Below are 115,343 nucleotides of genomic sequence, written 5' to 3' on the forward strand. Positions count from 1 at the left end.
CGGTCCAAACTTTGTCTTGATTTTTGTGTTTTAAAACACTGGGACCATTAGCATCTTCCAGTCTTGCCCGCTTGCGGACAGTATTATGAAAGTTCTCTGTCTTGATGTTATCCGGGGTGGCCGGCCATTTCCCCTGACGATATACTTCTATACATTTCCCCTTGAATTCATAACTGTATCGCATAAAAACACCCTCCTTACTGCTGCATTTTCATCTCCAGTAAAGAGGGTACATATCATTTTCGTCAGGATGTTTTTTTATTGGTGCCTACATTTCGAATTTTTTGTGAATGTGGATCATCGCTTCCTTGGCCCGGTCTTTGTCGATCAGGCAACTGAGTTTGATTTCCGATGTGGAGATCGTCAGGATATTAATGCCCAGTTCATAAAGGGATTCGAAAAATTTGCTGGCGATTTCCGCATTGGCCACCACCCCGGTGCCTACCACCGAAAGCTTGGCCACGCCCTGATCGAATTCAACCTTCTGGGCACCCACTTTAAAGGCGAACTTCTGGGAGACTTCCACCGCATCCTGCAATTCGTCCACGTTCACCGTGAACGAAATATCGTTAACCGCCGTTCGGTTGACGTTCTGCACGATCATATCCACGTGAATATTGGCAACCGCCAACGAGGTGAACAGACGAAAAGCAATCCCCGGTTTATCCGGCACTTCTAAAATTGAAATCTTTGCAATGTTTTCATCAAGGGCAATCCCCCTGACCAATACCTTTTCCATTTGATTAACGTCCTCCTTGATAATGGTTCCTTTATCCTCGTTAAAACTGGACCGCACGACCAGCGGCAATTTGTATTTCTCTGCCAATTCAATCGATCTTGTGTGCAGCACACCCGCGCCGAGATCGGCCATTTCTAAAACTTCTGCGTAAGAAATTTGACCGATTTTCCGAGCGCCCGGCACCACGCGTGGGTCGGCGTTATAAACCCCGTCCACATCGGTGTAAATTTCACAACGTTCGGCTCTCATAGCTGCAGCCAATGCCACCGCTGAGGTGTCGGAGCCGCCGCGGCCAAGCGTCGTTACCTCGTCATTTTCGTCAATGCCCTGGAACCCCGCGACAATCACCACCTGATGATCCCTCAGCTCCCGTTCAAGTCGTTCGGTATCAATGCCTTCAATCCGCGCCTTGCGGTGCACATCCGAAGTGCGGATGCCGCATTGTGCGCCCGTCAGCGAAATCACCGTGTAACCGATCGCCTGAATGGCCATTGCCAGCAGCGCAATGCTTTCCTGTTCGCCGGTCGCCATCAGCACATCCAGTTCCCGGCTCGGCGGACTTTCGTTGATGGCCCAAGCCATGCCGATAAGTTCATCCGTGCGTTTACCCATCGCCGACACGACGACGATCATTTTCTTGCCGTCATCCACGCTGTGAACGATTCGCTGCGCCACCTTTTTTATTCTTTCAACCGAACCGACAGATGTTCCGCCGTATTTCTGAACGATTAAATCTTTCATCTTATCTCTGAATTTTCCAGTTTCTATTCATAAATGCGCGCATAAAACACATCGCCGACACATTCTTTGATGCGATCTACCAGACCGTCAAACACATCGGCCTGAATGGTCGATGTGGTATAGAAAATCGCTTCGTCAGAAATAACGATATTTTCCCGGCCTTTATCGGCGTCCATCACCGACATCACAAAAGCCAATTCATCGTTGTCTGCGATGTTCACCCGCAGATAATAACGTCCTGAAAATCCGGAGTTACCCATTTTGTGCAATTTTTTATCCAGCTTCTTGTAGGCGGGTTCCCGGTCTTCTTTCAAACAGTTGATAATGTAAAGCGCGTCGCCGACAACGGCATTAGCCGTCGCATCTTTGCCGGCGCCCTTGCCGTAAAACTGCAGTTCCCCGATAATATCGCCTTTGATGGAAATGATATTAAACTCCGAATTGACGTTGCTCATCATCGATTCTTTAGAAAAAAGCACTGGCTCAACAGTGGTATAAACCTGGTTTTTATTGACCAATTTGGAGTGTCCCAAATATTTAATGGTATAGCCCATATCGCCGGCCATTTCCACATCGATAGCCGATACATCGGAAAGGCCGCGCTTCTTGATATCTTCGTCACGCACCACACCGCCATAGGCTAATGTTGAGAGAATCGCCAACTTGCGTGAAACGTCGTAACCTTCAATATCCGCTGTGGGATCTGCCTCGGCAAAGCCGATCTGCTGCGCTTTTTTGAGAGTATCATCAAAATCGGCACCGTTTTCTGTCATATTCGACAAAATATAATTGGTGGTTCCGTTGAGAATCCCCTTGATCTCGTCAATGCGATTGATCTTGAGTTCTTCTTTTAAACTGCCGATAATGGGGATACCCCCGCCAACGGCTGCTTCATAGCGTAAAAATACGTTCTTCTGGGCGGCAAGGCCCGTCAATTCCTCAAAATATTCCGAGAGCACCGCTTTGCTGGCCGTCACCACATTTTTACCGTGCTCCAGCGCCGCCTTGATCATTTCATGCTCGAAGTCCATGCCGCCGAGCAGAGAAATAACGATCTGAATTTCGGGATCATCCATAATGAGCGCCGGATCCGTTACAATCTCGCACACCTGATCTGATGGATCCACGTGTTTGTTAGGATCTTTGTCCAAAATTTTGGAGATGACCACAGGTTCATCCAAGTTGTTGGAAAACCGGCCCTTATTCAGATTGATCAGCTCGTAAACACCCGTCCCGATCGTTCCGAAACCTAATAACGCAATTTTCACATCTTTTACCTCACTTCAAAATTCATGGTCCAAGACCATTTCCGATACTTATTGCATTTGATATCTCCTCGATATCAACGCAATGTAAAAAAATGCAAACGAAAATTTTCTTGTAATTCAGTGAAAAACATTTTATCATATAGAAGTGAGAACCGCAATCACTAACTCTTGGGATTTCATAAGACTTTCATTATTTTTCATAGTCCTTCAAAATTTTGACCTTAATACTGATCTATGACTCCCCATGCTTTTTCTTCCCTTCAATGACGCACCTTTAATCCTTAAAAGCACCTGTCTGTGATTGCATCCTGACATGATCTTGTTCTGAACGACAACAGGCATCAACCCATCAGATTTATTACCATCGGAGGCAATATGAATCAAAAGTACATCAGTACCCGCGGCGGACAACAAAATATTTCTGCATCTCAGGCAATTATCTCAGGCCTTGCCACAGATGGCGGCCTTTTTGTTCCGTCTTTCATTCATGAAAAATCAATCGATCTTCCGGCGATCATCAACATGAACTACGGTGATTTAGCCTGCAAGATTTTCAATCTTTTTCTCAATGATTTTTCTGAGAACCAAATCCGCCACTGTGTGACCCAGGCTTATGAAACCGGTCTTTTTGAGGGGTATGCACCCGCGGCCGTCCAACGGGCCGCCGATCGCTATTTTCTCGAACTTTATCACGGGCCGACCTGTGCCTTTAAAGATATGGCATTGACCATTCTGCCTCACTTCATGACAACAGCGATGAACATTCAGCATATCAACCGAGAAGTGGTGATCCTCACGGCAACCTCCGGCGACACCGGCAAAGCGGCCCTTTCCGGCTTCGCCGATGTCCCGGGCATCGATATCATCGTTTATTATCCCAAAGACGGCGTCTCGACGATTCAGGAAAAGCAAATGCTCACCCAAACGGGAAAAAACACCTATGTTGTCGGCGTCGATGGCAATTTTGATGACACGCAAAATGGTGTGAAGCGCATTTTTTCGGATCCGGCTTTCAACCGGGCTCTTCAGGCCAAAGGGTTTCAACTGTCTTCGGCCAATTCCATCAACATCGGCCGGTTGCTGCCCCAGGTGATCTATTATTTCTATAGCTACGGCGAATTGATTAAACGCGGCGCCATCGCTTTGGGCGATGCTGTCAACTTTGTCGTTCCCACCGGCAACTTCGGCGATATTCTGGCCGGTTATTACGCATCGCTTATCGGGCTGCCCGTCGGGCGTTTGATCTGTGCCTCCAACGCCAACCGCGTGCTGACGGACTTTTTCCAAACCGGGGACTATAACCGCAATCGCCCCTTTTATAAAACCATGTCGCCGTCGATGGATATTTTAATTTCGAGCAATTTCGAGCGTCTGCTCTACGATCTTTCCGGCGATACCGATTTTGTGGCCGGTCAGATGCAGGCACTGAATGCGGACGGCGCCTATACCGTCCCCCAGGCCATGCGCGACAAAATTGACGCCCGCTTCTGGGGCGGTTGCTCCGACGAAAAAGCTACCGCATCGGCCATCAAAGCCATGTTCAGGGACCATGGTTACTTGATGGATCCCCACACCGCCGTGGCCAGCCAGGTTTACGACGATTACCGCGCGGCCACCGGCGACACCACCCCCACCGTGGTGCTTTCCACCGCAAGCCCCTATAAATTTGCCCACCATGTATATGAGAGCATCTTCGGCCGCATCCCGGCGGATATGAACGACTTCGCCGTGCTTGATGCGCTGGCTGATCAAACTGGAGTTCCCGTTCCCGCGCCGCTGGCCGATCTGGAAAGTCGTCCCAATCAATACGATCACATCTGCGCCAAAGCCGATATGCCCGATGCTCTCTCCTCCTTTTTAAGCCGCCTTTCGGAGAACGCCTAATGAGCAAAAACACCCCCTCAGAAGAACGATCGGTGATTGTCCGCGTTCCAGGCACCTCAGCGAACATCGGCCCCGGATTTGACGCTTTCGGCATGGCCTTCAATCTTTACAACACGTTCACTTTTCAGGCGAAAAATGACGGCAAGCTCACCATCCGCGGCGTTCCCCGCAAATATCAGGGCAAATCCAACCTGGTGTATAAAGCCATGCAAAAGGTTTTTAAGCGCGTGCGTTATTCGCCCCGCGGCCTCTATCTGCACACGAAAACTAATGTGCCGGTCAGCCGCGGTCTTGGCTCCTCCGCGACCTGCATCGTCGGCGGCCTCGTCGGCGCCAACGTCCTTTGCGGCAGCCCCTTGAGTGAAGCGGAACTCTTCGACATGGCCGTCGCCATGGAAAGGCATCCGGACAACATCGCTCCGGCTTTTTTCGGCGGGCTGGTATGCGCCATCGAAGAAAACGGCCGCAATGACTACATCAAAAAATCGGTAGCCGATTGTTTTGCCTTCCATTTGATTGTCCCGGATTTTGAGCTTTCCACCAAAGAAGCCCGCGCGGCGCTGCCGGATCAGATTGACCGCGCCGACGGCGTCTTTAACGTGGCCCACGCGACGATGACCTATCTTGCCCTGACCGAAGGCCGCCCGGATGTGCTCAAGCACAGCATGGCGGACAAATTGCACCAGCCCTACCGGAAGCATTTGATCCGCTCCTACGATGCGGTGCGTCAGGCCGCCAAAGACTACGGCGCGCTCGGCGTGTGCATCAGCGGCGCCGGTCCGACGCTGCTCGCCATCTCGCCAAAGGGCAACTCGTCCGCCTTTTCGGAGCACATGCGCCACTTCCTCGCGCGCAAGGAGCCCCGTTGGCAGCTTTACGATCTCGATCCGGACAACAACGGCACCACCGTGATCTTTAAATGATTTTTATCGTTTTTTAAAGCGCGCCTCCCGCGTGCTTTTTTGATGCCCGCTTTGCCGGCGCTCATTTATTTTTTTCGTTTGCCGGCAGTTCTTTAAAAAATTCATTTGTCTTTTCATAGTGCGGCCGATTTTTTTCTGGTATAATGAAAAAATCTTATATAGCATTTTAATTTTCAGGAGGAAAGCATGAAGGAATATCGGCCGGTTAAAGAAGGCAAGGTGCGGGAAATTTACGATATTGGCGACAACCTCGTCATGGTCGCAACCGATCGTATCTCCGCCTTTGATGTCATCTTAAAAAACAAAATCGTCAAAAAAGGAACGGTCTTAACTCAGATGTCTAAATTCTGGTTTGACTATACCGGAGACGTGCTGCCCAATCACATGGTTTCCGTCGACGTGACGGATATGCCTGCATTTTTCCAAAACGAAAATTTTGACGGCAACAGCATGCTCTGCAAGAAGCTGACCATGCTCCCCATCGAATGCATTGTCCGCGGCTATATCACCGGCAGCGGCTGGGGCAGTTACCAGAAAAACGGCACGGTCTGCGGTATCAAGCTGCCGGAGGGGCTTCGGGAATGCGACAAACTGCCCAAACCTATCTATACCCCGAGCACCAAGGCGGATCTGGGCGATCACGACGAGAACATCTCTTTCGAACAGAGCATCGACGTGCTGGAAAAACACTTTCCCGGCAAGGGCAGGGCCTATGCCGAAGCACTGCGCGACAACACGCTGGCGCTCTATCAAAAATGCGCCGATTACGCCCTGAGCCGCGGCATCATCATTGCCGATACCAAATTTGAATTCGGCATCGACGAAGCCGGCGACCTCATCATCGGCGACGAAATGCTCACGCCGGACAGCAGTCGCTTCTGGCCCCTCGAAGGCTATGAGCCCGGCAAATCCCAGCCCTCCTTCGACAAGCAATTCGTCCGCGACTGGCTCAAGGCCAATCCGGACAGCAACTACAACCTGCCCCAGGATGTCATCGATAAAACCATCGCCAAATACAAAGAAGCCTACAAGCTGTTGACCGATCAGGATATTGCCTGACCATCGGCCGATTGTTCGCGGCTTTAAAATCACCATCCTGCCGATTCGGCAGGATTTTTTACACCCGCATTCTAAAATAAGGAGCCCCGCATGACTTACCCCTTGCCTCAGCTCATGATTTTCGACATGGATGGGCTGATCTTCGACACCGAACGGCTGTTCATGGCCCAGAAAGCCATCGTGATGGCGCGCTACGGCTACACACAAAAGGAATCGGATTACGTCAGCACCCTCGGCACTTCCGGCAGCGCTCTCAACCGAAGACTGCATCAGATTTACGGCCCCGATTATCCGGCCGACCGCATCAGCACCGAGACCCGGGAACGCGTCGCCGAGGCCGTCGCCCAGGATGGTCCGCCGGTGAAGCCCGGAATCCTGGAACTTCTCCGCTGGCTGCAGGAGCACCGCGTCCCCTGCTGCATCGCGACTGCCACTCCCCGGGAGCACGCCTTGTTTTATCTCGAGCAAGGCGAATTGCTGCCCTATTTTGACTTTGTGGTAGCCGGCGATCAAATCACCCGCGCCAAACCGGATCCGGAAATTTTTCTGGCCTGCTGCACGCAAAAAAACGTCAGCCCCGAAACCGCCATGGTGCTGGAAGATTCGGAAAACGGTATTCTTGCCGCCGCCCGGGCAGGCATTCCCGTGGTGGGCATCCCGGATCTCAAGATCCCGGAGCCCGCCATTGCCCGTCAGGCGCTGACGCTTTTAAACAGCGCGGACGAAGTGATCGCCCTTTTTGACTAACCGATGGTTTCGATCAAATTGATCATTTCAATCGCCGAGCAGGCCACGTCGTAGCCCTTGTTGCCGGCCTTGGTGCCCGCGCGCTCGATGGCCTGTTCGATGTTTTCCGTGGTAATCACGCCAAAGAGCACCGGAATCCCTGCTTTAAGTCCCACCTGGGCGACGCCCTTGCTCGCTTCGTTGCACACATGGTCATAATGGCTGGTTGCACCGCGAATCACCGCCCCCAGGCAGATCACCGCATCGTATTTTTCCGTTTCGGCCATTTTCTGCGCGATCAGCGGAATTTCAAAGGCGCCGGGCACCCAGGCAATGTCGATGTCGTCGTCGTTCACCCCGTGGCGGATCAGTGCGTCCTGCGCTCCGCTGACGAGCTTCGAAACGATAAATTCGTTAAACCGCGCGGCGACAATGCCGATCTTAACCTGCTTTGCAATAACTTTTCCTTCTAATTTTCTCATGGTTCGCTCCTTTATCTTTATGATTAATTTAAATTTTACCTTTCCGTTTTTTGTTCCGCGCTAAATTCGTGCACATGATGATCGTGACTGCAGCCATAATGCGTCATATGGTCCATCTTTTCCTGTTTGGTCATCAAATAATCGTAATCGTATTGCTGGGCGTCGATCTGAATCGGCACCCGCTCCTCAATCGTGATGCCATAGCCCGAAAGGCCGGTGATTTTCGTCGGATTGTTGGTGAGCAGGCGCAGCCGCCTCGCCCCGATATCCCGAAGAATCTGCGCCCCGACGCCATAATCCCGCATATCCGGCGGGAATCCCAGCATCACATTGGCCTCCACCGTGTCGTAGCCTTGTTCTTGCAGAGCATAGGCCTTGATCTTGTTGATGAGGCCGATGCCTCGGCCTTCCTGACGCAGATAAAGCAAAATGCCCCGGCCTTCGGCCGCGATCTGGCGCATGGCCTGATGCAATTGATCGCCGCAGTCGCAACGCGCTGAGCCGAACACGTCGCCGGTCAAGCATTCGGAATGCACCCGGCACAGCACCGGTTTGCCGTCGGCCACATCCCCCATCACCAACGCCACGTGGTGATCGCCGTTAATGAGATTGCGGTAGCCCATGATTTTAAACTTGCCGTATTTCGTGGGCAGCTTGGCTTCCGCTTCCCGGCGGATAATGCTGTCGTTCTTCACCCGGTATTTAATCAGATCGGCGATGGTGATCACCGTGAGATCCCGCGCTTCCGCAAAATCGAGCAGCTCCTGGGTGCGCATCATTTCACCGTCGTCCCGCATGATCTCGCAACACAGCCCCACCGGCTTGAGCCCGGCCAGCTTCATCAGATCCACGGTCGCTTCGGTATGGCCGCTGCGGGCCAGCACTCCGCCCTTGCGGGCCTGCAAGGGGAACATATGCCCCGGCCGTCTGAAATTTTCGGGCCTGACATTGTCCGCCACGGTTTCAAGCGCCGTGAAGGAACGCTCCGCCGCAGAGATCCCCGTCGTCGTGTCCACATGGTCGATGGAGATGGTAAACGCCGTGCTGTGGTTGTCGGTGTTTTCGTCCACCATCTGAGGCAGATCGAGCTTCTGGCACCACTCGGCGCTCATGGGCATGCAGATGAGCCCTTTGGCATCGCTGGCCATGCGGTTGACATTCTTCTGAGTCGCAAATTCCGCGGCGCAAATCATATCGCCTTCGTTTTCCCGATCCGGGTCGTCAATGCAGAGGATGATCTTCCCCTGTCTCAAATCTTCCAATGCCTGTTCAATAGTTCCAATCGTCTTCGCCATTTTGCTGTCCCTTCTAAAATCCGTTTTTCATTAAAAATGCCCTGGTAATGCCCTGAGCCTCCGGCACCGCTTTCGGTGGTGCCATGAGCTTTTCGATGTATTTGCCCACCATGTCACATTCCAGATTTACTGCGTCGCCCGCCTTTTTATCGGCGAGTGCCGTTACTTCCCGAGTATGGGGAATCACGGAAACTGCGAAGCTTTTATCGTCGACCCGCGCCACGGTCAAGCTGATGCCGTCCATGGCGATGGAGCCCTTCGCAACGATATAGCGCAGCACTGCAGGCGGTGCCGCCACGGTGTACCACACCGCGTTATCGTCTTGTTTAACCGCTGTGATCGTGCCGGTATCGTCGATATGGCCGGCGACCATATGCCCGCCGAAGCGCCCGTCCGCCGGCATTGCCCGTTCCAAATTCACCGCAGAACCAATCTTCAGGCTTTTCAGCGCGCTGCGGTTTAACGTCTCCGACATCACATCTGCGGCGAACGAATGACCGTCCATCCGCGTCACCGTCAGACAGACGCCGCTCGTCATAATGCTGTCGCCCACTGCCGTTCCCTCCAGCACCGTCTGGCAATCGACGGTTAAAATGCAGGATTTCGCCCCCGGCTGAATCCGGCTGATCCTGCCTACTTCTTCCACAAGTCCGGTAAACATGACTTTGCCTCTTTTCTATATTTGCTGATGCTTCACGGGATAACCTGATACCCAAAGATCGTCGCCGCAGCAGCCGGTCGTAACCGATGTCAAGGCGATGGCATCCGCCATGCGCGGGATGCCGGCACCTCCTATCGGCGAAGGCGCTTCCGCACCGCCGACCAGCTTCGGCGCGATAAACGCCACGACTTTATTCACCACGCCGGCTTCAAAAGCCGCCGCATTGAGTGTCGCGCCGCCTTCGAGCAGCACGCTGTCGATTTCCCGCCGTCCCAAAAGGCGCATCAGCACATTCAAATCCACACGAGCGCTGTCGCCGGCCGGCAAAACCGTCACGCCGGCCGCCTGCAGCGCCGTTGCTTTTGCCGATGCCGCCGCTGTTTTTGTGCAGGCCACAATCATCGGGATATCGCCGGCCGTCTTAACCAAGCGGCTGTCAAGCGGTATTCGCAGTCTTGAATCACAGACGATGCGCACCGGATCGACGCCGACCTCAATGCGGCAGTTGAGCATGGGATCGTCGGCGAGCACGGTGCCGATGCCCACCATGATGCCCGAATACTGTTTGCGCATGCGCTGGACCTGAACGCGGGAGGCTTCTCCGCTGATCCACTTCGCATCCCCGGAGGCACAGGCGATTTTGCCGTCGAGGGTCATCGCGTATTTACTGACCACAAAGGGCATCCGCGTTGTCATATAGTGATAAAAGACTTCGTTGAGTCTTCGGCATTTTATTTCGAGAATCCCGGTGATCACCTCGATGCCTGCGGCTTCCAAAATTTTCACGCCCCTGCCGGCCACTTTGGGATTCACATCCAGCGAGCCGACAAACACCCGGCCGATGCCCCGCTCAATGATGATCTCTGTGCAGGGTGGCGTCTTGCCATAATGGCAGCAGGGCTCCAGCGTCACATAAAGATCGGCGCCCGTTAAATCCTTATCGCAGTGCATCAGCGCATTGCGCTCTGCATGATAACCCCCGGCGTGCTCATGGTAGCCCTCCGCGACGACCACACCGTTTTGAACCACCACGCACCCCACCATCGGGTTTGGCGAGGTGTGCCCCATTCCCTGCCTGGCTAAAGCCAGCGCGCGATGCATAAACGCTTCGGCCTGCGCTTTTTCCGCTTCTATGTTTTTCCACTCCACTGATGTCAATGCATTGTCGCTCCTTTCTCAAATCCGTCAATGCCACCGTCTTCCGATATAGGATTTTTTGCAAAGAAAAACACCCCGCATCTTAACAGGGTGTTTCGTTTGAATTAAAAAATAATCATCTTCTTCCATCCGGACTATAACCGTCGGTACCGGAATCACACCGGTTCATGCCTCTCGGCTCGCGGACTTTAACCGCCGATTGGGAATTGCACCCCACCCTGAAGATACGATCTGCCCTTCCGGGCATCATTGTTATTACGATAACAAGCATAACGCAAAGGCCATACCGTGTCAATAGTTTCAGTTGAATTATTTTAACGCCCGCAAAGAAAACCTAACGGATCTTGAGCATATTCTTTGTCGATGCAAACGCATAAACCCCATCTAAATAGCCGATCAAAAAATCCTTGGCTAAACTGGGACTTAGAATATTTTCTCTGGCCTCAGTGATAGAAAACCAATCGTAATCGTCAATTTCCCAATTCGGCCGGGGCTTTTCACCACCGACTACCACCGTAAAGTTGAGCATCAGCGTATTGGTCGGTTCAAAAAAATGACTGTGATTAAAGCGCAACTCTTTAACCTCAAGCCCCATCTCTTCCATCACCTCCCGCCGGACCGTGACTTCAACATCCTCGCCCCGGGAAACGTAACCCGCCACCAATATATAAGCATCCCGTCCGTATTGTTTGATCAAAAGCACCTGATCTTTATGTTCGTTGAGCACGATCATGCTGACTGCCGTATTAAACACCGGAAAACGGAAATCCTGACATTGGGGACAATAAGGAACAATTCCTTCCCCCTTTAGATAACGATGCATCAATTTTGTGCCGCAGGCCATGCAATGGATCATCCGTGGAACGCTCATAAAGTAATGTCTCCTACATGTTTTTAAAAATGTGCAAATAAAAACCTCCCACGGGAGGTCTTATTTATTTCTTCTGCTGCTTAAACGAGCCGATCCCTCGGCGTTGGGATGCATCCATCTCGGTCAGCTTGTTCCAGGCAATGTCTCTGGGATCCCGCCCGGATTCGGTCATTTTTTGCGTGTTAACAGCCAATCCTTTAAAACTTTTCTGTGCTTTATGGGCCGCTGTCAGAATGCGCTCCGTACAGTAGTTCACCCGGAAAATCGCATACTGAATTTGTCCATGGATCATGCGATCGTGGGATTGCTCGGCGTCATCCCTTTCCGGATTGCCATAAACTTTTGTCCGTCTCGCCGCTGCTTCCATTTCCTGATTCCAAAGATAAGCTTTTTTAATCAGTTTGCGGTAAGGCTCGCTGGCCTGCTCGTATTGGGTCTTCTGATTTTGAATCAGCGCCTGGAGATCATCAACTTCTTCCCCGACATACCAAGCTTCCAAAGGCGCGAAGGCTTTTTCCACCAGCGCCACAAAATCATTGATGTCCGAGGTATCAATCGGTGCACCGTAATCCTCTGGTTCGGGCATGACAAACGCATCCCCAAGGTGTTTTTCTGTATGTTCTACTAACATGATTTCCCCTTCTTATCTGCGGTTTTAAACCGCGTCGTCTTTAGGCGCACCTATTATATCGTTAGGTCAAAATACTGTCAAATCTTTCTAATCAAATATCGCACATTTATTAGCTTTTATTTAAAGCTTAGCCATTGCCTAATCGGGGATCGATTGGGCCCGAATCTCCTCGAATCTTATTCGCCATTTTTCATATTGATCATCGATCTTTAAATCGACGCAGCATTCGTACAAAACCATCGTGCCCACTGCGCGTAATGGCTCTCGCGGACGCCCTGTCATCAATGGGAAAAGAATTTTTTGAGCTGCCAGTTCGCGCTTGAAGTGCGGCGGCAAGGCCAACATCAAACGGTCTCTTCCGATGCGGCCGCCGGCGTGTCCGTCACGACTTGCAATGCCGGCATCAATGTTTCCATTGACGCTTTTCCGCTGAGCATCGCCGTTAATTGTCCTTTTGCGGCCTGAATGGCCTGCGCTAATCCGTCCATGGGGATTCCTCTCTTCTTCGCCCGGTGTTCTGCCGCTCAGACTGCGCCTCCACATCGGAAGGATGCGCGTTGCTATATTTCAGGGTTGTCGCCGATAGCAAAACACCGGATTCCTGCCATGCATGATATCCGGTGCTGTGCTCAAAGCAAACGATTTTCGCTTTTTGATTTATTGAATTATGTTCGAGTTTGGCGCATTTTGCCGATCTAATCATCTCAAACGCGAAGACAATCTTCCAGGCGGCCGTGCTTTTCGTAATTGGTGACGCGCTCAACGCGGTTGCCTTCGCCCAGGAAAACCACCTGAGGCTTGTGGGCCCTGGCTTCCTGCTCGTCGACGAGCGCATAGGCCATGACGATCACCTTATCCCCGACACAGGCGCAGCGCGCTGCCGCCCCGTTGAGGCAGATGATGCCGCTGCCCCGTTCTCCGGCGATGGTATAGGTTTCAAAGCGTTCGCCATTGTTCACGTCGACAATGGCGACCTTTTCGTATTCCAAAATGCCGGCCTGATCCAGAAAGTTCTCGTCGACGGTGATCGACCCCACGTAATCCAGTTCGGCCTGCGTCACCGTTGCGCGATGGATTTTTCCCTTTAACATCGGAATCAACATCTTACACCTCCGGGATGACAATCGCGGGGTCGCCCACGGCGAAATTATCAATCAGGCGGGTGGTGCCGATGCGCACCGCCATCGCCACCAGATCCCCGGGTTTAAAAATATCGACCGACTGCATGCTTTCGCCATCCACCACTTCGACGTATTCCACCTCGGCCATCGGTTCGTCGGCCAGCTTATCGCGCATGGCCGCCAGGAGCTTTTCGCTGCGGCGTTCGCCGCCGGCCACCATGACCTGCCCCAGGCGCACGCTGCGGGATAAGATCAATGCGGCTTGACGCTCTTTCGCGCTTAAATATGTATTGCGGGAACTTTTAGCCAACCCGTCGGATTCGCGCACGATGGGGCAGCCCACCACGTCCACATCAAAGTTTAAATCGCGCGCCATCCGGCGGACGATCGCCAACTGCTGAGCATCCTTCTGTCCGAAGAAAATTTTGTCGGGCCCGACGATATTGAGCAGTTTCGTGATGACCGTGCACACGCCGCGAAAGTGAATGGGCCGGCTCTTGCCGCAAAGGGTCTGGCTCAGCACGTCGATATCCACAAAAGTGCAGAAATCCGCCACATACATCTCATCGGCATCCGGATGGAAAACCAAATCGACCCCTTCGGTCTCGAGCAGCGCACGGTCGTGCTCAAAATCCCGGGGATAATCGGCGAGATCTTCGTTTGGTCCGAACTGAATCGGATTGACGAAGACCGACACTACGGTTTTGTCACAAAGTCTTGCGGACGCCGCCATCAATGAGGCGTGGCCCTCGTGCAGATAGCCCATGGTCGGACAGAAACCGATGCTTTGTCCGGCCTCTTTCCAGGCGCGCACCTGGTCGCGCACCTCCTGAATCGTTTTCGCTATGATCATATTCCTCGCTCCTTTGACTGCAGTTCCTTTTATCCTTTAATACAACCGATCCAGATCGTCTTCGCTGGCAAGCTTGAAAGCTTCATCCGCGCTGGGGAAATCGCCGGCTTTCACCGCCTGGTCATAGGCCTTAAAAGCCCCGACCATTGCTTCGCCAATTTTTCCAAAATGACGGACGAACTTCGGCATATAATCCGTGAACATCCCGAGCATATCCTGATAGACGAGGATTTGCCCGTCACAGCCCGCACCGGCGCCGATGCCAATGGTCGGGATGCTCAGTTTTTCGGTGATCAGGTTCGCCAGCTTTGCCGGGACGCATTCGAGCACCACCGAAAAAGCCCCCGCTTCCTGAATGGCCAGCGCATCGTCTAGCAGCTGCTTGGCTGCTGCTTCGCCCTTCCCCTGGACACGGTTGCCGCCGAAGGCATTCACCGACTGCGGCGTGAGCCCCAAGTGAGCCATGACGGGGATGCCCGCCGCCGTAATCGCGCCGATCTGCGAGCAGACCGCCGCGCCGCCTTCCAGCTTCACCGCCTGAGCGCGCCCTTCTTTCATCAAACGCCCCGCATTGACGAGCGCCCGCTCATCCGACACCTGATAGGACATAAACGGCATATCGATGACCACCATAATATCCCGGCACCCTCGGGCCACCGCGCCGCCAAAGGTAATCATGTCTTCCATCGTCACCGAAAGCGTATCTTCGTAGCCGAGCATGGTATTGCCCAATGAATCGCCGACGAGCACGCCGTTAATCCCGGCAGCCTCGAGTAATTGTGCCGTGGAATAATCGTAGCACGTCAGCATTGCGATTTTTTCGCCGCGCTCTTTCATGGCCTGAAACGTTTTAACCGTGTTTTTCATTTTGAGTTGTCTCCCCCCAATGATAATAATAAATTTTCGAGGGACAGGTATGACCGATCGGGATGCTTTGTCTTCGCAAGCGCCAGCAACTTCTGGGATAACAGCGCGTATAACAGCCTGTCGTTCGCCTTGTCAAAGCAGTCAAGGTGAGCCGCCACCGTTTTGGTATCACCGCGCTCCACCGGGCCGGTGAGAGCGTCGATGACGCCGTCTTCAGCCATGTGAGCCGCATTGCCGAGCACCAAGGGCATCAGCGCCTGCTGCGCCTTTTCGTGGGAAAAGCCGCAGGTTTCGAGCATCTCAATACTCTGCGCCACAAGCCCGACGACCAGGTTGCTGGCTATCGACGCGGCACAATGATAACGCGATTTCGATGATCTGTCGATGATCTGCACCGAAAGATCCAATCCTTTGAGCCAGGTGTCAACCGCGTCCAAACGATCCGCACTGCCTTCCAGGGCAAAAAAAACATCCGACAATTCACGGTAAGCGGTATAGCGATCGCTTACGGCGAATAGCGGATGAACGGAATAGACACTCGCACCAATTTGTTCTGCACCCGGCATGGCCGCTTCTGCTGAAAGGGCGCCGCTGCAATGACAAATGATTTTACCTTGAATCGGATACTCACAGATCGCCGCCGCCATAGCCGCGATGCTGCTATCCGGAACCGTTAAAAACAACACGTCACTGTCTGCTACCAGGTCACCGAGTTTTCGGTAACTTTGCGAATGCGTAAACTGCGCCGCGTCATCGGCGGCAGCGGTGTTCCGGCTGTAATAGCCTGTCACCCGAGCGCCATGGGTCGTTAAGTATTTTCCTAAAGTGAAGCCGACCTTGCCGGCTCCCACAAATCCAGTTTTCAGGGCCATCACTCCTTCATGAAATTCGATCACGACGTGATGTTGTCTGTGCCCGGAGAACGATTCAAGATATTTGCATCGGTACAGTTTCCCGAGAGAATACCGTCCATCCCGCTTAGTTTAGCACCGCCATCCATCGCTGTAAAGAAAAATATTAATTTTTGTCCTGATTGTGTATTTTTTTTGCAATGCACCGGCTTGTTTCTTTAAAAACCCACCCACGTGCCCAACGCGTGGTTTGCTGCATACAAAAAGAGGCCTTTCGGCCTCCAGTTGTTCTGATTGCATGAATGCATCGCACCGATGCCAAGCTTAAACGACTACCTGCAAAGCCTGATCGAGATCGGCGATAATGTCATCGGCGGCTTCAATTCCCACCGACAGACGCACCAGATCCGGTGCCACCCCGCCGGCAATCAGCTCTTCGTCCGTCATCTGGCGATGGGTTGAAGAGGCCGGATGCAGCACACAGGTGTGGGCATCGGCCACATGGGTCGCGATCATCGCGATTTTCAAATGCTTCATAAAGGCTTCCGCTGTCTTGCGGCCGCCCTTCACCCCGAAGGAAATCACCCCACAGGTGCCGTTTGGCATGTATTTTTGCGCTCGTTCGTAATAACGGTTACCGGGCAGTCCCGGATAGTTGACCCAGGCGATTTGATCATGCTGCTCGAGAAAGGCCGCGACCTGTTGAGCATTGGCACAGTGGCGTTCCATGCGCACGGCCAGCGATTCCAGCCCCAAATTCAGCATATACGCGTTCATCGGGGACGGCGTCGCACCGAGATCGCGCATCAGCTGGGCCGTCGCCTTGGTAATAAACGCCCCGCCCCGGCCAAACTTTTCCGCATAAGTAATGCCATGATACGATTCATCCGGCGTGGTCAGCCCTGGAAATTTTTCTTGATGGGCCATCCAGTCGAATTGCCCGCTGTCGACAATACAGCCGCCGACTGTCGCATCGTGTCCGTCCATATATTTCGTGGTGGAATGGGTCACGATGTCCGCCCCCCATTCGAAAGGCCGGCAGTTAATGGGCGTCGCAAAGGTATTATCGATGATCAGCGGCACCCCATGAGCGTGAGCCTCTTTAGCAAAACGTTCAATATCAAAAACGATGAGGGCCGGATTGGCAATGGTCTCTCCGAAGACCGCCTTGGTATTGGGCTTAAACGCCGCCGCCAGCGCTTCATCCGTGCAGTCTGGATCGACGAAGGTGAAATCAATGCCCATTCGGCGCATCGTCGCGTTGAACAGATTGAAACTCCCGCCATAGATCGCTGACGAAGCCACCACATGATCACCGGCACCCGCCAAATTAAACACCGAATAAAAAGTTGCCGCCTGACCGGATGCCGTCAGCATGGCGGCGGTGCCACCTTCCAGCGCTGCGATCTTAGCCGCCACCCGGTCGCTCGTCGGATTCTGCAGCCGTGTATAAAAATAGCCTTCGGCTTCCAGATCAAACAACTGGCCCATGGCCTCGCTGGAATCGTATTTAAAGGTCGTGCTCTGTACAATGGGCATTAACCGTGATTCGCCGTTCTGGGGTTCGTACCCGGCCTGGATACATTGTGTTTCTTTTTTCATAGATAGTCCTCTCTGGTTATCAATATTGCTGCGTTTTATTATAGCATAGCCCGATGATGCACTTTTGATTTTTATCCGTCTGTGTCGTCCTTTCTTCAGAAAATGCTCACTAAAAAACGTCTTTGGGATTTCCTCCAAAGACGTTTTAGGTACCGATTTATTGTTTTTGATAACCGGTGATCATGGTCGCAATAAAACAAAACACGGTTGCCCAGGCGAAAAAACGATGGTATTTCATCTGATCCTCCTTTATTTTTGAATAACCGATGATTAATTGATTTTATTATAGCATAGTCCGCCGCAATCAGTCATTCCAAATCGGCAGCATGGCCTGAAAGTGGACAAAGGCCAGTATTTCTTCAAAGGCCAAATCAAAATCAACCGCCTGCTTTTTCACAAAGCGCTTAAAATCTTCGTTCCGCTTTAATCGGGTAATCGCCGTCTTCACCTCCTCCGGCGTCTGCACCGCAGAAAACGCCTTGTCTCCCAGACGAAATAATTGCAAATACATTCCCGCGATATCCAAACGATTTTCAATCTGCACGATTTGAAATTCTGAATATTGCCGCTTCTCAAGCCACTTTGTAAAGGCTGCGCTCTCAAAGGGCTGCGCTTTTTTGAGCATCGCCGTTACGATCTGCGATGCCAAGGCGTCATCCGTTTTTTCCTGTGATGCCATGGGTGGTTCACCTTTCATCCGGATTTGTCAATGCTTCAATCTGCGGCAACCGTTCCCGAAATTCCCGAAAAGCAGCCATTGCCAGCGGATCTTTTTTGCCCGCCGCCACTGCATCGCGATAGCGGCGCACGGTTGCCATCGGCAAATGTTTCTCGTTATAAAGATAACGCGTGAAAAGCTGCAGTATCTCCGCTTTATTTAGCATAGGATCGCCGCCGGCCTCAAACTTTTGGCGTCTGAGGTTTTAATCCGATGCGCGCCGCTGCCAAATCCAATCGACCAATCACCGCGAGCACCACGACCGCCGCGAGTCCCATCTGCACCAGATTTCCGGGAATCGACGCCGCCGGTGCGAGCCAATTCCCATAGATAATGCTCTCAGCAACATAATATCCCGCGATTTTAATCGCGCAGGCGGCCGCAATGGCTGCCACATACCAACGATAACCGCAATGATTTTCCGTCATCGCGCCCACGACGTATCCCATCAAGCCGACGATCACAAAGGTGAAAGGCGCCCAAAGCGTCCATCCGCCGACCAAATCGAATAATGCCATGCCGACCCCTCCGGCTAAAGCGCCGGTCCGCTTGCCAAAGATCACTGCGGCGATCAACAGGGGAATATTCCCCAAGTGAACCAAGCCGCCGTTGGCCGCAATCGGCAGCCGCACATTGATAAAGGTCATGCCGAAAGTCAGCGCAATCATTAAAGCGGTGGTCACCAGATCCTGCAGTGTTAAACGGTGATCTGTTTCTCGTTCTTTCATTTGAAAACCTCCTCTATTGACGCCTCCCATTATCCGCTTTCCTGGCCCGGCTATAAATACCCATTTAAATAAATTTTAATAAGGTCAGTTGGCCGCTCAATTCCGTTTTGCAATTTGCCGTCGCTTCTTTAATATAATAAGACCCATTCAACGGAAAGAAAGTGAGACAAATCATGACCGAAACAACCAACCATTTCGTCGACGAAAAGCAGGTTAAGCTCCTGCTCAGTTTTTTCCGGGATTCTCTGGCTGGCGCTCTGAAAGAAAAAGATCCTGCCAAGAAGGACGCCATCCTGCAGAGGATGCTCTTGTTGCTCCAAAATTATATCGACGATTAGAACCTATGCATGGCGGCGCCCACGACGACATTCACGATCGCAATGGTGAGCATGATGCTCAGGATCACAGTCACACGCCCGATGATGGTGATCGTGGCCGCAGCCGCATAGTTCGTCGTGACGATATATTTGCGGCTAGCTCCAAGCGCCTTTCAAGACTTCATTATACTCCAAGTGCACTATCATAAACGAAGAGATTCATGCCATGGCATTGTCCATGGCCTTATTGCATGAAAAAACCACGCGTCTAACGCGTGGTTTTTTCATGCATAAAATACCGGTCTGTATGACCGGTAACAAATAAGGAATCATAATATGGAATTTTTAGCGCATTGCCATAACAATAACGCTTATGCGAGAATATAAACTTCCCTCAAAGTTTACGACATTATTATAGCATGGATCAAAAGAGCTGTAAAGCAATTCAAAATTTATTTTCATCAATGAATCCTTTCGCTCATGTGCTTAACCCAATACGCGGTAGTTCTCCAATTTTTGCAGATGATCCTTTATCTCGGCAATCACATCCCGCATCTCCTGTGCCAAGCTGTTGAGTTCCCGAATCCGCGCAACCTGCCGCTCTAAAAACGCCTCGTGCACCGGCAGAATCGGCGACGCCCGATGCACGCGCCATTGAAGCATGTTCACGTCGGCACTATTTTGATCAAATACATCCCGGGTGCGATCCTCCTCGATGCGCAGCCGCCGCCACAGGGCGTCTCGACTGGCCATTCGTTCATCTTCATTCAGCGACAAATCCTGCAAATTGCCGAGCGCCTTAGCGGCAAACGCCATGAAACGGTCAATATCTTCTGAAGTAATGGGTGCTCTGTTCTCACCGACCAATAATTTCATTCGGTGTTCCCCTTTCTTTTTCCATTATGTGCTTGATCGCCTTATTTTAACAGGAGCTCCCACCTTTCGCAAATCGCCGCGCTCTTTTCATGTCTTTCTTTTAATTTCCCGCGTTTAGCGCGTCCACTGAGCGACCCGATCGGGATGCGCCTTAACCCACTTTTTTGCTGCCTTTTCCGGTTCCATACCATTTTGAATGTCCAACATCACACTGCTGATATCCTCCGTCGTCCAATGAAAGTGATCGAGGATGCGGTAAGCCTTAGGCATATCACTTTTCAACCCTTTGCGAGCCATGGTGCTGAGATGCTCTGCCTTCCCCATGGTGCCTCTTGGATCCTTCAGGTATTTCAAATGATATTTTTGAAACATCCAATGAGGGCTCCAGCCGGTCACGATAATTGGCTGGTGCTGATCAATCGCCTTGCCCAACGCCGTCGCCATCGTCCCGCTGGACGTCGTCGTGACCTTCCATCCTTTCAGATTCGGATACGTTTTGACCGTTTTTTCCGCTGCAGTAACCACACCGCTGCCGGCTTCAATGCCCGTGACGGTTTGGCCGGCCTCAGTCGACAAATCCGCAATCGAATCCACACGCATATAATCAGGAACGACCAACCCCAACTTTGCGCCGGTCAAGTTCGCCCCAAGATTGACAAGTTCCTTGCGGTATTGTTTATACTGCGCGCGGTGGGTGCTGGGCAACCAGGCCGAAACCATAGCATCAGATTCTCCCCGGGCGACCGATTCCCACATCACGGCATTATCCAGCGGTATTAAAGTTACCTTATAGCCCTGATCTTTCAAAACTTCTGCGATCACGTGAGTTGATGCCACTTCAGAATCCCACTGCACATAAGCAAGCTTGATTTCCTGTTGACTGCCGCTGCCGATGTGGGAGGCCACCACCACGCCAGTCACGATCAGCGCGGCTACGACGCCGCTGATCACCCGCCGGCGTTTGGGGTTGGCTTGTGTTGTCTTGGCCACTGCCTTGCGCCTGGTATCCGCCACCGCTAATTTTTGTGTAAAGCGGTCGATGATAATGGCGAGAACCACCAGTGCCATCCCGCTGACAAAACCATTGCCCACCTGGGCACGCTGCAGCGCTGAAAGCACGCCGCGGCCCAGCCCGGGCGCACCGATCATCGAGGCGGTAACCACCATTGACAGCGCAAGCATGATCGTTTGGTTAATGCCGGCCATAATGGTATTTCTCGCCAAAGGCAGCTCGATTTTAAAAAGTTTCTGGGAAGAGGTCGATCCGAAGGCGTCCGATGCCTCGATGAGTTCCCGCGGGATCTCTCGAATGCCGAGATTGGTAAAGCGCACCGTCGGCGGCAGCGCAAAGATAATCGATGCAAAGACCCCTGGCACCATGCCAATGCCAAAGAAAGCCACTGCCGGAATCAGATACACAAAGGCCGGCATGGTCTGCATAAAGTCAAGAATCGGTTGAATCACAATCTGTGCCCGATCTTTTTTCGCCATGAGAATCCCCAGGGGAATTCCGATGACCACTGAGAGAAGCGCCGCCATAAACACCAGCGTCACCGTGTTCATCATATCTTCCCATAGGCCCTGATTGTAGACAAAGAGCAAGCCGATCAATACAAAAATCGGCAATCCTTTCTTCCGATTCGCGACAAAATAAGCTGCAACGGTCAGTCCCAGAATAACCAGCACCGGCGGCAGAAATACCAAAAATCGAGTGATGGCATCCATCGCGCCTTTGCCGCCCCACTGCACCGCGGAGAAGAACCCCGCCCAAGCTTTGGTCATCCAACTGACAACATGCTCAACGCCGTCAGCTACCGGAATCGCTGTGGTTAATATTTTAAACATGCGCATCCTCCTTATCTGGCTTGACCGTGTCCGGTGTATTCTGATCCGAAACTTCTGTGCTGCTGATATCGGCCAGCGCTTCGAGCACTGTGCCGCGAATCACTACGCCAAGCAGGCGGTCTTTTTCATCCACCACAGCCAAGGGCGTCGGCGAATCATAAATCAGATTGAAAATGTCTGTTACCAGTGTCTCCTTGGGAATTTTTTGAACCTGAGGATCCATGACTTCTGTCAATTTCTTCCCTTCCCGGCTGGCAAGCAGTACTTCTTTTGCCTGGAGCGTCCCTTTGAGCTTGCGCTTGCGATCGATGGCCATCAGCATTGAAACGTGTTCTTTGCGCATGCGCCTCAACGCCACATAAGGGCCGTCGAGCTCAACATTGGCCGTGATTGCCGGGATCATCACATTTTCCGCAGTGAGCACCTTAGAAACATCCACATCCTGAATAAATTGTCGAACAAATTCGTCAGCCGGATGCATGAGAATTTCTTCGCCGGTGCCCACCTGCACAATTTGCCCGTCGCGCATAAAGGCGATGCGATCACCCAAACGCAATGCTTCATTCAAATCGTGGGTAATAAAAACAATGGTTTTATTCAAACTTTCGTGCAGCTCCAATAGCTCATCTTGCATATTGCGCCGGATCAGCGGGTCGAGCGCCGAGAAAGCCTCGTCCATGAGGAGCACTTCCGGATCGTTGACAATGGCCCGGGCTAGACCGACGCGCTGCTGCATTCCGCCAGAAAGTTGGTCGGGATATTGGTCTGCAAAAGGCAGCAAATGAAAGTCTTTCAGAATTTTTTCTGCTCGCTGCCGGCGCTGTGCAGCGTCCACCCCGCGAACAGCCAATCCGTACTCCGTATTTTCTAAAATCGTCCGATTCGGAAAAAGCCCGAAATTCTGAAAGACCATATTCACTTTGCTCCGCCGGTAATCCCGCAGCGCTTCATCATTCATTTGAACCACATCTTCATCTTCAAAGCGAATCTCACCACTCGTCGGTTCAATCAAACGATTCAGCATTCGAACCAGCGTCGACTTGCCGCTGCCCGAAAGCCCCATGATTACAAAAATTTCTCCCTGTTCAATCTCTAAGTTCACATCATAAACGCCGACCGTACAACCGGTTTTTCCAAGAATTTCTGTCTTGCTTTTATGAGCTTTAATCATATTCATTGCTTGTTTTTTACGCTTGCCAAATATCTTAGTCAGATGTTTAATCGTGATCTGACGCATGCGAATCCCTCCTTTGTTTCCATGATTTCGCTTTGAATTAAACTAACTTAGTTTAAATATTATAACATAAATTTTTTATGCATTCAAAAATCCCCATTCCCATCAAAGGAAATGAGGATCTTTAATCATAATTTTATTGTTTTAAACAGCTTTTAGCGTGTCTTGCATCTCGTCGATCACGCCGGTTTTTTCGAGTACTTCCTGCACGGTTTCCACCGGGATAATGGTCAGCTTGGCTTTCACCTCGTCGGTGACATCCTTTAAATCGTCCACATTGTCCTTGGGGATAAAAACCTTCCTAATCCCGGCGCGCTGAGCAGCCATCAGTTTTTCCGGCAATCCGCCGATGGGCGTCGCCACTCCGCGCAAAGATACTTCACCGGTCATCGCAAACTCCGGACTGACCGCTTTCTCGCAGACCAGCGAGGCGATAGCCGTCGTTAGCGTGATCCCCGCCGACGGACCGTCCTTGGGCACGGCTCCGGCCGGCACGTGCACGTGCAGATCGTTCTTTTCAAACTTTTCAGCCCGTCCCGGAAACATGGATTTCACCAGACTCACGGCAATCTGCACTGATTCCTTCATCACGTCGCCCAGCTGCCCGGTGATAATCACCCGGCCGCTGCCCTTGGTCATCAGCGTCTCGATAAAGAGAATTTCACCGCCGACCCGCGTCCACGCAAGCCCGGTGACAATTCCCGGCTTTTTCTTCGCCAGAATATGATCGTGGGTCACCGGCCGCATATCCAGATAATCCCGCAGTTCGTCCGGCGCGATGGTCAGCGGTTCGCCCTCGCCCTTCACAATCTGCACCGCCGCTGCCCGGCAAAGGGTATCGATGCGTTTTTTGAGTCCGCGCACTCCGGCCTCCATCGTGTAATCCGAGATAATGGCGCGCAGTGTTTCATCCGGCAGCATTAATCGTTCTTCGTCAATGCCCATGGCCGCGTAGGCTCGCGGCAGTAAATGGCGCTTGGCAATCTGGAACTTATCCGTCGCTGTGTAGCCTTCGAATTGAATCACTTCCATTCGATTGAGCAGCGGCTCGGGAATCATGTCCAGGCTGTTGGCTGTGCAGATAAAGAACACATCGGACAAATCGTAAGGCACGTTGGCATAATGATCGGTAAAGGTGTTGTTCTGCTCCGGATCGAGCACTTCGAGCAAAGCCGAAGCCGGATCGCCGTTGTAACTCATCGAAAGTTTGTCCACCTCGTCAAGCACCATCACCGGATTGGAGACCCCCGCTTTGTGAATGCCGTCCATGATGCGGCCGGGCATCGCGCCGATATACGTTCGCCTGTGCCCGCGGATATCCGCTTCGTCGCGCACCCCGCCCAGACTGACACGGACGTACTCCCGGCCGAGAGCCTTGGCAATGGATTTGCCGATGCTGGTCTTGCCGGTGCCAGGCGCTCCCACAAAAAGCAGAATGGACCCCGACTGCTTGTGCTGCAGATTCATCACCGCCACCTGCTGCACGATGCGCTGCTTGACCTTCTTCAACCCAAAATGATCTTCATCAAGGATTTTTTCGGCCTCATCCAGATCGATCGCCTTGGCTTCTTCCTTTTTCCAGGGCAACTTCGTCATAAAATCCAGATAATCGTAGAGCATGCCGGCTTCCTGGGAATGCTGACCCTCCTGCTTCAGGCGACTGAGCACCTTGCCGGCTTCCTTTTTCGCCTCTTCGTTCATCCCGGATTCTTCAACCGCCAATTCCAGCCGACGAATATCCGATACATTTTCCGGGTCCATTTCGTCGAGCTCCTTCTGCAGATACTGCATCTGTTTTTTGATGGCTTCCTGACGATAAAGCTTTTCATAATCCTTTTTCTGTTCGGTTTCGGCCTCATTGGTGATTTTGGTGATTTCCAAATATTCATAGACCATCTTTTCCATCATGGCCGTCCGCTTTTTACAGCTGTTCTGTTCAAGCACCGCGTATTTTTCGTCCGGGGAATTGGTCATCCAGATGGAAAGCAGCGATGTGACTTCGCCGATGGTTTTCATCTGCGTGAAATAGTTTCGCGCGATGAGCCCCCATTGAAAGCCTTTGACAGATTCCACCAGCTTGTTTTTAAGGGTTTCCAACCGGTTCTTTTCGTCCTCGGGATTTAAATCTTCAATATCCGGCTTTGGAATCGTTTCAAGTTCAATTCTTTCTCCATCAATGATCGAAAGATTTTCCACGTTAACCCGATCTCCAGTCCTAAAAACTAAATATCCGTTCTGGTTGATTTCAACAATACGGCCGGACACCCCAACGGGATAAAAATCCATCTGCCGCATTTCTGATAATGCCGCCTGCTTGCGCGCGATCAGCAGCACCGTCTGTTCATTTTCCTCCGGATCCTTTCCCGTCAATCTTCTGTAAAGATCCGTCTGCATAAAGACTCGGGCATTGGGTGCCACCACCATATTATAAATCGGTACAACCGTCATGCGTTTCTCCCTTCTTGTTAGCAGCCTTTATTATTGAGTGCTAACATTTCTGTTAAAAAAACGGCTTTTAAAAGCCACCTTTAACATTCGATTTGACAGCATTATAATGCGTGTCAAATCGAATTGCAAGCAAAATCCTATTTTTTAAGTATCGCGCAAGTTTTTTATGCCGCGCCGTGCTATAATGCCAACATGTCTTTAATCTGACGGAGGTTCCCATGTTTCAAACCAACGGCACCATCGATGCCGCACTGCTCAAAAAGATACGTCCTTATCTTTACCCCAAACATTTTAATATAGCGATGCCGATATTGGCCGGCATTATGGTTGCTCTCGGCGCGTTTCGCTGGCACCAGGGCAACGTTCAATCCGCGGTTGCCCTTTTGGTGCTCGCTGTCGGCATCCTCGTCGCCTATGCGGACAGCCTGCGGCGAACGGTTCAAAACAGCTTAAAAGTTATCCAACGCCTGACCGGCCTCGACGAATACGATGTGACCACTGTGTTCAAAGACGACGGAATCCATGTGTCCGGACAAGGCGGCCGCGCGCGCATCACCCTATCTTACAATGCCATTCACCATGCTGTTTTTACCAATGAACATGGCCTGCTTTTCTCCAAAGACCATCAGATGGCCATTGTTTTTCTCGGCCAGCTCACGGCAAGCGAGCAATCTGATCTGGCAGTCTTTCTGAAAGAACGAGGCCTTATTCTCACCCGGGCTGCCCGTTGATCGCCCATTGTGTTCTAAAAACAACCGAAGGCGGAACGAAAGTCCCGCCTGATTTTGATGCTATAAAATATAAATATTGAGGTAAAAAATAGTAATTTTCTTGTAAAAAATGCGATAGAACCCAGACTTTCTCTTACAGATTCAATATACTTTCAGCAAGCTTTTTTGCCTGCCAAAAAAGATGCCTATCATAAATGCGACATTTGTTAAATTGAACCGCCTATGAGCTTTTAAACCCATAGGCGGCATAGACAATCTTCACGTTATAAGCAAATCTGAACCGCAAATATCATATCTGTGGAAAAATGTGTTCCCATATTGCATCCATGGCCGGCTGGGCATCGTGCTGCATTGATTGTACGGCTATAACTGCATTTTTATCCGGCATAATGATAACAAACTGAGCCTCGCGGCCATAACAGCGGTAACTGCTTTGATCACCGTGATTTCTCCAAAAATAAAGTCCGTATCCCGCCTCTTCATCGATCGCGTCCCCTGCCGGATTAATGGATGAGGACGGGACATGAAATGCACCGGCGTTTTTCACCCATTCTTCTGACAGAAAACGCATTCCTTAATAGGTTCTCCCGAAGCATAGAGTTGGCCGAGCTTAGCCGTATCTGCAATATCAAGGAACAGGTCGCTGACCGGGAAAGTATGCTCCTTTGAATCCGTGCCCCAACGGGGCTTTGCGGTTCCGGCCCGCTTCCAGAACTTTTCATACAAATAATCGCAGACAGACATCCCGACCGCTTTTCCCAGCATGCGTCCCGCAACATATGGTGCAAGATTGCCATAGCTGAACTTTTTCCCGGGCTCATACATCATCGGGCATGTGAATGCAAAAATCAGCCATTCATCATTTCTTCAGGAAGCTTTTCTTCTGTCTCGCCGCGGAGCTTCTTCCGGTCTGATGCCATTAGAAAGGGCTCCCCATGTCCCGATGTCATTGTCATCAGATTATACAGTGTCACATCATTCCAGCGGGGATCTATATCACCGGGGATAATATCTGCGAAAGTCTCAATGGGTTTATCATCAAGCGATAATTTTCCTTCATCGATTGCAAAACCGACCGCCGTTGCAAGATGACTTTTCGCCACGGAAAAAACGTTGTGATAAATATCATCTGAAAAACGATGAAGTCCTAAAATCGTATTATTCTTAATGGCCATTACAGCATCTATTTCCAAATCGTTTTCTTCCACCCCGGCCCGGGCAGCGTCACAGTAGTAAGGCATCGGCCGACCCTGATGGAAGGGAAAGCAGAGCAAACCGCGGCTTCCCACATAGGCATTAGCCGCTTCTTCGCAGATCATATCATAGACATCTTGACCGGATACCCGGCTTACAGCCTCTTCTGCATCACAGAATGTATCTTTAAACCATTTTAAGTTGGAAGCGGCCGTTACCTGCTCGCTCCTCCATATCCTACTTGCCGGGATTGGCATGGCCGGAGAAATAGATCTCATGGCGCGGTTCCTCATAAACCTTATCCACTGTAGCTACGATAACACCTGCTGTCCCTACCGTAATTTCAGCCATATCTTCTTTGATAATGTCTGAGCCGATGGCCGCACACTGCTGATCACCTCCGCCGACACAGATCGGTGTTCCCGCATGAAAACCTGTGAATTCTGCGGCCTTTGGTGAAATGCAGCCCACCTGCCTAGCCGACTGCTTTATAGGCGGCAATTTGTCGCGTGATACATTTATTGCATCCAAAAGTTCATCCGACCAATCCAACTTCGCAACACCCATCATCCCATTCATCGCAAAAGACGAAGGATCTGTAAACACCTCTTCTGATTCATACTTGACAGTACTGCTTTATGTTCCAAAGGCCAGATGACTTTCGTCTTCTTTTTTGTGCCCGATTATATCACTTTAAACATTCTATAACTATGGTAAATTATTTTAATAACTGATCCCATTGCTTATATCTCTTTTCTAATGTCAATTACTGCATTTTTCTTTCGCATCCCAAGATGCTTCAGATGTCTTATCCCAGGATATCCGGATCTCTCCTTCAAAAAGCTCCCTTCCAACCCTTTCTATATCGTAAAACTAACTTGTAGGTGTATCCATTAAATCCGTTTCAACGGTCTTCGCAACACAACCCGAATTGCCCGTATGCTATTTATAAACTGCCTATAATTAAGGAATTAATAACACATAATATTGGTTTTGAATTTAATCGTTATTGATATAAGTAATAGAATATGTACTCCATTCATGCATAAACGTCTAAATGTCTGTACGAGAAAAAATAAATAAAACAAAAATCATTACCATCGACTAAGCCAATGGTAATGATTTGATAGCTCTTTTTTATTTTCAATCTTCTTTTGAACCGGCTAATTGATAGAGCATCTGCTCAATGCGATCCAACTGCCGAATCATAATCCAGTTCTGTTGCACCAACATATCCATTGTCGGCAGTTCTGGCTGGCCGCCGTCTTCACTTTGCAGCTTCTGGAATAAGATATTCGCCGCTGCTCTGCGATCTTTGGCGTAGCCGAGCTGACCAAGACCAAGGGCTGCTAATTCCTTCACGGCCTGTTCCTGCAATGCCGTTGCATTTTGTTGATCTGCCATTATTTCTCTCCTGATTTTAATCTTGTTTTCAAACGCCGCTTCCGCTTGTCTTAGAAAAAATCGACATGTCCGGCAAATTGTCGCAGTGCTCCCCGAATCGCTTCATCACTGAAGCCCGGATCTTCCGGTAAAGCGCGTTCTGCCGGAATCAGCGGATCAAAAGGGATCAGCCGATAGGTGTGACGATTAGTCATGCCCAGCATTTCTGCTTTTGTCAGCCGAATAGTTTTATAAAATCGTGCCAAGTTTATCTCCTTGTATCGTGCCAAAACCATTGTTTTGGTTTTTCGCACCTAATCTTATAGTTTAATCCGGTGTCTGTCAACAAAATAAAGCGAAAAGCCACTTTCCTTGAGCTTTTCGCTTTTATTATCTCTAGGCTCTTGTCAGTTAGTCAGCGCAGGAGAGACCTCAACTCCGACAATGGTTTCCCGCAAAATAGCTGCTACCGGTTTGACACAGCCGACGGCTTTTAAATTGCCATCTCGACCGCCCTTAAACTGAATATTATATTTTATCCTCAACCGACTCAAACCACCTTTGATCCAAATTCACATTTTGGCATGATTCATATCCTTTGCGGCCATCGTTTGATGCTGCTGATCAGCTGTTGTTTCGGTTTTCGCCTGCCCCGCCGACATCCCATGATGCAGATTCCGGCGGCGTTTCGCCATGGCCCGCCGCCGCATCATGGCCTTGGCTTTTCGGCTGCGGCCTTTAAACTGGGGCTGATAACAGTTTTCCCGGGCATTTTTAAATTGACCCTTTAAAAACACCCGCGCCTGCTTAAGGGCATGGCTGGCCGGCGCCAGCCAGTCGAATACCCGAAAGCGCCCTGGGAAAATGCGAAATGCGACATCGATATTGGCTTCTTTCAGCTTTTTAACAAACGCGATGGTTTCTTCATAAAACGGATCGTCCCGGCCGACATAGGTACAAACCGGCGGCAGACCGGTCAACTCGTCGACACGGGCCGCCGCCGCATACATAGGCACCTGCCCGCGAGTTTCATATACGCTAAGATACATCTCCCAGCCCCGCGCACGATTCAGATCCGGTTCGGTCAGTTTTTGAATTTTTGCCTTACGTCGGAAAGTTTGATCGTCCATCATCGGGAAAAGCGGCATCAAATATGCGATGGCCACTTCCCGTTGATCTCTTGCATAAAGTGCCAGCGCCACGGCCAGGCCGCCGCCGGCGCATTCGCCGCCGACAAAGAGTTGATTGGCATTGATGTGCAAGTTATTCGCGTTTTCCTGCATCCAAACCAGCGCATCATAGGCATCCCACAGCGCCGCAGGATATGGTTTTTCGCCGGCCTTACGATAGTCCGGAATGACCATCACGCAATTGCCATCACCGCAAAAAAGATCCGCATAAACATGGGCTTGTTCCGGAATGCCAGCCATATAGGCCCCGCCGTGCAACCACAGCAGACCGGTCGCTTTAGCGTCTGTCCCTTTGTTGGACCAAACGACCAAAACCCGCAGGGTGCTGCCATCCCGACGATAGATCACACGTTCTTCCATCTGAGTTTTGCGGCCGCGCCATTTCCCCCGGACAAAACGATCCAAAAGACGGTCTTGGCGCTCCACGCTAAGACTGGCCGACGAAGCTAAGATCCATTTATGGGCCAGCGGTTCAATGCGCCACCAACTTTTCAAGTCAAAATTGCGCTGAACCGACGATTGCCTTTTTGTCTGCGTCTTTGCACGCAGGCTCTTTTTTAACAAATGCCCTTGACGCTTCTGCTCTTTTTTTATTTTTTTGTCCTTGAAGGCCTTTGCCGTGGAACCATCACGCTTTTTCTTTGCCATTTCTTTCCCATCGCTGTGCATTATTGTCTTGAAAAATTATTATAGCACTTTTATTCGCCATCCATGCAAACAAATTTATTTTTGTTTCCCAACTTTCTTCAGTCTTCCGCTGATTCCCAAAACAATTCGTCAAGAGTTTTGCCCAGCGCTCGACAAATGGCCACACAGAGTTTGATCGTCGGGTTATAATTGCCCTTTTCCACCGCGCTGATAGTCTGCCTGGAAACGCCCACCAGATCCGCCAGTTGCTGCTGAGACAAATCGAGCGCAGCCCGCGCGGCCTTCATGCGCAAATTCTTCAATCGGCATTCTCCTTCCGGGAGACAAACCATTTGGCTAACGACACCACCAGGAATCCCCCGAAAACAATCACCATTACAAGCGGTGTCATCTGATCCAGCGTGAGCACCCCATCACGAATCCAATCGGCCCGATGGATTCTCCGAACGATGAGCACCGCCAGATTCACCGATGTCAACACCCCCCATAGCCAAATGATGCGCCGTCCCTTTTGACGAAAGGGAAAGTAAGCATCGTTCCAGATGCACTCTCCTCCGTAAACCAAAACGCCGAGAAAGATGCCGATCAGCGAGCTGCCACCGTCGGACAAATAGGGGCCCGCCGCCGACACCAGCAAAAAATGACATGCGCAAAAAATCATCACGACGAAAAAGGCATGGCGATAAGCCCGATCCTGAAGGGCCATCTGTCTTTCGTCGTAATCTGCCGAACGCTGGCTCCTTTTTTCTTTTATCATGATGCCAAAGACCAAAACGCATACCAATAAAATCACAAAAATCATTTCGTACTCCTTTCTCTTCCAAAATTGATGGATCGCTTCTTCATTATACTTATAAATGCCAAAAAGTCAATTATATTTGCTATTTTTATATTTATATTATTATTTTTGTCGTATTTATATTTTTGTCATCGTACAACTCGACTGAAAAGGAAATTCCTTTAAGCGTACATCTTGATCGCCGTCGGCCTGTCAGCACGCAATCCGCGCTTCAATCGCTAAAATTCAGGCTCTAAAAAAGCAGTGAAGTTCGCGTGGATCTCCACTGCTTTTTAAATGACTGAATCTAATCTACTGTCTGCCGTTTCTGCGCTGCCTGCACTACATGCCGGCAAAGCACTGCCGACGTGACCGTTCCTACCCCGCCGGGAACCGGCGTCACGGCGCCGGCTTTCGCCGCGGCATCCGGGGTTACGTCGCCGACCATTTGGCCGGCAGCATCAAAATTAATGCCCACATCGACAATCACCGTCTGACCGTTGGCCGCCACACCATCAGCTGTCACACTGCCGATCTGTCCCGCCGCCGCCACGATGATATCCGCCTCGCGCATGACCGCCGGCGCATCCACTGTGCGCGTGTGACAAATCATCACCGTCGCGTTGCGCGCCAAGAACATCATGGCTACCGGCCGCCCGATGACGAGACTTCGCCCCACAACACAAACTTTTTTCCCCGCGGGATCAATGCCGTAGGCATCGAGCATTTTAAGACAGGCTTCCGCTGTGCAGGGCGGATAACCGATCGCCTTCCCGGTGAAAACTCCCGCGAGAGATCCCGGCGTAATGCCGTCCACATCCTTGGCGGGATCCAGCGCAGCGCAGACCACCGCATCGTCAATCTGCGTGCCCATCGGTCTGAAAATCAAACAGCCATGGATAGCCGCATTTCGATTGATCGCGTCAATCACATCGATCACGTTCTGAGTGTCTGCCTCAGTTGGCAGCGTGATCACCTTCACTTGCAAGCCGACTTTTTCAGCGTGCCTGAGAATGCTGCGCTCATAGGCCAGATCGCCCGGCCGTTCGCCCACACGAACCAGAGCCAGGGTCGGTGTGGCGCCACGGCCTTTGAGCACAAAAACTTGCTTTTGCGTTTCGGCGTCCAGTCGTGCCGCCACCGGCCGGCCCTGCAATTGCTTAGTTGTCTCCTCCATGTTCACTCCTCCTCCGCAGACTGCAGGTCTTTGCTGATATCTTTGTAGATGCTGTCGGCCAGTGCGCCATAGCCGGCCAGCATGCGATTCGCCTCTTCGTTATAGGCGGCCGCCCGCCGGGTATCGGCCATGTTCCTAGTATTGATCAACACGTTGAGCGCCGCCGCGTGCAGCGCCCCGTTTAAAATCGCGGCGCTGCAGCCCGCATCCGAAACCGCAAGCCGGGAGCCGTTCTCGGCAAACTCCTTCGCCATCGCAATGCCCTCGCAGCACAGCGTCATGATGCGTAGCGGCACTTCGCAGCAGGCATCCAGGCAAGCCTGGATCGCTTCGTCTTTGGCCTGACGCTCGGCGGCCGTCGACGCCGACATCCGGTAACAATCGGACAATGGCGCGAAGACCTCCGCATCTCGATCGATCAGCGCGCACAGCTCTTCCTGCAGGGTCTGTGCCCTGTGATTGAAGGCAATCATCACATCCTCCACATCCGCATATTTTTCTTTGCCGATCGTCAGCGCCGCGACCATTTGCCCCAAGGCCACACCCACGGCCCCGACAAGTGCCGAAGCGCCGCCGCCGCCCGGCGTCGGCGCATTGGAAGCCAACGCCAAAACAAATTCTGCACAGGGCATCCGATCATAAGTTTGTTCGCATTTTGTCATTTTCTCGCCCTTCCAAATAATTCGTTTGTGCTGCAGATTAAAACAATCCGCTGATCACGCCGTTTTCATCCACGTCAATTTTTTCCGCCGCCGGATGCAAAGGCAGTCCCGGCATCTTCATGATCGCACCGGTCAGGCAGACCACAAAGCCCGCCCCGGCCGAAATGGTCGCGTCCCGAACGGTGATGGTAAAATCTGTCGGCCGACCGAGCTTTGACGCATCGTCAGAAAGGGAGTATTGGGTTTTAGCCATACATACGGGCAAATTTCCGTAGCCTAATTTTTCAAACTTCGCCAGCGCCTTTTGCGCTTCCGGTGCGAAATCCACCCCGTCGGCACCATAAACTTTTTGCGCCAGTGTCGCGATTTTTGTCGTCAACGACTGATTGAGATCATAGGCATAGGTGAAGTGTTCTTTTCCGGCGTTTTCATCGCAAAGCCGCATCACAGCTTTGGCCACATCAATACCGCCTTTGCCGCCCTGCCCCCAAACATCGGCCAAGGCCACCGTGATGCCCCGTTCTTCACAGGATTTTCTGAGCAGATTGATTTCCGCTTTCGTGTCGCTGACAAACCGGTTGATGGCCACAACCGCCGGCAGACCAAAAACGTCGGTAATATTTTCGACATGCTTGCAAAGATTGGGCAAACCGTTGGCCAGCGCATCCAGATTTTCCTGGGTGACGTTTTTGGCGTCCGCACCGCCGTTATATTTCAATGCTTTGATCGTCGCCACAACGATCACCGCATCCGGCTGCAAATCCGCCAGGCGGCATTTGATATCCAAAAATTTCTCCGCGCCGAGATCCGCACCGAAGCCCGCCTCCGTCACCACATAATCGTCGGCAAAATGCATCGCCATGCGCGTCGCGATCACCGAATTGCAGCCGTGAGCAATGTTTGCGAAAGGGCCGCCGTGAATAAAGGCGGGCGTGCCTTCGAGGGTCTGCACCAAATTGGGCTTAAGCGCATCCTTCAGCAGCGCCGCCATGGCCCCGTTGGCTTTCAGATCTGCTGCAGTGATCGGTTCGTCGTCGCAGGTATAGGCCACGATGATGTGGCCCAGCCGTTCTTTGAGATCGCTGATGTCCCGGGCGAGACAAAAGGCCGCCATCACTTCCGAAGCGACGGTAATATCAAAGCCATCTTGCCGGGGCGTGCCGTCCACCGGCCGTCCGAGGCCGTCCACAATATTGCGCAGTTGCCGATCGTTCATATCGACGCAGCGCCGCCAGGTGATGGTCTTCGCGTCGATACCCAGGGCATTGCCTTTTTGAATATGATTGTCGATCATCGCGGCTAAAAGGTTATTCGCCGCGCCGATGGCGTGAAAATCGCCGGTGAAATGCAGGTTGATGTCTTCCATCGGCAACACCTGGGCGTAGCCGCCACCGGCCGCCCCGCCTTTAATGCCGAATACCGGCCCGAGGGACGGCTCCCGCAGGGCAACCATCGCCGACTTACCCAAATACCCGAACGCATCGGCCACGCCGATGGTCATCGTGGTTTTGCCTTCGCCGGCCGGAGTCGGATTGATGGCTGTCGTTAAGATCAGCCGCGGTTTTTTCGCCGACGGTTGTTTGAGCAGATTGTAATCGACCTTGGCCTTGTATTTGCCGTAAAGCTCGAGATTGTCCTCCGTCAAACCCAATTTTCGGGCAATGTCGCGAATGTCCTTCGGGCTGGCCGCCTGTGCAATCTCAATATCGGATAAATACCCCATGTTGCCTCCTTTAATTCTTTGACAAAATGATTGAGGATGAACGTCGTTCCGGAATCGGAACCAAAACACTTCTTTCATTTTAATTCAGGAAAGCACGCCGCGCAATAAATTTTAATGCGCTCTGACGATAATCCATTGTTTTTACACTTCGTTTTCGATAAGATAAAAACAATTCAATATCACTTGTTAACTTTATTTGCCGACATTTTTTTAAGAAGGTTTTTATGCAAATTGATTTTCCCTATTACGGACAAACTTGTGCGGTAGGCGCCAGCGCCACGGTTGCCGACGCCTGTGCTGCAGCCGGTCACCCGCTGGATCTCGTATGCGGCGGTCTCGGCAACTGCGGCAAGTGCCTAACACTGGTGCAGGAAAACGGCCTGACCTTCGAGGTACTGGCCTGCCAATATCCGGTCTCCGACGGCATGCATATTCTCATTTCCCCCGACGGCGCCCACAAAAAAATCCTGACCGAAGCGATTGCCTTTGATCCGCTGATTTTTGACCCGCCTGTCACGGTCTACCCGGTCACTTTTAGTGCTCTCAACCTGCAAAGTGACCGCGCCTTTCTGGCATCCATCAACGCGGTCCTTCCCGTCGATTTGCGATGCGACGATCCTCAAGTCCTCTATGATGCGTATGAAGCCGTTCGCCGCATGCCAGGCCCCATCGTCAACGTTTTGACGGAGATGCCCCTCATCCCTATCAAGACCGTATGCAACGCCGCCAAAGCCGCCGGCAACATGCTCGCCGCCGTCCCCTCCAATCATGCCGCACCGATGCTCGGCGCTGCCTTTGACATTGGCACCACCACTGTCGCCGGCTATCTTTACGATTTGGAGGATGGCGCTTGGCTCGCCACGGCCTCTGCCGCCAATGCCCAAAGCCGCTTTGGCTCCGACGTGGTCAGTCGCATTGATGCCGCTGCAAGCGGCCGGGGCGATGCCCTTCAGCAAGCTATTATTGCCACGCTTTCCGAACTTCTGGCAACCTTATGCCAAAAAGCACACGCACAGACACAGGATATCATCCATTTAATCGCCTGCGGCAATACCACCATGCTCCACTTATTCGCCGGTCTCAATCCGGAAGACCTCGGCCATGCCCCTTTTGAATCTCAAATCACCGGCATGCTCACCTTCCATCCGGCCGATCTCAGGCTCTCGCTTCATCCGGCAGCCGTCGTTCGGCTCCTGCCACCCCTCGGCGGCTTTGTCGGCTCCGACACCACGGCTTTGCTTGCGGCGCTTCCCAAGCGCGGCGGCAACCACCTGGTGATCGATTTGGGCACTAACGGCGAACTTGCCGTCGGCAGCCGTGAGCACTATACCGTTTGCGCCACCGCCTGCGGCCCCGCCCTCGAGGGTGACGGGCTGACCCTGGGCATGCGCGGCATTTCCGGCGCCATCGAGCGCGTGACCTATACCGACCATTTTGCCTGCCAAGTGATTGACTCCCCACCGGCCAGGGGGATCTGCGGTTCCGGCATCATCGACGCTATCGCCTCCCTCCTTGACGCCGGCCTGCTTGAACGCAGTGGCCGTTTTGTCACCAGGAATGCGCTTGCCCAAAACCCCAACGCCGCCATGCTTCGAAAAGACGGCCGCGTCACCAGCTTCGTGCTGCTCAGCGCTGAAGAAAACGCCGGCGGCCCGGAAATCATTATCAGCCAAAAGGATATCCGCGCCATCCAGCTGGCCAAGGGGGCCATTCAAGCCGCCACCCAGCTTTTGCTGCAGCACGCCGGCCTCACGCCCGAAGATATCGACACCGTTTATCTCGCCGGGGCCTTCGGCAATTACATTGATATCAACGCGGCCCAAAAAATCGGCTTGATTCCCAATTGGCCCAATACCCCCGTGGTGGCTTGCGGCAACGGCGCCGGATACGGTGCGATTCGCGCCCTGCTTTCCAAGGATGTGCTCCGCGAAATAAACGCGCTGCCGAAACGCTGCGAGGTGATTAATCTGGCAGAAGATCCCACTTTTAATGACACCTTTTTAAAATGCACCGATTTGGAGGAGGTCTAATAAAAAACGACTGCCCGCGCTGAAGCGACAGTCGTTTTTTATTGCCTTATTATTTTCGGCTTATGCGTCTTTTCGAGCTTTCATCCGATTGATCAGTCCGCCGGCCACCAGCATTTCCCGCTGCCGTTCAGAGATTTCAATGCTCAAAGGATAACTTTCGTCCTTCGTCACATTGGTCAATATCACATGACCCGTGCCAATGGCGTTAACCGCCCCGTCGATTTTCAAGTCGTCGCCGACGGCAATCCTGTCGTAATCCGCCGGATTCTCAAAGACCAGCGGCAAGATCCCATTATTGATCAGATTGTTCTTGTGGATACGCGCAAAGGATTTAGCCACCACGCCTTTAATGCCCAAATAAACCGGAGCCAGTGCCGCGTGTTCCCGGCTGGAACCCTGACCATAGTTGGAGCCGGCGATGATAAAGCCGCCGCCATTGTCTTTGGCCCGCTGCGGAAAATCCGGATCGCAGGGCGTCAGACAATAATCTGCCAGATAGGGAATATTGGATCGGAAAGGCAAAAGCTTTGCATTCGAGGGCATGATGTGATCCGTCGTGATATTGTCCTCCACCACGATGAGCGCCTTGCCTTCAACCGTTGCTTTCAGCGGCTTGGCCAACGGGAAGGGCTTGATGTTCGGCCCGCGGATAATCGCGACGTCTTCACCCTCCGGAGCCGGCGGCACCACGGCATTATCATTCACCCTGAAATATCCCGGCATGGCGATCGCCGGCAGCTCCACCTTGCCCAGGGGATTCGTCAGCTTGCCTTCAATGGCGGAAATCGCCGCCGTTTCCGGGCTGAGCAGATAAATATCCGCCGAAACCGTTCCGGAACGCCCTTTAAAATTACGATTGAAGGTCCGCAGGGAGACGCCGTCGGTGCAGGGGGCCTGGCCCATCCCGATGCAAGGACCACAGCCGCATTCAAGTACCCGGGCTCCCGTGCCGAGGATATCCGCCAGCGCGCCGTTCTCCGCCAGCATGGTCAACACCTGGCGAGACCCCGGCGCCACAACCATTTCCACATTTTCGGCCACGGTTTTGCCTTTCATGATGGCGGCAACTTTCATCAGATCAAGATAAGACGAATTGGTGCAGGACCCGATGCACACCTGATTGACCGGCATGCCTTCGAGCTCCGCCACCTTTTTCACCGCGTCCGGACTGTGGGGGCAAGCTGCCAGGGGGTCAAGCGCCGACAGATCGACCTTCACCACCTGATCGTACTCAGCATCGGCGTCGGCGGCCAATGCGATAAAATCGCCTTCGCGGTCCTGGGCCTTCAGGAAGGCTCGGGTCATATCGTCCGACGGGAAAATCGAGGTAGTGGCCCCCAATTCGGCCCCCATATTAGTGATGGTCGCCCGTTCCGGCACCGTCAGCGTCGCAACGCCGGATCCAGTGTATTCGAAGACTTTGTTAACCCCGCCTTTAACGCTGCATTGGCGCAGTACCTCGAGGATGATGTCCTTGGAGGAAACGCCCTTGCGCAGTTTTCCAATCAGCTCGACCTGAACGATTTGGGGCATGGTGATATAATATTCGCCGCCGGCCATGGCCACCGCCACATCGAGGCCGCCGGCGCCGATGGCGAGCATTCCGATGCCGCCGCCGGTGGGTGTGTGGGAGTCGGACCCCACCAGGGTTTGACCTGGCACACCGAATCGCTCGATTTCAACCTGGTGACAGATGCCGTTGCCCGGCCGGGAAAAATAGACGCCGTGCTTCTTGGCTACCGTCTGGATATAAAGGTGGTCATCCATATTTTCCGGCCCTTCCTGAAGCATGTTGTGATCCACATAAGCTAAGGATCGTTTGGTTTTAACCCGCGGCACTTCCATCGCTTCCAGCTGCATATAAGCCATGGTCCCAGTGGAATCCTGGGTCAGGGTCTGGTCGATGCGAATGCCGATTTCCGTTCCCTTTTCCATTTTCCCGACGACCAAATGATCGCGGATGATTTTTTCTGTGAGTGTCAGTCCCATTTTTGCTCCTTCTCTTCTATTCGCTTTCAGATTTTAGCGCAAATAACGATTGAATCCGCCCTGATTATACCACAGAGCCATCGGCGGCTCAACGCCGTTTTGCTCAGTAAAGTGCATTTAAACCCGGACACTGCAAATGCGCTGTCGATTGCTGTTCAGCTTTTTCTTAACGCACAAAAACCAGGCATTGTCTTTTTCGTCGACGGTCATTTTTTGTGCATTTTCTCGAAGGCAAATGCGTCATTTTTTCACACTTTTTTATGAAGATGACGTCCCTTTTCATTACAGATATGTTAAAATAATGATAACAATTAACCCGTGTTACAAAATGCCCGCTGTTTAAAAACCATCTTAGCGCGGTCATGGCGTTATGTATTTTATTGCATCATGTTTGCATCTTCGAAAGGATAATGATCTATGGATAATGCTGTCGCCTTGTATCTCTTTCACAATGGAGACTACCTTCAAAGTTATGAATTCTTTGGCGCGCATCCTGCAGACGGCAAAACCACCTTCCGTCTCTGGGCGCCCAATGCCCGCGCGGTTGCCGTTGTCGGCAACTTTAACGACTGGGATGCGGCCGCCAACCCGATGACCTTGCTGCCGGACTCCGGCGGCGTGTGGGCCCTCACCATCGACCGGGATTTAAGCGGTGAAATCTACAAATACTGCATCACACAAATCGATGAAGAAGTCGCGCATAAAGCGGATCCCTATGCTTTTTACGCCGAGGTGCGCCCCCAAACGGCCTCTGTCGTCTGGTCTTTGGATGATTATATCTGGCATGACGACACCTGGCGCGCGGCGCGAAAAGATCAAACACCGCAAAATAAGCCGGTCAACATTTACGAAATGCACCTGGGCAGCTGGCGCACCCACGAGGACGGCACCTTCTTGAACTATCACGAGCTGGCTGATCAGCTCGTTCCCTATTTAAAAGCCATGCATTACACTCATGTGGAATTCATGCCGGTGATGGAACACCCCTTTGACGGCTCCTGGGGCTACCAACTGACGGGTTTCTTCGCACCGACTTCCCGCTACGGCACGCCTCAGGATTTAATGTATCTGATCGACCGGCTGCACCAAAATGACATTGCGGTGATCCTCGACTGGGTGCCCGGACACTTCTGCAAAGACGCCCATGGCCTTTACAAATTCGACGGCACCAATCTTTACGAGGCCACCGAGCATCCCCAATGGGGCACCATGGAATTTGACTACAATAAGAACGAAGTGGTCAATTTCCTGATCTCCAATGCTTATTATTGGTTCGACCGTTATCATATCGACGGCTTGCGCATCGACGGCGTCGCCAGCATCATCTATTTGAATTACGGCTACGAAAACGAATGGCGACGCAATAAATTCGGCGGCAACGATTCCCTGGAGGCCGTGGCTTTTCTTCAAAAGCTCAATACGGAAATTTTCAAATACTTTCCTTATGCGATCATGGCCGCGGAGGAATCCACCGCCTATCCGATGGTGACCTGGCCGGTGGATCAAGGCGGGCTCGGCTTTAACATGAAATGGGATATGGGCTGGATGCACGACACGCTTTCCTATATGGAAACGGATCCCTATGTGCGCAGTCAGTTTCACAGCAAGCTGACGTTTTCAATGGCCTACGCCTTCTCGGAAACCTTTGTACTCCCGCTGTCCCACGACGAAATCGTCCACGGCAAGAAGTCCATCCTCGACAAAATGTTCGGCGATTACGACGGAAAGTTTGATCAGATGCGCCTGCTCTACGCCTACATGTACGCCCACTCCGGCAAAAAACTTACCTTCATGGGCAACGAAATGGCCCCTTTCATCGAGTGGCGCTATTACGAACAATTGGAATGGTTCATGCTTGACAATCCCAAGCACCAGCAATTCCATCAATTTATTCAGGATCTTAACAAGCATTATCTGAACGAGCCGGCACTTTGGCAGGAAGACCACAGCTGGGATGGCTTCCAATGGATCGACGCCGACAACGCCAAGCAAAGCATCATCATTTTCCGGCGCATGGGCAAGAATCCCCAGGATGATTTGATCATCCTCATTAATTTTTGTCCCCAGGACTACCCGGAATACGATATCGGTGTTCCCACAACCAGCACCTATCGCCTGCTCTTTAATTCCGACGACGCAGCCTACGGCGGCAAAGGCACCCCTGTCAAAAAAACAACCAAAGGCAAAAAAGGCGGTTGCCACAACCAGCCCTTCACCGCGACGCTGCGCGTGCCCGGGCTGACGGCTCTCATTTATAAAGCGGTGAAGCCCCGCAAACCCGCCGTTAAAAAAACGGCTCGCACTAAAACATCACGCGCCGGAAAGGGGACGGCTAAACGCGCAACACTTCCGACCAAAGCGCCGACCATCCAACCTGCCGTAAAGGATGACAATCCAAAACCTTTAGTCAAACAAGATAAATCGCCAAAATCTATCGCGAAAATCGACAAGAAAGCGTATAATAAATGAGCTAAATCAAATACTTAAACAGCTTGCGGTCCATTTCCTATCAGATCGCCATGCGCCCATAAAGGAGATTTATGATTAAATTCAACCACAAACAATCTGAACACGCCGCCATGACCAAAGAGACTTTCAAAAGAGCTTTTATCAAAAAAGTCGAAGAAATTTCCGGCGAAAAGTTGGAAGATTCCACAACACAAAATCAATATGAAGCACTGGCTCAGCTCGTAATGGAAAATATCACCACCGCGTGGGCCCACAATAACAGCCACAATCGCACCTTCTCGGATAAGCAGATTTATTTTTTTTCCATCGAGTTTCTGATCGGTCGCCTGCTGCGCACCTATATCATGAACCTCGGCTGGGATCAAATTGTTCCGGAAGTGCTCACGGAGCTCGGCCTGGATTATGATAAGATCCAAACGCGAGAACACGACCCGGCGCTCGGCAACGGCGGCCTCGGCCGGCTCATGGCCTGCTATCTCGACAGCACTGCTGCGATGAACTTCCCCGGTCACGGCAACGGAATTCGCTATAAATATGGCCTGTTCCAGCAGAAAATCGTCAACAACGAACAGGTTGAAGTTGCTGACCATTGGCTGCGGCACGGCTATCCCTTCGAAATTGCAAAGCCGGAAAATTCCGTGATCGTCAAATTTGGCGGTGATGTTCGCGCAGAAGAAGTCGGCGGCAAACTCGTTTTTATCCACGAAAATTACGAACCCGTACTCGCTGTCCCTTATGACGTCCCAGTTCAGGGATATCACAATAAAACCGTCAACTCACTGCGCCTTTGGAGTGCCGAACCGGTAGAAGACTTCGATCTGAACACCTTCAATCAAGGACATTTTCTCAAGGCCGTTCAGCGCAAATCCGAGGCTGAAGCCATCTCCCAAGTCCTTTACCCTTCCGATCACGGTTTCGAGGGGCAGCAATTGCGACTCAAGCAGGAATATTTCTTTGTCTGCGCCGGCCTCAAACGCATTGTCCGCCGCTACAAAAAAGAGCATCACGGTGCCATGGATGGTTTCCAGGATAAAATTTGCATCCACATCAACGATACCCATCCGGCCATGTGCGTTGCGGAATTCATGCGGATCTTGGTCGACGAAGAAAACTATGAATGGGACGATGCCTGGCGGATGACCGTGGCTTCCATGAGCTTCACCAATCACACCGTATTGCCGGAAGCGCTCGAAAAGTGGCCCATCGATATGATGAAAAACCTCCTGCCCCGAGTCTACATGATTATTGAAGAAATCAACCGCCGCTTCATCCTCGAGATGAACAATCAATATCCGGATCAGGAAGCGCGCAATTATGGCATTTCCATTTTAAAAGACGGGCAGGTACATATGGCGCATTTAGCCATTATCGGCTCCCACTCTGTTAACGGTGTGGCTGAGCTACACTCGAAAATCCTCAAAGAAGAAACCTTTAAAGATTTTTATACCGTTTATCCGGAGCGTTTCCACAACGTGACCAACGGCGTGACGCCGCGACGTTTTCTGATGGCAGCCAATCCCGAACTGAAAAGCCTGATCTGCGACACCATCGGGAATGACTGGACCCAGGCCCAAAACATGACGGCTATCAAAGCCCTCGAAAAATATGCCGATGACGCCGCTTTCCGCGATAAACTTGGTATTGTCAAAAAGCACAATAAAGAACGATTGGCTCGCCACATCAAGGCCACCCAGGGCATCACCTTGAATCCGGACTCCATTTTCGACGTGCAGGTCAAACGGATTCACGAATACAAACGCCAGTTGCTCAACGCGCTGCACATCATGCACGTTTATAATCAGCTGCGTTCCAACCCCAACGCCGATTTCGTACCGAAAACCTATATCTTCGCCGGCAAAGCCGCCCCTTCCTATTACTATGCGAAAGAAATCATCAAGCTGATCAACGTCCTATCCGACAAGATCAACAACGATCCGTTGATCGGCGACAAACTCAAGGTTGTTTTTGTGCCAAACTTCAACGTATCTTCCGCTGAAATCATTTATCCCGCCGCGGAAATCTCCGAACAGATTTCGACCGCCGGCAAGGAAGCGTCCGGCACCGGCAATATGAAATTCATGATGAACGGAGCGCTCACTTTAGGGACGATGGACGGCGCCAATATCGAAATCGCCGAACACGTGGGCATGAGCAATATCTTCACCTTCGGCATGTCCGCCGACGAAGTGGCAGGCTACAATCACAACGGCGGCTACCGTTCCCTGGATATTTATCAAAGTGATTCCCGCGTTCAGGAAATTCTAAACCAGCTGATCGATGGCTTCCTGGGTGGCGTCAACTTCCAGACGATTTATGACTCGCTTCTTTTGGGCAACGATACCTATTACGTGCTCAAGGATTTTGCTTCCTATGCGGATATTCAGCAGCAAGCCAGCCAGGCCTATTGCAACCGGGATACCTGGCTTATGCGGGCGACGATCAACATCGCCAACTCCGGCATCTTTTCGTCCGACCGCTCCATCGCCGATTATCAAAAAGAAATCTGGAATATTCCATCCTCCCATTGACAATCATATGCCGCACTTTTTCACACAAACTATTGTGTCTTTAAAGCCGGTTTTCAAAATTCAAACAACAGCCGCCCGTTCGGCGGCTGATCGATTAATCACCTAATGGCTTATTGCAACCTCTTTCCGGAGAGACAAAGGAGAATATTATGAGTATTGAATGTGTCGCCATGCTGTTAGCCGGCGGACAAGGCAGCCGCCTGAAGGCCTTAACAGCCAATAATGCCAAACCTGCGGTTTTATTCGGGGGAAAATACCGTATCATCGACTTTCCATTGAGCAATTGCATGAATTCAGATATCGACGTTGTCGGGGTCTTAACACAATACCGCCCCTATATTTTAAATAACTACGTCGGCGACGGCTCGGCTTGGTCACTTGACAAAGTCAACGGCGGTGTGCGTATTCTCCCGCCTTACATGGGGCAGAAAGGCGGCCACTGGTACAACGGCACCGCCGATGCCATCACCCAGAATATCGACTTCATCGATCAATTCAGTCCAGAATATGTTTTGATTTTGTCCGGCGACCACATTTATAAAATGGATTATTCCAAGATGATCGCCTACCACAAGGAAAAGCAGGCCGATCTGACCATGGCCGTGATGGATGTGCCCTGGGAAGAAGCCAACCGCTTCGGCATCGTCGTGACCAACGACGAACAGCGCATCCAAAACTTCCAGGAAAAACCGGCCGAGCCCAAAAGCAATAAAGCTTCGATGGGGATTTATGTCTTCTCCTGGCCGGTATTGCGCAAAGCGCTCATTGAAGACGCCGAGGATCCCAACTCAGAAAACGACTTTGGCAACAACGTAATCCCCGCGCTGCACGAACAGGGCAAGCGCATCTTCGCTTATACCTTCTCCGGTTATTGGAAAGACGTCGGAACCATCGAAAGTTATTTTGAAGCCAACATGGATTTACTGGACGAATCCTGCAATTTCGACCTGACAGATCCGGATTTCCGCATTTTCTCCAATAATAACAGCCGCCACCCGCAGTTTATCGGGCCCTATGCCAATGTGCAAAATTCCCTGATCTGCGACGGCTGCGCCATTTTCGGCCAGGTAGAACATTCTGTTTTGTCCCACGACGTGACCATCGGCGAACACACCATCATCCGCGACTGTATCATCCACACCGGCGCCCAGATTGAAGACGGCGCCCATCTGGAACGCTGTATCGTCGGACCCAGCGGCGTAGTAAACGGCGATACCCGCATCGTCGCCGCGGAATCGGACGATCCCATGGATATTCACGTCATCAACGCTTAAGGAGGCTGCGAGATGAAAAACACAATCGGATTTATCTTAAACATTGACGGCGACAACACGGATCTCGGCGAGTTGACCGAACACCGTTCCATGAGCACCCTGCCTTTCGGCGGGCGCTATCGCCTGATCGACTTCACCCTTTCAAACATGATCAATTCCGGCATCAACCACGTGGGCGTCGTCGGCTCCTACAAATATTCTTCCCTGATCGATCACCTCGGAACAGGCAAAGAATGGTCGCTGTCCCGCAAGACCCAGGATCTGTCGATCCTGTCTGGTTATTCCTCGGCACGCTACGGCGACACGGTTAAAATTTCGGTCCGCGACCTTTATAATAACCGCATCTTTTTAACCCACGGCTCCGACATCACCGACATTATCATCTCCGCGCCCAATTTGGTCACATCCTTTGACTTCAACGCAGCCTACCGCATCCACAAGACCAACAATGCCGACGCGACGATGATTTTTAAAAAGAACCGCCCAAGCTATGAACTCAAAGCAAACGACGCCTATCTCGACTTCAACAAATACCGCATCAACACCATCCATTATCAGGACGGCGAAACCACTAATTACGTCTATGCTGACATGATGATCATCAAAAAGCAGGTGCTTTTGGATCTGCTCGAAACCGCCAACAACATGGGTGAATGGGACTTGATGGACGTCATCACGGACAATCTCAACACCCTGCGCATTTTCGGCGCGCCCCACACCGGCTATTTTGCCCGGATCAACTCGATGCGCCGCTTCCGCGAAGTCAACAGCGACCTGCTGGATTTCGACGTGATGAAAGAGCTCTTCCTCAGCGATGCCCAGATTTATACCAAGGTAAAAGACAATCATCCGGCGCATTACGGCATCACTGCACATGTGGACCACGCCATCGTCGGCTCGGGATGCACAGTCAACGGGGTTTTAGATCACGCTATTTTATTCCGGGATTCGATGGTCGGTGAAAATTCACGGATCGAAAACTGCATCATTATGCAGCATGCCACCATCGGCCGCAACGTCACTTTAAAACATGTCATCCTGGATAAAAACTGTTCGATCCGCGACAACGTTTCATTAACCGGCACCAAAGATAACCCCATTATTCTCGGAAAAGGAAGGAGTCTTTAATCATGGCTAAAACCGATAAACTCAAAATTTTATTCGCCGCATCGGAAGCCTTTCCCTTTGCGAAAAGCGGCGGACTCGGGGATGTGAGCGGTTCGCTTCCCCGGGCCTTTCCATCAGACCAGACCGATGTGCGTGTCGTCATTCCTAAATATGGCAGCATCCCGGATACCTATGCGCGCCAGATGACTTTCATCGATTCGTTTTATGTGCACATCGGCGACCAGGATCAATACGTCGGCATTTTTTCTTACAAGGTCGATAATGTCACCTTTTATTTCATCGATAATGAGTACTACTTTAAACGGCCGGGACTTTATGGTTATTATGATGAGGCAGAGCGCTTCGCCTATTTCTGCCGGGCTGTGCTGGAATTCATTCCCTATGTTGATTTTTATCCGGATGTGCTCCACTGCCACGACTGGCAAACCGCGCTCATTCCCTACCTGTTTAAAGAGCAGTACCAATGGCATTATCAGAATACCAAGACGGTTTTTACCATCCACAACATCAAGTTCCAGGGCGTCTACGGGTTTAGTGATATCTCGGGTATCCTCAACTTTGACTATTTTCCTGACGCGATGGAATTTTATAAAGACATCAACTTCATGAAAGGCGCGCTTTATTCGGCCGATTTGGTGACCACGGTCTCCCCCAGCTATGCCGAAGAAATCAAAGATCCCTACTACGGCGAGCATCTGGACGGCGTCATTCGGGATATCGATTGGAAGGAGCTCGGTATCTTAAACGGGATCGACGACAAGGAATACAACCCGCAGACTGATCCCCATATCTGGAGCCATTACACCACGTCCTACGTGAAGAAACTCGAAAACAAGAAGGCTTTGCAGGAACACATGAACCTGCCGGTGGATGACAGCAAACCCATCATCACGATGATCACCCGCCTGACAGAACAAAAAGGGCTTGACCTGGTGGCTGCTGTGATTCACGAAATTTTGCAGATGGATCTGCAGATGATCGTGCTGGGCACCGGCGAAGCCCGCTACGAAAATATGCTGCGGGAGGTAGCCTATGCCTATCCGGACAAAATGCGCGCCTGCATCACCTTTGATGAAGACCTCTCGCGCAAGCTTTACGCCGGGTCGGACATGTTCCTCATGCCGAGCAAATTTGAACCCTGCGGCTTGTCACAGATGATCGCCATGCGCTATGGTGCAGTTCCCATCGTTCGGGAAACCGGCGGCTTAAAAGACACCGTTCATTATTTCAACAGTGAAGACAAAACGGGCAACGGCTTTTCTTTCGCCACTTACAACGCCCATGACATGCTTTTTACCATTCAGAAGGCCGTCGGCCTCTTCTACGACGAAAAAGACGATTGGAAAGCGCTGACCCACAACGCCTTGAAGAGCGATTTTAACTGGCGGCATTCGGCGGAAACCTATCTCTACCACTATAAGAAGATCTGCGGGAAACTTTAATGTATTTTAAACACGACTCATTTGATTTAAAATTCCGAGAGCCCTTTGGCGCATTGCCAAGCGGCTCTCGCGTCACGATCAGCGTCGAAGCGCAGGAAGTGATGAATATTCAGGTGCATACCTTCTTTAAAGAAAGGGAGCATCATTTCGATCTTTTGCCCGGACACGCGGACGGCACCTTTACCTGCTCCATCGAAATGCCCAAAGACGTCGGTCTTTTTTGGTACGACTTCAGCTTTGACGCCTTCAATAAACATTATTATTACGGTCCCCACGGAGACAATATGGGCGGCGAGGGCCGCATTTACGAAACCAGTCCGCCATCTTTTCAAATCACCCTTTACGACGACCGCCGCACGGTGCCTGAATGGTACACCGACGGCATCATGTATCAAATTTTCCCGGACCGTTTTGCCAAAGGCAAGGACATCGCCCCCGAATATTTCCCCAACTCCCTGATTCACGGCAGTTGGAACGATTCACCCCATTACTTTCGCCGGGAAGACAGCGCCATTGCCTATTGGGATTATTTCGGCGGCAATCTCGCCGGCATCACTGAAAAGCTGGACTACCTCAAGCAGTTTCATGTCACCATTCTCTACCTCAATCCGATTTTCGAGGCCAACAGCAATCATAAATACAATACGGCAGACTACAGCCGCATCGCCCGGGAATTCGGCGACGAATCCAGCTTTAAAATCCTGTGTCGCGAAGCGAAAAAACGCGGCATGCACATCATTCTCGACGGGGTCTTCTCCCATACCGGCGACGATTCGATCTATTTTAACAAATACGGCCATTACCCCAGCACCGGTGCCTATCAATCCAAGAAATCGCCTTATTATTCCTGGTATCGCTTCAGCGATTATCCCGACGAATACGAATCCTGGTGGGGCATCGGCAATATGCCCAATGTGGAAGAGCTTGACCCCGCCTATCAGGCTTATATCTTCGGCGATGACAACGCTATCGTGCGCAAATGGACTCGGGCCGGCGCCGCCGGCTGGCGTCTTGACGTGGCAGACGAACTGCCGGACGCTTTTATCGAGGGCCTCAAAACGGCCCTGATGGAAGAAGGCGAAGAGCATGTGCTCATCGGTGAAGTTTGGGAGAACGCCAGCAATAAAATTTCCTACGGTGTGCAGCGCCAATACTTCATGGGCCGCGAGCTCGATTCGGTGATGAATTATCCTTTCCGGGAAGCCTTTGTGGATTTTTTTCTCTACAAAATCACCTCGGGGGAAACCATGCGCCGCATGATGTCCCTCTACGAGACGTATCCCCGCGGGCAGTTCATGGCCAACATGAACCTCATCGGCTCTCACGACCGCGCCCGCATTTTAACCGTGCTTTCCGGCGTGACGGGCTTTCAAATGTCGGAAGCCGGTAAGGAAGCCTTTCATTTGGCACCGGATCAGCGGCTGCTTGCCGTGAAGCGGCTCAAGCTCATCAGCTTGGTGCAGATGACGTTTCCCGGGGTGCCTTGCATTTATTACGGCGACGAAGCCGGCATGGAGGGTTTTGAAGATCCCTATAACCGCGGCCCTTATCCCTGGGGGCACGAAGACCGGGAGCTCATCACCTGGTATCAAAACATCACGCGGCTGCGCGCAAGGAACAAGCCCCTTGTCCGCGGACGCTTTTACCCCATGGCCTCCGATGACGACCTTTTGGCGTATCTGCGCATTTATAAACAGACGGTTGTCCTATGCCTGTTCAATCGCTCTGACTCCGAATATAAAACCTATAAACACGCGAGTCTTCGCGGCAGAATCGGCCGGGATTTGCTGGGCCACCTCTGGGAGAAGCTGGATGGCATCACCCTTGCCCCGCTAAGCGCCAAAATTTATCGTCTGCAGACACCTGCCCACACCTTGTTTAAAAACGACAGGGAAATCCAAAGCCTGCTGAGCAACTACGAAGCCTAATAACAACCTATCAAAACCAAAAACGGCACTGCCATATCACTGACAATGCCGTTTTTTTTATTTATTCCCGTACCGGTGCCCTTAACCAAAGGCGAACAGGCGATTACTCAAGAAAGACAGGAAAAAATGACTGGCCTTTTCCGCCGCGGCAAAACGCCGGCAGCTGTCGTCCCACTGCGCATAAGACAAGCCGACGTCCTCTTTAAACACCGCCTCGTCCCAATATTGCGCTTTGATCCGGTGATTGATGGCGCCGGAGCCAGGATAGCAAACCAGGCGCATGCGCGCATCGGCGTGCTGATACGCTTTTGAAACGCACGCACACAAGCGGCAGATCCGACTGAGCATTCGCGAGGCATCCATCGGCCAAAGCGCGGTCACCTCTTCCAAAAACGCCCGGGCCTGACGGGCCTGCTCTGCTGTCAGATCCAGCAGCATGTCGTCCTCGCCGCCCACCGGCGTCGCGATGGGGCCATTAGGATCGGCCAGCTGATGAAAGGCCGTCGGCAAAAACACATAGCGAATAAAGCCCAGCAATTTCTCCGGCTCGTCATAGCACGCCCAATGATTGTCGAAATATCCAGTTTGGCGATTCTCGATTTGGATGTGCACAAAAATCGGCAGCCGCCCCGGCTTCCCGCTGGCAAAATTGCCCTGCCAAAGATCCTTTCGGTCGAGCATGGCTTCCCAGTAAACCTGTGATTGATAAACGCTCATGACACTGATTAACGGGAATAGAATTCAATGACCAGCTGGTCCTCCACATCGATGGGAATTTCTCCCCTTTCGGGCAACCGCTCATAGATGCCGCTGAATTGATTCTCATCCACACACACATAGGGCACCGCCGCACCGGCGTTATCCTGAAAGTTGGTTTTAAACATCTCGTTACTGCGCGATGCCTGCTTCAGGCTGATGGTATCCCCGGGGCGCACCTGATACGAGGGAATGTCCACCCGCCGACCATTAACCAAAATATGACCATGTCCCACCATCTGTCTTGCCTGAAAAATGGTTGAAGCAAAATGCATGCGCAACACCAGATTGTCCAAACGGGATTCCAATGACCGGAACAAATGCAGAGAGGTGGTGCCTTCCCTTTTAAACGCGTCCTCATAATAACGGCGCATTTGCTTTTCCCGGATATTATAGTACGCTTTGACCTTTTGTTTTTCATTCAGCTGCTGGCTATATTCCGAGGGTTTCCCCCGGCGTTGTTCGCTCACTTTGCGATCAAGCGCTTTCGGATTGCCGTATAAATTCACGCCGAATCGACGGCATTGTTTAAACCGTGGTTTTCTTTTTTGTCCCATGCTCCATTCCTTTCTTTATTCATCATGTTCGTCAGTCAATAAAACAACTTGCATTAATTTTGACGAACCTATATTATCACAAAAGTTAGTCATCGCAAATATATTTCGATGAAAAAAAGCGCATTTTTCATTTTATTCCGCCCCTCTTTCCAATATATCATCGTAAAACCAATGAATGAAATTGGCTATTATGCGTATTTAATTGGTATAATTTCCGATTGATATAAATTTGACAACCTTTTAAGAAACTTTTATGCTATAATGACAAGATACAAAATTCTTTAGTAAAGTGAGGCGAAACTATGAGGACATCTCTGTTAATTTCACTTGCGTTGGGGGCTGTTGCTCTTCTCTTTGCCGGCTATTTGGCCGCTTGGGTTTCCAAAAGAGAGGCAGGGACCGATCGGATGAAGGATATTGCTTCTGCAATCAGCGAGGGGGCGCACGCATTCCTTTTTTCCGAATATCGCATTCTCGTCGTTTTTGTACTGGTCTTATTCTTCGGCATCGGCCTGGGTATTGGCAGCTGGATGACAGCCGTTTGCTTCGTGTTCGGTGCCCTCTTCTCGGTTTTAGCTGGTTATTTTGGCATGAGCGTGGCTACCAAGGCCAATGTGCGCACCGCCAACGCCGCTAAAACCCACGGCATCGTACAGGCCCTGCAGACTGCCTTTTCCGGCGGGGCTGTCATGGGACTTTGCGTTGCCGGCTTTGGGATCTTCGGCATTTCGGCGCTGTATCTGATCACCGGCAATGTCGATGTCCTCTTCGGCTTTAGCCTGGGAGCCTCTTCCATCGCGCTGTTTGCCCGTGTCGGCGGCGGGATTTACACCAAGGCAGCCGATGTCGGTGCCGACCTCGTCGGCAAAGTCGAAGCCGGCATTCCGGAAGATGACCCGAGAAACCCCGCGGTTATCGCGGATAACGTCGGCGACAATGTTGGCGACGTTGCCGGAATGGGCGCTGATCTCTTCGAATCTTATGTTGGTGCGGTCATTTCCGCCATGACGCTGGGCGTTGCCTTTTTCCATCAGGCCGGACTGGTGTATCCGCTGATTTTTGCAGCCGTCGGTCTGCTCGCTTCCAGCATCGGCATTCTGGCCGCCCGCATCAGCAAAAACAATAACCCTCAGGTTTCGCTGAATATCGGAACCTACGTCTCCAGCATCATCGTCCTGGTAGTCGCTTTGGTGCTCAGCAAACAATTCTTCGGCGGTTATCACCAGGCATTTGCCATCATTGCCGGTTTGGTTGTCGGTGTACTCATCGGGAAGTTGACAGAATATTACACCTCTGATGCTTATAATCCGGTTAAAGAAATCGCCCGCGAATCGGAAACCGGTTCGGCGACCACCATTATTTCCGGGATGGCTATTGGGATGAAATCCACCGCGTTCCCGATTCTGCTTATCTGCATCGCAACCTTTATCGCCTATCAGACTGCCGGTCTGTACGGGATTGCGCTGGCCGCTGTCGGCATGCTTTCCACCACGGCCATGACCGTTGCGGTCGATGCTTACGGTCCCATCGCCGATAACGCCGGCGGGATCGCAGAAATGTCCGGCCTCGAAGAAGGCGTGCGCAGCATCACCGACCGTCTCGACTCGCTGGGCAACACCACGGCCGCCATGGGGAAAGGCTTTGCCATCGGCTCTGCCGCGCTCACAGCGCTCGCACTTTTCGTTTCTTACGCCCAGGCCGTCGGTCTGAAATCCATCAATATCTTGGATAACCGCGTCACCATCGGCCTGCTCATCGGGGGCATGCTGCCCTTCCTGTTCTCGGCCTTCACCATGTCTTCGGTTTCCAAATCGGCATCGACCATGATCGAAGAAGTCAGAAGACAGTTCCACGAAATGCCTGGCATCCTGGAAGGAACCACCCGCCCGGATTACAAAAAATGCGTGGCCATCGCGACCGGTGCCGCTCTGAAGCAAATGGTCGTTCCGGGCCTGCTCGCGATCGTTTCCCCGTTGCTCATCGGCTTGCTGCTTGGGCCCAAGGCATTGGGCGGCCTGCTCTCCGGAGCACTCATCACCGGTGTGGTCATGGCTATCTTCATGTCCAACTCTGGCGGCGCCTGGGATAATGCCAAGAAGTTTATCGAAAACGGCGCCCACGGCGGCAAAAACAGCCCGGCACATAAAGCTTCCGTGGTCGGCGACACCGTCGGCGATCCGTTCAAGGATACCTCCGGCCCGTCCATCAACATCCTGATTAAGTTGATGACGGTTATCTCCCTCGTCTTTGCGCCTTTGATTATGGCCGTCGGCGGCATTCTTTAAAAGCAGCATTCAAAAAGCTGTGTCGAAAAACACAGCTTTTTTATTGTGCGGACCGCCCGATTCCAAGCAAAATTACCCTAATACATGACGTTCCTTCACATAAAAGAGGACAGCATGCATCACTGCCCCTTATATCACTATATATCTATATTCGACGGACGATTTCACATTCCTATCCGCATCCTTAAGCGTCAAAATTCGGCAGAAACTGAATCTGCGGCCTGCCCGTCATCTTATTGATGTGCTCTTCGCTCTCCATGCCATAAAGATAGCGAATCATCTCCGGCCGAAGCACTTCCTCGGGTGTGCCGATAGTCACCAGCTTGCCCTTTTTGATCACGACGATCCGATCGCAATACAGCGCTGCGGTGTTTAAATCATGCACCGACGTGAACACGGTAACGTCCTGTCGCTTCAAAATATTCATGATCTGATACTGAAATTTAATATCCAAATGATTGGTCGGCTCGTCGAGGACGATCAGCTCCGCTTTCTGGGAAAGGGCCCGCGCCAGAAGCACACATTGCTTTTCCTCGCCGGAAAGGCTTAAAAAGCTGCGCGCTTCGTAGCCCCCCATCCCGACCTCTTCGATGCATTTTTCGGCGATCGCTTTATCTTCTTTTGAAGAGTCCTGCAGCATTTTCTTATGGGCGTAGCGGCCGAGCATCACCATGTCGAGCACCGTCAAATCGAATGCCGCGTTGTTTTCCTGCACCATCACCGACATTTTTTCGCAAAAGCTTTGTCTTTAATCCTTTGGATTTCATCCCCGTCAAGATAAACCTTGCCCGTGTCCGGCTGGTAAATCCGATAGATATTTTTGAGCAGGGTCGATTTGCCGCAGCCGTTGGGCCCGACCAAACCAATAAATTCATTCTTTTGAACCTCCAGGCTGATCGCGTCGATGATTTTGGTGCGATCGATGGAAAAGCCGAGATCCTCAACTTTTAATTTAGTCATTCGGCGCCTCCAAACTTAGACTGGCTCCTGCGAATCAGGAAGAGGAAAAACGGCGCCCCGAAAGGAGCCGTCAGCACACCCAAAGGCAGTTCCACCGGCGAAACAATCACCCGGGAGATCAGATCGCAAAGAATCGCAAACAAACCGCCCACCAAAATCGACGCCGGAATCAGCCGGCCGTGCTTCGGTCCCGCGATCGACCGGGTCACGTGCGGGATAATCAACCCCACAAAGCCGATGACCCCGCTGACAGAAACGATGGCGCCGGTCAACAGTGTGCACAAAATGATGATCGACAGTTTGATGCGCCGTAAATTCACACCCAGCGTCGTCGCGGTGTCGTCGCCGAGCATCAGCACATCCAGACCGCCGGCGAAAAAGCCGATCACCGCAATGCAGATCACCGAGACGATAAACACATATAGCACCGTGTTCCAATTGGCGCCGCTCAGCGAGCCATCATCCAATACACGGCCGTTTTGACCTTGTCGTCGCCCGTCCGCTTGTAATAGATCATCAAATTGGTCAGCACCGTAAACAAGGTGGACACCGCAATCCCGGCGAGCACCAGCTGGGTCGAGGTGATCTTATTGTTCACCGAGGATACCTTCATCGCGATGGCAATCGAAATCAGCGCGCCGATGCCGGCTCCCAGGGCGATATGAAACTGGCCCATAAAATCGAACCAGCCATACATGATCACGGCGACAGCTCCAGCTGAAGCCCCGGATGAAATCCCGAGCACATAGGGATCGGCCAGGGAGTTTTTGGTCAGCGCCTGCATCAAGATCCCGCAGATGGCAAGCCGTAAACGGCGCATCTTCCCCGGAATCATAAACGAAAACCTTGATCGGCTTCTGATACGCTTCGTCGCCCAACGTCTTATGGACGGCATCCAACGTGCTTTTCATTTTGCTGACGCGTTTGGCCGCCGTCTTTTCCACCTGGAAGATCTTGCCGAGGGTGGCATAATCCTTATACAGATCGTCAAAAGTTGCCCTGTCGGAACAAACATAGGGGAAATAGGGCACAATGCCGTTCTTTTACAGAACTTCACGCTATAGTTTTTGTCGGAGAAAAGATCGTCCCAGCCGACCAAAAAATCGCAGTCGGTAGCCGGCACCTTTTCTTTAGAAACAGAGCGCAGATTGATGCCTGGCTTTGCCAGCTGTTTCACCTTTTTTTCGCCGGGATATTGTTTGATGGTATCCACGCAGGCCCCTTCGGTATAACCGGCCATGTTACCGGTCAAACCGAGATCAAAGAAGATATCCGCCATCTGATCGCCGTCGACCGCCCCCTTTGTCGGCGCCTTCTTAAAGGTGTAATCATCATTCTTTCCGAGCCCGCTGTGCTGCAGATTCATCGTGATGGTAACCGGCTTATAATTCTTCGAGGAGGCCTTCTTGGTCGAACTTGATCCGGAGGAACCGCAGCCAACCAACACGGCCGCGGTCAACTCACACCCACAACATCCCCTTTATGCTGCTCGGGGCGGCCATTCTCTGGTTCGGCTGGTTTGATTTTAATGCCGGCAGCGCCTTGAGCGCCGGCTCCCTTGCCGCCCACGCGTTTATCACCACCAACACGTCTGCCGGCATCGCGATGATTGTCTGGATGATCATCGACGTGGCGGTCACCGGCAAACCTACCGCCGCCGGCGCAGCGACCGGTGCCGTGCTCAGGCTGGTGGCCATCACGCCAGGTGCCGGCTTCGTGCCGATCTGGGCATCCTTTATCATCGGCGGCGTGGTCAGTCCCCTGGCCTATTTCATGGTCTCCGTGGTCAAGCCCCGCCTGGGCTATGATGACGCTCTGGACGCCTTTGGCTGTCACGGCATCGGCGGCATCTGGGGCGGCATCGCTACCGGGCTTTTCGCCAGCCGCAGCATCAACTCCGCCACCCGCTGGAACGGCCTGGTCTTCGGCGACACACACTTGTTCTTCGCCCAACTTGCCGCCATCGGTGTCACCATCGCCATTGCCGTCATCGCACCTTTGTGATCGCCAAAGTCGTTTCTATCTTTGTGCCGCTGCAGGTGGATGCTGCGGCCGAACGGCGCGGACTGGATATCACAGTGAAAAAGCCTATCCCTGCTTACTGGAATGGATTAATTGCATAAGGAGAAACTCATGATTAAAGTTGAAGCCATCGTCCGGCAAAACCGGCGTGGCCGCCATCAATTAAAATAAGGCATTAAAAAATCTCCCTGCCAGCCGGCAAAGGAGATTTTTTATTTTGAAAGGAAAAAGCTTAGAGGCTCAAAATTTCTGCGAAATTGTCTTTCAACTGCGGATACAATTTATCAAAGGCCGCATAGGTCGCATCGTATTTCGCCCGCAAATTCGGATTAGGATCAAAGCTTTCGTCCCGCATCACGATAATCTTGTCACAGGCTGCCTGCATGTTCGGGTAAAGCCCGGTCGCCACCATGGCGAGAATCGCTCCGCCAAGGGCCGTGGCATTGGCCGAGTTCATATCCGGCAGCACCACCTTCATGCCATAGATATCGGCACAAAGCTGACTCCAGAAGGGACTCTTCGAGCCGCCGCCGCACAACCGCATCACATCCGGCTCGATACCGGATTCGCGGATGGCTTCAAGCACGTCGCGCATGGCATAGGTGATGCCCTCCATCACGGCGCGGGTGATATCGCCCTTGGTGTGCGTCGCCGACAGGCCCACGAAACCGGCCCGGCATTTCAAATCGAAATGGGGCGATTGCTCCCCGGTCAGATAGGGCATATAGATCAAATTGTTGGCGCCGGGAGCCGAAGCGATAGCGTCTTTATTGATCTGTTCATATTCCGTATCGCCCGGATAGAAAGTGTTGCGGTACCACTTCAGGGAATTGCCCGCCGAATTGACCGAGCCCATGAAGTGCCAGGCGCCCGGAACGGCCATGCAAAAGGTGTAAACCCGGGCCTTTTCATCCATCATCGGCTCGTCAGCATAGGCAAAGACCGTCCCCGAGGTGCCAATGGTGGTCATCGCGCGTCCACGGGCCACCACCCCGGTGCCCACGGCCCCGGCCGCGTTGTCCCCAGCGCCGCCGGCCACGATGGTCTTGGTGGTCAGGCCGAGCAGTCCGGCCACTTCCGGCAGAAGCTGCCCCGTCGCATCGGTAGACTCATACATTTTGCCCAACTGGGATTCTTTAATATCCATCGCCGCGAGCAGCTCCGACGACCAGCAGCGATTGCGGACGTCCAGCAGCTGCATCGCCGACGCGTCCGAAACCTCCGTTGCGTATTCGCCGGTCAGGCGATAGCGCAGATAATCCTTCGGCAGCAGAATATGCGCGGTCTTTGCCCAGATTTCCGGCTCGTTTTCTTTCACCCACTGAATCTTGGCCGCCGTGAGGCCCGGACGCACCGGGTTGCAGTTGATTTTCATCATCAGATCGTCGCTGATGAGACTGCGCACGGATTCCGCCGCTTCCGATGTGCGGGCATCGTTCCATAGGATGGCGCGGCGCAGGGGTTCGCCCTGGACATCGAGCATCACCGCGCCCATCATTTGCCCGGCAATCCCGATTCCGATGACGTCTTCTCCCGGAACGCCAGTAATATCCAAGCAATAGCGAATGGTCGTGACCGCCGCTTGATACCAATCTTCCGGATCCTGCTCAGACCAGCCGTTATGCGGCTGATACACCGGGTATTCGTCAGAGCGCTGTGCAATTTCCTTCCCGTTTTGATCGAATAAAACGGTTTTTATGCTGCTGGTTCCAAGATCCAATCCCAAAATGTACTTCATGTTTTTCTCCTCATCTCCATCTTTGGTTATTGAATTTTTTTACAATCGGCTTATTGCCGCCATATTGATCTCGCTATTTGACCGCATCGCAGGTGACGGTTTCAAAATCGTGCCAGGGAATGTTCACCTTGGCGCCTGCGTTCAGGCACTGATCCACGTGCATCAACAGCGGAAAATCCGCTTCTTTAATCCTGCCGGCTTTGGCCATGGCCTTCACCGCTTTAGCCGTGCGCGTCGCAATGACGACCGCTTCGAGGGTCTGCCCCGCGAGCTTTGCCTCAATTTCCGGCATCGAAAGCCCTTCGCCAAGGTATTGCCCCACCTTGCGGCTGCGCCCGCCGGCCACCGTGACGTCGAGATCTCCCGCCGCATACATAATCATCTTGTGACTGCCGCCGACAATACCGAGCAGCTGGTCCATTTCCCAAACGGATTGCTGGAAAAGGGCCGCCTTGGAATTAACGTGGGCAATGCCGTCGTCCCCGCAGCGATTCTTCATGCCGATGGCGATGGCCGTCCCCAGCGCGTAGCCGTTTTTCAGAGCAACGGCTGCTTCAAGGCCCACCACGTCATCTGTGAGCGCAATGTGATAATAATCCGTTGCAAAATGATCCCGGATCCACGCGAGCTTTTTAAGATCCTTGCCGCAATAGGCGACAAAGGAATGATCGTGATCCGAGAGATCCCGGGCTGTGCAGGGGCCGCCGATGGCAAAGAGCTCGATTTGGTGATCCGCCGGCATGCGCTGTGCCCAGTATTCCGGATAAACCTGAAGCCTGCCGTCGGGATAATCAATCATGCCCTTGGTGACCGAGAGCACCGGCACATCGGTTGAAATCGCCGGGAACACCGATTCCAAGAACCAATCGACGCCGAAGCTCGACACCCCGCAGACCACAATCTCTGCGCCTTTAAGTGCTTCGTCCAGCTGATCGATGGTGTAATAGTTCACGCCGTCGTGCAGCGTACGGTCCAAATTGATGTGATAATTGTCCTGCCGCAGCCGCGCGATGACGTCGCCGTCTAACGGCGAGCCGACCAGCCGCACTTCATAACCGTTTTCGAACAATGGAAAGGTCAATGCTGAGGCCATTTGTCCAGAACCGACCAATGTTACAATTGCCATATTTTTCCTTTCCTGGCTTCTGCCATTCTCATTTGCGATAACGAACAAGTTCATTGTAAAGGGTTTCTGGGAAAATGTCAAATACTTTTGAATATTTTCCCATCATTCGCAAGATTTTCTCTTTGATATTCGTCTGACTTTAAGAAATCGGAAGATTCATGAAGATTCATCGTCTAATTTGCCATTTTTTCCCATTTATTCTATAATGTGAATTATATTTCAGTTCGGAAAGAGGAAACCTCATGGATTCTAAGCGCATCAATCAAATTATCCGCATCTCCAAACGCTATTACGAAAGCGATATGGGCCAGGTCGAAATCGCCCGCCAGGAGAGCATCAGCAAATCAACCGTCAGCCGATTGCTCAAACTCGGCAAAGAGCTCGGACTGGTTGAAGTCCGCATCAAGGAGCCGGTGATGGCCCACGCCGACCTGGAAGCACAGTTCCTCGCCGGTTATCCTTTGCGGAACATCACCATCGTTCCCGCCCTCATCGACAATCCCCAGATCATCGCCCGGGATGTTTATACCGCACTGATCGAAGAGCTGCCCAAATATATTGACAACGGCACCATTCTCGGCGTCGCTTGGGGCACGACCCTTGAGATGCTTTCCACCATGCTCGTGCCCATCCGCCGCCAGCACGTCTCGGTGATTCAGCTTACCGGCGGCTATTCCCGATTGGCCCACGAATCCAGCGCGCTGAAAATCCTCCAGAATTTTGCCTCGGCAGTCGGCGGCGAGGCCTATGTGATCCCGGCGCCGGCCATGGTGGACGCGCCTTTTATCGCCGAAGCCATCAAACAAGATTCCCAGATCAAACAGATTTTAGCCATGGCGGAGCATTGCCAAACCGCCGTCTATTCCGCCGGCTTTTTCGGGCGCCCATCGGTAATTTATGAAATGGGCCTGCTCACCGACGAACAATACCGCGTGATGGAGAAGGGCGGCTGTGTCGGCGATTGCTGCTCCCATTTTATCAATGCGGCCGGCGAGATTTACGATCCGCAGCTCGATGCTCGGGTCGTCGGCGCCTCCCTTGAAACCATCTTAAAAATCCCAAACAAACTCCTCGTGGCCAGCGGGATCAACAAGGGTCAGGTGATTCACGCCGCCCTTAAAGGCGGCCTGGCCGACCACCTTTATATCGACGCGCCGACTGCGCGGGAGGTGCTCAAGTTTTTGACATAATTTCGGGCGCGAAAAAAGACACGCTCCCAAAGGATTCGCGCCTTTTCAGAAATGAACCATCAGGATCACTGCAATAAAATCTTTAGTTCAAATTGGTCAATAAGCGCATGACCAAATCAATGTCTTGATTTTCCAATTCCTGAATCATGCGTCAATAGGTTTTCTGCGTCGTCTGGGTGATGGTCAAACATTACAAAAATTTTCAGAAGCTGGCTTGCGCAAAATGCCAATTTTACAAAGGCTTTCTTGCGCGGATGCGAATTCGCACATAGTCCACAAACCAGTTTCCATCCCTGAAAAGTTTTGCCTGAAGTGACCGTTCCGCCTCTTGAATAATCGATGCTTCTGTTTTTTCATTGATCCCTTCAAAGGGCTTCTTGTCAAACATCCGAATCCAGTCAACAAGACCATGCTCTCCTTTTTGTGGCGTTGGCCGGTCAAAGAGAAGCGCCACCTCCACTTTAAATCCCGCTTTTTCCAACATGGGTGCATATTCACCGATCGTTGGGAAATAAAAAACCCGGTCATAAGTAAGTCCCCGCTTCAAAAACGCTTTCTCAAGCTGACCATGGATGTTCTCAGCACAGCCATATCCACCAAATTCACAGACAAGTTCTCCGCCCGGCTTCAGATTGGAAAAAAGATTTGCAAGCATTGTCTGCTGCCTGCTTCTATCAATCCAGTGGAAGACCGCATTTGAGAAAAGCACGTCCGCTTTTTCTCTTAAATGGAAATCAACTGCATTGCCACGATGAAAAGCAATATCCGGATGTTTCTTCACAGCCATTTTAAGCATTGCGTCGGAATCATCAATTCCTAAAACCCGGTAACCGCGATCCGATATCTGCTGCGTCAGCATCCCGTCTCCGCAACCTATATCCACGACAAAACTCCCGTTTCCCCCTGTTATAAGATCAAGTAAAGCCTCTCCATACCGGGGGACAAAAGAGAATTTATTTTCATATCGTGTAACGTCCCAAATAATGTTTGGCATAACCCGATCTTCTTTCCTCCATTCGATACCCTTGACATAAAATTGTTTAAGGAGTGGCGTTCTTAAATTGTATTAAAGTCCGTGGCTTGTCTTCGATTGCCGTCCTATCAGTGATACAATGTAACATTTCCTTATTTCCTAACTCATAAACGTTCCATGCACACTGGGTGCATCTCTTTACGGGTGGGTGCAGAATTTTTCGCAGGGTGGGTGCAAAGGTGGTTGCATCATCTACACAATCTGATATTCTGCATTTTTTAAGCACATTCAATGCAATGCCTTTGCGTAGTTTTCCTCTTTTATCATAACGCAATCAGTGTTATATGCAGAAAAAAAGAAATACTGTCTATTTCTACTTTTTGATTGCCTTAACTATTAGTACAATTACAGCTATGATTATAGCGGCAAGTGCAATCATGGTTATTATTCCAAGCATTATTTGTCTCCCTCCGATCTTTCTATTCCAAGTGTGTCCTCAGGCAAATACACATTATCGCCTTCGACATAGAAGACAACCTGCCGGTCATGCAAAGTTTCAATCTTGAACATAGATTTTGAAAACATTGTTATTCCAGGATCCTCATCCTGTTCAATCCGCTCCATTTGAGTTTCTTTTGAAACATATTTTTCTTTGTCATTTGTATATATTTTATCAACATCAGCAGGGATTTTATGCGATGCTTTTTCGCATACGCTATCAGCCCACCTGTAGACTCGTCCAAAAGCATAATCAATTGAAGAACCAAGATAATCAGAGATCCAATCTTTAGTGTGCTTTATAAGCTGAAGATAATCATCCGTATTTTTTTGAAACCTATCGGAAATAAGTCCAAGATTTTCTTTGCTAAAATTTTCTGTCAATATAGTTTCAAAATACATTGTATAGTTCTTTACATAGAATGCTAAATGATAATCTCTTATATCCCGGATCAGTTTCTGTATGACTTTATTTGCCTTTGACATTGTGTGAGGCAAATTTGGTGTAGAAAGGATGTCCTCAATTTCTTTCTTATAAAAGTTTTCGCTGCTATTGACTCCTGTCTTAATCTGACTTATCTCTTTCTTTTTTTGCTCAACAAAATCTTTATTGTTCCAGTTTATCTGGCACTCCTCGATGGCATCATTCAGCGTGGTCAGATATCCCTTCAGCTTGCTTTCTTCTTGATTGGCCAGGAAATTCAGAATCTCCTGTTGAGTAGCCTGTATTTCACCAAGCTGATACTGTATACCCATCAGGGCAAAAGCAATAAACATTTGTGTCGGATCAAAATGCACTTGCGTTAACCGAGCCTGCGCCATTTTTTCGTTACTTATCCCTGATCCAAGAAAAGCATTTTCATTCTTAAACTTAGACAGTGTTCCGTCAAAGCCTCCTGGAAAAGTCACCTTATATATTCCTTCGCCACCTACTTTTGACTGACTTCCTACGAAATTATGTATGGCACTCCCAATCGCTCCCAATGAAGGAACATCTGAAATAGAAACTATCTTAAAATTTGTGGATATCAGTTCTTGTGTTGGATCAATAGTCTCTATGACAGCATTCTCAGCCGGAATGATTTCATTTTCATCGGACATTTTTCTTACCTCCTTCAAGCATTATCCTATCACCGGTTTGGTATGAAATTTTCTTCCCGTTTCACATAAGTCAGTTCCACATCATAGCCGAGAGCCTCCATGATGGAAATGAAATGTCTTATTGACCACCTCGTTCCCGCCGTTAATGACACGGCTGACATAGGACGGCGTGGTTCCGACAATCTCCGCCACTTTCGCCTGCGTAGTTTCTGCCTCTATGCAGTTCACCCTGACATCAACTTCAATATTATTCTTCAGCATGCGCTCACACCCCGCTCGTTACGGTCTTGATAAATCGCCTTATTCGTGAAATTTATTATAGCATTTGATTGTGAATTTTTCTATTGAACGAAGGCGGTAAATAATCCTTACAGCGTCGATCCGTGGAGTGCCAGACTTCCGAGCCATACCAGCCGCCGCAGTCGCGCACTTGAGCTTGTTGGAGAAAATACTGACTCCGCTGCGATTTGTTCTGTAACGGATTTTGAAATTTGAACGAATGAATTACCAAGAACATTCTTAGCCTCATAAAGCCTCTTACTCGTAAGGAACTTGCCGTGCAGATAGGTGCGCTCATTATATCCACTTTGGCATGTGCTATCTTGACATTTGGGTTAAGTGGTATAATTTGGCCGGTAAAATGCATTCAGTAATTTGTATATATTGGAAAAATGCAAATCAAAAAAATTAAACGTCTGGCCCCCGATGCTCGTGAATGCACAATAAAAAAGACAGACCCGAAAGCCTGTCAATTTTTTGAAATGGAGCTGAGAGCCGGATTCGAACCGGCGACCTATTGATTACGAATCAATTGCGCTACCAACTGTGCCATCCCAGCGATAAACGATAGAGAAATTATAGCGGACCCTTTGGTCAAATGCAAGCCTTTTTTCACAGTTTTTTTCTCTGTCAAAACACGGCGCTTTATCGAAATAGACCGCTATCCTGCCCCCAGTCAACACATTAAGACATTGGCCAAACAGCCGAAGGCCCGATACGACAATCAAGCCTTCGGAATGGCTTTAAATATTACACAATGGCAATCGGCCGGACAAACATCCCGTCGCGCCGCGCGCCTTCGATACATTGCAGATAAAACGAAATTCATATACTTGATCCTTGGCCAATTCATCCAGCTAGACATATTCCAGAATATGCACGCCCTGCTGGATCAACAGATAATGGTGGACCGGTTGCAGGTGTTCCGGAACAGACGAAGAACCGTCTGCATTAAAACCATCCATGCAGGCCATATCATCGCCGACGACGATGGCGCCGCCTTCTTCCACAAGATAACGCGCCGCGCTCACGTCCGGCCCCGCATCGCCGCAGCGGTCGTTCGCCAGTTGTTGCCAAGGCGGACCAAAGCCGCATCCCCCGGTTCTAAGGTCACGCCTTCCCAGGCGGCACAGCCTTCGCAATCTTCTGCCGTAGCGATGTAATTGTTCGGAATCAAAGTCACACCTTTATAACCGGCTATATCCAAAAGCACTCCGCGCATCACCATGGGCGGGGTCGGGGCAATATCGCATTTGGCCGGACCGAAATTCGTGCTGTAACGATCTCCGCTGAATCCATTGTACCAATGATTGTCGTTCTCCGTTGTGAAATGGGACAGGGCATCTATATGGGTTCCGATATGCATGGAACTGCTCATCAGCTCCGTATTAAGCCCCATATGATATTCCGCTTTATTCGTCGGTTCATCCAGCCATTCCCCGATTTCGTACCAATTGACGCTTTTATCGAATCGGAGAGCCTTCCATATTCTGGCGGCCCTTCCGATGCATAGGCCAGCAGTTCAAATCCGGTGTGACCGCTCCATACCGGCATCCCTTTGAATCTTTCGGTTTCCAGATCGTAAACCCTGCTGCTTTTAATCATCGAAACGGCTTTCAGGACCGTTTCCGATGTGATTTTCGAAGCCGCACCAATTTCATCCCCTTCGCCGTATTGATGCCACACATTTTCGTGAACCCACGATGAATCATGATAATTTTTTTCATTTTTACCCCTTTTCCGTGGCAATCATCGCTGATGCCACGCGTTCAATGAGATCCTCCGATCCAAATCCCCCAGATTTAGAAATGATTTGAAGGGGCTCATCCTCTGCCATGAGCTGAAATAATGGCGTCCCCTGCACAATTCACAAATTGGCTGAATACGATCAGTACCAAATCCATCGACTAATGCGAACAGGGTATCTTCCCCAATAACCATAAAGGTCGTATCTTCCGACCGCCTAACCAATATGCGTACGATCGCGCTTAATCGCCGGGCCGGCTTTTTGGATGCATCGGAACAAGCAGGATTCCCGCGGATGCCATGGCGTTCGTCTGTCGGCAAACAAACATCCAAAAACGTGATGCGATGAGAAGCTGCTGCCGCCTGCACCTGCGAAATCCATTGACGGCCGGCTGGCGTTTCTAGATAATCCGATTGAAACTTCTGCTGCGCATTCAAGCAAATGCGGCAGGCGCCGTTTTTTCTGCATGCAGAATCTGCTGCTCGGTAACCGCATTGAGACTCCCGCTGACGACCACCAAATGCTGTGCGCTTTCATGAGTGCGGCCTGCCGTCTTCCGAAAGGGCAATACGTCTGCAAAATATCGGGCAAATCCGGCGCAGCCTGCCACTGCTTCCGCACCCTCTTTGTTATCGGTAATTTAGACGCAGGCGTCTCACGCGCTCAAACAGAATTGCGCGACAACCATACGATATTCTCTTATCCCGAGGCGGTACTGCCGAGCGTCTTCGCGAAACGCTGACCAACATTCCGATCCTTGAAATTCCCATCTCCTTTGAAGATATTTTTTACGCTGTCACACCCGCTAAAATTATCAGAAAAAATTTGCCATTGTGAGCTTTCCGGCACTGACCGACCAAGCGGAAACACTCTGCCGTTTAACCAAAGACACCATTCGCATCGAAAGCATTCATTTCCAGCGCGATGCCGACCGAAAACTTGCACAATTAAAAGAAGAGGGCTATTTCATGATCGTCGGCGATGTCATCACCGCTCAAATTGCCCGCCTCTACAATTTAAGTGTCATTCTCATCATGTCCGCCGAAAACAGCATTCGCCATGCGCTTGGCATAATTAGCTTCTCCCCATCAAAACCAGAATAACCCACTTTGTTCATTTTAAAACGCTTCAAAAAAGCAACTGAATATTCCCGGTATTCGTGCAGGCATTTCCGAAAATATGACCACCGATTATCAGCTGCGCAATCCTTCCGGATCCTTTAATGCCATTGGGCCCATCCGAAATGAAATCGAACGGAATGCAAACACATCTCTTCCCACGCTGATTCTCGGCGAAAGCGGCACCGGCAAAGACGCCGCCGCGACGGCTATTTATCGGCTGGACCCGAACCATCAGAACACTTTTATTACAATCGACCAGGAAATTATTCAATTGGTTCTCAACGAAGAACGAATGAATCACGGCCGGCCTGCCCCGCGATTAAGCATCAGCCGGACTACTTTATGGCGCATGCTCAAGGATCTTGACGCAGAACACAAACCAAATGGATAACACGGTTCTTGAATATCCAAAATACACATAAAAAAGCAGTGCACCCGCACCGCTTTTTAATTTATTTTCACACCACCATATTCAATATTCCCAAAATAAATCCGATGAGCGCCCCGAGATTGACAATGGTCGTGAATTCCTTTTTCATCACCGAAAGCACCATGACTTCCAGCTTGTCAACGTTCATCGCGCCGATCTTCTCCTCGACGATCTGCGAAACCGAAACATGCGACATCAGGCGCTCCACCCCTTCGCGCACCAAAGCTTCATAAGCGCGGGCCACCGCTTCCTGCCAGGCTGCCGGGTCGATCGCGACACGGGCGAGCAATTCCTCCGGTGTATGCGCTTCGGTATGGTCGATTTTGCGATCGACTTCCCGGCGGATCAATGCCGGCCCCTTTTCGGCAATGGCTTCCGCAATTTCCTGCCCCACGGTCTCCGCCAGGGAGGCGATCATCCGATCGGTGATAAACACCCCGGTCAGCGTTCCAGCCAATTTTTTTCGCATAAGTGCCGGCCCCCGTTCAGCGATCACTCTTGCCACATCCAATTGATTCACGGAGCTCATGATCGAATCGGTCAGCGCGCCGGCAATCCTATTTTTAGCCTCGGCATAACCTTCTTCAGAAGGGAAGAGATTCCCGGCAGACGCCCCCAACGACCGCTTCATCACCGCGGTGATACGCGCCACCATCTGCGCTTCAAAGTCCGGCGCCGTGAGCCTGGCATAAATGTCATCCTTGGTAATGAGCGTTTCTGCAATCAACGCCCCGGTACGCTTTGCCAGATGATCCTTGCGCTTGGGAATGGCCCCAGGCGTAAAGGGCAGGCGACGGCCGAAGAAATAAATCGGATGCTTCGGGAAAAAGAGCATTCGCACCGCCAGATAATTGGTGATATAGCCGATGAACGCCCCAATGAGCGGCCCGACTAAAACTTTGAGCATGGTTTTGCCTCCTAATTACTAAGATAAACTGTTCATGATTGTTTTTAGTATAGCATAACCGCTAAGCGGTAAGCCCGCACTTCCAAATAAAAAAAGCCCCGAAGGGCTTTTTTTATTTTCCAGCTTCCACCATACGGTCGATGGCCGCTCGGGATTCGGCAATCACATCCCCTGGCAAATCGATTGCTTCCCCCTCGTCGGTCACGGCGCAGTAGACATCCATCAGCGTGGTCATCTTCATGTTATGGCACACACATTCTTTAGAAAGCAGATAAAACCGTTTATCCGGGCATTCGTATTGCAGATGCTCGACGATGGCGCTTTCCGTGCCGATGATAAATGCTTTGGCGTCGCTCTCTTTCGCATACTGCATGATCCCCGTGGTTGATCCCACATAATCGGCCTGATCGGTCACCTCGGCCAGACATTCCGGATGCACCAGCACTAACGCCTCCGGATGCGCCGCCTTCTCCCGGGCGACATCCGCCGCGCGCATGCGCATATGCGTAGGGCACCCGCCTTTGAAGAATGCAAAATGCTTTTCCGGAATCTGGGCCTCCACCCAGCGCCCCAGATTGCAGTCCGGCACAAACAAAATATTTTCTTCCGGCATTTTGCGGATGATCTTCACCGCCGACGACGACGTAACAATCATATCCACCTCGCGCTTAAAATCGGCCGTCGTATTGATGTAGGCCACTGCCGCATAGCCCGGATATTGTTTTTTCAGCGCGATCAAATCTTCCCGATCCATCTGGCCGGCCATCGGGCACCCGGCTATCGGATTGGCCAAAAGCACCTGTTTTTCCGGAGAAAGCACCTTGCAGGTTTCCGCCATAAAACGCACCCCGCACATCAAAATCGTTCGGTGGGGATCCTTAGCCGCCTGAACCGCCAGCCCGTAGGAATCACCGACATAATCCGCCACCTCCCAGATAGCATGACTTTGATAAGCGTGCGCCAAAATGCAAATATCCTTTTCCCGCTTCAGGCGAATGATTTCGTCCTGCAGCTCTCGCGTGTTCACAATGATGCCTCCTTCTTGTTTTTCATGCATCCGTGCAAATTAAACTTATTATACAGAACCCTTTTTTATCTGTCAATTAAATTGTCATATTATTTCTGTCATCTGTCTTGTCAGTAAGCGATTCCTGTGATACACTATTAAAGATGCAGGCGAAATCATCCCGCCGGCACTGCTAAACATTTCGAAAGGATTGATTATGACCATGCACATCCCTTCTTCGTCCGGCGGTCATCCGCTGAACCAAACCGACGTGCTTATCGTCGGCTCCGGTTGTTCCGGTCTTTATACCGCGTTAAATCTGCCCCGACATCTGAAGATCACGTTGATCACCAAGGCGGACCTCACTGAAAATGATTCCTATCTGGCCCAGGGCGGCATCTGCATGCTTCGGGACGAGAGCGACTTCGACGCCTATTTTACCGACACCTTGCGCGCAGGCCACAGCGAAAACGACAAACGCGCCGTGACCATCATGATCCGCGACTCCAAAAGCATCATCGGGGATCTCGTCGGCTACGGCGTGACTTTTGCCCGCAACGCCGACGGATCGTTTTGTTTCACCCGGGAGGGGGCACATTCCCAAAATCGCATCCTCTTCCACGAAGACATCACCGGCCGGGAAATCACCAGCCATCTTCTGACGGCAGCTCAAACCTTACCCAATGTCGCCCTGATGCCCCATACCACCCTGCTCGACATCGTCGAGGGCGACGGCGCCTGTGTCGGCGGTATCCTGCGCGGCGCGGACGGTAAACTTTCTGCCATTGCCGCAAGGCACACCGTACTGGCCTGCGGCGGCATCGGCGGGCTCTATCCCCACTCCACCAACTTTCATCATTTAACCGGGGATGCCCTGGCCATTGCCCTGCATCATCACGTCGCACTGAAAAACATCGATTACGTCCAGATCCATCCCACCACATTATACACACCGAATCCCGAAGAGCGCTCCTTCCTGATTTCCGAATCGGTGCGCGGCGAAGGAGCTTTGCTTTACGACAAAAACGGTCGGCGCTTTGTGGACGAGCTGCTCCCCCGAGACAAACTCACCCAGGCCATTCACGCCCAGATGCGCAAGGATCACACCGAATTCGTCTGGGAAGATCTGCGGCCCATCCCGGCCAGAGAACGCCACGCGCATTTCCCAAACATCATCGCCCATTGCGCCGAGCACGGCTATGATGTCGACAGGGAATGCATTCCCGTGGTGCCGGCCCAGCATTATTTCATGGGCGGGGTCGCCGTAAATTACGAAAGCGCGACCTCTATGCCCCGGCTTTATGCCGTCGGCGAAACGGCCTGCAACGGCGTCCACGGCAAAAACCGCCTGGCCAGCAATTCCCTGCTGGAAAGCCTGGTCTTTGCCCGCCGTGCTGCCCGCGATATTACCGCCCGCACCAAACCCGCAATATCTCTGCAATCTTTTGATAAAATTGACTGGGAACGCTACACCGACAGCCGGCGCTTCGAAAAGGACAATCACGAACAAGTCAAACTGGCCATCGACCGCGTCCACGCGCGCCGCACCGCCTAAGGAGGTTTTTATGTATCAACTCGACCCGATTTCCATGACGTTAAACGCCGATCCGCTCATCACCGCTGCCCTCAAGGAAGATATCACCCGGGAGGACATCACCACCAATTGCGTGATGCCCGAAGCCTGCCCCGGCGAAGTGGAGCTGCTCGCCAAGGGCGACGGGGTTCTGTGCGGGATGCCGGTCTTCGCCCGGGTCTTTACCCTGCTGGATCCGAACATCACCGTCGAAGCCCTTGCCGCCGACGGCGACCGCGTGACCTCCGGACAGAAGCTTGCCATCGTCCACGGTGACATCCGCGCCCTGCTTTCCGGAGAACGCACCGCCCTCAATTATCTGCAGCGCATGAGCGGCATCGCCACCGCCGCCCGAAAGGTCGTCGATCTGCTGGCCGAATGCCACAGCGACCTTAAGCTTTTGGATTCCCGAAAAACCACCCCCAACAACCGACTTTTCGAAAAATACGCTGTGCGCATCGGCGGCGGGCACAACCACCGCTACAACTTGACGGACGGCGTGATGCTCAAGGACAATCATATCGCCGCGGCCGGCTCCATCACCAAAGCAGTCGCCAGCGCCAAGGCCTACGCCCCTTTTGTGCATAAAATCGAAGTCGAAGTCGAGACGTTGGCCATGGCCGAAGAAGCCCTGGCGGCCGGCGCCGATATCATCATGCTCGACAATATGGATCACGATGTCATGGCTGCGGCCATCGCCTGCATCGACCACCGAGCCGAGGTGGAAATTTCCGGCAATATCACCGCCGAATCCATCGCCGAAATCGCCGATCTCGGCGCCGACTATATCTCCAGCGGCGCTCTGACCCATTCGGCGCCCATTCTCGATCTTTCGTTAAAAAATCTGCGCCGGCTTTAATGCCCTGCGTATTCATCCCATTAGAAAGGAGCCTTTATGAAGGGAAAAGAACGCCGACAACACATTTATTATCTGCTTTCCGGCAGTACAAAGCCGCTCCCCGGGGCCATCCTGGCCCAGAAAACCGGCGTGAGCCGCCAGGTGGTGGTGCAGGACATCGCCCTGATGCGTGCCGACGGCATCGACATTCTCTCCACCAACCGCGGCTATTGTCTGCGTCAGGCCGCGTTGACAGCCAGCCGGGTATTCAAAGTCAATCACAGCGACGAACAGACGGAAGAAGAACTGACCACCATCGTCGATCTCGGGGGAAAAGTCGAGGACGTTTTTGTTTTTCATCGGGTTTACGGGGTGCTGAGGGCCCCCCTGCTGATCCGTTCCCGACGCGATATCCACATTTATCTTTCCCATATCACGCCCGGCCCTTCAACCCTTCTGAAAAACACAACCGCCGGCTATCACTACCACACCGTCACCGCCGATTCTGAGGAAATTCTCGATCTGATCCAGAAAGCCCTAACCGAAAAGGGCTTTCTGGCCAAACTCCAGGATTATGAACCGGTTGATTTCTGGCACAAAAACGCCACCGGCTGATCGCTCGATTGCAGATCGCCAAAGACAACACACGAAAAAAGCAGCTCCAACGAGCTGCTTTTTTATTTGGAAAGCCTTTGTGCGTGCGTCTGCTAGTCCATTTGGTCTGCCAGTTGTTTGCGCCAGGCCTCAATGCGAGCGGCCAGCGCTGGATTTTCCTGCTTGAGAATCTGCCGATGGCGATTGCGCGCCTGCCGGAATTGTTCAAAGGTCTCCGGATAGTGCGTTTTGAAATAGCGCTCCCGATGCATCCGAAAATGCACAATGCGCTTGAGGGCTTCCCGTTCCATACCGATCAGCTTCTCGTCCAGACGCGCATGATAAGCCACCAAATCGGCAACGATCTTCTGATACTGTTCCGCACTCAGATCGCCTTTGTTTTCCATCATGGCCAACCGCATTTCCAGAAGATCCATGAACTTTTCTTCGTCGAGGCCGCTCCAATACGGGCCAAACTGCTGTTGCTCCTTCGCTGCAATCTGTTCGCCGTCAAAGCGATCCGCCGCGGCAATATCCTCTGCAAAACGCTCTGCCATTTCCTGCATTTTGTGATCGGCATCGGCACCGTAAACCCATTCGTATTCCGCCATCGCCGCATCGGCCGGACCTCCTTGCCCCATGGCGCCTTCCGGCAAGCGCACATAGGTCGCGCCGTCTCCCTCGGTCAGAGGATAGGGCGGAGTGAGGCCGGCGTCCGCCAAAGCCATCGCTATCATCGGACGCAGCGCGTGGTCGTCAAAAAGCACCTGCCCGCCGAAGGTACGCAGCTGATCATTCACCGCACCGGGATGCTCGGTGAGATAAAGGCGGACACCTCGGGCCTTCAAACGCCGATACAAAATAAGCAGCTGCTCCGTGGCCGTCACATCCACGCTGCTGATGCCCCTGGCGTCCACCACCACCACGCGGGTGTTGTCAGTGACCGCCGCTTCCAGCTGAGACTGAAACACGCCGATATTGGCAAAGAAAAGTGCCGCATTGAATTGGTAGAGCACCACATTTTCAATCGGCCGCGCATCCCGGGTGCGCGACAAGGCATAAAAACCCTCATGATCCGGAATACAACCGAGAAAAGCGGTCGCCGGCCGGGACGCCCTCAGCACCACGGTGAGAAACGACAGCCCCACACCGGCCACCACGCCGGCGATGGAGCCCCGGATGAGCACCACAGCAAAAACGATATAAAAAATCACGAATTCCACCCGATCGACCTTTTTGAGTTTATGGGCCAGATCAAATTCGAGAATCGAAAACAACGCTGCAATCACGATCCCCGTGAGAATCGGCACCGGCAGAAAGCCGATAAAGCCTGTCGCAAAACAAAGCACCAGTGCCATTGTCGCCGCGGCCACCACCGACATCATCTGGGAGTTGACACCAAAATCACCGGCAATCCCGGTGCGCGACACCGAACCGCTGACCGGCGGGCAGCCAAAAATCCCCGATACCAGATTTGCCGCGGTATAGGCCAAAAGCTCCCGGTTGTTGTCAATGGGATCTCCATGGGCCATCCCCACCGAATTGGTCGCCAACAGGGTCTCTGCCGTAATCACCAACGCCACCGAAAGGCTGGATATAAAAATCTGCGGCAGCATGGCCAAAAGTCTGGCATCAAGCTGCGGGATCACCGGCCGGGGCAGTCCCGGGGTCACCGCCGGCAGCAGCGCTACCCCATGCCGATCCAGGTGAAATATCAATGTTAATACCGCGCCAACGCCCATCATTACCACACTCATCGGCACCTTTGGACACACCCTTTTGCCGAGCATGATCACGACAAAGGACCCCACGCCAAGCGCCAGAGAAAGCGCGTTGAAACCAGCCCGAGCCGTCGCCGCGATATGGGGCAGAAGCTCGGTAACTTCCCCCATGCCGGCCATTCCGCCGTAAAGTTTGGGAATCTGCATCAGGATGATCTCAGTGCAGATCCCGGTGATGAACCCACCGAGAACCGGCGAGGAGATAAACTTGGTGAACCGGCCCGCCCGGAGTAGCCAAAAAAGCAATAACCACAGGGTCACCGCCAATGTGACCACCGGCACCACACGGATAGCCGCCGCCGATTGCAGCCTGATACCAAGGGTCCCTACCACCAAACTGCCGACCAGTGCCGCCGGCGCCGCATCCACGCCAAACACAAACCGGGGAGACGAGGTAATCAACCCGAAAAACAAAATCGGCAAGAGAGAACCATATAGACCGTACACCGGGGGCAGCCCCGCAATCTGCGCGTAGCCCATGGCGATAGGAATCGACACCAGCGCCACGATAATCCCCGACGGCAAATCTTTTTTTAAATCTTCAGCGCGATAGTTTTTTAAAAACATAAAGCCTCCTCACGTTCGGCGCTTTTTCTGCGCAAAATACTCATCGGCGCCACCGGCTGGTCGAGCTTTAGGCGATAGCGCATTTTGGCGTGGGGGGTTGACGCAATCGGCACACCGGCCGCGTCTGTCAGTCCTTTGGCCTGCTGCGCCAAAAATAGCGGCGAATCCCCCGTGCCCGGCTGAATGATTTCAATCGCATCGCCCTCGCTGATCTTGCCGCGCTGCTCCACCGTCGCCATGCCCGACGCCGCATCGTAATCCAGAACCACCCCGGCAAAATCGTAATTCCGAGTGTAACTGCTGGTCCCGAAATTTTCAGCATCCGGTCCGGCAGTGCCGCCGTAAAAAGCCGTGGTGTAATGGCGGTGACTAACCTTGGTGAGTTCCGCTACCCAATCCGACGGCACCACAAAATCGGGATCAGCCGCTGCCGCGTCGACAATACGCCGGTAAATGCCGGTCACTGTCGCCACATAAAAGGCACTCTTCATTCGGCCCTCGATTTTAAAACTGTCGACGCCGAACCGCATCAGCTCCGGGACCTGACGCGCCAGACACAAATCCTTGGAATTCATGATAAAAGTACCCGCCTCATCCTCGGACACCGAAAAATATTCTCCCGGCCGCCTGGATTCCTCCAACCGATACTGCCAGCGGCAGGGCTGAGCGCAATCTCCGCGATTGGCATCCCGTCCCGTCAGATAATGGGACAGCAGGCAGCGCCCGGAATAGGAAATGCACATGGCCCCGTGCACAAACGTTTCGATCTCCATGCCGGCCGGCCGCGCTTCACAAAGGGCCTTAATCTCCGCACCGGAAAGCTCTCTGGCCAGCACAATGCGACTGGCTCCCAAATCGTGCCAAAAACGCACGGACCGGCTGTTGACGTTGTTCGCCTGAGTGCTCACCGACACCGCAAGCTCGGGCGCTGTCCGGCGCACCGTGGCAAACACGCCCGGATCTGCAATGAGCACTCCATCCACGCCAATCTCATGCAAAAATTGAATATAGGGCTCCAAACCGTCAAAATCCGCTTCATGAGGGATCATGTTCAGTGTGACAAAAATCTTCTTCCCGCAAGCATGCACCCAAGCCGCCGCTTCGCCCAGTTCCTCATCCGAAAAATTATCGGCCCGTGCCCGCAGCCCAAAATACGTCCCGGCACAATAAACGGCATCGGCGCCATAAATAACGGCAAACCGCAGTTTCTCAAAATTGCCCGCCGGTGCCAATACCTCCGGCTTTTTTCTTTTTTCTTTCATCTTCCGCTCTTTTTAATTGCAACACAGCCTTGTTCTGCTTTTCACTCCGCTTTTAAAAAAGACACGCCGCAGCGTGTCCTCTTTGTTCACTTGTTCAAATTTAATTCATATACTTTTTAATATTCTGCTGATGTTCATCAATCGTCTTGGCAAAGTGGATTTTCCCTGACTTCATGTCTGCCACAAAATAATAATAATTCGTATCCGCCGGTGCAATCGCCGCCTTGATGGATTTCATCCCCGGCGAGCAAATCGGCCCGACGGGCAGTCCCGCATTTTGATACGTATTATAGGGCGAATCGGCTTTCAAGTCGTTATTGGAAAGCACCGCCTTCTTATTGCCCAACGCATAGTTAACCGTGATATCCGACTGAAGCTTCATCCCCGCCTTAATGCGATTGTAGAACACCGAAGCCACATTGGTCTTATCTTCGTCTAATTTGCTTTCCATTTCCACCAATGAGCCCATAGTTAAAATTTCATCGACCGAATGACCACTGTCTTTGATCTTTTTCAGCGTCGCTTCATTAAACTTCGCCTGGGTATTGGCCAGCATCCTGTTGACCACCGTCGCAGCACTGGTATTGGACACAAATTGATAGGTATCTGGGAAGAGATATCCCTCCATCGGCGTCCGCCCTGAAGCCTTGTCCGGATACGAGCTCAAAATACTGTAGCGCTTTTTATAGTCGCTGACTTTTTTTGTTTCGGCGATAAATTCATCTTTCGAACAAATATGTGCATCTGATAGGATTTCCGCCATTTCTTTAACGGTCTTCCCTTCCGGAATCGTAACCGATAAAGCCCCGGCATAACTCTTGCCGTTGAGCATGGCGTTAAAAATCTGTACTGAGGACATCGACGGTGCAAACTGATAATTGGCTGCTTTTATTTTTTTCGTGCCCCGGCTGTGACGGCCGGCATAGCTTTGAAAAACCATGCGACTGCGGATCAAGCCTTTTCGTTCGAGAATTCTGGCAATGTCCTCAATGTTCGAACCATCCGGAATCTCAACAATGATTTTTTTCTTGCTGTTCGATACCGGCAATAGTTGACGATTGTAGTAGCTGTGCCATCCAGCGATAAAAATAATCGCAGCAAGCGCGACGCACCCCAATGCAATCAGGATATGCTTTCGTGAACGCCGGCGGTTTTCTTCAAAAACGGGATCCTCATCATCCGTCTCGTACGCATCGCCATCAAATTCATCGTCCCAATCGTCCGCCGTTTCCTCATCGTACAATGCTTCTTCCGAAGCGTCTGCCTCTTCTGCCAGAATAGTTTTGTAGTATCCATTCTCGCGGCCGATGCCATCGTTTGCGCCGTGATTGTTCGCCATGATTACCTCTCTTCTCGATTGTTGCCCGTTTTTTAATGAATTCCTGGCAATCCGCCGAATAAATTCGCATCCAAACCGACTGCAGTGCTGATTTTCTGAACAATATCTTGAAATATCGGCATCACTGCCATCTGAGCCTGGAAAAAGGAAGCGATTTCCGGGACGGCCATGATCTCCATGGTTTTCGCATTAAAATCTGCAATTTCCTCATTTGAAAGGGACTGGCCCATCGCCTGACGCGCCTGCATTGCCAACTGCGCCTGCATATATCTTTGCGCCCGCTGAAATTGCTCCGGATTCTGCTTTAATGCCGCCTGCGCTGCTTTAAACTGCACACATTCAGGCGCATTTGCCAATGTTTCGGCAAATGTATCTGCAGCGTCGTAAATATTTTCCACAGAGATGGCCTCCTCCCACACGATATAATGTTTTATTTTAACATAGAACGATCGGAATTATTACCCTTTTAACTGATATTCTCGACTGACGCATCAAACTTCCATCAAAATGGGCAGGATCATCGGCTTGCGTTGCGTCTTCTTATACAGGTAATGGAAAAGCGAATCCTGGATCGCATTTTTGATATTTTTCCAATCGGTGATATTTTTGTTTTCGCAATCGCTGAGCGCCTTGCGAACTTCCTTGCGTGCGCCATCAATCAAATCCTCGGACTCGCGCATATAAACAAACCCGCGAGAAATAATATCCGGACCGGCGACGACTTTCCCCTTACGCATCGATAGCACAACAATAAACAATCCGTCTTCCGACAGCCGCTTTCGGTCGTTCAGAACGATATTGCCAATATCCCCGACGCCAAGACCATCCACCAAGACAGCTTCTGCCGGAATTTCATCCACTTTCTTGAAATCTTTGTGACTGAGTTCCATCACGTCGCCGTTTTGCTGAATCCGAATATTTTGGGGATCCATCCCAAGGGACTCGGCCAGCTTGGCGTGACGCTTGAGCATCCGCGCCTCCCCGTGGACCGGCATGAAAAACCGCGGTTTCACCAAGGTGTGAATGATCTTGAGTTCTTCACATTTAGCGTGGCCCGACGTGTGGATGTAGGCAAATTTATTGTAGATCACCTCCGCGCCCAGATCGACTAACTTATTCATAATTTCAGCGACCATTTTTTCATTCCCCGGTACCGGCGAAGCGGAAATAATGATCGTATCGTTCTTATCGATCTGCAAGAAGCGATGATTGCCGTTAGCCATACGCCCGAGGGCCGCCATCGGTTCGCCCTGAGAGCCGGTGGTGATCACCACCAACTGAGAGGGTTTGTATTTCTTCATATCCTTAATGTCGATCACCACATCATTGGGGACATCGAGATAGCCCAGGTCGCTGGCTACCGACGTCATGGTTTCCATGCTGCGCCCGTTGATGATCACCTTGCGGTTATAGTAAGCCGCCGTGTTGATCACCTGCTGAATGCGATGCACATTCGACGCAAAGGTCGTCACAATGATGCGGTTTTTATTGCCGCGGAACAGATTAAAAAAGGTCTTTCCAATATCGCTTTCACTGCCGGCATAACCTGACTCTTCCACGTTGGTCGAATCGCAGAGCAACAGGTCGACACCGCGATTGCCCAACGCCGCGATGCGCTGCAAATCAATGATGTCGCCATCTACCGGCTGAAAATCAATTTTGAAGTCCCCGGTATGGAAAACCGTCGCCGCGGGCGTTTTGATGCACAACGCGACCGAATCGGCAATCGAATGGTTCACATGGATAAATTCCACCCGGAAATCACCAATGGTAACCTCACTGCCGGCGCTGATGATATGCCGTTTGGTCTTGCTGATCAGCCGATGTTCTTCCAGTTTGTGATCAATCAAACCGACGGTCAGCTTTGTCGCATAAATCGGCACATTCACCCGCTTCAGAAAATACGGGATCCCGCCGATATGGTCTTCGTGACCGTGGGTGATGACCAGCGCCTTCACTTTATCGGCGTTCTTTTCCAGATAGCTGTAATCCGGCAGCACCGTGTCGATGCCGTACATGTCATCATCCGGAAATTTGAGTCCGCAGTCGACGATGATGACTTCATCCCCATACTGGAAGGCCGTCATGTTCTTCCCGATTTCACCGAGGCCGCCGACGGGAATGATCCTCAGTTTCTTTTCCCGTTTTCGGTTGGCTTCATGCTTATGGATACTGCCGCTTTTTCCGTTCTTCTTGCGGCGAAACCACCCTCTCCGATGACTCTGATTCTTATTCTGCTGTTGATTCTCGCTCAAAAAAATAACTTCCTTTCTGATCGCACGTGATTGCACACCGCGCGCTTGTTTATTATTTTATCCCTTTGGGGATTTTAAATTCTTTTTATCATTCTTTTATCGCTTCACAAAAGCGTCAACCGGAAGTTCACCCGTTATCGAGATTTCATCCCGCGTCACCTGGCAGCGCAATGCCGTCACACGAAGCCCCGCCGAAATGCCTTCCCGTAAAAGGGCCGCAAATTCCGGATCTGTCGCCTCATTGGGAATCACACAGACGGCGTCCTCCCGCTGGACAACAAAACAAAGCCCGTCGGCATAGCCTGCCCGAACCCCATCGATGAGACTGCGCAGGTGTTTACGCCCCCTGGCTGTTGGTGCATCCGGAAAACAGGCACAAGACCGCCCGCCGCGCTTCACGACCAAATTGACACTCTTTACTTCGATAGCGCCCGGGCACCCGTCAAAAGTTCCGGCCAGATCGAAACGGCTATCGCCTCGAGTCACTTCACGCCGCAAGTCGTCAAATTCAGGGAGTGACATAAAGTATTCATAGGCCAGACGATTGGCCATCGCTGCATCGATACAGACCCAGCGATCCTGATAACTCACGGCGAGCAGGGTATAATCTGTTTTGCGGTTTGGTGCCGGATTGAAACTCAAGCGTAGCGCTGCCCCCGGCACCATGAGTTCACTCATACGGCCGGTATTGGGCACATGGGCGATCGTTTCGCTGCCGTTAGCAAGGCGCACTTCTGCCACGAACCGATTACATCGCTTGATCAAGCTGGCATCGACCAATGGCTGCTCCGACAGACGCAATTAACCTTCAAACCCCAATTCGTCGGGATCGATCTGGTCATAGGCTTCTGCCACAGCTTGAAATTCTGCTTCGTCGTCCACCGGGACCAAAACCATAGTTTCGTCCTTTTCGTCGCCTTCAATCCGCATGGCAATCGCTTCATCTGAATCGGCATCTGCCAGGATGGCGTAATTTTTTTCTTCAATACTCAGGGTACACACCAATTCAAATGCTTTTTCTTCCCCTGCTTCGTTCTTCAGCATGATCGTTTCGGCGCATTCGTGCTGATGGTCATGATTGCGTCCTTCTGCCATTTACATACCTCTTTTCTTTTTTACTCATCACTCCGATGCAACGGCTTGTTGCCGTTGCCATTTGCTTTTAATACGCGCTATCAGCCGGGCTTCCGCCACCGGCTCCAGCATCTCGTGCCACTCTCCGCCATTGTCAAAATCGACCATTTCCATAATGCGCAGTTGATGCCCGGCATTGCTGAATATAGCGTGGTGCTTACCATCCAGGACAACCCCGCCTTGCCAGCGCAGAACTTCCGGCGTTACTGCACGTATGAATCGTTCTCACGATCTAAATACATTTGCAAAATGAGCTGAGCAGACAGGGTATCAATATGCTGTTTGCGGTTTTCCCGACGCACACCGCCGGCGATTAAAACTGCTTCCGAGGCTCTTGTCGTCAGTCTCTCGTCGATATAGATAACTTCAAACCCAAGACGCTTGGCTAAGAAATTACAATAATTTCTGGTTTTTCGCGCTTGCGCAGTCTCACGGCCATCCATATCCTTCGGCAGCCCTGCAACCGCGATCCTAATGTTAAACTGTGTCACCACATCGCCAAAAAACGCCAAATCCGCATCCCGATCAGCTTTTTTATAGGTTCGGTAGCCCTGCGCCGTTACGCCCAAACTGTCCGAAACTGCAATACCAACGTATTTATCACCAATATCCAAGCCTAAAATTTTCTCTGTCACATCTTTCTCCTGTTTTAACCATCCGCCATTATACGCAAAACGGCTTAAAGAAAAAGCCCCAGATGGCCACACCTGGGACTTCTATGCATTATTTTATTGGCTCGTTCAATCAGTGATACCGTCTAAATAACGCTTAACCAGCTCATCCAATAATTCGTCGCGTTCAATGCGCTGAATTAAAGTTCTGGCATCATTGTAGCTCGTAATATAGGTCGGATCTCCAGACATAACGTAACCGACGATCTGGTTAACTGGATTATAGCCCTTCGCAATCAAAGCTTCTTGAACAGATTTCATAATCGTATCAATCGCCTGTCCTCTTTGCTTATCTGCATCGAACATGATGGTTCCACGATCAAAAATCGTCTGATTATTATCACTCATTATGCCTTCTCCTCCCATCGGGTCTTGTCTCATTTTACCGCAACAAACCAGTCAAAACAAGCTTTATTTCGATTTGGGACCGTTTATTTTCTCAAAACAGGTTTATGCCAATTGATCCTTGATTAAATCTTTAGCTTTTTCGAGAGCTTCTGCCATTTTTTTCGGCTGCTTGCCGCCAGCCTGGGCCATATCCGGGCGGCCGCCGCCGCCGCCGCCGGCGATTCCGGCCACCTCACGAATCAAATTGCCTGCATGAAAACCACGTTTGACAAGATCCTTCGTCGCTGTCGCGATGAAATTGACCTTGCCGTCTTTTACTGTTCCGATCACAGCGATGCCGCTGCCCATTTTATCCTTGAGCATATCGGAAAGTTCACGCAACTCGTCCATTTCCATACCATCTACGCCGGCAATCGCCGCTTTAACCCCGGCAATTTCGACGATATTTTGAATGATATCTCCGGCCGCAGATCCTGCCTGCTGCTGCTTGAGCGCCGCAATTTCCCGATCCTTGGCCTTGCCTTGTTCTTCAAGTTCGGCGATCTTTTCGACCAGTTGCGCCGGGTTCGCCTTCACCATGCCCGAGGCCTTTTGCAAAGTTGCTTCGGCTTTGGCCATTTCATAATAGGTGTTCATCCCGGTTGCGGCTTCAATCCGGCGAATGCCGGCTGCAACGCCGCCTTCACTTAAAATTTTGAACATCCCGGCCTGGGCGGAATTGGTCAGATGGGTGCCGCCGCATAACTCGATGGAATAATCCCCGACGCGAACCACGCGAACAATGTTGCCGTATTTTTCACCAAAGAGCGCCATGGCGCCAAGTTTTTTTGCCTCGTCGATATCCGTTTCGAAAATATTCACCGGCATCGCTTCAAGAATCACCTGATTCACGATCGTTTCAACCCTGGCGATTTCTTCAGCCGTCATCGGTTGAAAATGGTTAAAGTCAAAGCGCAGGCGGTCCGGCGAGACAAAGGAACCAGCCTGTTCTACATGATCCCCAAGCACCAGCTTGAGCGCCTTTTGCAGCATGTGAGTGGCCGTGTGATTGCGAGCCGTTGCCATACGGTCCGCCTTGTTCACTTCGCTAACCACCGTCTGACCCGTTTTAAAACTGCCGCTTTCAACCCTCCCGTAATGGATATGGCGCTTCAGACTGCCATAACGGCAATCGCTCACGGCGATTCTCGCGGTGCCGTCGACACTTTCAATCACACCGCTGTCGCCAACCTGTCCGCCGCTTTGGGCATAAAACGCCGTTTGATCGAGAAGCACCAGTACATCGTCACCAGCCTTGGCTTCGCCCACCAGGGTGTCGTTCACGATCAGCCCCAGGATTTTCCCGTCGGCCTTCAGCGCGTCGTAGCCCACAAAGGTATCCACCGCGTCGGTCCCCAGCGGATTAAAGGGATCGTCCGCCCAGACGGCCGTATCACTTTCGGCCCGGGCGGCCCGGGCGCGTTCACGTTGGACGTCCATGGCTTTTTCAAAATCTTCGTAGGGGATGGCAAATCCCCGTTCCTCAACGATTTCCCGCGTCAGATCAAAGGGGAAGCCAAAGGTATCGTAGAGCCGAAACGCTTCCTTCCCCGAAAAAATCTTTTCATCGGGAGCTTCTGCTTCGAGTTTTTCAAGCATCATATTGAGTTGGGACAATCCCTGGTCGATGGTCGCGTCAAAGCGCTCTTCTTCGATTTGAATAATCTTTTGAATGGTTTTCTGCTTTTCTTTGAGTTCCGGATAGGCATCGCCGGAAACGACCACCACTTCCTTGGCCACATCGTGGAGGAAGGTGCCCTTGATCCCCAGCAGTCGGCCATGTCGAGCGGCCCGGCGCAAAATCCGGCGCAGCACGTAACCCCGGCCTTCATTGCTCGGCATGATGCCGTCGCCGATCATGAAGGTAACCGATCGGATATGATCGGTAATGACGCGGATGGAAACATCCTTTTGCCCGTCATCGCCGTAATGTTCGCCACAAAGACTGCAAATATAGTCTAAGACGTGGCGGATCGTATCCACCTCAAAAATATTGTCGACGCCCTGCAGAATCGTCGCCATGCGTTCAAGCCCCATGCCCGTATCGATATTCGGATGATCAAGCGGCGTGTAGTGGTCGTTTTCATCCCGGTCGAACTGGGTGAATACCAAATTCCAGAATTCCACAAAGCGATCGCAGTCACAGCCCGGCCCGCAGGTCGGCTCTCCGCAGCCGTAAGCCTCGCCGCGGTCGTAGAAAATTTCCGAGCAGGGGCCGCAAGGACCGGTGCCGTGTTCCCAGAAGTTATCCTCTTTGCCCAAACGCACAATGTGATCTTCCGCCACACCAACCGATCGCCACAAATCGTGAGCGGTGTCGTCGTCCAGATAAATCGTCACATAAATTTTATCCGGATCCATGCCCATCCGGTCGGTGATGAATTCCCAGGCCCATGGAATGACTTCCGGCTTGAAATAGTCCCCGAAGGAAAAGTTGCCCATCATTTCAAAAAAAGTCCCGTGGCGCGCGGTCTTTCCGACGTTGTCAATATCCGGCGTGCGGATGCATTTCTGGCAGGTCGTAACCCGTTTGCGCGGCGGCACTTCGTCCCCGGTAAAATAGGCTTTCATCGGGGCCATCCCCGAATTGACCAAAAGCAGGCTTTTATCGTTGTGCGGCACCAGCGAAAAGCTCTTAAGGCGCAGATGCCCCTTGCTTTCAAAAAAAGCGAGGTAGCGTTCGCGTATTTCGTTCAGTCCCAAAGGTTCCATGAATTTCTGTCCTCTCGTTTCCTGTGATTCCTTATGATGCACCGAAAGTGTTATCCGGCTTAAAATCAACAAAAAGTGCTGCTATCATTTTAACGTAACCAATAAAAAAGTCAAGGTTCAATGGCTGAACCCTGACGGGATGCGCCGATGATTTTCAGCGCCGTTTCGTTTTACTTTTTATGCTCGCAGCCGTTCGACAATCCGCCGGATGGCCGCCACGGTTTGCTCAATCTGTTTGGCGGTGGTGCCGCGTCCGAGGGTCAGGCGCAGCGCGTTGCGCGCGCGGTTTTCCGGCACGCCGATGGCGGTAAGTACATGAGAGGGATTGAGCGATCCCGCCGTGCAGGCCGATCCCCCGGAAGCTTCAATCCCGGCCAGATCCAGCGCGGTGAGCAGAGCCTCGCTGCGCAAATCGTCGAAGCAAAAGCTGGCATTTCCCGGCAAGCGATGTTCAGGATGTCCGGTAAGCCGGACCCCGGGAATCGCCGTGAGCCCGGCAATTAACAGATCCCGCAGCGCCGCTTCCCGTCTGACGTCAGCCGCCTGATCGGCTGCTGCCAGTCCCGCCGCCGCACCGAGACCGACGATGGCTGCCGTGTTCTCGGTGCCGGCCCGACGGCCGCGTTCCTGCCCGCCGCCGTGGATCAACGGTTCCAGCTTGCAGCCCGGCCGAACGTAAAGGGCGCCAACTCCCTTGGGCCCATAAAACTTATGGCCGGAAAGGGACAGCAGATCCACATCCAAAGCCTGCACATCCATGGGTACATTGCCGCAGGCCTGCACAGCGTCCGTGTGAAAACGCACGCCGGCCGCATGGGCGACGGCGGCCAGTTCCGCAATGGGCTCGATGGTACCAATCTCGTTATTGGCCGCCATCACCGAAACCAAAATCGTATCGTCCCGAATCGCCGCCTTAAGCGCCTTGGGATCAACCAAACCGGCCTGATCTACCGGCAAATAGGTCACCTCGAAGCCGCAGCGTTCAAGAAAAGCGCAGGTGCCAAGCACGGCGGGATGCTCGATCGCCGTGGTAATCAAATGGCGCCCCCGCGCCCACAGGGCAAAGGCCGTGCCTTTGATCGCCCAATTATCAGATTCGGAGCCGCCGGATGTGAAAAAAACCGAGGCCGGTTCGGCCTTCAGCAGCGTCGCCACCTGATGTCTGGCCTTTTCGACGCCGGCTTGTGCCTCCTGACCATGCCGGCAAACGGCAGAGGGATTGCCAAAAACCGCCCCCAAATAAGGCCGCATTGCTTGGGCGACAGCCGGATCCACCGGCGTTGTCGCCGCGTGATCCAAATAAATCCGATTCATAAAGACTCTCCGCTTGAGCCGCCGATCAAATCCTGAAGCGAACGATGGTCGATCACCGATCGGATACTGTTTTGAACGTCCATCCACAAGTTCACCGTCGGGCAGGACTGCGCCCGGTTACAGTCCACCGCTTCGGCATCGCAGCCACAAAACGCGATGGGGCCTTCCACCGCATCGATCACTTCCCCCACCGCGATGGCACTGGGCTCGCGCGTTAGCTGATAGCCCCCATGGGCGCCGCGCAGACTTTGAATCAAGCCCGCTTTTTTGAGCTTTGAAAATAATTGTTCGAGATACGCATCGGAAAAGTGCTGTTTATCTGCTATTTCTTTGATGGACATCGGCCCCTTGCCGTAGTGCGAAGCCAGTTCGCACATCGCGAGCACGCCGTATTGTCCTTTGGTTGATAATTTCATTTTTTGCCTCCTGAGCAATTCCAACTCATTCGCTCGGAATTGTCTGTATTATATCACAGCAACGATCAAAATCAAGCCTGTTTTCGTCTTGGCGCCAACTTTTTGTCAGCCTTCTGCCGGGCGAATGCTCTCCAAGAAAACGAACGGTCCGCCGTTCGCCATCGCAAAAAAATAAAGGCAGAATCAAAGTTCTGCCTTGCCGCTGTGCGGCTTTAAATCGGCGTATGGCCCACCATTTGCAAAATGGCCTCGCCGTAACGGCTGACTTGCTCGCTGTCCATCCCGGAGACGCGGAGCAACTGATCAATGCTCGACGGCTTGGCTTTCACAATGTTATCCAAACCGCGGTCGCTCAAAATCACCACCTCGCTGTGCTGGGTTCGTTCCGCCTGGCGCTTGCGCCAGAGCATCAGCGATTCCCGCAGTGCAAGTTCCGATCGCGTGAAGCGATCCTCCGGCTTGCGCCTTTCCTCCGGACTGAGCACATCGATTTCCTCTGCGAGATTCTGAGGATCGTAAATGCGAGTGCGGCCGGTTGCCTGATCGGTTGCCTGGCGCATCGCCCGCGCCTTTTCGCTCTCGACCATCATGGTCTCTTTCAGTTTGATCAAACGCTGCTCCAACCCCACGTTGTTTTTCATCGTCGCGAGTACCCGGGCCATCATTTTGTCGACCCCTTCGGAGAACACCGGCGAATAGCCTTCCAAATCGGCCTTGAGCGTCTGCGGAAGGTCGCTGAGACTGATCACATGATTGGCCGATTCCGTCCGAACGTCGCGGATTTCCGCATTGTCGCTAATGACCACGAAGCCGTGATAATCCTGGCGCGCGGTTTTTGGGAAGAAGGAAATGAGCGCCTTGATATCGGCATCCACCTCGGCCATTGGATTGTCGAAATAATTTTTATCTTCCGGCGATTTAAAGTGGGTCCACCAACGCGCACTTTCTTCACCAACAATCCAGCCATCCGGCACATGCAGATATTTAAACACGTAAATCCCGCTGCGCTCTCTGAGCATCAGATGAATGACATGGGTGCCGCCGTCTGCCGTCGGCACATAGATATTTCGGTACAGCCGCGCTTCTTCGCCGCAGACATCGGCCACGGTGCCGGCCAGAAAACGCTCTTCATCGGTCGGGCCGTTATCCTGATCGGCCATGATCTCCACTTCTTCAAACAGACTTTCAGCCGCTTCCACTTCGGCCGCTGCCTTTATCCGAGGTGCCCGGCGCCCTCCTGCCGCGATCACGATCGCGACGACCGCCACTGCAAATATCACCGCTCCAACTATCCAATGCATCATTTTAACCTCCGTTCTATATACGATTTAATCGACCAAGTAATGTTCCTGCAAACGGGTCCTCGCCGCCTTGTCTAATCCCAGGGCCTTTGTCAAATAAGCATCGACACTGCCATAGGCTTCGGATACCGCGGCGACTGCCGTTTCGAAATAAACCTGCTGCACTTGGCAGAGCAGGGCAATCTGCGCGAGCACCTGCGGATCATTCGTCGCCTGACGGGAAAAATCGACGATGTCTTTTATCCACTCTGCCAAAACCACGTTGGATACCAGATAATCCGCCAGCACCACCGACATTTCCACGCCAAGGGCCAGCAGCACAATTGCCGCGATCATGCCCGTCCGGTCTTTACCGGCCGTGCAATGCCATAGCACCGCACCGGTTTCGTTCTCCAGAATAATTGCAAGTACCTGCCGAATCTGAGCCATCACACCATCGTTCAGCGCTGCCCGACGATAGCGCTCGGCCTGGAATCCCACGACATCCAGATCCATCGCCTGCACCTGTTCCACCAATAACATGCCGGATGCACGCTGTTTTTGACCCGCGGGTTTTAACCCTTCATCCGGGAGAATCGGCACCCGATGATAAAAAACCCGGGGAATAATCACATCGGGTTGATGCGCTGTCTCCGAAGGACGGCGCAAATCCACCACGCGATGCACAATCCCGCCGAGCCTTTGCACATCTTCAGCATTGATCCAATTCAGATGATCGCCGCGCAGCAGGCGTTCCGTCGCGATTTTTCGGCCATCTGCCGTCGGGATGCCGCCTAAATCCCTAATATTATAGGTGCCGTTTAGGGAAATATAATGGCCATAGGACAACCGCTTAGCCATTTGCTTCTTTTGTGTTGTTGTCATCATGCTGTTAAAATCCAAACCGTTTTATCAATTCCTCCGCGCCGTCATGCAGACGCAGCCGCCTTTCAAACATATTAAAAAATCCCGAATGTGCCGTCCCATATTTTTGACGCCTAGCGGATGCTAGGTGGGTGCCCTGCTCTAAGCACCAGCCATCCGCTCAAAGGCGGCACGACATCGTCTAAGAGACATCCGGACTCCCTGTAAAAAGATGTAGGTTCAAAAATAGAGTGGTAACGTACACTTCAGGATATCAATATTATAGTCGATTTTTTTTTTCTTGAAAAGGATAAAATCTTGTCACACTTTGTTGCGTTCCACGCTTTGCATCAATCGCCTTCAAGATGCTGCTCCAGCAGTTTGAGTGCCATCGCGATATTATCCACCGGATAAAGTTTGAGCGGCAGCATGTCGGAATGCTTCATCGATCGCTTCAAGCGTTCGGCGTTACTTCGGGGCAGGACGCAGGCGGAAAACCCCAGCTTGCCGCCCTCCTGCACGCGCTTTTCAGCATTTTGAATATTGCGCACTTCACCGGTGAGCCCCACTTCCCCCATGATCAGCCAATCCGGCGGCGCCTCAAAATCTCGGAAACTGGAATAAAGCGCCGCCACCGCCGCCAGATCCGTTGCCGGCTCGTCAATCTTCATGCCCCCCACCACATTCAGATAAGCATCCATATTCTGCAGGCGCACCCCAAGGCGTTTCTCCATCACCGCAATGAGCAGCACCATCCGATTGTAATCCAGGCCGGTGGCCATGCGCCGCGGATTGGCAAAACCCGATTCACATACCAGTCCCTGCAGTTCCACCAGCAGCGGCCGACTGCCTTCGAGGGTCGGCACCACCACCGAGCCGCAGGTGTTTTTCGGCCGGGACATGAGCATCATCTCTGATGGATTCTTGACCTGAGCCAGGCCCGTGTCTGTCATCTCGAAAACCCCAAGTTCATTGGTTGACCCAAAACGGTTCTTCACCGCCCGCAGCATGCGGTAGGCATGGTATTTTTCGCCTTCGAAATAGAGCACCGTGTCCACCATGTGCTCGAGGATGCGCGGTCCGGCAAGATTCCCTTCTTTGGTCACATGTCCCACCAAAAACATGGCGATGCCGTCTTTTTTAGCTACCTGAATCAACGCGTTGGCGTTTTCCCGAATCTGAGAGACCGAGCCCGGCGCCGAGGTGATTTCCGGGGAATACATTGTCTGGATCGAATCGATCACCACCAGATCCGGCTGCTCAGACAGGATCGTCTCGCGGATATAGGGCACGTTGATCTCCGACAGAAAAAATGCGTTCTCTGATGTCACCTGCATGCGCTCCGCCCGCATTTTGAGTTGCTCCTCCGATTCTTCCCCGGAAATATAGAGCACTTTCAGTCCCTGACGCCCCAGGCTTTCCGCCGTTTGCAGCAGAATCGTCGATTTGCCGATGCCCGGATCCCCGCCAAGGAGCATCACGCCCCCGCGCACAATGCCCCCGCCGAGCACTCGGTCAAGCTCCGCATTGTGAGTCGCAATACGCCCTTCCCGCTTGCTGGTGATCTCCGAAAGTTTTTTAGGCTTGGTGTAGTTGCCGCGCTCGCGTCGGGCCGCCACCGAGTCGCCCTTGGCCCCCGGCGCCTCCACTTCTTCCTCAAAGGTATTCCACTGACCGCACTGAGAACAGCGCCCCATCCACTTGGGCACCACATGTCCGCAGTGACTGCACACGTATTTGGTTCGTAATTTGGCCATGATCGCCTCACTATCTGATAAACTTTTGCCGTTAAGAAAAGGGCCCGAAGGCCCCGATATCTGAAATTTATGGTTGCGCGGTATTATTCCTGAGAGCCGCTGTTTGGCGATGTGCCGTTGTTTTCCTGACCGTTGTCATTGCCCGAGTTGTCTGTGTCACCGGCATCCCCATTCTGAGACGACGAATTCTTCGGCGGTGTGCTTTGAGGGGGGTTCTGTTTTTGATTTGAAGGATACGTGCCGGTACGGCCCGAATGCTGCTTGTAATAGCCGCCCGAATTGTCGTTACTGCCCGAGGAATAACTAGGCGTACTGGAAGACGAACTGCTACCGGAGGCAGATGAACGGCTGCTCATCCCCTTTTCGTTGGCAATTTCCGCCTTGCGGGTGTTGACCCATTTGCCCGTTTTCTTTGACTGATAGCGCAAATAGCAAATTTGATAGGTCTTATCATAAAAAATCTGGGCGGTATTTTTCATTTTGCCAAAGGGGAATTCCTGAAGCACCGATCGGCTCCCGTCGCTCAGCGTCACGCGGAGATCGTAAGTAATTTTGCTCTTCTTAATGGCTTGATCCTGGGCCGCATCTACTGCGTTTGTCGCGTCGTAATACAAATAACGGGTTTCATTCACCGCAAAGGAATCATTCTCTTCCAACATATTATCGTTGTATTCGTATTGTACCGAATCTCGGATATTCACCACGGTAATGGCCTTGCCGGTTTTATTTTCCAGCTTAATTTTATAGGTGCCCATGCTGTTGCTGGCTGTTCCGATGGACTTCATGACCGTGTGGGATTTGCGCGTCGCCTTTTGGGTCTTTTCGTTCAGACTGCTGCATCCGCCGCAAATGATGGCGGCACAAATCATCAGCGCCAGCCCGCTATAAAAACGCATTCGCTTTTTCATGCTTGTCTCCTTTAACGATGATCATCGTCTTTACTGCGAACCATTATACGTTATTCCCCCGCACTTGGCAAGAAAGCCGCTAAAAATCATTGGTGCATGGGGGCCAATCGCTTAAAAAACCGTTAAAAGCGCGGCGACAATCGGGTCTCCACCCAACACACAAAAAACGGCCGAAAGCGCAATGGCCGGCCCGAAGGGAATTTTCCTCTGCTGCCTCGCCGCCGCAAAAATAAGGCCGAAGCCACAGGCCAACAGCAAAAAGAGGGACAATGCCCAGACGCCCACATAAAGTCCAGCCATCAAGCACAATTTAATATCGCCGTCTCCCAGCCCCCTGCGGCCGGTTCGGCGTTCAAAAAGCCGCGCCACAAGCCAAAGAACCGCCGCGAGCATAAATGCGCCGCCGATATCAGCCAACATTGTCTGCCATGCTGTCCCGAGGGTCAACGGCGCCATCGCCAACCACCACACGATCCCCGCGGCGACCATCCCATCGGCAATGGTGTAGGTTTTAATATCCACCAGGGCGACTGCCATCAGAATCCCGGCAAAGCCCAGCACTTTGAGTGTCGTCCAGCTCCAGCCAAAGCGCTGAGCGATCACCGCGGCCGCCGCGCCGAAAGCAATTTCTGTGAAGGGCAATGCCGGCGAAATTTTGCTGCCGCAGTAACGGCAACGTCCCCTAAGCCGCAAATAGGCCAGCACCGGCACCAAATCCGCCGGCGCCAGCCCATGCCCGCAGACATCACAATGGCTCCGCCCACGCCAGGGATTTCCTCCCCGAGCCAGCCGATCAGCCACACAGGCGATAAAACTCCCCAAGATGGTTCCTATTATAAAAATGACAAATCCCGCCGCCGCATCAATCTGTCCCATCGCCCCATTTCCTTTCCGAATCTTTTCTGTATTTTATTTATTTTATCGAAATCGGCTGCCGATTGCAATTTTGTACAACAAAAAAACAGACTTTCCAAAATTGCTTTTGAAATTTTTTAAAAGCTTTTGAAAAGTCTGCAAATCGCATGGTTTATTCGTAATAAATTTCGTCGATGGGTTTGCCCGCAGGCACCATCGGATAAACGCCTTCTTCGTTGTCAATTTGGCAGTGCACAAGCACCGGTTCGTCAAGATCCTTGATTTCGGCCAAAGTCTTGTCGAGTGACGCAAGATCTGTCACTTCGTAGCTGCGGATATTAAACGCTTCGGCCAGTTTCAGATAATTCACCGCGTGATCGTCAAGATCCGTCTGGGCATAACGGCGATCGTTGAAAAGCTTCTGCCACTGGCGCACCATGCCCAGGGTCTCGTTGTCAAAGAGAAAAATCTTAATCGGCAGATTATAGCGCCGCACCGTCGTCAGCTCGGTAAAATTCATCCGAAAAGAGCCGTCGCCGGCGATCAGTACGACGTCGTGATTCGGCTTGGCGAACTGACAGCCAATAGCCGCGCCGAGACCAAAGCCCATCGTGCCGAGTCCGCCGGAGGTGATGTACTGCCCGGGAAACTGGAACTGCCAGTACTGCCCGACCCACATCTGATGCTGACCGACTTCGGTCACCACATAGGCGTCTTTAAACGCGCGGTTAATGTGATGAATGATGGTCCTCGGATAATAACTGTTCTCCGATTTTTCCGGCAGCGGCCATTCCGCGATCTGCGCGTACCATTCCGGATAGGTTTTTTCTTCCACCAATTCGTAAAGCTTGGGCAAAGCATCGGACACATCGGCACAGATATGCACATTGGCCTCGACGTTCTTCTCGAATTCGGTCGGATCAACATCGATCTGGATGATCTTTTTATCCCGCATAAATTCGTTGATGTTGCCGGTGACGCGATCCGAAAAACGCGCGCCCACCGCAATCAGCGTGTCGCAGTTGATGACGGCGAGATTGCATTCCTGGGAACCGTGCATCCCGACAAGCCCCATCGACAACGGATTGTCCCGCGGAATGCTGCCGAGCCCCATCAGCGAGTTAGCCACCGGAATGCCGGTCTTTTCGGCAAAAGCCACCAGCTTTTTGGTCGCGCCGGATTTAAGCACACCGCCTCCGGCATAGATAATCGGCCGCTCGGCGCGGTTGATGTATCTGGCCGCCCGATTTAACGCGTCCCGCTGGGGTCTGGGCGATGCGCCGTCGAGAGAATAGGGTTCCTGCGGCGCGTATTCCGTCTCCGCCATAAAGATATCCTTGGGCACGTCGATCACCACCGGCCCCGGCCGCCCGCTTTGCGCAATGCGAAACGCCTCACGAATGGTCGGCGCCAGCATCGTGATGTCTTTAATAATAAAGTTATGCTTGGTGATGGGCATGGTGATGGAGGTCACGTCCACTTCCTGAAAGGAATCCTTTCCCAAAAGCTGCTGGGTCACCTGACCGGTGATCACCACCAGCGGCGTCGAGTCCAGATGCGCATTGGCAATGCCGGTGATGGCATTGGTCGCTCCGGGGCCGGAGGTTGTGATGCCGACCCCCACTTTGCCGGAGGCCCGGGCATAGCCTTCTGCCGCGTGAATGCCGTTTTGTTCGTGGCAAGGTTCCACCTGAAAGATATTGTGTTCGAGGCGATAAAAAGCATCGAAAAGCGGAATGACCGAACCGCCGGGATACGAAAAGACGAAATCGACCTGCTGTTCTTCCAGACACTTGACGACGATTTCCGATCCTTTTAAAATTTGACTATTAATCATGGGATTCTCACATTTCTCGTTATCAGTCACAGGCAAAGCAGAGTCGCTCGACGTATCGCTTCAGCTGTGTTACAAGACAGACGGCGATCCGGTGATCACCGCCTTGCCTATTGCTGTTGATTGACCAATTATTTTAATACCGCGCCTTCGTTGGCAGACGATACCAGTTTGGCGTAGCGCGCCAGATAGCCGGTGGTGATGTCCGGCGTCTTGGGTGTCCAGCCCTCTTTGCGGGTCGCCATTTCTTCATCGGAAACCAGCAAATCAATCCTGCGATTCGGGATGTCGATGCGAATGCAGTCGCCGTCCTTCACAAAGGCGATGGGGCCGCCGGCCGCGGCTTCCGGCGAGACGTGGCCGATGCAGGCGCCGCGGGTCGCGCCGGAAAAACGCCCGTCCGTGATCAGCGCGACAGAATCGCCGAGCCCCATGCCCATGATAGCCGAGGTCGGATTGAGCATTTCGCGCATCCCCGGGCCGCCCTTGGGCCCTTCATAGCGAATAACCACCACGTCCCCGGCAGCGATTTGGCCGCCGTCAATGGCTGCCTGGGCATCTTCTTCAGATTCAAAAACCCTGGCCGGGCCTTCGTGCACGAGCATTTCCGGCAGCACGGCCGATTGCTTCACCACACCGGTATCCGGCGCTAGGCTGCCCCCGAGCATGGTCAGGCCGCCGCGATCCATATAGGGATGGTCGATGGGGCGGATGACTTCCGGATTGAGATTAAACGCGTGGGCGATGTTTTCGCCGACAGTCTTGCCAGTGATGGTTTTGCAGTCGAGGTTGAGCAGATCCTTTTTGGCAAGCTCCTTCATCACGGCATAGATCCCGCCGGCCGCGTTCAGATCTTCCATGTGGTCGTCGCCGGCCGGCGCCAGATGGCAGAGGTTCGGCGTGCGGTCGGAAACCGCATTGACGATATCCGGGTTGATCTCCACCCCGGCCTCGTGGGCGATGGCCGGCAAATGCAGCATGGTGTTGGTGCTGCATCCCAGCGCCATATCGACGGTCAGCGCATTATAAAACGCGGCCTCTGTCATGATGTCAGACGGACGGGTATCGGTTTCCACCATCTTCATCACCTGCATGCCGGCGTGCTTGGCCAGGCGCAGCCGTTCGGAATAAACCGCCGGAATCGTGCCGTTGCCCCGCAGGCCCATGCCCAGCGCTTCGGTCAGGCAATTCATCGAATTGGCCGTGTACATCCCGGAGCAGGAGCCGCAGGTCTGGCAGGTGTGGCCGACATAATCCTCGAATTGATCGTCGTTAATTTTGCCCGCGGCATAAGCGCCCTGAGCTTCAAACATCGCCGAGAGCGACACCTTGCGGCCGCCGACATTGCCGGCGAGCATCGGCCCGCCGGACACAAAGGTCGTCGGCAGATCGAGTCTTGCGGCCGCCATGAGCAGCCCCGGCACGTTCTTGTCGCAATTCGGAATCATCACCATGCCGTCAAAGTGGTGAGCAATGGCCATTGCCTCGGTGGAATCGGCAATGAGCTCGCGGGTGACCAGCGAATACTTCATGCCCTGATGCCCCATGGCGATCCCGTCGCACACGGCGATCGCCGGGATTTCCACCGGGGTGCCGCCGGCCATGCGCACGCCGGCCTTCACCGCTTCGGTGATTTTATCCAGATTCATGTGTCCCGGAACGATTTCGTTGAAAGAGTTGACCACACCGATCAGCGGGCGTTCCATTTCTTCCCGGGTATAGCCCAGCGCGTTAAACAGGGAATACGCCGCGGGCGTTCTTTTGATTTTTTCCATAATGATGCCTCTTCTTTCGCGCCGGATCCGTTTTGACGCGCTCAGTTTTTAATCTTCAGAGATTTTCGATAATATGCCGGCCCATTTCCCGGCAGCCGATCACCTTTTCGCCGGCCGTGGCAATATCGCCGGTACGCCAGCCTTGTTGCAAGGTCTTTTCCACAGCGCCTTCGATGTTTTTCGCTTCTGCCTCAAGGCCCAGGGTGTAGCGCAGCATCATGGCAACGGAAAGGACCGTCGCGATGGGGTTGGCCTTGTCTTCACCGGCGATATCCGGCGCCGAGCCGTGAATCGGTTCGTACATCCCGAAATTGTTTTCGCCCAGGGACGCCGACGGCAGCATGCCGATGGAGCCGGTGATGGTGGAAGATTCGTCGGAGAGAATATCGCCGAAGAGATTGCCCGTCAAAATGACGTCGAACTGCCAAGGATTGATCACCAGCTGCATGGCCGCGTTATCGACATAAAGATAATCGACTTCGACTTCGGGATAATCCTTGGCCACTTCTTTCACGATCTTGCGCCAGAGCCTCGAGGTTTCGAGGACATTGGCCTTGTCGACGCAGGTCAGCTTTTTGCCGCGCTTCATCGCGGATTCAAACCCGATCTTCGCGATGCGTTCCACTTCCGGCCGAGAATAGTTCATCAGGTCGGAGGCGAAGTCATCCCCTTCGCGATGCTTTTCGCCGAAATACACGTCGCCGGTGAGTTCTCGGACGACCAACACGTCGAGCCCGTCGCCGATGATTTCCGGCTTGAGCGGCGACGCATCCCGCAGCTCGTCAAAGAGCATCGCCGGGCGCAAATTGGCATAAAGTCCCAGCGCCTTGCGGATGCCAAGCAGCCCGGCCTCCGGCCGCTTGTCCCCCGGCAGATCATCCCATTTCGGGCCGCCCATGGCGCCGAGGAGCACCGCGTCAGACGCCTTGCACACGTCCACGGTTTCCTGGGGCAAGGGCGAACCGGTTTCGTCAATGGCGATGCCGCCGGCGAGCACCTCGGTATAGTCAAACCGATGACCGTACTTCCTGCCGATTTCGTCCAGCACCTTCTGGCTCGCGCCGACAATTTCCGGACCGATGCCGTCCCCTTTGATCACTGCGATTTTGTAATTCATGATGCGCTCCTTTAATCCTTTGTTTAAACCTTAAAGCATGTTCGCGTTGACGTAGTTCACCAGGCCGCCGGCCGCGATGAGTTCTTGCATAAACGGCGGGAAGGGCTGACCCTGAAAACTCTGATCCTTCGTCACATCGGTGATCTTGCCCGAGTCGAAATTGACTTCGACGGTATCACCCGCTTCGATCGCGGCGACCGCTTCCGGGCTTTCGAGAATCGGCAGGCCGATATTGATCGCATTGCGGTAGAAAATGCGGGCAAAGCTGTTGGCAATCACACAGGAAACGCCGGATGCTTTAATGGCGATCGGCGCGTGTTCTCTGGAGGAGCCGCAGCCGAAGTTATCGTCGGCGACGATAATATCTCCCTTGTGAACGTTGTTCACAAAATCCTTATCGATATCTTCCATGCAATGTTCGGCCAGTTCCAGCGGATCCGAGGTATTTAAATAGCGTGCCGGAATGATAACATCCGTATCGACGTTATCGCCATAGCGAAAAACTTTTCCTTTAGCATTCATCGGGAAGCAATTCCTTTCTTATAATTCATCGGGAGTAGCGATACGACCGAGAACGGCAGATGCGGCTGCCGTTTCCGGGCTGGCCAGATAAACTTCCGAATCGACATGGCCCATCCGGCCGACAAAGTTGCGGTTGGTGGTGGAAACGCAGCGTTCGCCCGCCGCGAGGATCCCCATGTGCCCGCCGAGACAGGGACCGCAAGTCGGGGTGCTGATGGCACAGCCTGCCGCCACAAAGTCTTTAAAGAAGCCGGCGTCCATGCATTGTTCCCAAATCTTCGGCGTTGCCGGGATGATGAGCACCCGCACCCCGTCGGCCACCTTGCGGCCCTTTAAGATTTTGTCGGCCTTTTCGAAATCAGAGAAGCGGCCGTTGGTGCAGGAGCCGATCACGACCTGATGAATGGCCACCGGCGCTTCAATGGCGTCAACGGTCTTCGTGTTTTCCGGCAAATGCGGGAAAGCCACCGTCGACTTGAGTGCCGACAAATCAATATCAAACACTTCGTCGTATGCTGCGTCGGCATCCGCTTCGTAAACCGTGTAGGGCTTGGTAGAATGTTCTTTGATATAGGCGATGGTCTGTTCGTCCACCGGGAAGATGCCGTTCTTGCCGCCGGCTTCAATGGCCATGTTAGCAATGGTGAAGCGGTCATCCATGGTCAGGCTGGCCACGCCGGGGCCAGCGAATTCCATCGATTGATAAAGCGCGCCGTCGACGCCGATCATCCCGATGATGTGGAGAATCAGATCCTTCCCGGAGACATTAGGCTTAAAACTTCCCGTCAAGTTAAACTTCAAGGCGCTCGGCACTTTAAACCAGGCCTTGCCGGTTGCCATGCCCACGGCCATATCCGTGGAGCCGACCCCGGTGGAAAAGGCTCCCAGCGCCCCGTAGGTGCAGGTGTGCGAATCCGCGCCGATCACCAGATCGCCGCCGACTACCAGACCTTTTTCCGGCAACAGGGCATGCTCCACGCCCATCTCTCCCACTTCAAAATAGTTGGAGATCTTTTGTCCGCTGGCGAACTCCCGGACTTTCTTGCATTGTTCGGCCGCTTTGATGTCTTTATTCGGTGCGAAATGGTCCGGCACCAGCGCAACCTTTTCCTTATTGAACACCTGATCGGTATCGAGATTCTTAAATACATTGATGGCCACCGGAGAGGTGATGTCGTTGCCCAGCACCAGGTCTAAATTCGCCATAATCAAATCGCCCGCCTTCACGGAATCTACGCCTGCGTGTGCCGCCAGGATCTTCTGCGTCATCGTCATTCCCATGATTTTTCTCCTTCTTGCTTGATACTTAAAATATTAAGATGCTTTTTTGACGGCCTACAGCCTATCCCAAAAGCTTTCAAATGAGCTTAAAGGCGCTGTTTATACCAGATGGTATTCGCGCACCCGACGCTCCATGTCCGAGAGCAGCTTGTATTCGACAGAGTCGATGAGTGCGATCAAACTGGCCTCGATCACGTCAGTCGAGACGCCAACATTGCTCCAAATATCCTGACCGTCGGTGCTTTCGATCAGCACGCGCACCTTGGAGGCCGTCGCCCCCTGGTCGATCACGCGTACCTTAAAATCCGTCAGGCGCAAATCGCGAATGCTGGGATAAAAGGTCTCGAGGGTTTTGCGCAGCGCCTTGTCCAGCGCGTTAACCGGGCCGTCGCCCTCCGCCGCGTTGATGGCTTCCTCGCCATCCACCGAAAGTTTGACGACCGCCGAAGCGGAGATCGCCCGGCCGGCCACCGGCTTTTCGCCAATGGTTTTAAAGTCTTCAATTTCGAAAAAGGGCTTGAACTTGCCGAGTTCCTTGCGGATCAAAAGCCGGATTGAGCTTTCGGCCCCTTCAAATTGATAGCCTTCGTATTCGAGCGCCTTGATGCGGTCCATCACCCGGGTGGTGGCCTCCGAATGCTTGTCGATGGTTGGATCCACCTCGTTGATCATCTGGATGATCGTTCCCCGGCCGGAAACCTCCGACATCAGAATGCGCCGGCTGTTGCCCACCGTTTCCGGCGGGATGTGCTCGAACGAGCTCGGCGCCTTCATCACCGCGTCGATGTGCATGCCGCCCTTGTGAGCAAAGGCGCTCTTGCCGATGTAGGGCTCTTTGCCGCTGAGGGCAAAATTGGAAATTTCCGCAATTTTAATGGCCGCGCTCGTCAGATTTTGGATGCCGTCGGCTTCAATGCAGTCGTAGCCCATCTTCAGCTGCAGATTCGCGATGATGGTCGATAGGTTGGCGTTGCCGCAGCGCTCGCCGTAGCCCAAAAACGTCCCCTGAACCTGGGTCGCGCCGGCTTCGACCGCCGCCATCGAGTTGGCCACGCCCACGCCGATATCATTGTGGGCGTGAATGGCGATCTCTGCCGTTATCGTCTTTTGCAGCTCTCGGATGACCGCCACTATTTCCGCCGGCAGAGAACCGCCGTTGGTGTCGCACAGGGAAAGCGATACCGCTCCGCCGCGTTCCGCGGCCTGAAGCACCGCCAGCGCATATTCGGCATTGAGTTTATAACCGTCGAAAAAATGTTCTGCGTCAAAGATGACCTTCACACCCTGATCGGTTAAAAAGCGGCAGCTGTCTTCCACCATTGCCAGATTCTCTTCGAGGGTCGTTCCGATAATTTCCTCCACATGAAAAGAAGATGCCTTTCCAAAAATCGCCGCGTATTTGGTGCCTGCTTCAAGAATGGCCAGCAGATTGGCGTCGTCCTCCGGGGAAATTCCCGGCCGCCGGGTCGAACCGAAAGCACAAAGCGCCGCGTGACACAGCTCGACGGTCTTCAGTTCCTCAAAAAAGGCAATGTCCTTGGGATTGGATCCCGGATTGCCCGCTTCAATAATATCAATCCCCAGCTTGTCCAGCGTTTTTAAAATATTCAGTTTGTCCTCAACGGAAAAGGAAATGCCCTCAGCCTGGGCCCCATCCCGCAAGGTGGAATCAAAGGTTGTGATCTTTGCCATATCCTGCTCCTTACAATTAAAAAACGTCTCTTTATATCGTTTGATATAAAGAGACGGAGTAAACACATTTATCCCGCGGTACCACTCTTCTTGATATGAGTAACCACATATCCACTTCAGGTCGGAGCCATGCTCTTAACCCTAATCCGTTAACGCCGGAATGGAAGTTCTCGGCCTTCCCTACTTTCGTTCCATTTGGGGTCGGCTGCTCACGAGTGATTATTGCGCATCCATTTTTTATTGCCATCGCACCCACCGGCAACTCTCTTTAAAAAACTTGTGATGTTTTTCTCTCGCCCATCGCATTGTTATTTGATATTGGATACAGTATAGCACTTTCATGCATTTTGTCAACTGCTTTTTCAGTTGATTTGAAATAATTCAAATTTATACATTATTTCAAAAAATTACAATCATCTTCTCTGATTGCGATTGTAAAAACATTGTTTCATCAATTTAATGCAATCATTTTCGCATATGCCGGCGTAAATTTCCATCGCGTTGGCAAGCATCGGATGCCTGCCCAAATCGGCCGTGGTCTCCACCGCGCCAAAGCGTTTTTCCGCCGCTCCGTAAACCAGCTTGGCCAGGCGCGCCTGAATGATCGCCCCCATGCACATGGGGCACGGCTCCGCCGTTACATAAAGCGTGCAGTCGTCGAGGCGCCAGCGTCCCAGCTTCCGAGCCGCCGCACGAATCGCCAGCAGCTCTGCATGGGCCGTCGGATCCTGCAGCGTTTCCTTGCGGTTGTGATCTGCCGCGACCACTTGGTCGCCGCACACCACAACTGCTCCAACGGGAAACTCCCCCGCTGCCAGCGCCTGTCGCCCCTCATCCAGCGCGAGCCGCATCCAATCCTGCATCGTCGGCTGCCCGGCCTTTAAAAAAGTTTCTCTTTTAGCATCCATCTAAGATCTCCGCAAAAAAGCCGGCACATCAAAAAACATCCCGGTCTTTTTCTCTTCGCCGTGCCGCCGCCTATAGAATCACGGAGAGATCCGACTCTGCCTCTTTCGCGCTGTTAAGCACATGATCAAAGCGAATCGCATAAGTCGGCAGCTCAATATCCAAAGCGATCTTCAGCACATCGTCGATGGTCTCAGCAAAATAAAACTGCAGCTGATCGGTCACTTCCTCGGGAACATCCTCGAGATCCTGCTCGTTTTCTTTCGGCAAAATGATGCGCTCGATGCCGCTGCGCTGCGCCGCCATCACCTTCTCCTTAATGCCGCCGACCGGCAGCACCTGACCGGAGAGCGTGATTTCGCCGGTCATCGAGAGCTTGGCATCCACCGATCTGCCGAGGATCAGCGATGCCAGCGCCGTCATCAGCGTCACGCCGGCGCTGGGCCCGTCCTTGGGCGTGGCACCGGCCGGCACATGAATATGCGTGTCGTATTTGTCGAATTCAAAATCGGAGCCTTCTTTCCCGATCCGCGAGCGCAGCAGGCTCATGGCGATGGTCGCGCTCTCCTTCATCACGTCGCCCAGCTGCCCCGTCATAATCAATCGGCCGTTCCCCAGCATAAAGGTCGCCTCGGTAAAGAGAATCTCCCCGCCAACGGCCGTCCAAGCCATGCCGGTCACCACGCCGGGAGCGTTGTGCTCATTCGCTTTTTCGTGAAAGCGCTTTTTATGCCCCAAATAAGCTTCCAGATTATCGACGCTCACGTGAACTTTGTCGGCTTTGCGGCCAACGATTTGCGTCGCGGTTTTGCGCGCGATCTTATCCAGTTCTTTGGTGAGCCCGCGCACCCCGGCTTCCGCCGTATAATCCGCGACAATTTTGTCAATCGCTTCGCGGTCCACCTTGAGCTGCTCCGCCGTCAGGCCGTTTTCTTTCAGAATTTTGGGTAGCAAATGCTCTTCCGCGATATGGCGCTTCTCGTTGTTGGTATAGGACGAAAGCTCGATCATCTCGGCGCGGTCCAAAAGCGCTCCGGGAATCCAGTTGGCGTCGTTGGCCGTCGCAATAAAGAACACGTTAGACAAGTCGTAGGGTACTTCCAGATAGTGATCCGAAAAGGTATTGTTCTGTTCCGGATCGAGCACCTCGAGCAGTGCTGCCGATGGATCCCCCTGAATTGAAGCGCCCAGCTTGTCGATCTCATCCAGCACAAACACCGGATTCATCGTGCCCGCGTCGCGAATGCCTTTCACGATGCGCCCCGGCAGCGCGCCGATATAAGTCCGGCGATGGCCGCGGATCTCGGATTCGTCCCGAACGCCGCCCAAACTCGCGCGCACATATTCGCGCCCGAGGGCCTCGGCGATGGATCTGCCCAGGCTCGTTTTGCCGGTGCCCGGAGGGCCCACCAAAAGCAGGATAGTCCCCTGACGGTCCTGCTTCATTTCCATCACGGCCAGATGCTCAATGATGCGGTCTTTCACATCCTCAATCCCGTAGTGGTTGGCGTCTAAAATTTTGCGCGCTTCTTCGATGTCGATATGGGTGGCTTCGCAGGTCCACGGCATCTCGAGCAGCAAGTCCAGATAATTCATAATAATCGCCACTTCGGAAGAGCCCTGGGGCGTGTTGTCCAGCTTCTTCAACTCCTTCAGCGCGACCTTGCGTACGGCCTCGGGCATATCGGAATCCTCGATGCGCCGGCGATAATCATCGCTGTCATCAACGTCGTCTTCCCCCAATTCCGCCTCGATATTTTTGAGCTGTTCCCGCAACATGGCTTCCCGGTAATTTTTATCCTTTTCCCGGGCGTATTTCTTGCTGATTTCCAGTTTCAGGTGCACCGAATCCTTTTCCTTAATCAGATAATCGATGAACTTCAAAGCCCGCTTCTTCTGGGAATTGATTTCGAGCAGGGCCTGCTTTTCCGCGATGGACAAATTCATCATCGGCACCACATAGCCCATCAGCTGCTCCACGGTGGTCAGAGTCATCATCACCTTCAGAAAATAGTCGGCGCCTTTAAAGTTCGCCGCCAGCTGCTCCACCAGCGACTTAATATAGGTCGTCATTTCCGCGTTGTCGGCTTCGCTCAGGTCTTCCCAGTCGGGATGCTCGGCGTATTCTGCCGTCAGTTGCTCATCGGTGTTGTCGATATGAATGATGTCCACCCGCCGCAGGGTAAACACGTCGATCACAAAACCATTGCTGGCCTCTTCGATGCGGTCAAAGCGCAGCAAGACGCCGACGCGGTAAAAGGAGGCGTCGTTCATATCGTCCAGCGCCGCATCTTCTTTTGTGGAAACGCCCACCGCCAGGGAATTGGCTTCGCCGATATATTTTTGAATATTTCTGCCGACGGTTTCCGTCACGTAAATGCGATTTTTGATGCCCGGAAAAATCACCGTCTCCGTGATGGGGATCACCGGTGCGATCAGTGGAAGTTGATTGTCTAATGCCATTATTGCCTCCTGTCGTCGCTGACAATTTTGTGAATCAATGTGATCAGCGTTTCAATTTCTATTTCGTTTAATTGCGATTCAATCTGCTCGACGAGCCGCATCTGTGCCCGCAGCTTCACCCGGGCAATCGTTTTGCCTTTGTCTGTGAGCCGGATATAATAAACGCGGCGATCTTCGCGAGATTTTTCTTTTACCACACAGCCGCTGTCTATCAGTTTGCCGATGAGCTCCGTGACAGTCGGTTTGGACAACCCAAAGCGCATGGCCAAATCACTGAAGGTGACGTTTTTATTTGTATCCAGCACCCGCAGGCAGGCCATCTGCCGCGCTGTCAGCGCATCCTCACAGCAGCATGCCTTGACATGCTCGCTGCAGGCGTCGCCGAGTTCGGCAATCTGCACCGTCGCTTCAATCAGCCTCTGTTTGTTACAGGTCATAAAGCACTCCATTAATTAGTTTGGTTTTACCTAATTTTAAAAGAGTATACCGTCCCCACTTGATAATGTCAAGCAAGTGCCGCTGATTTTTACGATCTGCCGTGTTTTTTTGCCAGCACATTGTGAAATGCTCTCCGCCATTCTTCATCTTTTATATAAATGTAAAAAGCCGACCTCCAAAGAGATCGGCTGAAAAATTTGTAATTGTTTACTCGCCTAACGGGCCGGCCGCGATAATTGCTTCCGACATATTGGTATATTTCTTGAAATTTTCGACGAAGTGCTGCGCCAAATCTTTCGCCGTTTTGTCATAGGCATCTTTATCGGCCCAGGTGTTGCGGGGCATCATCACCTCGTCCGGCACGCCGGGACAACTCACCGGCACTTCGACATTAAAGATATCGTCGTGAACCATCGGCACATCTTCGAGCAGACCGGCCGTCGCCGCGGACACAATCGCCCGGGTATATTTCAGTTCGATGCGGCTGCCGACGCCGTAAGGACCGCCGGACCAGCCCGTATTCACCAGATAGACGTTGCAATTGTACTGGTCGATACGCTGGCCAAGCAGCTCTGCATAGCGGGAAGCCGGCAGCGGCAGAAAGGGTTCGCCAAAGCAGGTGCTGAAGGTGGTCGTCGGTTCGGTGATACCGCGTTCCGTTCCGGCAAGCTTGCTGGTGTAGCCAGAAACAAAATGATACATCGCCTGATATTTATTGAGTTTGGCAACCGGCGGCAGTACCCCAAAGGCATCTGCCGTCAAAAAGATCACCGTGCTCGGATGGCCGCCGACGCTGGGAATCACCGCATTGGGAATGTAGTCTAGCTGATAGCCGACACGGGTGTTTTCCGTGTAACGGCTGTCTGCATAATCCGGCACCCCGTTTTCGTCAAGAACGACATTTTCAACCACCGATCCGAATTTGATCGCCCGGTAAATTTCCGGCTCTCTTTCTTCGGTTAAATCGATGCATTTGGCAAAGCAGCCGCCTTCGAAATTAAAGATTCCGTTATCGCTCCAGCCGTGTTCGTCATCGCCGATGAGACCGCGGGAAGGATCCGCAGAAAGGGTGGTCTTGCCGGTACCGGACAGACCGAAAAACAGCGCCGTCCTGCCGTCGTCATCCATGTTGGCCGAGCAATGCATGGTGAACACATCGCGCTGCGGCAGCAGAAAATTCATCACCGAGAAAATAGATTTTTTAATTTCACCGCAGTAGCGGGAGCCGGCGATGAGTATCGTCTTTTTCTTGAAACTCAAAATAATGCAGGCTTCGCTGTTGGTGCCGTCCACAGCCGGATCACACTGATAGCCCGGCATGGCAATCACGGTGAACTGCGGAACAATCGCCCGGGCCTCGGCGTCGTCTGCCGGATCGATGAAAAGATCGCGGGCAAACAAATTCTGACTGGCATATTCATTGATCACGCGGATCGGTAGCTGATAATCTGTGTCGGCTCCGGCATAGCCGTTAAACACATAAAGTTCGTCTTTTTGGCCGACATACGCGATCATTTTCTGATAAAGCGCTTCAAATTTGGCTTCGTCAAAGGGCATGTTGATATTGCCCCAGGCCACCTTATCGCGACTAACCTCGTCGTCGACGATGAAGCGGTCCTTGGGAGAACGGCCGGTGTATTTCCCCGTGTTCACCACAATGGCACCTGTATTTGAAAGCACGCCTTCGCCTTTTTCAAGGGCCTTCGCCGTAAGAGTCGGTGCTTCTGCATTGGTTAACGCTTTTTTCCCGTTGAGTCCCAAATACGACAGATCCAATTCGTACATGTGTTTTCTCCTTTTGCCTCATTTTGAAAACCTTTTAATTCGGTTTTGTGATGTTCTGCATCATTATTCATTCCTCTTCACGCGCAGAACACATCATTTTCATGTTTTTTCAAATATTTGCTTTATTATTTCGATTATTCAATCGGATAATGCAGCTAAACAGATGAAAACTTTCAAAATACATGTAAAAATTATACCCGAAGATGACTAATAATGCAACGATTTGCCTGTCATTCCCGATAAAATTTTATCAATCTTCTGGAAAAACCATTACAATTTCCAATCTTCTGACGCCAATTTTTCCGAGAGTTGTGTCAACTTTTTCTTTTGATGCGCGTAATCCGGACAGTAGCGATGCACCATCTTCCAAAATGCCTGGGAATGGTTCATATGGCTCAGATGGCAAAGCTCATGAATCACTACAGCGTCAATGGCCTCGCCATCGGCCATAATGAGTTTCCATGAAAAGTTAAGCCGCCCCTTTGATGAGCAGGAGCCCCATCGCGTCGATGCGCCGTTGATGCGCACCTGCGCCGGATGGTTGTCGATCACCATTTCAAACCAGGCCACCCGCTGACGAATCACCTCTTCGGCGAAGGTTCGGTACACGCCGACAATGCCCCGTTTGAGCGTCGCCTCGTCACAGCCGGTCGGCACCGTGACAAGGTTATCCCGGGGGTTGACGGCTCGCCGCAGCGCAAACGTCCCGTCCGGCACTGCCAGCACGGGAATCGATACCCCCAAAAGCCGCAACCACATGTGATCAGTTACCTGGAATTGCGTTTTTTGCAGCTGTGCCTTTTGCCGGCTCTGAATCCAAGCACTCTTTTTGCGAATAAAACGGTCGATTTCGGAAACGGGCATGTCCAGCGGCGCCCGCGCTTCCAGACTGCCGTCTTCAATGACTTTAAGCGCAAGCGTTTTACGTTGCGAGCGTATTAAATGATAATCCACGATGGTCCCCTTTCTGTGTCGCCGTCCGACTGACGCATTTTTGACTATTTTACCACAACTGCATCTTTCTTCTGACAAATTTTTGCGATCCGGACCGCATTGCTTGTCGATAACGTCCATTTTTGTTATACTTCAACCAATTCACGCTGTTACGCAGCCGGATCGCAAGAAAGGCACCTATGAATTTAAAAAACAAAACGGTGATTCTGGGCATTTCTGCCAGCATTGCCGCTTATAAAATGGCCGACGTCGCCTCGGCGCTGGCCAAGCAGCATTGTGCTGTGCACACGATCATGACGCCCAACGCCACAGAAATTATCACTCCGCTGACCTTTGCCACCCTCACCGGACACAATTGCATCACCGATACCTTCGACAAAACCGTCAACTACAACGTGGCCCATGTATCCCTTGCCAAGCAGGCTGATGTGCTGCTGATCGCGCCGGCCACAGCCAACGTCATCGCCAAACTGGCCCACGGCCTGGCCGACGATATGCTGACCACCACCACCTTGGCCTGTACCTGCCCCAAGCTCATCGCGCCGGCGATGAACACCGCAATGTATACCAACCCGGTCGTGCAGCGCAATATTGAACAGCTGCGCCGGGACGGCTGGACGGTGATTGATCCGGATTCCGGCGTTCTGGCCTGCAAAGATGTCGGCGCCGGCAAATTGCCCCATCCTGAAACCCTGCTGGATTTTATTTATCCCCATATCGCCTGCCCCCGGGATCTGACCGATAAAAAAATCCTAATCACCGCAGGGCCAACCTGTGAAGCCATCGATCCGGTGCGCTACATCTCCAACCATTCCAGCGGAAAAATGGGTTACGCCCTGGCCCGGGCGGCCATGCTCCGCGGGGCCGAGGTCACCCTCGTCTCCGGCCCGACCCATCTGCCGGCAGTTCCTTTTGTCGACACCATTCCCGTCGTTTCCGCCGAGGAAATGTACGACGCTGTCGTCTCCCGTTTCCCGGTGCAGGACATCGTCATCAAAGCGGCGGCCGTCGCCGACTACACGCCCGTCCAAACGGCGAACGATAAAATCAAAAAAAAGAACGGCGACTTCGCCATCCCCTTAAGGCGCACCCGTGATATCATCGGCACCCTCGGCGCACAGAAAAAACCTAACCAGTTTATCTGCGGTTTCTCGATGGAAACCCGGGATCTCGTTGCCAACAGCCGCAAAAAACTGGCCCAAAAAAATTTGGATATGATCGTCGCCAACAACCTGCGGGTCGAAGGCGCAGGCTTCAGCGGCAACACCAATGTGGTCACCCTGATCACCCGGAATCAGGAAGAAGCGCTGCCGCTGATGTCCAAGGACGAGGTAGCTCATGCGATTTTATCCTTCATTTTAAAGTAGGACTGATGTCGCAAAAAGATCGCCTGTCATTTCTTTTGACAGACGATCTTTTTTAATGGTTGATTTTATGGCGCCGCCAAAAGCGTAATTTGTCCGTAGTCCACCGCAACGGCTCCTTTGAGTTCCAGCATCATCAACAGCGCATTGATCTGCTGGATGGGCTCCCCGCTCACCTGCACCAGCGCGTCGACCGTCAGAATCCCCTTTTGCAGCCAGTGATACAAAGCCGCTTCCTCCGGCGACAATGCCGCAGCCGGCGCTTCAGCATCGACCGACGGTGTTTCGGCTGCCGGCTGCATCGGGCCGTAGTCCTCCAGCACATCGCCGGGTTCCGTCACAACCTTCGCCCCGTCTTTGAGCAATTGATTGCCGCCGACGCTTTGCCGACGGTGGATATCCTGGGGAATCGCATACACATTTTTACCCTGCTCAAGCCCGTGGGACGCCGTGATCAAGGCGCCGCTTTTCTCCCGGGCCTCCACCACCAAAATGCCGTCGCTCAGCCCGCTGATAATGCGGTTGCGCTGGGGAAAATGCCCTTTGAGCGGCGGCTCATCCAGAAAATACTCCGAGACCAAAAGCCCTTCAGCCGCCACCCGGTCGTAAAGCGCGCGGTTGCTCGCCGGGTAGCAGCGGTCGATGCCCGTGCCCAGCACGGCAATGGTCGAACCGATCCCCGAAAGCGCGCCCTCAGCACTGGCGGCGTCGATACCGTCAGCCAGCCCCGAAACCACGGTGATGCCGGCTTCCGAAAAGGCCCGGGCAAAATCCCGGGCCGTGCGCTCGGCACCCGAGGTCGCATTTCGCGACCCCACCATGGCTAGCGTTGCCTCGCTTGCCAGGAGGGCTTCATTGCCCATCGCGAAAAATCCCACCGGCGGATCGTAAATCTGTCGCAGCCGCTCGGGATAACGCGGATCCTCCCGGCTGATATAGACGATGCCGCGGCGCGCCATCAATGCCCGGGCCTTCTCTGCCGGTGCCAAATCCCGCCGACCCGTAATTTTCTCGATATCCTTAGCTCGCAGCATGCCCGTCGCCCGAAGCTCCGCCGCATCCGCGTGATAAATGCGCTCCGTCGAAGTCAGCACCGCCAGCAGGCTGTTCTTTTTTTTATTGGACAAATCGGTGATGCTGGCCAGCCACAAATCATATAAGCGTGTGTATTCTGTCATCGCACCCTCCTATTGCGCCGGGCGATAAGCCACCGCCTCGGACAAATGGAGCAGGCCGATGGCCTCAGCCCCGTCAAGATCGGCAATGGTGCGCGCGAGTTTTAAGATCCGGTGATAGCCCCGCCCCGAAAGCTTCAGCTTGCGATAGGTCATCTCCATAAAGCTGCGCCCCTGGATATCCAATTCGCAATAGCGCTCGATATGCCGCGGCTCCAGCTGCGCATTAAAATAGAGACCCGGCTCGCCGGCAAAACGCTCGTTTTGAATGGCCCGGGCGCGATTCACCCGCTCGCGGATCGCTGCCGACGCCTCCCCCCGTTCCCGGCTGGCCAATTCTTTGATATCCGCCGCCGGCACCTCCACGCGGATGTCCATGCGGTCGAGCATCGGCCCGGAAATCCGCCCCTGATACTTGCGGATCTCGTTGGCCGTGCAGCGGCAGTTGTGGGTCGGATCGCCGTAATAACCGCAGGGGCAAGGATTCATGCTGGCGATGAGCATGAAAGACGCCGGATAGGTCAACGTGGCGTTCACCCGGGAAATCGTCACCCGGTGATCCTCGATGGGCTGGCGCAGCACTTCCAGTGCGCTTTTCTGAAATTCGGGCAGCTCGTCCAGAAAAAGCACGCCCAGATGGGCCAGGGAGACCTCTCCCGGCTTGGGAATTTTGCCGCCGCCGATGAGCGAGACGTTTGATATCGTGTGATGAGGCGCGCGAAAAGGCCGCTCCGTCATGATATTGTCCGTCAGCAGACCGGAAATCGAATAAATTTTGGTGATTTCCAAGGCTTCATCCAGTGTCAAGTCCGGCAGAATCGACGGGAAGGCCTTGGCCAGCATGCTCTTGCCCGATCCCGGCGGACCGGACATCAGCACATTGTGAGCGCCTGCCGCCGCAATTTCCAGCGCACGCTTGGCGTTGTCCTGCCCCTTGATTTCTGAAAAGTCCACGTGCCCCCTCGGCCGGTCCGGGGCAAGCAGCGTCTCCGGCGCGATGGCAAAGGGAGCAATCGGGACTTCGCCCGTCAAATGGGCAACCACCTCCGCAATGTTATTCGCCGGCAAAATGGTCATCCCATCCACCACAGCCCCTTCGGTTTTATTGCACGCCGGCAGTATCACTTTTTTCACGCCTTTGGCCTTGGCCGCCAGCACCATCGGCAGCACCCCGTTGACGGGTTTGATGTCGCCGTTAAGTGACAATTCCCCAAACACGACGGTATCGTTCAAATCCGCACGCACCTGTTCCGACGCGACCAAAAGCCCCAATGCGATCGGCAGATCGTAGGCCGGACCTTCTTTTCGCAGATCGGCCGGTGCCAGATTCACGGTGATGCGCTTTAGCGGATAGCGCAGCCCGGAATTTTTGAGCGCCGAGAACACGCGCTCCTTGGATTCCTTGATGCCGGCATCCGGCAGTCCCACCACTGCGTATCCCGGCAGCCCGTTGTTGATGTCGACTTCCACCGTCACCAAAATACCTTCCACGCCTAAAAGGCCGCAGCTTTTAATTTGCGCCAGCATATGTGCCTCCCTCGATCCGATCAATCTTTTTCAGCCATCTCTTCTTTGCCGTCCCAGCAATAGGTGCACAATTTGCAGCGCTCGATCCCCACCGCGTCGATCATATCCTCGAGCTCATGATACCCCAGGGAGGTAAATCGCGAATACTCGCAGATCCGCGACACCATTTCCCGGTGTTCGTCCGTTTGATGGTCAATATAAGCCGGGAGCCGTTCTTCATCGTGTTCCCCTTCGATTTCACGCACCACCCGCCGCGCAATCAGATCGTATTCCGAAGTCGAGCGGGAAAAGTTCAAATATTTGCAACCGTACATGATCGGCGGACAGGCGGAGCGAATATGCACTTCCTTCGCGCTGGCTTCAAACAGATAATCCGCCATCTTTTTGGTTTGGGTCCCGCGGACGATGGAGTCATCCACCAAAAGCAGCCGCTTGTCTTTAATCAGACTCGGGATGCTGATGAGCTTCATGTTGGCAATTATCTGGCGCATGCTTTGGGTTGGCGGCATAAAACTGCGCGGCCAGGTCGGCGTGTATTTGATGAGCGGCCGGGCATAGGGCAGGCCTGAAGCATTCGCATAGCCCAACGCGTGGGCAATCCCCGAATCCGGCACCCCGCTGACACAGTCGACCTCGAGCCCCGCGTCGTGCCTGGCCAGCGCCGCTCCGCAGCGGTAGCGCACCGCTTCAACATTCTTCCCCGCGTAATTGGCCGGCGGATAACCGTAATAAGTCCAGAGGAAGGTGCAAATTTTCATCGTTTTGCCGGGATTTTCAATGGTTTCATACCCATCGGGCTTAATCAACACAATTTCATTGGGGCCCAATTCGTAGGCATCCTGATAGTCCAGATTTTGGTAGGCAAAATTTTCCATCGACACCGCATAGCCGTCGCCGTTTTTTCCGATGGTGAGTGACGTCCGGCCATAGCGGTCCCGCGCCGCATAAATCCCTTCCGTGGTCATCACGAGCATCGTCAGCGATCCGTCGATTTGTGCCAGCGCCGCTTTCATGCCGTCGATCAGCGTATCACAGGAGGAAATGATCGTCGCTACCAGCTCCGTTTCATTCACCCGGCCGCGGCTCATTTCCATAAGCTGCCCGCGGTTCTCGTTGAGCACCCTTTTAAGAATTTCCCGGCTGTTATTGACGCGGCCGACGGTGCCCAGCACGAAATTGCCGAAATGCGCCCGCACAATCAGGGGTTGCGGCGAGCCGTCACTAATGCTGCCGATGCCCAATAACCCTTTCATATGACGCACATCGCCGCTGAATTTAGTGCGAAAAGGGGCATTTTCAATATTGTGAATGGCCTTTGAGAAATGACCGTCCTCGCAAACCACGAGTCCGCCCCGGCTGGTCCCCAAATGCGAATGGTAATCCGTTCCAAAAAACAGATCCGCCACACAATCGCGTTTCGACGCGACGCCAAACAAACCTCCCATAATTGCCTCCTGCTCTGATTCAGTTATTTTCTTTTATTATAGCGCATATCCTCTGTCACTGAACAGACCCGAAATAAAATAAATCAGAGCAGAGCGCGGCCCATTTTACAGCGCCAAAGCGCGTCAGCCGAGCATAGTTTTGGAGGCAATTTGGGCATCTTCCTCCTGAATGGCGCCGGTTCCCGGATGTTTTTCACCTTTGACGAAAAGCTTTCTGAAAATCATCCGGGCCAGCGGGCCGACAAGGAGCAGCTGAAGCGGCATCGCCATGGCAAAATTTTTGCAGTACGCCATCAAATAATTCGGTAAAAATTTTATATTGATGCCGCCGGCGTGCATCACCCCGATGACGCTGGCAAAAGCCACCTGAGCCACCACGGTGAAAATCTGAATGGCTAAAATGATGAAGATCGGCCGGTCTCCTGGCTGAACCACGCGAAAAGCCAAATGTTTGGCAATGTGGGACGACACAAAATACGCCAGCAGAAAAATAACGACGTATTCCAGCCACATATTTTTTAAAGCCAACAAAAAAGTGGCGTTGGTAAAATCTCCGCGGCCTAACACCAAGTTATAAACGGTCATCCCGTAAACCATCATCCACGCAGTGATGGCCGTAAAAAAGACAGATTCTCCTCGTGTTTTAGGCATGTTTTTCCCCTCGCTTGCTCTTTTCAATCGCGTCCACAATCAGTGCCGTCGCCTGGGTCTTGCTGAAAATGCTGGTGTCGATCGAAAGGTGATAGTTTTGAACCGTCCCCCAGGTCTGCCCTGTAAAATACTGATAAAACAGACCTCGGGAGTGATCTTTTACCTTGAGTTCCCTGCGGATGCGGGCCTCCTGATCGCCGATGCCCTCGTGCCTTTGCACCCGGGCGATGCGATGGGGCATATTGGCATGAATAAACACATGAAAGGTGTCGGGAAAATCTTTTAAAACGTAATCCGCTCCCCTCCCGACGATTACACTGTTGCCTTTTGCCGCAATTTTTTGGATCAATTGATCCTGCTTCGCCTTGATTTCATCAAAGGGAATGCGCGATTTTCGCGAAAAAGGAATGAAGCCGCTCGCCATATCGATAAACGTCTGATCTGACATGTATTCGTCGTTTTCCAGAATCATTTCCTCGTCCAGGTGCATCTGCCCGGCCACATCGGCCACGATTTCCTTGTCGTAAAAATCATAGCCCAATCGCTTTGCCAGCATCTGACCGATCGTATGCCCGCCGCTTCCGGTTTCTCTGCTGATGGTGATAATCATTGAAGCCTCCTTTTAAACAACAAAAAAGAACAATAAAGCGGTCCATCCGTCTGACAATGGATGGACGACATTTATTGTCCTCGTTTTATGATATCTGTGTGGTTGCGCGCCGTCTCATAAAAAAGAAGCCGCCGAAACGGCCTCTTTTAAATGCGCGTCGACTTATTCTTCGTCTTCGCCGGCATCATCTCCGAAATCCAGCTGGCCGAAGAGATCGCCAAAGGAATCGCCCAAGGTGAAATTGGCACTATCTTCGTACACCGTGGTGTCGTGCTGCGGCTGACGTCTGCGCGGTCTGCGCCCGCCGGCCGCCCCTCCGCCGTTTGCGCGACGGCCGCCGTTGCCGCCTTCTCGGCGCTGATGTCTCTGCGGACGTTCCGGCGCTTCGAGGGTCGCTTTGATGCTCAGGCTGATCTTTTCTTTTTCGCGGTTGATGCCGATGATCTTAACTTTAACGGTGTCACCCGGCGTCAGCTCGGACGCAACGGATTCGACGCGGCGATAGCTGATTTCGGAAATGTGAATCAAGCCTTCAACACCCGGGATGATTTCGGCAAAAGCGCCGAAGTCCAAAACATTGGTGATCTTGACTTCGACTTCATCACCTTCTTTGTACTGTTCGACAAAGGTATCCCACGGTTTTGGCTGCAGCGCTTTCACGCTGAGCTTGATCTTCTTTTCTTCGTCGTTCTTCTGGATAACTTTGGCTTCGATTTCCTGGCCCTTTTCAAGCAAGTCCTTCGGTTCGTTGGCACGGGCCCAGGTCAAATCCGAACGGTGAACGAAACCATCAATCCCGTCAAGGTCAATAAAGACCCCGAAATTCGTGATGGTCTTAACCGTCCCTTTGAGGACATCATCCAAATTGATTTCGGCGTAACGTTTTTCTTTCTGCTCGCGCTGCACCTTCTGACGTTCTTTGTACTCTTTTTCGAGGATCACCCGCTGAGAGAAGATCGCGCGGCGGCGTCTTGCATTATAGTCGATGATTTTCCCGCGGACTTCTTTGCCTACCAGCGTGTTGAGATCCTTGATATAACGCACATGATACTGAGAAGCTGGCATGAAGATATCGGTAAAACCGATATCGACGATGAGACCGCTGCCGGAAACGCTCTTGACGGTCCCTTCGAGGATTTCTTCGTTTTTGTAGGCTTCTTCCAAACGACGCTGGGTCTTTTGATTGTCGAATTTGATTTTTGACAGTCTGACCGCGCCGTTGTCATCGTGCAAATCGGTTACGATCGCATTGATCTTGTCCCCGGCCTTCACTTCGTCGGTCAGAGCGACGTCGTTTTTCCAAGTGTAGTCATTGCGCTTGATCACACCATCTGCTTTATATCCAATGTTCAGGATAATTTCATCATCGTTGACTTCAATGACTTCCCCCTCAACCGCTGACCCTCTGTGAATCGGCTTGAAGGATTCATCAATAGCAGCCGCGAAATCAAATGCTTCGTCTGTCATTTCTGCTGTTTCCTGAACCTGCATGTTTTCCGTTTTGTTTTCTTCCATTCTTTCCGTTACCTCCTTAACGATCCAGTCCGGCGTGGATGCTCCCGCTGTGATTCCGACCCTATCGCAGTGTTTGATCTCATCGAGATTTAATTCTCCGGCTGTCTCTATATGGCATGTATCGCTGCATTGCGCTTTGCACACCTCATACAGTTTTTGCGTGTTCGAGGAATGATAACCGCCCACAACAATCATATATTCCACACGTTTGGCCGTTTCAACCGCAGCGGCTTGTCTTTCCGCAGTCGCCGAACAAATCGTGTTAAATATCACACATTCATCGGTTCTTTCCTTGAGAACCTTTGTGATGGCGTTAAATCTATCTTTGATAGCTGTCGTCTGTGCCACTACACAAAGTTTTGCCGTTCGGGGAATCGCAGCGGCCTCTTCAACCGTATTGACCACGATGGCCGGTTGTTTGTCACACCAGCCGGTCGCCCCGATCACCTCTGGGTGATCCGCGTTGCCCACGATGACAACCCGATATCCTTTGGCATCATAGTCGCTGACCCTTTGCTGCATCGCGCGAACAAAAGGACAGGTCGCATCGACAATGGTCAGGTCCTTCGCTTCAGCCTGATCCATCACAGCCTTGCTGACGCCGTGAGAGCGAATAATCACGGTTCCCGACGGGATTTCCTCAATGGCATCCACCTTGATAATGCCCATCTGTTCGAGCCGTTCCATTTCCTGGCGGTTATGGGAAATATCCCCCAAACAGTAAATCGGCTGATGCGCGGCATTTTTCAGGGTGTCATCCGCCAGTGCCATCGCATTGGTAATCCCAAAGCAATAACCTGCTTTATCTGCGACGATAACCTTCATACACTATCTCCATTATTGTATTTGAAAACCAAATAATTGTCTATCATTTTTTAAAAAAATTACATTTTTTTATTTCTTTTTTTCTGAAA

General features: G+C 52.4%; 101 protein-coding genes, 1 tRNA gene, 1 other RNA gene, 5 pseudogenes, 1 riboswitch and 1 other annotated feature. Of the genes and pseudogenes, 23 read left to right on the forward strand and 85 right to left on the reverse strand.

The genetic code is table 11. The annotated features are described in order from the left end of the window. The 3 genes and pseudogenes from V3C63_RS00005 to V3C63_RS00015 all read right to left on the reverse strand — a co-directional run. Positions 1-184 (reverse strand): annotated as a pseudogene (locus V3C63_RS00005) (helix-turn-helix domain-containing protein); the annotation flags it as partial. An 84-nt stretch (positions 185-268) separates the two neighbouring features. Next, on the reverse strand, positions 269-1,480 hold the full coding sequence (locus V3C63_RS00010) for an aspartate kinase (RefSeq protein WP_329885773.1): 1,212 nt from the start codon (positions 1,478-1,480) through the stop codon (positions 269-271). 23 nt (positions 1,481-1,503) lie between these two features. Beyond that, positions 1,504-2,748 carry a homoserine dehydrogenase gene (locus V3C63_RS00015; RefSeq protein ID WP_329885774.1) on the reverse strand — a complete coding sequence of 415 codons (1,245 nt, stop codon included), beginning with the start codon at positions 2,746-2,748 and terminating at the stop codon, positions 1,504-1,506. A gap of 375 nt (positions 2,749-3,123) precedes the next feature. On the opposite strand from V3C63_RS00015, the gene thrC reads away from it, so the two are divergent. From thrC to V3C63_RS00035, 4 genes are all read left to right on the forward strand, one after another. Further along, positions 3,124-4,632 carry a threonine synthase gene (gene thrC, locus V3C63_RS00020; RefSeq protein WP_329885775.1) on the forward strand — a complete coding sequence of 503 codons (1,509 nt, stop codon included), beginning with the start codon at positions 3,124-3,126 and terminating at the stop codon, positions 4,630-4,632. Next, entirely contained in the window at positions 4,632-5,555 is a 924-nt protein-coding gene (gene thrB / locus V3C63_RS00025) for a homoserine kinase (RefSeq protein WP_329885776.1), read from the forward strand. Before thrC ends, thrB begins: the two co-directional genes overlap by 1 nt. A 186-nt stretch (positions 5,556-5,741) precedes the next feature. Then, positions 5,742-6,614, forward strand: a complete 873-nt coding sequence (locus tag V3C63_RS00030) for a phosphoribosylaminoimidazolesuccinocarboxamide synthase (RefSeq protein ID WP_329885777.1) — start codon at positions 5,742-5,744, stop codon at positions 6,612-6,614. 90 nt (positions 6,615-6,704) lie between these two features. After that, positions 6,705-7,361: an HAD family hydrolase gene (locus V3C63_RS00035; protein ID WP_329885778.1), complete on the forward strand. Its 657-nt coding sequence runs from the start codon at positions 6,705-6,707 to the stop codon at positions 7,359-7,361. On the opposite strand, the gene ribH is transcribed toward V3C63_RS00035, so the two are convergent. From ribH to V3C63_RS00110, 15 genes are all read right to left on the reverse strand, one after another. After that, on the reverse strand, positions 7,358-7,822 hold the full coding sequence (gene ribH / locus V3C63_RS00040) for a 6,7-dimethyl-8-ribityllumazine synthase (protein ID WP_329885779.1): 465 nt from the start codon (positions 7,820-7,822) through the stop codon (positions 7,358-7,360). The genes V3C63_RS00035 and ribH overlap by 4 nt on opposite strands. Positions 7,823-7,857: 35 nt before the next feature. Next, the gene (locus V3C63_RS00045) at positions 7,858-9,117 is read right to left on the reverse strand and encodes a bifunctional 3,4-dihydroxy-2-butanone-4-phosphate synthase/GTP cyclohydrolase II (protein WP_329885780.1); all 1,260 of its coding nucleotides are present in this window, start codon (positions 9,115-9,117) and stop codon (positions 7,858-7,860) included. A 13-nt stretch (positions 9,118-9,130) separates the two neighbouring features. Next, complete coding sequence (locus V3C63_RS00050) at positions 9,131-9,778, reverse strand: riboflavin synthase (protein WP_329885781.1); 648 nt, start codon at positions 9,776-9,778, stop codon at positions 9,131-9,133. Between the two features lie 15 nt (positions 9,779-9,793). Beyond that, a complete protein-coding gene (gene ribD, locus V3C63_RS00055) occupies positions 9,794-10,927 on the reverse strand; it encodes a bifunctional diaminohydroxyphosphoribosylaminopyrimidine deaminase/5-amino-6-(5-phosphoribosylamino)uracil reductase RibD (protein WP_329886250.1) in 1,134 nt (377 codons plus the stop codon). A 122-nt stretch (positions 10,928-11,049) separates the two neighbouring features. Then, a riboswitch (FMN riboswitch) is annotated at positions 11,050-11,166 on the reverse strand. A 104-nt stretch (positions 11,167-11,270) separates the two neighbouring features. Further along, positions 11,271-11,807, reverse strand: coding sequence for an NAD(+) diphosphatase (locus V3C63_RS00060; RefSeq protein WP_329885782.1), 537 nt, complete (start codon positions 11,805-11,807; stop codon positions 11,271-11,273). 64 nt (positions 11,808-11,871) lie between these two features. Then, positions 11,872-12,438, reverse strand: a complete 567-nt coding sequence (locus V3C63_RS00065; RefSeq protein WP_329885783.1) for a hypothetical protein — start codon at positions 12,436-12,438, stop codon at positions 11,872-11,874. A gap of 344 nt (positions 12,439-12,782) precedes the next feature. Continuing rightward, positions 12,783-12,926 (reverse strand): hypothetical protein, encoded by a 144-nt coding sequence (locus tag V3C63_RS00070; protein WP_329885784.1) that lies wholly within the window; start codon positions 12,924-12,926, stop codon positions 12,783-12,785. A 216-nt stretch (positions 12,927-13,142) separates the two neighbouring features. Continuing rightward, positions 13,143-13,541, reverse strand: coding sequence for an aspartate 1-decarboxylase (panD, locus tag V3C63_RS00075; protein WP_329885785.1), 399 nt, complete (start codon positions 13,539-13,541; stop codon positions 13,143-13,145). Position 13,542: 1 nt separating this feature from the next. After that, a complete protein-coding gene (gene panC / locus V3C63_RS00080; protein ID WP_329885786.1) occupies positions 13,543-14,412 on the reverse strand; it encodes a pantoate--beta-alanine ligase in 870 nt (289 codons plus the stop codon). 36 nt (positions 14,413-14,448) lie between these two features. Next, positions 14,449-15,279, reverse strand: a complete 831-nt coding sequence (panB, locus tag V3C63_RS00085; RefSeq protein ID WP_329885787.1) for a 3-methyl-2-oxobutanoate hydroxymethyltransferase — start codon at positions 15,277-15,279, stop codon at positions 14,449-14,451. Continuing rightward, on the reverse strand, positions 15,276-16,151 hold the full coding sequence (locus tag V3C63_RS00090) for a Rossmann-like and DUF2520 domain-containing protein (protein ID WP_329885788.1): 876 nt from the start codon (positions 16,149-16,151) through the stop codon (positions 15,276-15,278). Before V3C63_RS00090 ends, panB begins: the two co-directional genes overlap by 4 nt. Before the next feature lie 303 nt (positions 16,152-16,454). Continuing rightward, positions 16,455-17,732: an O-acetylhomoserine aminocarboxypropyltransferase/cysteine synthase family protein gene (locus V3C63_RS00095; RefSeq protein ID WP_329885789.1), complete on the reverse strand. Its 1,278-nt coding sequence runs from the start codon at positions 17,730-17,732 to the stop codon at positions 16,455-16,457. Positions 17,733-18,036: 304 nt separating this feature from the next. Next, entirely contained in the window at positions 18,037-18,411 is a 375-nt protein-coding gene (locus tag V3C63_RS00100) for a hypothetical protein (protein WP_329885790.1), read from the reverse strand. Between the two features lie 7 nt (positions 18,412-18,418). Next, positions 18,419-18,616, reverse strand: a complete 198-nt coding sequence (locus tag V3C63_RS00105; protein WP_329885791.1) for a hypothetical protein — start codon at positions 18,614-18,616, stop codon at positions 18,419-18,421. A 16-nt stretch (positions 18,617-18,632) separates the two neighbouring features. After that, a complete protein-coding gene (locus V3C63_RS00110; protein ID WP_329885792.1) occupies positions 18,633-19,178 on the reverse strand; it encodes an ECF transporter S component in 546 nt (181 codons plus the stop codon). A gap of 173 nt (positions 19,179-19,351) precedes the next feature. Between V3C63_RS00110 and V3C63_RS00115 the strand changes: the two genes are divergently transcribed. Beyond that, positions 19,352-19,516: a hypothetical protein gene (locus V3C63_RS00115; RefSeq protein ID WP_329885793.1), complete on the forward strand. Its 165-nt coding sequence runs from the start codon at positions 19,352-19,354 to the stop codon at positions 19,514-19,516. A 465-nt stretch (positions 19,517-19,981) separates the two neighbouring features. Here the strand turns inward: V3C63_RS00115 and V3C63_RS00120 are convergent, their stop codons facing one another. The 4 genes from V3C63_RS00120 to lon (V3C63_RS00135) form a co-directional block, all read right to left on the reverse strand. After that, positions 19,982-20,371, reverse strand: a complete 390-nt coding sequence (locus tag V3C63_RS00120) for a hypothetical protein (protein ID WP_329885795.1) — start codon at positions 20,369-20,371, stop codon at positions 19,982-19,984. Between the two features lie 114 nt (positions 20,372-20,485). Beyond that, a complete protein-coding gene (locus V3C63_RS00125; RefSeq protein ID WP_329885797.1) occupies positions 20,486-22,216 on the reverse strand; it encodes an ABC transporter permease/substrate binding protein in 1,731 nt (576 codons plus the stop codon). Next, positions 22,209-23,453, reverse strand: a complete 1,245-nt coding sequence (locus V3C63_RS00130) for a quaternary amine ABC transporter ATP-binding protein (protein WP_329885798.1) — start codon at positions 23,451-23,453, stop codon at positions 22,209-22,211. The genes V3C63_RS00125 and V3C63_RS00130 overlap by 8 nt, the downstream gene beginning before the upstream one ends. Before the next feature lie 141 nt (positions 23,454-23,594). Continuing rightward, complete coding sequence (lon, locus tag V3C63_RS00135; RefSeq protein ID WP_329885799.1) at positions 23,595-25,898, reverse strand: endopeptidase La; 2,304 nt, start codon at positions 25,896-25,898, stop codon at positions 23,595-23,597. A gap of 218 nt (positions 25,899-26,116) precedes the next feature. Between lon (V3C63_RS00135) and V3C63_RS00140 the strand changes: the two genes are divergently transcribed. After that, positions 26,117-26,629, forward strand: a complete 513-nt coding sequence (locus V3C63_RS00140; RefSeq protein ID WP_329885800.1) for a hypothetical protein — start codon at positions 26,117-26,119, stop codon at positions 26,627-26,629. Between the two features lie 289 nt (positions 26,630-26,918). Here the strand turns inward: V3C63_RS00140 and V3C63_RS00145 are convergent, their stop codons facing one another. From V3C63_RS00145 to V3C63_RS00195, 12 genes are all read right to left on the reverse strand, one after another. Beyond that, positions 26,919-27,200 (reverse strand): hypothetical protein, encoded by a 282-nt coding sequence (locus tag V3C63_RS00145; protein WP_329885801.1) that lies wholly within the window; start codon positions 27,198-27,200, stop codon positions 26,919-26,921. Then, positions 27,173-27,481 (reverse strand): serine hydrolase, encoded by a 309-nt coding sequence (locus V3C63_RS11685; protein WP_425355323.1) that lies wholly within the window; start codon positions 27,479-27,481, stop codon positions 27,173-27,175. The genes V3C63_RS00145 and V3C63_RS11685 overlap by 28 nt, the downstream gene beginning before the upstream one ends. Continuing rightward, a complete protein-coding gene (locus V3C63_RS00150; protein WP_329885802.1) occupies positions 27,478-28,101 on the reverse strand; it encodes a serine hydrolase in 624 nt (207 codons plus the stop codon). The genes V3C63_RS11685 and V3C63_RS00150 overlap by 4 nt, the downstream gene beginning before the upstream one ends. Continuing rightward, positions 28,061-28,429, reverse strand: coding sequence for an FGGY family carbohydrate kinase (locus V3C63_RS00155; RefSeq protein ID WP_329885803.1), 369 nt, complete (start codon positions 28,427-28,429; stop codon positions 28,061-28,063). Before V3C63_RS00155 ends, V3C63_RS00150 begins: the two co-directional genes overlap by 41 nt. Before the next feature lie 537 nt (positions 28,430-28,966). After that, positions 28,967-29,227, reverse strand: a complete 261-nt coding sequence (locus V3C63_RS00160; protein ID WP_329885804.1) for a hypothetical protein — start codon at positions 29,225-29,227, stop codon at positions 28,967-28,969. Positions 29,228-29,277: 50 nt separating this feature from the next. Continuing rightward, complete coding sequence (locus tag V3C63_RS00165; protein ID WP_329885805.1) at positions 29,278-29,472, reverse strand: hypothetical protein; 195 nt, start codon at positions 29,470-29,472, stop codon at positions 29,278-29,280. 306 nt (positions 29,473-29,778) lie between these two features. Then, positions 29,779-31,044 (reverse strand): alpha/beta hydrolase, encoded by a 1,266-nt coding sequence (locus tag V3C63_RS00170; RefSeq protein WP_329885806.1) that lies wholly within the window; start codon positions 31,042-31,044, stop codon positions 29,779-29,781. 98 nt (positions 31,045-31,142) lie between these two features. Then, positions 31,143-31,346, reverse strand: a complete 204-nt coding sequence (locus V3C63_RS00175; RefSeq protein ID WP_273268431.1) for a helix-turn-helix transcriptional regulator — start codon at positions 31,344-31,346, stop codon at positions 31,143-31,145. Further along, positions 31,343-31,846: a hypothetical protein gene (locus tag V3C63_RS00180; protein WP_329885807.1), complete on the reverse strand. Its 504-nt coding sequence runs from the start codon at positions 31,844-31,846 to the stop codon at positions 31,343-31,345. The genes V3C63_RS00175 and V3C63_RS00180 overlap by 4 nt, the downstream gene beginning before the upstream one ends. A gap of 283 nt (positions 31,847-32,129) precedes the next feature. After that, entirely contained in the window at positions 32,130-32,999 is an 870-nt protein-coding gene (locus V3C63_RS00185) for a bifunctional 5,10-methylenetetrahydrofolate dehydrogenase/5,10-methenyltetrahydrofolate cyclohydrolase (protein WP_329885808.1), read from the reverse strand. Between the two features lie 2 nt (positions 33,000-33,001). Next, entirely contained in the window at positions 33,002-33,661 is a 660-nt protein-coding gene (locus V3C63_RS00190) for a cyclodeaminase/cyclohydrolase family protein (RefSeq protein ID WP_329885809.1), read from the reverse strand. A 37-nt stretch (positions 33,662-33,698) separates the two neighbouring features. After that, positions 33,699-35,384 carry a formate--tetrahydrofolate ligase gene (locus tag V3C63_RS00195; protein ID WP_329885810.1) on the reverse strand — a complete coding sequence of 562 codons (1,686 nt, stop codon included), beginning with the start codon at positions 35,382-35,384 and terminating at the stop codon, positions 33,699-33,701. A 224-nt stretch (positions 35,385-35,608) separates the two neighbouring features. Between V3C63_RS00195 and V3C63_RS00200 the strand changes: the two genes are divergently transcribed. After that, positions 35,609-37,414, forward strand: coding sequence for an ASKHA domain-containing protein (locus V3C63_RS00200; RefSeq protein WP_329885811.1), 1,806 nt, complete (start codon positions 35,609-35,611; stop codon positions 37,412-37,414). A gap of 60 nt (positions 37,415-37,474) precedes the next feature. Here V3C63_RS00200 and V3C63_RS00205 read toward each other — a convergent pair whose 3' ends face one another. Beyond that, entirely contained in the window at positions 37,475-39,403 is a 1,929-nt protein-coding gene (locus V3C63_RS00205; protein WP_329885812.1) for an aconitate hydratase, read from the reverse strand. 417 nt (positions 39,404-39,820) lie between these two features. On the opposite strand from V3C63_RS00205, the gene glgB reads away from it, so the two are divergent. The 6 genes from glgB (at position 39,821) to V3C63_RS00235 (ending at position 50,172) form a co-directional block, all read left to right on the forward strand. Continuing rightward, entirely contained in the window at positions 39,821-41,872 is a 2,052-nt protein-coding gene (gene glgB / locus V3C63_RS00210; protein WP_329885813.1) for a 1,4-alpha-glucan branching protein GlgB, read from the forward strand. A 71-nt stretch (positions 41,873-41,943) separates the two neighbouring features. After that, positions 41,944-44,400, forward strand: coding sequence for a glycogen/starch/alpha-glucan phosphorylase (locus V3C63_RS00215; RefSeq protein WP_329885814.1), 2,457 nt, complete (start codon positions 41,944-41,946; stop codon positions 44,398-44,400). A gap of 146 nt (positions 44,401-44,546) precedes the next feature. Continuing rightward, positions 44,547-45,674: a glucose-1-phosphate adenylyltransferase gene (locus V3C63_RS00220; RefSeq protein WP_425355324.1), complete on the forward strand. Its 1,128-nt coding sequence runs from the start codon at positions 44,547-44,549 to the stop codon at positions 45,672-45,674. 12 nt (positions 45,675-45,686) lie between these two features. Next, positions 45,687-46,802 carry a glucose-1-phosphate adenylyltransferase subunit GlgD gene (gene glgD, locus V3C63_RS00225; protein WP_329885816.1) on the forward strand — a complete coding sequence of 372 codons (1,116 nt, stop codon included), beginning with the start codon at positions 45,687-45,689 and terminating at the stop codon, positions 46,800-46,802. Between the two features lie 2 nt (positions 46,803-46,804). Next, positions 46,805-48,244: a glycogen synthase GlgA gene (gene glgA / locus V3C63_RS00230; protein WP_329885817.1), complete on the forward strand. Its 1,440-nt coding sequence runs from the start codon at positions 46,805-46,807 to the stop codon at positions 48,242-48,244. Then, entirely contained in the window at positions 48,244-50,172 is a 1,929-nt protein-coding gene (locus tag V3C63_RS00235; protein WP_329885818.1) for a glycoside hydrolase family 13 protein, read from the forward strand. The genes glgA and V3C63_RS00235 overlap by 1 nt, the downstream gene beginning before the upstream one ends. A gap of 81 nt (positions 50,173-50,253) precedes the next feature. On the opposite strand, the gene V3C63_RS00240 is transcribed toward V3C63_RS00235, so the two are convergent. Together V3C63_RS00240 and rpsD are read right to left on the reverse strand one after the other, a co-directional pair. Then, on the reverse strand, positions 50,254-50,853 hold the full coding sequence (locus tag V3C63_RS00240) for a hypothetical protein (protein WP_329885819.1): 600 nt from the start codon (positions 50,851-50,853) through the stop codon (positions 50,254-50,256). Positions 50,854-50,897: 44 nt separating this feature from the next. Continuing rightward, positions 50,898-51,485 (reverse strand): 30S ribosomal protein S4, encoded by a 588-nt coding sequence (gene rpsD, locus V3C63_RS00245; RefSeq protein ID WP_329885820.1) that lies wholly within the window; start codon positions 51,483-51,485, stop codon positions 50,898-50,900. Positions 51,486-51,787: 302 nt separating this feature from the next. Here rpsD and V3C63_RS00250 point away from each other — a divergent pair, with 302 nt between their 5' ends. After that, complete coding sequence (locus tag V3C63_RS00250) at positions 51,788-53,770, forward strand: sodium-translocating pyrophosphatase (protein ID WP_329885821.1); 1,983 nt, start codon at positions 51,788-51,790, stop codon at positions 53,768-53,770. A 184-nt stretch (positions 53,771-53,954) separates the two neighbouring features. Here the strand turns inward: V3C63_RS00250 and V3C63_RS00255 are convergent. The 3 genes and pseudogenes from V3C63_RS00255 to V3C63_RS00275 all read right to left on the reverse strand — a co-directional run bounded on the left by V3C63_RS00255 (position 53,955) and on the right by V3C63_RS00275 (position 56,189). Further along, a pseudogene (locus V3C63_RS00255) lies at positions 53,955-54,730 on the reverse strand (ABC transporter ATP-binding protein). Further along, a pseudogene (locus V3C63_RS11690) lies at positions 54,727-55,625 on the reverse strand (FecCD family ABC transporter permease). Before V3C63_RS11690 ends, V3C63_RS00255 begins: the two co-directional pseudogenes overlap by 4 nt. Positions 55,626-55,637: 12 nt before the next feature. Then, positions 55,638-56,189, reverse strand: coding sequence for a TroA family protein (locus V3C63_RS00275; protein WP_329886269.1), 552 nt, complete (start codon positions 56,187-56,189; stop codon positions 55,638-55,640). Between V3C63_RS00275 and V3C63_RS00280 the strand changes: the two are divergent. Beyond that, positions 56,186-56,853 (forward strand): annotated as a pseudogene (locus V3C63_RS00280) (ammonium transporter); the annotation flags it as partial. The gene V3C63_RS00275 and the pseudogene V3C63_RS00280 overlap by 4 nt on opposite strands. 131 nt (positions 56,854-56,984) lie before the next feature. Here V3C63_RS00280 and xylB read toward each other — a convergent pair. Continuing rightward, positions 56,985-58,490: a xylulokinase gene (gene xylB, locus V3C63_RS00285; protein WP_329885826.1), complete on the reverse strand. Its 1,506-nt coding sequence runs from the start codon at positions 58,488-58,490 to the stop codon at positions 56,985-56,987. A gap of 73 nt (positions 58,491-58,563) precedes the next feature. After that, a complete protein-coding gene (locus V3C63_RS00290; RefSeq protein WP_329885827.1) occupies positions 58,564-59,616 on the reverse strand; it encodes a glycerol-3-phosphate dehydrogenase in 1,053 nt (350 codons plus the stop codon). A 242-nt stretch (positions 59,617-59,858) separates the two neighbouring features. Here V3C63_RS00290 and V3C63_RS00295 point away from each other — a divergent pair, with 242 nt between their 5' ends. After that, a complete protein-coding gene (locus tag V3C63_RS00295) occupies positions 59,859-60,806 on the forward strand; it encodes a sugar-binding transcriptional regulator (protein WP_329885828.1) in 948 nt (315 codons plus the stop codon). Between the two features lie 232 nt (positions 60,807-61,038). Here the strand turns inward: V3C63_RS00295 and V3C63_RS00300 are convergent, their stop codons facing one another. The 6 genes from V3C63_RS00300 to V3C63_RS00325 form a co-directional block, all read right to left on the reverse strand. Further along, on the reverse strand, positions 61,039-61,800 hold the full coding sequence (locus tag V3C63_RS00300) for a class I SAM-dependent methyltransferase (protein ID WP_329885829.1): 762 nt from the start codon (positions 61,798-61,800) through the stop codon (positions 61,039-61,041). Positions 61,801-62,235: 435 nt separating this feature from the next. Then, on the reverse strand, positions 62,236-63,378 hold the full coding sequence (locus V3C63_RS00305) for a hypothetical protein (RefSeq protein ID WP_329885830.1): 1,143 nt from the start codon (positions 63,376-63,378) through the stop codon (positions 62,236-62,238). An 81-nt stretch (positions 63,379-63,459) separates the two neighbouring features. Next, positions 63,460-63,639, reverse strand: a complete 180-nt coding sequence (locus V3C63_RS00310) for a helix-turn-helix domain-containing protein (protein WP_425355309.1) — start codon at positions 63,637-63,639, stop codon at positions 63,460-63,462. 501 nt (positions 63,640-64,140) lie between these two features. Continuing rightward, a tRNA-Thr gene (locus tag V3C63_RS00315) sits at positions 64,141-64,216 on the reverse strand. Positions 64,217-64,514: 298 nt separating this feature from the next. Then, complete coding sequence (locus V3C63_RS00320; RefSeq protein WP_329885831.1) at positions 64,515-64,688, reverse strand: hypothetical protein; 174 nt, start codon at positions 64,686-64,688, stop codon at positions 64,515-64,517. Beyond that, the gene (locus tag V3C63_RS00325; RefSeq protein WP_329885832.1) at positions 64,685-65,056 is read right to left on the reverse strand and encodes a cyclase family protein; all 372 of its coding nucleotides are present in this window, start codon (positions 65,054-65,056) and stop codon (positions 64,685-64,687) included. The genes V3C63_RS00320 and V3C63_RS00325 overlap by 4 nt, the downstream gene beginning before the upstream one ends. Before the next feature lie 814 nt (positions 65,057-65,870). Between V3C63_RS00325 and V3C63_RS00330 the strand changes: the two genes are divergently transcribed. The 3 genes and pseudogenes from V3C63_RS00330 to V3C63_RS00340 all read left to right on the forward strand — a co-directional run bounded on the left by V3C63_RS00330 (position 65,871) and on the right by V3C63_RS00340 (position 66,916). Then, positions 65,871-66,146 carry a hypothetical protein gene (locus tag V3C63_RS00330; RefSeq protein ID WP_329885833.1) on the forward strand — a complete coding sequence of 92 codons (276 nt, stop codon included), beginning with the start codon at positions 65,871-65,873 and terminating at the stop codon, positions 66,144-66,146. Beyond that, positions 66,098-66,507, forward strand: a pseudogene (locus V3C63_RS00335) (PrpR N-terminal domain-containing protein). Before V3C63_RS00330 ends, V3C63_RS00335 begins: the two are co-directional and overlap by 49 nt. Positions 66,508-66,583: 76 nt before the next feature. Next, positions 66,584-66,916: a sigma 54-interacting transcriptional regulator gene (locus V3C63_RS00340; protein ID WP_329885834.1), complete on the forward strand. Its 333-nt coding sequence runs from the start codon at positions 66,584-66,586 to the stop codon at positions 66,914-66,916. Positions 66,917-66,983: 67 nt separating this feature from the next. On the opposite strand, the gene V3C63_RS00345 is transcribed toward V3C63_RS00340, so the two are convergent. Continuing rightward, positions 66,984-67,862, reverse strand: a complete 879-nt coding sequence (locus tag V3C63_RS00345; protein WP_329885835.1) for a DUF445 domain-containing protein — start codon at positions 67,860-67,862, stop codon at positions 66,984-66,986. Positions 67,863-67,974: 112 nt separating this feature from the next. Next, entirely contained in the window at positions 67,975-68,919 is a 945-nt protein-coding gene (nadA, locus tag V3C63_RS00350; RefSeq protein ID WP_329885836.1) for a quinolinate synthase NadA, read from the reverse strand. A 172-nt stretch (positions 68,920-69,091) separates the two neighbouring features. Here nadA and V3C63_RS00355 point away from each other — a divergent pair, with 172 nt between their 5' ends. The 3 genes from V3C63_RS00355 to V3C63_RS00365 are packed head-to-tail and all read left to right on the forward strand — an operon-like array spanning position 69,092 to position 71,894. Further along, on the forward strand, positions 69,092-70,423 hold the full coding sequence (locus V3C63_RS00355; protein ID WP_329886251.1) for an L-aspartate oxidase: 1,332 nt from the start codon (positions 69,092-69,094) through the stop codon (positions 70,421-70,423). 10 nt (positions 70,424-70,433) lie between these two features. Further along, a complete protein-coding gene (nadC, locus tag V3C63_RS00360) occupies positions 70,434-71,300 on the forward strand; it encodes a carboxylating nicotinate-nucleotide diphosphorylase (RefSeq protein WP_329885837.1) in 867 nt (288 codons plus the stop codon). A 36-nt stretch (positions 71,301-71,336) separates the two neighbouring features. Then, positions 71,337-71,894, forward strand: coding sequence for a transcription repressor NadR (locus V3C63_RS00365; protein WP_329885838.1), 558 nt, complete (start codon positions 71,337-71,339; stop codon positions 71,892-71,894). A 92-nt stretch (positions 71,895-71,986) separates the two neighbouring features. Here the strand turns inward: V3C63_RS00365 and V3C63_RS00370 are convergent, their stop codons facing one another. The 29 genes from V3C63_RS00370 to V3C63_RS00510 form a co-directional block, all read right to left on the reverse strand. Then, positions 71,987-74,221 (reverse strand): SulP family inorganic anion transporter, encoded by a 2,235-nt coding sequence (locus V3C63_RS00370; RefSeq protein ID WP_329885839.1) that lies wholly within the window; start codon positions 74,219-74,221, stop codon positions 71,987-71,989. Next, complete coding sequence (locus tag V3C63_RS00375; protein ID WP_329885840.1) at positions 74,212-75,483, reverse strand: peptidase U32 family protein; 1,272 nt, start codon at positions 75,481-75,483, stop codon at positions 74,212-74,214. Before V3C63_RS00375 ends, V3C63_RS00370 begins: the two co-directional genes overlap by 10 nt. 100 nt (positions 75,484-75,583) lie before the next feature. Continuing rightward, positions 75,584-76,822, reverse strand: a complete 1,239-nt coding sequence (gene mltG / locus V3C63_RS00380; RefSeq protein ID WP_329885841.1) for an endolytic transglycosylase MltG — start codon at positions 76,820-76,822, stop codon at positions 75,584-75,586. A 32-nt stretch (positions 76,823-76,854) separates the two neighbouring features. Then, positions 76,855-77,220 carry a YlbF/YmcA family competence regulator gene (locus tag V3C63_RS00385; RefSeq protein WP_329885842.1) on the reverse strand — a complete coding sequence of 122 codons (366 nt, stop codon included), beginning with the start codon at positions 77,218-77,220 and terminating at the stop codon, positions 76,855-76,857. Between the two features lie 93 nt (positions 77,221-77,313). After that, positions 77,314-79,077 carry a ribonuclease J gene (locus tag V3C63_RS00390; protein WP_483434120.1) on the reverse strand — a complete coding sequence of 588 codons (1,764 nt, stop codon included), beginning with the start codon at positions 79,075-79,077 and terminating at the stop codon, positions 77,314-77,316. 96 nt (positions 79,078-79,173) lie between these two features. After that, positions 79,174-79,878, reverse strand: coding sequence for a DNA/RNA nuclease SfsA (sfsA, locus tag V3C63_RS00395; protein ID WP_329885843.1), 705 nt, complete (start codon positions 79,876-79,878; stop codon positions 79,174-79,176). After that, entirely contained in the window at positions 79,879-80,172 is a 294-nt protein-coding gene (locus tag V3C63_RS00400) for a DUF1292 domain-containing protein (RefSeq protein ID WP_329885844.1), read from the reverse strand. A 242-nt stretch (positions 80,173-80,414) separates the two neighbouring features. Further along, positions 80,415-80,918, reverse strand: a complete 504-nt coding sequence (ruvX, locus tag V3C63_RS00405) for a Holliday junction resolvase RuvX (protein WP_329885845.1) — start codon at positions 80,916-80,918, stop codon at positions 80,415-80,417. Positions 80,919-80,951: 33 nt separating this feature from the next. Continuing rightward, entirely contained in the window at positions 80,952-81,230 is a 279-nt protein-coding gene (locus V3C63_RS00410; protein ID WP_425355310.1) for an IreB family regulatory phosphoprotein, read from the reverse strand. 102 nt (positions 81,231-81,332) lie between these two features. Then, positions 81,333-83,981, reverse strand: coding sequence for an alanine--tRNA ligase (gene alaS / locus V3C63_RS00415; protein ID WP_329885846.1), 2,649 nt, complete (start codon positions 83,979-83,981; stop codon positions 81,333-81,335). Between the two features lie 177 nt (positions 83,982-84,158). After that, positions 84,159-85,295: a cysteine desulfurase family protein gene (locus V3C63_RS00420; protein WP_329885847.1), complete on the reverse strand. Its 1,137-nt coding sequence runs from the start codon at positions 85,293-85,295 to the stop codon at positions 84,159-84,161. Continuing rightward, the gene (locus V3C63_RS00425) at positions 85,292-85,711 is read right to left on the reverse strand and encodes an RrF2 family transcriptional regulator (RefSeq protein ID WP_329885848.1); all 420 of its coding nucleotides are present in this window, start codon (positions 85,709-85,711) and stop codon (positions 85,292-85,294) included. Before V3C63_RS00425 ends, V3C63_RS00420 begins: the two co-directional genes overlap by 4 nt. 212 nt (positions 85,712-85,923) lie before the next feature. Next, positions 85,924-87,015, reverse strand: a complete 1,092-nt coding sequence (locus tag V3C63_RS00430) for an HRDC domain-containing protein (protein ID WP_329885849.1) — start codon at positions 87,013-87,015, stop codon at positions 85,924-85,926. Positions 87,016-87,039: 24 nt separating this feature from the next. After that, complete coding sequence (locus V3C63_RS00435; RefSeq protein ID WP_329885850.1) at positions 87,040-87,879, reverse strand: tyrosine-protein phosphatase; 840 nt, start codon at positions 87,877-87,879, stop codon at positions 87,040-87,042. Positions 87,880-87,953: 74 nt separating this feature from the next. Beyond that, a non-coding RNA gene (ssrS, locus tag V3C63_RS00440) (6S RNA) lies at positions 87,954-88,131 on the reverse strand. A 74-nt stretch (positions 88,132-88,205) separates the two neighbouring features. Beyond that, a complete protein-coding gene (radA, locus tag V3C63_RS00445) occupies positions 88,206-89,612 on the reverse strand; it encodes a DNA repair protein RadA (RefSeq protein ID WP_329885851.1) in 1,407 nt (468 codons plus the stop codon). A gap of 83 nt (positions 89,613-89,695) precedes the next feature. After that, positions 89,696-90,520, reverse strand: coding sequence for a hypothetical protein (locus tag V3C63_RS00450; protein WP_329885852.1), 825 nt, complete (start codon positions 90,518-90,520; stop codon positions 89,696-89,698). Between the two features lie 111 nt (positions 90,521-90,631). Beyond that, on the reverse strand, positions 90,632-91,396 hold the full coding sequence (locus V3C63_RS00455; protein WP_329885853.1) for a prepilin peptidase: 765 nt from the start codon (positions 91,394-91,396) through the stop codon (positions 90,632-90,634). 151 nt (positions 91,397-91,547) lie between these two features. Further along, entirely contained in the window at positions 91,548-93,212 is a 1,665-nt protein-coding gene (ilvB, locus tag V3C63_RS00460; protein WP_329885854.1) for a biosynthetic-type acetolactate synthase large subunit, read from the reverse strand. Between the two features lie 128 nt (positions 93,213-93,340). Further along, on the reverse strand, positions 93,341-94,984 hold the full coding sequence (gene ilvD / locus V3C63_RS00465; protein ID WP_329885855.1) for a dihydroxy-acid dehydratase: 1,644 nt from the start codon (positions 94,982-94,984) through the stop codon (positions 93,341-93,343). Between the two features lie 55 nt (positions 94,985-95,039). After that, on the reverse strand, positions 95,040-96,104 hold the full coding sequence (leuB, locus tag V3C63_RS00470) for a 3-isopropylmalate dehydrogenase (RefSeq protein ID WP_483434122.1): 1,065 nt from the start codon (positions 96,102-96,104) through the stop codon (positions 95,040-95,042). 27 nt (positions 96,105-96,131) lie between these two features. Next, the gene (gene leuD / locus V3C63_RS00475; protein WP_329885857.1) at positions 96,132-96,623 is read right to left on the reverse strand and encodes a 3-isopropylmalate dehydratase small subunit; all 492 of its coding nucleotides are present in this window, start codon (positions 96,621-96,623) and stop codon (positions 96,132-96,134) included. Between the two features lie 18 nt (positions 96,624-96,641). Further along, a complete protein-coding gene (gene leuC / locus V3C63_RS00480; protein ID WP_329885858.1) occupies positions 96,642-97,904 on the reverse strand; it encodes a 3-isopropylmalate dehydratase large subunit in 1,263 nt (420 codons plus the stop codon). 99 nt (positions 97,905-98,003) lie between these two features. After that, entirely contained in the window at positions 98,004-99,596 is a 1,593-nt protein-coding gene (gene cimA, locus V3C63_RS00485) for a citramalate synthase (protein WP_329885859.1), read from the reverse strand. A gap of 46 nt (positions 99,597-99,642) precedes the next feature. Continuing rightward, positions 99,643-99,906, reverse strand: a binding site (T-box leader). A 103-nt stretch (positions 99,907-100,009) separates the two neighbouring features. Then, the gene (locus V3C63_RS00490; RefSeq protein WP_329885860.1) at positions 100,010-100,504 is read right to left on the reverse strand and encodes a nucleoside deaminase; all 495 of its coding nucleotides are present in this window, start codon (positions 100,502-100,504) and stop codon (positions 100,010-100,012) included. Between the two features lie 70 nt (positions 100,505-100,574). Beyond that, positions 100,575-102,965, reverse strand: coding sequence for an endopeptidase La (gene lon, locus V3C63_RS00495; protein WP_329885861.1), 2,391 nt, complete (start codon positions 102,963-102,965; stop codon positions 100,575-100,577). Beyond that, on the reverse strand, positions 102,965-103,402 hold the full coding sequence (locus V3C63_RS00500; RefSeq protein WP_329885862.1) for a MarR family winged helix-turn-helix transcriptional regulator: 438 nt from the start codon (positions 103,400-103,402) through the stop codon (positions 102,965-102,967). The genes lon (V3C63_RS00495) and V3C63_RS00500 overlap by 1 nt, the downstream gene beginning before the upstream one ends. A 208-nt stretch (positions 103,403-103,610) precedes the next feature. Then, a complete protein-coding gene (gene pckA, locus V3C63_RS00505) occupies positions 103,611-105,188 on the reverse strand; it encodes a phosphoenolpyruvate carboxykinase (ATP) (RefSeq protein WP_329885863.1) in 1,578 nt (525 codons plus the stop codon). 270 nt (positions 105,189-105,458) lie between these two features. Then, positions 105,459-106,142 carry a M48 family metallopeptidase gene (locus V3C63_RS00510; protein ID WP_329885864.1) on the reverse strand — a complete coding sequence of 228 codons (684 nt, stop codon included), beginning with the start codon at positions 106,140-106,142 and terminating at the stop codon, positions 105,459-105,461. 179 nt (positions 106,143-106,321) lie between these two features. Between V3C63_RS00510 and coaBC the strand changes: the two genes are divergently transcribed. Then, the gene (coaBC, locus tag V3C63_RS00515) at positions 106,322-107,509 is read left to right on the forward strand and encodes a bifunctional phosphopantothenoylcysteine decarboxylase/phosphopantothenate--cysteine ligase CoaBC (protein WP_329885865.1); all 1,188 of its coding nucleotides are present in this window, start codon (positions 106,322-106,324) and stop codon (positions 107,507-107,509) included. A gap of 65 nt (positions 107,510-107,574) precedes the next feature. Here coaBC and dprA read toward each other — a convergent pair whose 3' ends face one another. From dprA to V3C63_RS00545, 6 genes are all read right to left on the reverse strand, one after another. Next, a complete protein-coding gene (dprA, locus tag V3C63_RS00520; RefSeq protein WP_329885866.1) occupies positions 107,575-108,684 on the reverse strand; it encodes a DNA-processing protein DprA in 1,110 nt (369 codons plus the stop codon). Positions 108,685-108,693: 9 nt separating this feature from the next. Beyond that, positions 108,694-110,208 carry a YifB family Mg chelatase-like AAA ATPase gene (locus V3C63_RS00525; protein ID WP_329885867.1) on the reverse strand — a complete coding sequence of 505 codons (1,515 nt, stop codon included), beginning with the start codon at positions 110,206-110,208 and terminating at the stop codon, positions 108,694-108,696. A 20-nt stretch (positions 110,209-110,228) separates the two neighbouring features. Next, positions 110,229-111,653: an amidophosphoribosyltransferase gene (locus V3C63_RS00530; RefSeq protein WP_329885868.1), complete on the reverse strand. Its 1,425-nt coding sequence runs from the start codon at positions 111,651-111,653 to the stop codon at positions 110,229-110,231. 123 nt (positions 111,654-111,776) lie between these two features. Beyond that, positions 111,777-112,304, reverse strand: a complete 528-nt coding sequence (locus V3C63_RS00535; protein ID WP_329885869.1) for a DUF2798 domain-containing protein — start codon at positions 112,302-112,304, stop codon at positions 111,777-111,779. Beyond that, positions 112,297-112,914, reverse strand: a complete 618-nt coding sequence (locus V3C63_RS00540) for a cytidylate kinase-like family protein (protein WP_329885870.1) — start codon at positions 112,912-112,914, stop codon at positions 112,297-112,299. Before V3C63_RS00540 ends, V3C63_RS00535 begins: the two co-directional genes overlap by 8 nt. Before the next feature lie 162 nt (positions 112,915-113,076). Further along, positions 113,077-115,254, reverse strand: a complete 2,178-nt coding sequence (locus V3C63_RS00545; protein WP_329885871.1) for a bifunctional 4-hydroxy-3-methylbut-2-enyl diphosphate reductase/30S ribosomal protein S1 — start codon at positions 115,252-115,254, stop codon at positions 113,077-113,079. Between the last annotated feature and the right edge of the window lie 89 nt (positions 115,255-115,343).

Origin of the sequence: Pseudoramibacter faecis (assembly GCF_036289405.1) — a bacterium.
GTDB classification, from domain to species: domain Bacteria; phylum Bacillota; class Clostridia; order Eubacteriales; family Eubacteriaceae; genus Pseudoramibacter; species Pseudoramibacter faecis.

Excerpts from the sequence above, each read along its gene's own strand:
- V3C63_RS00010 (WP_329885773.1), bottom strand. The coding sequence starts at position 1,480 with ATGAAAGATTTAATCGTTCAGAAATACGGCGGAACATCTGTCGGTTCG.
- thrC (WP_329885775.1), top strand. The coding sequence starts at position 3,124 with ATGAATCAAAAGTACATCAGTACCCGCGGCGGACAACAAAATATTTCT.
- thrB (WP_329885776.1), top strand. The coding sequence starts at position 4,632 with ATGAGCAAAAACACCCCCTCAGAAGAACGATCGGTGATTGTCCGCGTT.
- V3C63_RS00030 (WP_329885777.1), top strand. The coding sequence starts at position 5,742 with ATGAAGGAATATCGGCCGGTTAAAGAAGGCAAGGTGCGGGAAATTTAC.
- V3C63_RS00035 (WP_329885778.1), top strand. The coding sequence starts at position 6,705 with ATGACTTACCCCTTGCCTCAGCTCATGATTTTCGACATGGATGGGCTG.
- ribH (WP_329885779.1), bottom strand. The coding sequence starts at position 7,822 with ATGAGAAAATTAGAAGGAAAAGTTATTGCAAAGCAGGTTAAGATCGGC.
- V3C63_RS00045 (WP_329885780.1), bottom strand. The coding sequence starts at position 9,117 with ATGGCGAAGACGATTGGAACTATTGAACAGGCATTGGAAGATTTGAGA.
- V3C63_RS00050 (WP_329885781.1), bottom strand. The coding sequence starts at position 9,778 with ATGTTTACCGGACTTGTGGAAGAAGTAGGCAGGATCAGCCGGATTCAG.
- V3C63_RS00060 (WP_329885782.1), bottom strand. The coding sequence starts at position 11,807 with ATGAGCGTTCCACGGATGATCCATTGCATGGCCTGCGGCACAAAATTG.
- V3C63_RS00065 (WP_329885783.1), bottom strand. The coding sequence starts at position 12,438 with ATGTTAGTAGAACATACAGAAAAACACCTTGGGGATGCGTTTGTCATG.
- V3C63_RS00070 (WP_329885784.1), bottom strand. The coding sequence starts at position 12,926 with ATGGACGGATTAGCGCAGGCCATTCAGGCCGCAAAAGGACAATTAACG.
- panD (WP_329885785.1), bottom strand. The coding sequence starts at position 13,541 with ATGTTGATTCCGATGTTAAAGGGAAAAATCCATCGCGCAACGGTGACG.
- panC (WP_329885786.1), bottom strand. The coding sequence starts at position 14,412 with ATGATCATAGCGAAAACGATTCAGGAGGTGCGCGACCAGGTGCGCGCC.
- panB (WP_329885787.1), bottom strand. The coding sequence starts at position 15,279 with ATGAAAAACACGGTTAAAACGTTTCAGGCCATGAAAGAGCGCGGCGAA.
- V3C63_RS00090 (WP_329885788.1), bottom strand. The coding sequence starts at position 16,151 with ATGGCCCTGAAAACTGGATTTGTGGGAGCCGGCAAGGTCGGCTTCACT.
- V3C63_RS00095 (WP_329885789.1), bottom strand. The coding sequence starts at position 17,732 with ATGAAAAAAGAAACACAATGTATCCAGGCCGGGTACGAACCCCAGAAC.
- V3C63_RS00100 (WP_329885790.1), bottom strand. The coding sequence starts at position 18,411 with ATGGCATCACAGGAAAAAACGGATGACGCCTTGGCATCGCAGATCGTA.
- V3C63_RS00105 (WP_329885791.1), bottom strand. The coding sequence starts at position 18,616 with ATGCTAAATAAAGCGGAGATACTGCAGCTTTTCACGCGTTATCTTTAT.
- V3C63_RS00110 (WP_329885792.1), bottom strand. The coding sequence starts at position 19,178 with ATGAAAGAACGAGAAACAGATCACCGTTTAACACTGCAGGATCTGGTG.
- V3C63_RS00115 (WP_329885793.1), top strand. The coding sequence starts at position 19,352 with ATGACCGAAACAACCAACCATTTCGTCGACGAAAAGCAGGTTAAGCTC.
- V3C63_RS00120 (WP_329885795.1), bottom strand. The coding sequence starts at position 20,371 with ATGAAATTATTGGTCGGTGAGAACAGAGCACCCATTACTTCAGAAGAT.
- V3C63_RS00125 (WP_329885797.1), bottom strand. The coding sequence starts at position 22,216 with ATGTTTAAAATATTAACCACAGCGATTCCGGTAGCTGACGGCGTTGAG.
- V3C63_RS00130 (WP_329885798.1), bottom strand. The coding sequence starts at position 23,453 with ATGCGTCAGATCACGATTAAACATCTGACTAAGATATTTGGCAAGCGT.
- lon (WP_329885799.1), bottom strand. The coding sequence starts at position 25,898 with ATGACGGTTGTACCGATTTATAATATGGTGGTGGCACCCAATGCCCGA.
- V3C63_RS00140 (WP_329885800.1), top strand. The coding sequence starts at position 26,117 with ATGTTTCAAACCAACGGCACCATCGATGCCGCACTGCTCAAAAAGATA.
- V3C63_RS00145 (WP_329885801.1), bottom strand. The coding sequence starts at position 27,200 with ATGCGTTTTCTGTCAGAAGAATGGGTGAAAAACGCCGGTGCATTTCAT.
- V3C63_RS00150 (WP_329885802.1), bottom strand. The coding sequence starts at position 28,101 with ATGAGATCTATTTCTCCGGCCATGCCAATCCCGGCAAGTAGGATATGG.
- V3C63_RS00160 (WP_329885804.1), bottom strand. The coding sequence starts at position 29,227 with ATGGCAGATCAACAAAATGCAACGGCATTGCAGGAACAGGCCGTGAAG.
- V3C63_RS00170 (WP_329885806.1), bottom strand. The coding sequence starts at position 31,044 with ATGGCAAAGAAAAAGCGTGATGGTTCCACGGCAAAGGCCTTCAAGGAC.
- V3C63_RS00180 (WP_329885807.1), bottom strand. The coding sequence starts at position 31,846 with ATGATTTTTGTGATTTTATTGGTATGCGTTTTGGTCTTTGGCATCATG.
- V3C63_RS00185 (WP_329885808.1), bottom strand. The coding sequence starts at position 32,999 with ATGGAGGAGACAACTAAGCAATTGCAGGGCCGGCCGGTGGCGGCACGA.
- V3C63_RS00190 (WP_329885809.1), bottom strand. The coding sequence starts at position 33,661 with ATGACAAAATGCGAACAAACTTATGATCGGATGCCCTGTGCAGAATTT.
- V3C63_RS00195 (WP_329885810.1), bottom strand. The coding sequence starts at position 35,384 with ATGGGGTATTTATCCGATATTGAGATTGCACAGGCGGCCAGCCCGAAG.
- V3C63_RS00200 (WP_329885811.1), top strand. The coding sequence starts at position 35,609 with ATGCAAATTGATTTTCCCTATTACGGACAAACTTGTGCGGTAGGCGCC.
- V3C63_RS00205 (WP_329885812.1), bottom strand. The coding sequence starts at position 39,403 with ATGGGACTGACACTCACAGAAAAAATCATCCGCGATCATTTGGTCGTC.
- glgB (WP_329885813.1), top strand. The coding sequence starts at position 39,821 with ATGGATAATGCTGTCGCCTTGTATCTCTTTCACAATGGAGACTACCTT.
- V3C63_RS00215 (WP_329885814.1), top strand. The coding sequence starts at position 41,944 with ATGATTAAATTCAACCACAAACAATCTGAACACGCCGCCATGACCAAA.
- glgD (WP_329885816.1), top strand. The coding sequence starts at position 45,687 with ATGAAAAACACAATCGGATTTATCTTAAACATTGACGGCGACAACACG.
- glgA (WP_329885817.1), top strand. The coding sequence starts at position 46,805 with ATGGCTAAAACCGATAAACTCAAAATTTTATTCGCCGCATCGGAAGCC.
- V3C63_RS00235 (WP_329885818.1), top strand. The coding sequence starts at position 48,244 with ATGTATTTTAAACACGACTCATTTGATTTAAAATTCCGAGAGCCCTTT.
- V3C63_RS00240 (WP_329885819.1), bottom strand. The coding sequence starts at position 50,853 with ATGCTCGACCGAAAGGATCTTTGGCAGGGCAATTTTGCCAGCGGGAAG.
- rpsD (WP_329885820.1), bottom strand. The coding sequence starts at position 51,485 with ATGGGACAAAAAAGAAAACCACGGTTTAAACAATGCCGTCGATTCGGC.
- V3C63_RS00250 (WP_329885821.1), top strand. The coding sequence starts at position 51,788 with ATGAGGACATCTCTGTTAATTTCACTTGCGTTGGGGGCTGTTGCTCTT.
- xylB (WP_329885826.1), bottom strand. The coding sequence starts at position 58,490 with ATGAAGTACATTTTGGGATTGGATCTTGGAACCAGCAGCATAAAAACC.
- V3C63_RS00290 (WP_329885827.1), bottom strand. The coding sequence starts at position 59,616 with ATGGCAATTGTAACATTGGTCGGTTCTGGACAAATGGCCTCAGCATTG.
- V3C63_RS00295 (WP_329885828.1), top strand. The coding sequence starts at position 59,859 with ATGGATTCTAAGCGCATCAATCAAATTATCCGCATCTCCAAACGCTAT.
- V3C63_RS00300 (WP_329885829.1), bottom strand. The coding sequence starts at position 61,800 with ATGCCAAACATTATTTGGGACGTTACACGATATGAAAATAAATTCTCT.
- V3C63_RS00305 (WP_329885830.1), bottom strand. The coding sequence starts at position 63,378 with ATGTCCGATGAAAATGAAATCATTCCGGCTGAGAATGCTGTCATAGAG.
- V3C63_RS00310 (WP_425355309.1), bottom strand. The coding sequence starts at position 63,639 with ATGCTGAAGAATAATATTGAAGTTGATGTCAGGGTGAACTGCATAGAG.
- V3C63_RS00325 (WP_329885832.1), bottom strand. The coding sequence starts at position 65,056 with ATGGGGCTTAATACGGAGCTGATGAGCAGTTCCATGCATATCGGAACC.
- V3C63_RS00330 (WP_329885833.1), top strand. The coding sequence starts at position 65,871 with ATGCAGAATCTGCTGCTCGGTAACCGCATTGAGACTCCCGCTGACGAC.
- V3C63_RS00340 (WP_329885834.1), top strand. The coding sequence starts at position 66,584 with ATGACCACCGATTATCAGCTGCGCAATCCTTCCGGATCCTTTAATGCC.
- V3C63_RS00345 (WP_329885835.1), bottom strand. The coding sequence starts at position 67,862 with ATGCTCAAAGTTTTAGTCGGGCCGCTCATTGGGGCGTTCATCGGCTAT.
- nadA (WP_329885836.1), bottom strand. The coding sequence starts at position 68,919 with ATGCATGAAAAACAAGAAGGAGGCATCATTGTGAACACGCGAGAGCTG.
- V3C63_RS00355 (WP_329886251.1), top strand. The coding sequence starts at position 69,092 with ATGCACATCCCTTCTTCGTCCGGCGGTCATCCGCTGAACCAAACCGAC.
- nadC (WP_329885837.1), top strand. The coding sequence starts at position 70,434 with ATGTATCAACTCGACCCGATTTCCATGACGTTAAACGCCGATCCGCTC.
- V3C63_RS00365 (WP_329885838.1), top strand. The coding sequence starts at position 71,337 with ATGAAGGGAAAAGAACGCCGACAACACATTTATTATCTGCTTTCCGGC.
- V3C63_RS00370 (WP_329885839.1), bottom strand. The coding sequence starts at position 74,221 with ATGTTTTTAAAAAACTATCGCGCTGAAGATTTAAAAAAAGATTTGCCG.
- V3C63_RS00375 (WP_329885840.1), bottom strand. The coding sequence starts at position 75,483 with ATGAAAGAAAAAAGAAAAAAGCCGGAGGTATTGGCACCGGCGGGCAAT.
- mltG (WP_329885841.1), bottom strand. The coding sequence starts at position 76,822 with ATGGCGAACAATCACGGCGCAAACGATGGCATCGGCCGCGAGAATGGA.
- V3C63_RS00400 (WP_329885844.1), bottom strand. The coding sequence starts at position 80,172 with ATGGCAGAAGGACGCAATCATGACCATCAGCACGAATGCGCCGAAACG.
- V3C63_RS00410 (WP_425355310.1), bottom strand. The coding sequence starts at position 81,230 with ATGAGTGATAATAATCAGACGATTTTTGATCGTGGAACCATCATGTTC.
- alaS (WP_329885846.1), bottom strand. The coding sequence starts at position 83,981 with ATGGAACCTTTGGGACTGAACGAAATACGCGAACGCTACCTCGCTTTT.
- V3C63_RS00420 (WP_329885847.1), bottom strand. The coding sequence starts at position 85,295 with ATGAATCGGATTTATTTGGATCACGCGGCGACAACGCCGGTGGATCCG.
- V3C63_RS00425 (WP_329885848.1), bottom strand. The coding sequence starts at position 85,711 with ATGAAATTATCAACCAAAGGACAATACGGCGTGCTCGCGATGTGCGAA.
- V3C63_RS00430 (WP_329885849.1), bottom strand. The coding sequence starts at position 87,015 with ATGATGCATTGGATAGTTGGAGCGGTGATATTTGCAGTGGCGGTCGTC.
- V3C63_RS00435 (WP_329885850.1), bottom strand. The coding sequence starts at position 87,879 with ATGATGACAACAACACAAAAGAAGCAAATGGCTAAGCGGTTGTCCTAT.
- radA (WP_329885851.1), bottom strand. The coding sequence starts at position 89,612 with ATGGCCAAATTACGAACCAAATACGTGTGCAGTCACTGCGGACATGTG.
- V3C63_RS00450 (WP_329885852.1), bottom strand. The coding sequence starts at position 90,520 with ATGAAAAAGCGAATGCGTTTTTATAGCGGGCTGGCGCTGATGATTTGT.
- V3C63_RS00455 (WP_329885853.1), bottom strand. The coding sequence starts at position 91,396 with ATGGGACAGATTGATGCGGCGGCGGGATTTGTCATTTTTATAATAGGA.
- ilvB (WP_329885854.1), bottom strand. The coding sequence starts at position 93,212 with ATGATTAATAGTCAAATTTTAAAAGGATCGGAAATCGTCGTCAAGTGT.
- ilvD (WP_329885855.1), bottom strand. The coding sequence starts at position 94,984 with ATGGAAAAAATCAAAAGAACGCCCGCGGCGTATTCCCTGTTTAACGCG.
- leuD (WP_329885857.1), bottom strand. The coding sequence starts at position 96,623 with ATGAATGCTAAAGGAAAAGTTTTTCGCTATGGCGATAACGTCGATACG.
- leuC (WP_329885858.1), bottom strand. The coding sequence starts at position 97,904 with ATGGGAATGACGATGACGCAGAAGATCCTGGCGGCACACGCAGGCGTA.
- cimA (WP_329885859.1), bottom strand. The coding sequence starts at position 99,596 with ATGGCAAAGATCACAACCTTTGATTCCACCTTGCGGGATGGGGCCCAG.
- V3C63_RS00490 (WP_329885860.1), bottom strand. The coding sequence starts at position 100,504 with ATGGATGCTAAAAGAGAAACTTTTTTAAAGGCCGGGCAGCCGACGATG.
- lon (WP_329885861.1), bottom strand. The coding sequence starts at position 102,965 with ATGGCATTAGACAATCAACTTCCACTGATCGCACCGGTGATCCCCATC.
- V3C63_RS00500 (WP_329885862.1), bottom strand. The coding sequence starts at position 103,402 with ATGACCTGTAACAAACAGAGGCTGATTGAAGCGACGGTGCAGATTGCC.
- pckA (WP_329885863.1), bottom strand. The coding sequence starts at position 105,188 with ATGTACGAATTGGATCTGTCGTATTTGGGACTCAACGGGAAAAAAGCG.
- coaBC (WP_329885865.1), top strand. The coding sequence starts at position 106,322 with ATGAATTTAAAAAACAAAACGGTGATTCTGGGCATTTCTGCCAGCATT.
- dprA (WP_329885866.1), bottom strand. The coding sequence starts at position 108,684 with ATGACAGAATACACACGCTTATATGATTTGTGGCTGGCCAGCATCACC.
- V3C63_RS00525 (WP_329885867.1), bottom strand. The coding sequence starts at position 110,208 with ATGCTGGCGCAAATTAAAAGCTGCGGCCTTTTAGGCGTGGAAGGTATT.
- V3C63_RS00530 (WP_329885868.1), bottom strand. The coding sequence starts at position 111,653 with ATGGGAGGTTTGTTTGGCGTCGCGTCGAAACGCGATTGTGTGGCGGAT.
- V3C63_RS00535 (WP_329885869.1), bottom strand. The coding sequence starts at position 112,304 with ATGCCTAAAACACGAGGAGAATCTGTCTTTTTTACGGCCATCACTGCG.
- V3C63_RS00540 (WP_329885870.1), bottom strand. The coding sequence starts at position 112,914 with ATGATTATCACCATCAGCAGAGAAACCGGAAGCGGCGGGCATACGATC.
- V3C63_RS00545 (WP_329885871.1), bottom strand. The coding sequence starts at position 115,254 with ATGAAGGTTATCGTCGCAGATAAAGCAGGTTATTGCTTTGGGATTACC.